The sequence below is a fragment of the Bernardetia sp. Wsw4-3y2 genome (genome assembly GCF_037126295.1).
GTDB lineage: Bacteria > Bacteroidota > Bacteroidia > Cytophagales > Bernardetiaceae > Bernardetia.
This window is the reverse complement of sequence record NZ_CP147017.1, coordinates 922,741-1,038,083: the sequence shown is the minus strand read 5'-3', so window position 1 is coordinate 1,038,083 and position 115,343 is coordinate 922,741. Positions and strand designations below refer to the sequence as shown.

Sequence of the window (115,343 nt, the reverse complement as noted above, 5' to 3'; positions counted from 1 at the left end):
GAATAATTAATACTATCTATTGCCATGTTTAGAATATAAACAGGAGGAGGAAGTAAATTTTTGGATATTTTGGTAGGGTTAATCATAGAGAGACCTCCAATAGTAGGAAACCACATTCTTCCTTGACTATCTTTTAGAAAGTGTACAGCTCCTGTACATTCTTCTTCCTTCATTCCATCACTTCTATCAAAAATTTCTGTTTTCAAGTCGGTTCTTTTTCCTTGAAAATAATCTGTAACTGAATTTCTATCTATCTTAATCACTCCAGACGAAGAAGAAAGCCATAGGTCATTATTGCTATCTTCACGAATATCAAAAACGGCATCCACAGGAAAGCCTATGGATGGACTAAAAATATTTATCTTATTTATATTATTAGGTGAAATAGCAACTAGTCCAGAGTTTGCACAAATCCAAAGAATTTTCCTAGAATCATAACGAGCTGAAAAGGCTAGATTAGAAGGTAATCCTTCTGTTTGTGTATAAATTTTACTGACTTTCCTTGTTTTGAGATTTATGATATTTACACCAGCATCATTGGTAGAAACGATTAGTTTTCCATCTTGAGTTGGTTCTATACCCATCACAAAATTAGAAGTTAATCCGTCATCTTTTGTAAAGGGAATCCATTTTTGTTCAGAGGCAGAGTATTCATCTAGTCCACCACCACGAGTTCCTATCCATATACTTCCATTTATAGTCTGAGTAATTACTCTAACTTGATTATCACTAAGACCATCTGCAGTAGTAAAAAGTTTTTCGCTTCCATCAGAAGAAATTCGTAGCACTCCTGCATAAGAGCCTACCCAAATATTGCCTTCTCTATCTTTAAAAATGGCACGTAAACGGTCAATAGAAAGAGGTGTTTTGAAAGTATATGTTCCTATATTTTGATTATTTATAGTATTCATAATCCCTGCATCCGAACCAATCCAGTAGGTATCTTTTTCTACTTCTTGTATTGAACTAACTGAAACAGAAGCTAATCCCTGTTGAACTGTATAATTTACAAACTTTCCATCTTTTAAACGTATAAGTCCTGCTCTATACATTGCCAACCAAATATTTCCTTCTCTGTCTGTACTGACATGCATTACATTATTGTGAGGAAGTCCATTTTCTGTATTCAAAACTTCATAGCGATTGGTTAGAGGGTTTTTTCTGAATAAACCAGCACTTGTAGCAAACCAAATACTACCTTCTGCATCTTCTATAATATCATTAATTGTAATCCCTTCAAATTCTTTTATAACCTTAGACTTTCCGTTTCGGATACAGTTTACTCCATTTATTGTTCCTACCCAAAGTGTATTTGTTTTATCTAATAAAAGACCTGTAATTACATCATTTGAAAGTAAGCCATTTTCTACATTATATTTTTCTACGATTTCGTTTTGATAAGCAAATAAGCCTTTTCCTTCTGTTCCTATCCAAATTGTACTGTTAGCTCCATTTTGAAGTTCATTAATAGAAATAGAATTGATTTCAGAAATAGTAGTAAAAGGAGTAAAGATACCATCTTTATAGACGATTATGCCATTTCCTCGTGTACCTATCCATAGAGAACCATCTTTTATTTTTACAATAGATTCAATAGAATAGTCTGGAAAATTATCCTGTGTAGTTTCAGAAGTATAAAAATTAAAATTATTGTCTTTTTGTACAATTAATCCACTTCCATGTGTACCTATCCAAAGTGAATCATCTTGAGTTTGGTAAAGTGATGAGATAGAACTATTAGTAAGATAAGGTAGATTTTTTTTATCAAAAATTTTGAATTCTACTCCATCAAAACGTATTAAACCACTATATGTACTTGCCCAAATAAAACCATCTTTAGATTGGTATACATAATTTAGAGTATTAGTAGGAAGACCATTTCTAGTTGTCCATTGATCAATTATATACTGTGAAATTTGTTTTTTGGGGTCTAAAGCAAAGCCAAATGTTGAAGAGAGTGCATAAAAAAGCAAACCTAAAAACAATGTAAGGACACTTGTTATTGAATTAGGTTTATAAAACCATTTAGGAAAATAAAATATGCAACTAAAAGATATTTTTGGTATCACGTCAGAATTATTCAGCTGATAGACTCAGAGAAAAAATAATAGATTAAATTTAGGATAGTAGTAAGTACATAATTACTTTCCTCCTGCTCCCCCACCATATCGCCCTGTACCAAACACATAAACGCCATAATAAGTGCTGCGATAGGTTCTGTCACGGCAGTTTCCCCATTTATCACGCATATTTTCAGGACAGTTTTCATTAAGATCTTTTATAAGGTCTTTGTCATGAGCTGTACTTAACCCTAAACTACTTTTCGAAGCTGCATAGGTGGTAAGAAGAAGAAAAAACAATCCACCAAAGACGATAATTTTTGTAAGTATTGACATAATCTTTTATTTTGAAAATGAGATATTTAAGTTTAAAAAGATATTTATTTTTTTATTCTGCATTTATTCCTGCATAAATATATTTTTCTTTAGTTGTCCTTCCTATTTTACCAAAACTAATAAGTAAAGCTATAACAGTAAGAAAACCACTTAACATCAAGAAATATCTACTAAGTAATGCGCCTTCATTTACTGTAAAATTAATGATGGCTTGTGATTTGGTAGCATCAGTAAAGTAAGTAGAATCTGTTTTTGCATAAATGCGAGCAAAATAGTCTCCTTCTTCTACAAATTTGAAATATTTAGAAGAAGATGTTTCTGACTCTGTCCAACTTCCTTCAGAGTCTGTTCCTGATTCGTACCAAAAATCGCTTTCTACTGCGTTGATAACATTTTTTTCTTTATCTAAAAGCTCTACAACTACATACATCCCTTGGTTCTGATAACTTTTAAATTGCACACTCCATTCAATATTGTAGTTTGTGTTTGTATTATCAATTTTGATAGGTTTAGATAAATAACCTTCTTTTTTGTCTATATCTTTTGTATCAACTTTTGTTGAAGAAATGGGTGTGCCATCAGAAAAAAGAGAAACCAAAAAGACTAAAAAAGCTACTAGAGCTGCTGCGCTTGTTACTTTACGGATGGTAGAAAAACCTTTGTCTCTCTCTTGATAGGTATCAATGTATGGGTTTCCTTTTAATGCTTGATATAATTCTTCTTTAGAAATTTTCTTTTCTGCTGAAAATTCTTTCCAACCATCACCTTGTTCAACAGTATAACTCCACATTCCTTCTTGATAAGTAGCAAAATGAGTTTGAGTTCCGACTGCATAAGGATCTTCTTTTTCGGTTTCTCCTTCAAAAAACTCTAAAAATAAAGAACCGTATTCAGTAACTCTATAATCAGCTCTTCCTTCATAAAAGTTAGTAAAAAGTTCTAAATTAGTAGGGTCTGCATCTGTTTTATCAACAGTAATAGGCATTCCTAATGAATATCCTTCTTTATCTTCATTCAAGTAAAAACGCTCATTTTTTCCTTCTTGCGTGTTTTGTAATATATAAGTGTCTGAATACCAAGTTTCATTACTATATCCTGAGCCTTCATCACTGGTATAATATTCTTTATGGGAAGAACGGTAACGCAGACGTGCTGTAATCATAAATTCCTTTTCTTCTAAATTAAGAACCTGACCTACTCTAAGAAAGCTATAATAAGGAAAGTTTTCTGTTTTTAGACTTTCATTAAGAACACGGTTGAAAGCTAAATCTGAAGCCACTCCACAATTATAACAATACATATAACGTACCTCCTCATCCCACACATAGTTAGTATGCTGACAACTCGGACATGTTTTGGGGTTAGTAAAGTTCCCTGTTTTTTTGAGTATATTAGGTGTATTCAAAAGGAATTATAGTTTAGTTTGACTCTAATTTTAATGGACTGGTATTCATTATTTTGATGCAAACATAGTGCTGTTATTTAATATCAAGATAAGAAATATGATGTAATATAACCAATAAACCAAAATACTACAAATAACAGAGGGATAAAAGTAGAATTAAAGAGATACAATTTTTTTGAATAATACTTAGTGATTAAGTTAAAAATAAAATAAATAATTGTATAATTTAAAGATGTTTTTTTTGTGAAATGAAACCTGTATTAGCGTTTTACCGTTTGTTATATAGAAGCTAAATATCTCAATTATTATTACAGTTTAGCTTTCATTTTTTAAACTATACAATTCACTAAAATCAAATATTCTTATGAAATATAATAATAAAAATACCAGACCCTCTAAATCAATAAATTATTTTATTTTATTGATTGTTCTTGTTATCTTTTTTGGGTTTCAAATAAATTCTGTTAATGCACAAAATACTATTGAGTCTAACGAAACAGTCACTGAAATATTGAACTGGAATGTAGAAACAACAGAAAATAATGAAGCTACAAAAGAAGAAAAAGAATTGGCTGAACAAACAGCATTAGGTTGGGATAAATGGGATGCTGAACATCCAACTGAATCTTCTACTATAATCTATGATGAGGAAGTAGAAAATAATAAAGTAAAATCTCCAACTGAAGTTCTCAGAAGTGCATTGATTGGTAATTGGGAAGGTTTCTATGGAGGAAGTAAAGCATATATAAATTTCAAAGAAAACAAAACAGTCGTTATTAATACTTCTGTATTTTCAAATGTTCCTTCAGCTTCAGGTAGAGAGCATACCCAACTGTATTACGAAATTGATGCTTCACAAAGTCCATATAAGCTAACTTTTTATAATAGGAACAAAGAAATAAAGGGAGTTTTTAGAATTAATGATAATAATCAAATTACTATATGTCATAATTTCAATACTACTGAACAACCTAAGGAAATAGATAATAAATATACAGTAATTAACTTTTACAAGCTAGAAACTCAAAAAGAGAAAAAAGAAATTATAAATGAGTAAAGTTTTTACTTATAAAAAAGAGGCTGTCCGAAAAGGTCAGCCTCTTTTTATGCAGCTATTTTTTGTAATTCTTCTTTTTGGTTGATTTTTTTGATGATGCAAACAAATTTTGTCTTTTGGTGATTTTTTTGAGTATAAAAAAAGGTGCAAAAAGATGATTTTTTAGAATTGAAAGTATTTTTTAGCTTATCGGCAGTTTTTGCCACCATTTTTCTAAAATTATGCCCAAGAGCCATCAATAGAAACTCCATTTCTACTTTTGCTAATCCCTTAAAAGTAAATCGATTAAACTTATTATTATATTTGAGATGCCCAAAAACAGCTTCTACTTCTATAGGGCGTTTACTGCGCTGCTCTAATCCTTTCTCACTAGTTAGTAAATTTCTAGCTTTCTCTTTTAGTTGGTTTAAACGATGATTCACTTGTATTATTCTATTGCCTTCAGCTTTATGACATAAATTGCGAAGAGGACAATCTTGACACCTTTTTGCTTGATAATAAGATACTTGCGATTCGTATCCATTACTTGAAGTACGTTTTCCATCTCTTATTTTCTTCATTCTTTGCCCCATCGGACAGACATAAAAATCTAATTCTTTGTTGTAAAATAAATTCTGAACTAAAAAAGGATTATTTTTCATTTTCCTTTTTTGCTCTTTATGGAAATAATTGTACTTAACGTAGGCAGTAATTTCTTTTTTTTCAAGTAATTCATAATTTTCTTCACTTCCATAACCTGCATCAGCTACTACTTCTTTACTTTGTTTATTGTACTGATTTTCAAATCCTTCTAAATGAGAGGATAAAGTGGTGGTATCTCCTGCCGTTTGATGAATAGAAACGTGGGTAATAAATTGATTTTCTGTGGACACTTGAGCATTATAAGTAGGTTTGAGTTGTCCATTTTTCATGTGATCTTCTTTCATCCGCATAAAAGTAGCATCCGTATCTGTTTTACTATACGAGTTTCTACAACCTAAAATTTTCAGAGACTCTTCATATTTACTTAATCTAGGAAGATATTCATCTTGCATTTTTTTTAGTTCTCTTGCCTGTTGTTTACTCGGTTCTTTTAGTTTTTTATTGATTTGAGCGAGTTTTTCTTTTAATAATTCTGAATCTAATGGAGTAGATACTTCTTCTTTATTTTCTTCTTGATTATCTGATTGAATACTACTTTCAATATCAGATAAAATTTTATTTACTTTAGTTTCTAACTTTTCTTTATTTTTTTCAATACTACCACGCCAAACAAAAGTATAACGATTAGAACAAGCCTCTATTTTTGTTCCATCAATATATTGAACATCAAGACTTACATAACCCATTTCAACCAACATTTTAACAACTTCTCCAAATAAACGATGAATGTGTGCCTTCAAAATTTTACCTCTAAAGTCATTAATTGTTCTAAAATCTGGTGTAGAATTGCCTGATAAATACATAAAATGAATATTCTCCCCAAGAGCTTTAGCTATTTTACGACAAGAATAAATATTGGATAAATAAGAATAGAATAGCACTTTAACGAGCATTCTTGGATGATAAGCTGAACAACCTCCACCTTTGTATTGAGAAATCAAATCGCTAATATCCAATGAATCAACCACCTTTTCAACTAAACGAACAGGATGGTGAGCTGGAATTTTGTCAAATATATTGACAGGAAAAAGTTCGGGCTGCTTACCACTTTGGTTTTTGAAAACTACTTTTGCCATAGGCTATATAACGTTAGTATAAAAGTATATATACCTCGAAAATAAAAAAAATTAACCATAAAAAAAAGGCTATCCGTACTTTTCGGACAGCCTCTTTTTTTATGAAAAGTGTAACCTTATATACAAAGAAGACGTTATTATAGATAGGTAGTCATTTTTTTAAGCTATCTAATAATTTGATTTTATTTCAAATTATCATTTTTTAAACTACTATTTTTTAATCTAATTTCAAATTTATTATGGAACGTACAAAACGTATGCTCGTTGTGATGCTGGCTTCATTTGGCATCTTTGCTCTTCTTACATTTTTAACTTTTTCTAGTTATGGACAAACTACCAACTCTCTAGACAATGCCGAAAAAGCATTAGTAGGTGCATGGGAAACAGAACTGAATGGAGAAACTAATTATTTTACTTTTAATGAAGATAACTCTCTAATAGTTCGTTCTGATGTTTTTTCAAATTCAAGTGCAAATACGAATGATAAGCAAGTAGGAGAAATGTCTTATAAGATAAACGCAAGTCCAACTCCTAATCAAATAACTATCTACAGAGCAAACTCTGTAATGAAAGGTGTTTTCAGAATTGACAATAGTGAAAAAATTTCTTTATGTTTGAATATGGAAGATAATGACTATCAACCTACTACATTTACAGATGATTATCTGACAATGACACTATATAAAGTAAAAGAAGAAGATAAATAGAAAAGATATTAAAAAGAAATGAAGTTGATTTTCTAAAAATACTAAAAGCAAAAATAATCAACATATTTGCTTACCCAAAAGAAACCTGCTATATTTGGTATAGACAGGTTTTTTTTGTTCATTATGAAGCAAAAAATTATACATCAATAAATAAAACTTTTTGATTTGTAACTTCATCATTTTTCCATTCTAATCTGTATGTTTTTAAGGAAGGAGCATTTCCACGAGTAGAATTTCCTGTTTTAAGGTTAAAACAATAACTATGAAGAGGACAAACTATCTCATTTTGCTCGTTTATAAAACCTTTGTGTAGGTCTGCTCCTGCATGAGAACAGTTATTTTGTACAGCAAAAAATCCGTCTTTGGTATGAGAAAGACAGATTTTCTCGTCTTCATTATTTGCATCAGAAACTGTCAGCAAAATTGAGGTTCCTAATGCAATTTTTTGTTTAGCCTCCTGTTCTGAATCAAATAATTTTGTCAAGGTATAAGTAATTAAAAGAATTTGTGAAAATACTAATTTAGTTTTTTTCCGATAGCATGATAATAAGGTTCATTTGGAGATATAACAATCTCACTTAATCCTGCTTTTTGCATCATTTCAGTAATCTCACTTCTAGAGAATCGTTGTTCAAGTGAAGTACCAAATCTATCTAAGGCATCATTACGAACTACAAAGAAAGATTGATTTTGATAAAAACTTAAAGGTAAACTAAGAGCAAGTTTCTTCAAACCCAAGAACTTAAAGAATCGTCCTAACAAAATTGTAGGCATATAAACAAAGATAGCTATTAAGTCACAAACAAACTTTTTCAATGTAGAAGGTAAGCTACTTACAACTTTGCGAATGACAGATACAATAGATAGAATCAGTTTAAAAAAAGAAGACTTATCTTCTAAATTATAATAGAGATAGACATAAAAATAACCTCCTTTTTTGATTTTTTTGACGCAATTGCTCATAGCTTTTTGTGTATCAGGAATATGGTGTAATACACCTATACTCATACCAAAATCAAATGTCTCGTCATCAAATGGAATATTATCTGTAGAAGCTCTAGAAAACCGTACATTTTCTTTTTCTGCAATTAGCTTATCAGCAGTATAAATAGCTTCACTAGGATCTATAGCTTCCATAAACCCTATTTTGTCTAATAAATATTTTGTCCATCTTCCAGTACCACACCCTATATCAATTCCATAAGTATTTTTATTGACTATATTCTCATCAATTATATCAAAATACATTTTGCCTAACTTATCAATTTCTTTATCCTCAAAAGAAGCAAATTTTTTCCATTCTTCTCCAAAAGATTCCACTACTGAATGGTCTATATTTTCTTCTTCAAATTCAGTATTGAAGCAAAAAATTTCTTTAAATCTACCCTTTGTTATTTGTAGAGGAGTTTGATTGAATTTTTTTGTCATGCTACTAGTATTTATCATTTTGAGTTTTAAATTAATATTGTCTTTTTATACATTTTTCTCTGTTTTAGCCTTTAATAATTACTCCTGTTGCCATAAAAGAAATTTTGACTTCATCTTCTGTAATTTTTTCAATTTCTTCTTTCGTTTTTCCAGCATCTTCTGCATAATGACGAAGTTGTGCTACAGAAATGACTTCTTTTTTTACTTTTCCTTCCATCACAATTTCTTTTCCTTCTGAATCCATAGGAACAAAAAAGCCATAATCTTTAAAACGGACAAACATTTCTTGATTATCTGAAATAGGAACTTTCATCCAACAGCCTTTTTTCTGGCAACATTCGCCTATTTTTCCAATGACTTTTAGTTCAGCAGAATCTTGTTTGGCTAATAGAGCAGGAATTTCACTTACAGCAATAGCATTTTCTAGTGTTATTTCTGCACCATATTTTTCTTCTTTATTATCAGTATCAGTTTCTGACATAGAGTTTACTTCAGTTGTGTTTTTTTCTTTGTTATCAGTATTGCAAGCAGATAGAGATACAAAACAAAATAAAATTAAAAGGAGTTTGAAAGTGATTTTCATAAAAAATAGAATTTAGATAAAAAGATAAAGATTTTCAAAAATACGAAATTAGACTTTAATTTTTCTTAGTTTTTTAGGTTTAGGAGGTTTATATGCCAAAATAATCAATGCAATCATATAAAAAGGTAAAATAGGAATACGATAACGAACAAGAGTTCCAAAATTACTACTTACAATTCCTATAATTCCACTAAAGAATAAAGTGAATATAAGACAAACTACTACCATTTGATGAGTTTGCAAACGTTTGAGGATTATTTTCCATTTTTGATTTTTAAATACACGAATGGTAAGAAATAAAATAACAAGATTTTCTAGTCCAGCCAAAGCCATATTAAAATTCTTTATTTCCCAAATAAAAGGACGAAAAAGAGTAATAAATATTCCTTTTGGATAAAGTTTTAATAAACCACCAATTGTTCCATCCATCTGATCAAGACCTATATCATAGGCACTTCCTTGTTCACTCATTTGATGAATCCAATCAGCTGTAATGTATGCCTCTTGAGCTACTTTATCTAAGTCATATTCTGTCCCTCTGATGAGATTAGAAAAAGCATAATAGGCAATACCAATACCTAGAACTAATAAAATAGGAGCAAAAACTACTCTTAAAAACTGAGACTGAATCTGTTTAGTATATTGAGAATAAAACCACCAACCACAAGCAGGAATAAAACAAAGCAAAATGTAAAGTTTAATTAAATACATCGTATAACAACACACTGCAAATAAAAGCAAGTTGATATAAACTTTTCTTCTGCGTATTAAACCAAAATGAAAGGCTGCAAAAGCAAAACATAATGCAGAAAAAGTAACAGAGTCTTTTACAATGCCTGACGCCCAAAAAAATATAGAAGGAATAAAAAAAATGGCCCAAGCAAGTTGTTTTTTTAACATAGGATAAATATCTACCCAAGCTTTATACATCTGCCAACTTCCTGTAAAACTCATTAGTGCAAAGAAAAGACAGTTTACCGTATAAGTATTAAAGGAAAGAATAGAGAAAATAGAACCAATTTTATTAACAGCAAATGAACCTTTATCTCCATAGTAAGGCATACGATAAGCATAATAATAGGTGTGTGGTGTGCTGTATTCATCCATATTTTGAAACATGATTTCCCAATAGCTTAGTATATCATTCAAAAATGCTTCTCTTGCTATTCTTGCCCCCTCAAAATAAAAAAAAGTATCTCCATATCCGTACACAAACTGAAATACCAATCCAAAAAAAATAGCTCCAACTACTTTTACACTATATCCTATAATAAAAAAATTTCGCATTTCTTTATCTACAATACTTGTACGCATAAAAAATAATACTCCATAAATAAGAAGTAGATATATAGGCGTAAGAAAAAGATCTTGAAGGTTTATATAATTCATAAAATAATTTCTCCTTTTGTATCATTACTGTTTAAAATAACAGTAGAATCCTAACAAATTTACAAAAAACAAAGTTAGTCTATTTTACATTTATCAAAATCTACTCATTTTTATCACTTAATGAAATCTAAAACCATTTTTTTATTCGAATCAATTCGTTTTTTTGTTCAAGATAATATCAATTTCTTTAATGGATTAATATTGGTTATGTATTTTGCAGGACTTTTAGGACTTTGGTTTGACCCTACTCGTGAGCTTTTTGAACTGGCTACACCCTTCAATTTGGTTACAAGTATTGTACTTCTTTTCTTGGCACAACGTAAATACTCACCTTCTTTTTGGATTTTTGTGAGTATTACTTTTTTAGTAGGTTTTTTTATTGAAGTAATTGGTGTGAAAACAGAAGCTATTTTTGGAACATACAATTATGGCAAAACACTTGGCTTTAAAGTCTTAGAAGTACCTCTCTTGATAGGAGTAAACTGGATAATGATTACTTTCATTGTTAATTATTTTGTTTCTACATACCTTATTTTTTATATTTTTACTTCCAAGGTAACACTATTTTTTAAATCTGTTTTTAGTGCTGCTTTGATGGTAATGTTGGATTATTTAATAGAACCTGTTGCTATAAAACATGATTTTTGGAGTTGGCAGGGAGATGTTATTCCTCTTCAAAATTATATCGGATGGTTTTTGGTGGCTCTGCCATTGTGTATGCTTTTTCAGTATTCTAGGTTTGAGAAAATAAATAGATTTGCTTATTTTTTATTACTGGCTCAATTACTTTTTTTTGGTGGTTATAATGTCTTAATGCGTCTTTTCGAACACTAAAGTATTCGGTACAGTGGCACTCATGCTAAAGCATAAACTACAGTTTTATTTGATATACAAAGTGAGAAAAAGCCTTTGCTCCAAATTCTTCTTTCCATTTAAAAAGTCCTTCATTGATTGAGTCTTTATTTTCTGTATTATTTCTTATCTCACTTACTCCCAAACTCAAAAAATCAAAACTTCCAGTAGGAGAGGTTTTGATGATTTTATCAAAATGAATAACATGGTTTTCTATAAGATGATTAATCAAGAAATCTAATGCACAAATTTCTTTTCCCTTTTTTGTAGCTGACATATACTGTAAATGAATCGTAGATTGATAAACAAAAGAAACACTACAAGCTACAATCTCATTTGTTGAATTTTTTGCTAAAGAAAAAAGAATGTTATTAGGAAATTTATCTTTTAATAACTGAATTTCATCCACCGAATGAACAGGAAGAAGATTATGACGAGTTTTTAAATTGTCTTCTAGTATATTCCAAAAATCAGTCGCTAGTTCTGTCTTTTCTATTCTCAAGTTAGATTGATAGGCTTTTTTGAGATTTCTTTTTTTTCTTGTGGAGTAATTTTGATAGTTTATTTCTTGATAATCTACTTCACTCTTGGGCAAAGTAATTACAGAGTTTGCCTCCACTCTCAGAATTTTACTTTCAATCTCATTACTATTAAAGTTATCATTCAAAATTCTGTGAATACTTTCATCTTTATCTATAAAAAAATAAGAGGGCAAAGGTTTTATAATCAAATCAGTAAATTCATTTTTTTTCAAAAACTCAAAACAAGAAAAAACAATTTTTCGTTTTTCTAAAAAACTCAAATTATCTTTAAAAATAAATCCTCCAAAGGTTAAGCCTTTATGAGAATGAAGAATTTTTTGATTATTGTCGTTGATGGGGACACCAACAAAGGCAGGAGATTTTTTTGTAATTTCACAACAAGCTGGTAAAACACAAATAAAAGTATTCTTTTTGTCATAAATCATCAATGAAAAATCATCAAAACGTTCTCTGTGATAGAATAAATAATCTGTTTCAAAGAAGAAATGACCTTCTGAATTTGTTCTTATAAATGAATTCCATTCTTTATTATTTTCTTTAAAATTAAATTTTTTGATAGAATACATTTTATACTAATTTGATTTTGAGTATTTTATGAGTCATTTTAAATTAAATCCTAACAATAGTTATTCTGAAAAGTTAAACTAAAAACAAAGCAAAATCAAATACATTTTTTAAACTACACTTTTAGACATGAAAAAATACGACGCAATCATTATTGGTACAGGACAAGCAGGCGTTCCACTCGCTGCAAAATTAGAAAAAGAAGGAAAAAAAGTAGCGATTATTGAAAAAAATAAAATTGGAGGCACGTGTGTAAATGATGGTTGTACACCTACTAAATCGTATGTAGCTAGTGCTAGAAGGGCTTTTGTAGCCAAAAATAGTGAAGGTTTTGGAATAGAAATAAAAGATGTAAAAGTAAATCTCAAAAAAATAAAGAAACGAAAAGATAAAATCGTTTCAGATTCTCATGATAATATTCAAGGTCTTTTTGATAAATTAGAAAAACTGGATTATTATAAAGGAGAAGGCACTTTTTTAGATGAAAATACGATTGAAATAAAAACAAAAGATGGAAAGACGCAGAAAATAGAAGGTAAGCAAATTTTTATTAATGTAGGTGCAAAAACTATTATTCCAAAAGAATATCAAGGTTTAGATTATTTGACTAACACAAGTATTTTAGAACTTGATGAAACACCAAAACATTTAATTGTGATTGGTGCAGGTTATATTGGTTTAGAGTTTAGTCAAATGTTCTCTCGTTTTGGAAGTAAAGTAACTATTTTAGAACAAAACGAACGGTTTTTACACAAAGAAGACAAAGATGTAGCTGATGAAATAAAAAGAGTATTGGAAAAAGAATCAATAACAATTCATACCAACGCAAAAAATATAAAAGTAAATCAAGAAAGAAAAGAGAAAGAACAAGAAAAAACTAAAATTTCGTTTGAAAAAGATGGAAAAAAACATTCTATAAATGGTTCTCATATTCTGATTTCGGTAGGCAGAAAGCCAAATACTAAAACTCTAAACTTAGAAAAAATAGGTGTAAAAACTGATAAGAGAGGATATGTAAAAGTAAATCAACATTTTCAAACCAACAAAAAACATATTTTTGCTTTAGGAGATTGCAATGGTGAAGGAGCTTTTACACACACAGCTTATAATGATTTTGAAATTGTAAGTGATTTTCTTTTTGGAGAGAAAAAACGAAAATTATCGGATAGAATTCAATGTTATTCTATGTTTATTGACCCACCACTTTCAAGAGTAGGAATAAATGAAGAACAAGCAAAAGAAAAAATGAAAGAAGATAAATCGCTGAAAATTGTACAGGCTTTTCGTAAGATGGAAAGGGTTGCTCGTGCTACCGAAAAAGGTGAAACAGATGGAATGATGAAGATTTTGATAGATGAAAAAACAGAAAAAATATTGGGTGCAACATTTTTCGGAATTTCAGCAGATGAAACTATTCATGCAGTTATTGATATGATGTATGCTAAAAAATCCTACAAAACTATTCGTGATGCTGTTCATATTCATCCAACAGTTAGCGAACTTATTCCTACAATGCTTGGGAATTTGAAAGAATTGAAATAAGGGAATAACTTATAACTCAAAGCAGTTTTTTTAATTGAACAGGGTTTTAACCCTGTTTTTATAGATTAATCTCCAAAAATAGATTTTCTAAACTCACTAGGCGATTGGTCTGCATATTTTTTAAATAAAACACTAAAATAGCTCAAACTATTAAAACCAGCTTTGTAACAAACATCAGTTATACTCAATTTCATATTGGTTAATAATTTTTTTGCAAGGCTAATTCTCTGTTTCAAAATATATTCTACAGGCGTAATTCCAAATTCTCGTTTGAAGGCTTTATAAAAATTAGATTCGCTCATACAAGCTAGTTTACTCAATTTTTCTACTGTTATTTGTTCTTCCAAATGTGTTTCTACATATTCTATCACAAAAGCAAAACGATTTTGAGAACTGTATTTTTTGTATTCTTCAAAAATCAAATTACGTGCTTGTGTTTGCATAATTCGGATTAAAAGTTCTTGTAAGGCAAGGTCAGCCAATAAATTTTTAGCTTCACTTTTTCCTAGTGAAATATGCGTAATTCTATCAATGACATTCTTTAATTCTGCATTATTTTTTAAATGATAATCTGGATTTTCTAGTGTCCAATTTCCGTTTTTATTTTGTGGTGTTTCTAGTTTTGGAAACTGATTATTAAGAGTTTCTAAAGTAGATTTTATTTTTTCATTATCAATTGCAATTGCCAAACACTGAGTAGGATTTTTTTCGTTTGCTTCTGGAAAATCAATTATCATTTCTTCATTTGCAGGAACAATCACACTTTCTCCAGGTAAATAATCAAATTCTGTTTTGGTATTTTTTATTTCTTTATAATGATTAATATTTTCAAAAGATTGCATTACTTTTTTTCCACGAATCATTGCAGTTACTGTCAAAGTATCAAAAATTAGACTTACTTTTTCGCTTTTTTGATGCGTTTCAAAAAGATTGAATTCAAAGTTGGGAAGATTAAAACTTGAACGATTTTCGACAAGCGTTTGAAGATTATTATAAGAAGTAAGAGCCTGCTGTTTTGGAATAAATAAAGATGATTTTAAGGAATTTTCCATAATTGATAAGATAAATTAGATAGTTGTTTGTGTGCTTTTATTGGAGTGGTGTTTTAAATATAGTACAAGATAATCAATTCTTGACAAATTTTATTTGTTGGAATGATTGATAGAATACTATAAAGTTTTGATAGAATATTAAAAGGCAGTTGATTATTTATGTTTTAAATTTGTAAAAGAAAATAAGACTTTTTAAGGAACAATTACGAATTAAAAATTACAAATTACGAATTTAGTATATTCAATATCAATAAATTATTATTTCAAAATAAGTAATTTAGTTCTATTCCTAAATAAATTTTTACACACAAATAATCATTTTTTAATTATGGAAACTACCACAAAAGCAACTGATAAATTAGCTTTTCCAAAGTTTAAGGAACGCTATGATAATTTTATAAATGGAGAATGGACTTCTCCTGTTAAAGGACAGTATTTTGATAATATTTCGCCAGTAAGTGGAGAAGTTATCACAAAAATAGCTCGTTCAACAAAAGAAGATGTAGATTTGGCTCTTGATGCAGCTCACGAAGCATTCAAAACTTGGTCTAAAACATCGGCTACTGAAAGAAGTAATATTATGCTCAAAATAGCTGATATTATGGAGAAAAATTTAGAGTATTTAGCAATTATTGAAACGGTAGATAACGGCAAAGCTGTCAGAGAAACAAAAGTTGCTGATTTACCACTTTGTATTGACCATTTTCGTTATTTCGCTGGTGTGATTCGTGCCGAAGAGGGAAGTGTTGCAGAACTAGACCAAAACACAGTTTCAATGAATATTGATGAGCCATTAGGTGTGGTGGGTCAGATTATTCCTTGGAATTTCCCTCTTTTAATGGCGACTTGGAAACTTGCGCCTGCTTTGGCTGCTGGTTGTTGTGTCGTAATGAAACCTGCCGAACAAACACCTGTCGGAATTTTGATTTTTATGGAACTTATCAAAGATGTCTTGCCTAAAGGTGTCGTTAATATTGTTTCTGGTTTTGGTGTAGAAGCAGGAAAACCATTGGCAAGTTCCCCACGAGTAGCAAAAGTTTCTTTCACAGGAGAAACAACAACAGGACGTTTAATTATGCAATATGCGTCTGAAAATATTATTCCTGTAACTATGGAATTAGGTGGAAAATCGCCAAATGTATTTTTCCCAAGTGTAATGGATGCCGACGACGAATTTTTTGATAAGTGTTTGGAAGGTGCTGTTATGTTTGCCTTAAATCAAGGTGAAATTTGTACCTGTCCTTCAAGATTGCTTGTACACGAAGATATTTATGATAAATTTATAGAAAGAGTCATTGAAAGAACCGAAAAAATCAAAATGGGACATCCATTAGATGATTCGACGATGATGGGCGCACAGGCTTCAAAAGATCAGTACGAAAAAATATTATCGTACTTAGAAATTGGAAAAGAAGAGGGCGCAGAAGTCTTGACAGGTGGCGCAGCCAAATATGTCGACGGACTAAAAGACGGATATTATATTCAACCAACTATATTAAAGGGACACAACAAAATGAGAGTTTTCCAAGAAGAAATTTTTGGACCTGTTCTTTGTGTTACAACATTCAAAAATACCGAAGAAGCCATCGAAATTGCAAATGATACGCTTTATGGACTTGGTGCAGGTGTTTGGACGAGAGATGCTCACGAACTTTATAATGTTCCTCGTGCGATACAAGCAGGTCGTGTTTGGGTAAATTGTTACCATAATTATCCTGCTCATGCTCCGTTTGGAGGTTACAAAAAATCTGGTTTTGGCAGAGAAAATCACAAAATGATGTTAAGTCATTATCGCCAAAACAAAAATATGCTTATTTCTTATGACAAGAAAGCATTAGGTTTCTTTTAAAATTGTAAAGTAAAAAATCAACCAGTTATATCAAACCCTAAGGAACTATGAAGACCCTTAGGGTTTTGCTATAAAATGTAGGTAGTTTTTTGTCGTCGGTGGGGACACCGACAACGACTCAATGTAGCTTACTCTTTAGAGTGAGAAACAATGTACCGAAAACTTTAGTTTTCGTATAAAATAGACAACCAATTAAAATAAAAACAATTATGAAAAATACACAAAGAGTTATTGCAACAGATGCAGCCAAAAAAATTATTGATGAGCTAAGAGAAGAAAATGGAGAACTTATGTTCCATCAAAGTGGAGGGTGTTGTGATGGTTCACAACCGATGTGCTTTGTAAAAGGAGAATTTAAAGTAGGCTCAAATGACGTTTGGGTGGGAACGATTCACGGATGTGATTTTTTTATGAACCAATCTCAATTTGATTACTGGCAACATACGCATCTTACGATTGATATTACAGAAGGAAGAGGTTCTAGTTTTTCGTTAGAGATTCCTTTGGGTTATCGTTTTATTGTCAAGTCCAGACTTTTTACGGAAGAAGAAACCAAAAATTTGATTCCTGTCAAAAATGGAGAGGAATATTTAGAAGAAACAGCTTTATAAATTATTCTTACCTCAACGATGGCAACGCCTCGTTGACGGTTGAAAACAGAATAAAACTAATAACTAACCGTCGTTGAGGCTCAAATGAAGCCGTCAACGAGGTTTCTTTATTAAAAATATCAGCCTTTATACAAACTAGCATCTACTTCCAAGGCAAAAAGGTTCAAGGCTTCTTTAAACTCCTCATTTTTTATTCCTGCCACAAAAAAACCTTTGAGTTCTTGATATTGTGTACTCAAAGTAGGTGGAATAATCATATCCATTTCTTCAAAATATCCTCTGTAATTGTTGGAATTTAACTGATTTAGGGCTTTTTGGATTAGTGGGTGCATATTTTTTGTGATTTAATTTTTGTAGATAGATTAAAAATAATTCTACGTCTATTTTTTTGTATCTTGGCTTATCAAAACTACAAAATATATATATTATGAAAACGCTTGTTTTACAGACTGATAATAGTTCTGACCTTAACTTATTAAAAGAGTTAGCTGAAAGGTTGGGAATAACTTATTTTGAAACAGATAACTCAATTCAAGAAAGTGAAATAAAAACAGATACGGAGCTTAAAATAATAAACTATGAAGAAAAAGATAATTATACTTTTGAAGATATAAAAAAAATTGCAGCCCAGTTTCCAATAGACTATAAATGGACATACCAAGATTTAGTCAATTATTTTCCTCAAGACCTTTCTGTCAAAGTAGAAATTATCAATAACCAACTTTTTATTATGCCAAGTCCAGAACAAGACCACCAAGAAATAGTAGGCGAACTTTTTGTTGCCTTTAAACATTATGCTAAACTACATAAATTAGGAAAGGTTATCGTTTCGCCTTTTGATGTAGTTTTTGATGAAGATAATACTGTTATTCCTGATGTTATTTTTGTTTCTGTTCAGAGAATGGATATTTTAGATGGTAAAAAGGCTCAAGGTGCGCCTGATTTGGCTGTAGAAGTGTGGTCAAAAGGTAACAAGAAAAAAGAAAGAGAAGCAAAAAGAGAACTTTACCAAAAAAATAAAGTAACAGAGTTTTGGCAGATTTATCCTAAGAAAAAACAAGTTTTTGTAGAGGTTTTGAATGAAAAAGGAAAGTATCAAGTTTTTTCAGAAGCAGAGAAAGAAGGAAGTATAAAATCAAAAGTATTGACAGGTTTTGAAATAGATATTACTGATATTTTTGAGGATTAATTTCTCGCACCACTGGTGCGAGTTTTAGAAAAACCAATTGTGTCACCACTGGTGACAGTATTTGAAAAGCCGTTGTCGGTGTCTCACCGACAACACAAAAACAACTTACTCAAATCCTTTAGGTTCAACCATTACCACATCTTCTCTTTCCACGACAACTGCACCAAGTGCTGCTCCTTTTGGTTTTCTGACATATTTTTTAGGTGTTACAATGACAGGACAAAGCGAATCTGTTTTTCGCTTGGAATAATAGGCTGCTAAACTGGCAGCTTTTTCAATGACCGATTTTGGAAATGGTTTTCCTGCTCGGTATTTTATCACGACATGCGAACCTGCAACACCACGAGCATGAAGCCACAAATCTTCCTTATAAGCATATTTTTGAGTAAGTAAGTCGTTGTTTTTAGAATTTTTCCCTACCAAAATCTGAAAATCTTGATATTCAAAAACTTTAAATGGAAGTTCATCAGGTTCGTTTTCTTGTAAATTGGTTACCTTAATTTTATTTTCCTTCAAAAATTTTCGCATTTCTTTGAGTGATTCAAAATTATTTATTTCGTCCAACTGACTTTCAAAAAGGTGTAATTGCTCTTCTTTTTTCTCTAAATTTTGATACAAATTATCAATTTCTAATTTTTGATTTTTACCTTTTCTATAAAAAAGTTCTGCATTTTTTTGTGCTGATAAATGGTCTTTTAATGGAATTGTAATTTGCTTATTGGTATAAAAATCAAAAAGTTCTACTGATTTTGAGCGAGGCTCTACAGCGTGAAGATTTGCCATCAGAATATGTCCAAATTCTTCGTAACGCATTGTATTTTCTACTTTTTCTATCTTTTTGAGTGTCTTGTCTATGTAGTTTTGAGTTTGGCGATGACGTTTTTCTATAGCTTTAAGTGCTGCATTTTTTTCTTTGCCTAAATAATAACGCCTTGAAAACTCCATGTAAAACAAATTACAGGCTTCAATGGCATTGTCTGTTTTGTGTAGAATTTCAGCATCTTTAATAAACTCTTTTGGATTAAGAATCGATAATTTTACTTCATTTGTTTTTAAGAAAACATAAAAATCTAAATTTTCAATCTCATCAAAATAAGTAATTAATTTTTCGGTTTCTTGCCAATATTTTTCTCTGTCTTCTGTATTTTCTACTTTATTGTTGATATATTTTAATACATCTTTTCCAAAAGTAGGAAAGGTTTTCTTGATTCCATTTTCTATAAAATCCTCTTTTTCCTGTTCTATACTTCTATCCAAATCTTCATAAATTATCTCCCAATCGGCTTGTAGCTTATGTTGAAAAATAGCTTCAATTTCTTGTTCTGAATTTTCACTTTTTGAACTCTCATCTTGAGAAAATAAAATAATATTTGAGCGATTACCAAATAATTTGAATAGCAAAGTAAAGTTTTCTTCCAATTCTATTCCAAAAGCTCGTTCATTATTAAACTGACGAATACTCGTTATTTTCTTTCCAATAATAGAATCAAAAAGATCAATGCTATTTCGCTTTGCTCGTGCAAAAGATTGAGGAAAAGAAAGTGTTGTGAGTTCAGGTGTAAAGGTAGCACGAATCCAAAATTCAGTTTCTGGATTATCATTATCAATAAGTCCTATCAATAATTCATCTTTATTTTGCGAAAAAATAGTCGCAATTTCAAATCCTATAATCTGTTTGGAAAGTTCGTTGGAAAGACTTCGAATAAAATAATAATTGTTTTGCATTGATTTTTTTATAAAATTTGGTACTAATCAGACTTAGAATTTTTACTTTGTAATCTATAGTATGTATTTCAGACTTCCTAGTCTGAACAAAATGATTTTTTATTTTCAAACAGACTGGAAAGTCTATCATACGTAATTTCTCCTATACAACCCCAAAAATCACAAAAAGATGCGACAATTTATTTTATTTTTTCTATTCCTTTCATTTTCATTTACTGTTTTTGCTCAAAATGACACTATAAAGGTAGAAAATTTGGATAAACCACTATCAAAAGTCAAATTTAGTGCGTATTTAGAAACCTATTATATTTATGATTTCAATGAACCTGAAAATCATGTTCGTCCAAACTTTTTTTATGCATATCATCGTCATAACGAACTGGCTTTAAATTTAGGATTGATTCAAGCTGATTATGAAACTGAAAAAGTTCGTGCAAGACTTGCGCTTATGACAGGAACGTACTCAAATATAAATCTAGCAGCAGAAGAAGGTGTTTTGAAAAACATTTATGAAGCATATGCAGGAGTGAAAATTTCAAAAACAAAGAATATATGGATTGATGCAGGTATTTTTAGTTCACATATTGGTTTTGAGAGTGCGATTGGAAAAGATTGTCCAACTATGACACGTAGTCTGTTAGCTGAAAATTCGCCTTATTATGAAAGTGGAATCAAAATTTCTTATACTTCAGATAATGAAAAATGGTTTCTATCAGGACTTTTACTCAATGGTTGGCAACGCATTCAGCGAGTAGAAGGAAATCAAACACTTGCTTTTGGACATCAAATTACTTTTAAACCAACTAAAAAAATCACTTTTAATAGTAGTTCTTTTATAGGAAATGACTATCCAATAGCAGAAAAAAAGATGCGTTATTTCCATGACTTTTTTATGAAAGTTGATTTTTTAGACAAATTTGAAATTATTGCAGGATTTGATATTGGTGCAGAGCAAAAACAGAAAGAAAGTTCGGAATATAATGTGTGGTATTCGCCTATTTTGATAGCAAAATATAATTTTAATGAAAAAATTTCTTTAGCTGTACGAGCAGAACATTATAACGATGAAAATGAAGTTATTGTAGTCACAGAAACTCAAAATGGCTTTCAAACGTCAAGTTATTCTATTAATCTGGATTATAAAATAACAGAAAATATACTTTGGAGAATCGAATACCGTAGTCTGAAAAGTAAAGATGACATTTTTATAAAAAATGAAAATTCAGTTTCTACTAACTTATTTTTGGGCTCTTCTTTAGCTGTTGGTTTTTGAAACGTATAAATTGTTTGTAATAGACAAAAAAAAATAAAAATTTGCTTTAATAGTTGTATTTTGCTTAGATATAGAAATAGTTTTTTATATTTACTAACATGAAACTTTTAACTTAAACCCCAACGAATATATGATTATCTATGAAAGTGATTATTCAGTTTTTGATTACGATGAAGAAAATTCTATCTTTTCACACATTTTTAAATCAGGAAGCGAAAATTTAAATGCTGAAAAATTTAAGAAAGAAATGCTCACCTATCTTGAGTTTTTTGAAAAATACAGACCTAAAAAGGCTTTAGTAAATAATCAGAACATGGAGTATATTATTGTACCTGAATTGCAGGAATGGCATGCTCAAAATATCTTTCCTAAGTGCATTGAGCTTGGAGTGGAAATGGCTGCCATAGTAGAAACACCTGATTTATTTGCTCAAGTAGCTATGGAACAACTCATGGAAGAAGAAACTACAGGAGGATTTGCAGTTCGTTTTTTTGATGATGTTGATAAAGCAAAAAATTGGCTAGTATCATAAGTTCTTTATATGTTATCAATCTATTTTTAATAAAAAAAATCTATTATTTTAATTTTTAATCAACATGAATAATCGTAAATCCATGAACAGTCTTTGGTTAGATATGCCTGAAGATGTACAGGTACGCCAAGGTTGTGAGCCAATAGACTGGGCAAAACTAGAACAAAAAATAATTTTAGACGGCAATTTTATTGTTCGTGAAGCAACAGAAGCTGACTTAGAAGGTGCATCAGAAGCCTATAAAACAGGATTTCCAGCTCTAAAAGGCTGTGATTTTGAATTGCTGTTTACACCTGATGGTTTTGCTCCTTTTGTTGGGCAAGGTGAGACATTTAATAAAGGAAATAATTTTCTTATTGTTATTGAAGAAGTAGCAACCAAAAAAATTGCCTCAGCTTTAATAATTACGATGTGGAAAATGTTGCGTAGAGGCGAGTTATTAGTTATTGCTACTCATGAAGATTATCAAGCTGCTGGCTTAGGAACTGAAATCTTGAATGCAGCCGACAAATTATTTGAAGATTCAGGTGTTGAAATGGCTTATGGCTGGTGTGCAGGTATGCACACAGTTACACAGACTATTTTGAAAGATATGGGTTATGTTCCTAGAGCTGTTGTACCAGGTTTGTATAGACTTTGGGCAGGCGAAGGTGAGCAATATCGTAGAACAGTAGAAGTATTTTTTCAAAAATTCTATGGGGGTGCAGAAGAAATGTGTACAGCCGATTTGAATCTTTTACCAGAAATAGAAAAATTACTTATTCCTTGGCGTAAATAATTTATTCTTCAAAATTATTTCTCAAAAACTCACTTGTTTCATAAAATGAGTGAGTTTTTTATACAACGAACTGATAATCCAAAACAAAAAACTCAAACATTTCTGCTTGAGTTTCTTTAATTTAACTTGTTCAAGTGTCGACGCTTGAACAAGTTAAATTTATTTCCTAACAGCTCCAATCGGCATATTTGGGTCAAAAAGCCCATACAATTCTGGATTCTGACGGTAGTTTGTATACTGGCGAGTTTGTGTTTGGACATAATCAAAAAGTTCTCTTACCGAAACAATATTATCAGCATTAAAATCAGCCTCGCCTTTTAAGCCACGAATCAAATAATAACTAAAAACTCCTTGGCGAATGGTCTTGTTTTCAAGTGAAGTTTCTTCTGCTTTTGAGGACATCATAAGTGCCGTTCCTCCCGAAGTTTTGGCAAGAGCTTGGTAATATTTATCCATAGTTGCTTTTACATTTCCTCTCAAATTTTCACTACTACTTCCCGAATGACAGGCATCTGCAATAAATAATTTGTTTTTTGCTTTGCAACTCGTAAAAATATCTTGAACGTCTTTGTGCAGGAGTTTAGTGCTTTCTGTTCCATTGTAATCGTAAGGAATAAAACTACCTTCCAAACCGTGTCCAGCATAATAAAAAATAACTAAATCATTTTCAGAAGCAGCACTAAACTTTTGACTTAAAGAATTAGTAATTTGTGATTTTGTAGCATTCTCATCTACTAAAAGTGTAATTTGATTGTCAGAAAGTGCGCCACCCTCTGGGCTTTTCAAAAAGGCATACATTTGATACGCATCATCATCTGAATAACGCAGTGTTGGCATTGCTGTATAACTTGCCACACCTACTACAACTGCCCAAACTTTTGGCATTGAAGCGATAGCATTTTCTGCACGAGTGGGAGTAGTAAAGGTAATATTTGCTTTATCTGAAAAAAAAGTTCCTTGTGCTGTTGTTGCTTCCAAACGAATTTCATTAGTTCCGTTTTGCAGTGGAATTTTGCGTTTTATAGTAATAGCACACATAGTGCTTGGGGTGACGGTAAGTCCTCTAATTGGGTCTTGTTCTTTATTATTCACAAAAACTTTTACTTCATTTACCATCAGTTCGGATTCCAGACACACTTCTAAATCAAAAAAAGAATTTGAAACGGTTGCTGTAAGTGAAGATGGGTTTTGAAAATGAAATTTTACATTTTTTTGTTCGTTTGCTTTCTTTTCTTCTGCAATAAGTTTGTCAAGAGTTACAATTTTCTTTGCAATTTCTACTCGGTTTGGGTGTCCTTGCTCTCTGGCTAACTGTAGATTCTTTAGACTTTCTTCATACTTTTTATTTAAATAATTAATTGTAGCTAGTTCATAATTTATTTCTGCCGATTTGCTACTTCCTTCTCCTAAAGCCAATCTAAAATTTTCAACTGTTTTATCAGAATTATTTAATTTTTGATAGGCATATCCTTTAAATTCATAAATTTCAGTATTAATTTGAGAATCTTTTTTGGTATTGGATTTTAATGCTTTATCAAAATAAGTAATAGCTTCTTTGTAAGAATCCATTGAATAATAACTTTTACCTTTCCATAGATTTGCTTCTGCCAATTTATAATTAAATAAAATTGTTCTGTCCAAATCTGAAATTGCATCTTTATACTTTTCCAAATGCCATCTTGCTATTCCTCGTTGAAGATAGGCTTCCATATTTCGGCTATTATGTTTTAGAGAAGTTGTATAATCAGTTTCTGCTTGTACGTAATTTTTTTGTACCAGTGCTTGATTTCCACTTTTTAGATAATGTATATCATACTGTGCAACTACCAAGGTTTGACAGCAAAATAAAAGTAAAAAAGTAAGTGTAGTAGTTGATATAAAGGAAAAAGTAGGCATAGAAGTAAAATTTAATATTTAATTAAGCTGGTATTTATTCAGAATTACTCATCTGTATTCTTTATTTTAACGAATAAAATTTGGTATTCGTCTATCAAAAAAGAGTATTCATCTATTCTTATTTATACGTACGCAAATAATATGCAAAAAGGTGTCTGAAAAAGGAAATGCTTTTTAAGTTTAGTTTTTTTTGTAAAATAATCAACCTGAATTAAGTTTTGTATCTAAAAACTTTTGAGTAATTTTAGGCTGAATCAACTAAACAAACATAAACAAGTAAAAATATGCTTACAGAAACACAAAACGTATCAGCAGGTCAGCAAAAATTCATAGACTTAGAAGATAATTATGGAGCGCACAATTACCATCCACTTCCAGTAGTGTTAGAAAAAGGTGAAGGTGTTCATGTTTGGGATACAGATGGGAAAAAATATTACGATTTTCTTTCAGCATATAGTGCTGTTAATCAAGGGCATTGTCATCCCCATATCATAAAAGCTCTTACTACACAAGCTCAAAAATTGACACTTACTTCTCGTGCATTTTACAATAATGTATTGGGAAATTATGAAAAATTTATGACAGAATTTTTCGGTTATGATAGAGTTTTGCCAATGAATACAGGAGTAGAAGGAGGAGAAACAGCAATCAAGCTTTGTCGTAAATGGGCATATAAAGTAAAAGGAATAGAAGAAAATAAAGCAAAGATACTTTTTGCAGAAAATAACTTTTGGGGAAGAACACTTGCAGCCGTTTCTTCTTCGACAGACCCAAGTGCGTATAGCGATTATGGTCCTTATTTACCTGGTTTTGAAATCGTAAAATATAATGATTTGTCTGCTTTGGAAAAAGCATTGGAAGATCCAAATGTGGCTGGTTTTATGGTTGAGCCAATCCAAGGAGAAGCTGGTGTAGTTGTTCCTGATGAAGGATATTTGAAAAAGGCTTATGAATTATGTAAATCTAAAAACGTTCTTTTTATTGCAGATGAAGTGCAGACAGGAATTGCAAGAACTGGAAAGTTAGTATGTTGTGACCATGAAGGTTTTCAACCTGATATTTTGATTTTGGGTAAAGCTCTTTCGGGTGGTGTTTTTCCTGTTTCGGCAGTTCTTTCTAGTCACGAAATTATGCTTACCATCAAACCAGGTGAACACGGTTCTACTTTTGGTGGAAATCCATTGGCTTGTGAAGTGGCAATGGCAGCTTTGGAAGTTGTAAAAAATGAAAATCTTTCTGAAAGAGCAGAAGAATTGGGTAAAGTTTTCCGTCAGAAAATGAGTGAATTGGCTGATAAATCAGACCTAGTAAATTTAGTTCGTGGAAAAGGTCTTTTGAATGCAGTAGTAATAAATGATTCGCCAGATAGCTCAACGGCTTGGGATTTGTGTGTTGCTTTGAAAGAAAATGGATTGCTTGCCAAACCTACACACGGAAATATTATTCGTTTTGCTCCACCACTCGTAATGACAGAAGAGCAATTACTAGAATGTTGTCAGATTATTGAAGATACAGTTTTGAATTTTAAGAAATAATTTTTCCAAAATAGTAATTTAATAAAAAACGAATTTCATTTTTTTGAAATTCGTTTTTTTATGACTCTTAAACTGTAATTCCAATGATACAAATATCATCAATTTGTTTTTGTTCTGTTCCAATCCAATCCATCAAAGTCATCTTTAAAGCTCTACGTTGGTGTAACATAGACGAAGTAGAAGTTTCATACAAAAGACTACGGAAGCGTTTTGACATAAATTTACGTCCTTCTTCTCCTCCAAATTGGTCTTGGTAGCCATCAGAGTACAAATAGAATGTTTCTACTTCTTCTAAATCAATAACATGATTGGTATATTTTTTATCTTGTACCTTTTTATTTCTTCCTCCTATCGAAACAGCATCTCCTTTAATAACGGTCATATTTTTTTCTTCTCCTCCTCGTTGTCTTTTCTTGTGCATATAAACGAGAGGATTTTTTGCACCTGCAAACTCTAAAACTTTTCTCTCACTATCTATAACAGCAATAGAAATATCCATTCCATCTTTATTTCCTGTTGTTTTTTGCTTTAAAATATCTATGATTTCTCGTTGTAATGTATCTAAAATCTCACTTGGTTTAGTTATTTTATGGTGTTTTACAATTTCATTGAGAAGTGTAATTCCTAATAAAGACATAAATGCACCTGGAACGCCATGTCCTGTACAATCAGCTACAATAATAACTTTTCGATTATCTACTTCTGCGTACCAAAAGAAATCTCCTGATACAATATCTTTTGGAGTAAAGAAGACAAACGAATCTTTAAAAATAGATTTCATTTCTCTAGTGCTTCCTAATAGTGCAAATTGAATTCGCTGTGCATAATTTACACTTGATACAAAATTATCATTTTGTTGTTTTATCAATCTTGATTTTTGTTCAATATTGAGCCTAAAGATTTCAGATTTAGTAATGTCTTGTAATGTACCTCGTTTTCCTATCAAGATGTCATTTTCATCAAATGAAGGATAGGCTTTTTCTTTTATGTAAAGTGTCGCTCTTTTAGGTACATGTATTCTATATACTTCGCTAAACTTTTCTTTATTTTCTATAGCTTCTTCCCATTTTTTTATGACTCTTTTTAAATCTTTGGGTTCTATCCAACTTCTAAACTCTTCCAAGGAATTAGGGAAATCTTTTTTATCAATTTGAAAAATACCTTCAAAACTTGCAGACCATTCTATTTCCTCAGATTCAATATTCATATCATAACTCACTATTTTTGCTAAAAGTTGAGATTCTTCTAGTCGTTCTTTGTTCTTTTCTACATTATCAAAAAGAATTTTTACTTTTTCATTTTGTACAATTTCTTGTGTAACATCTTGAGCTGTTCCTATCAGTAAATAAGGTTCTCCTTCATTATTGTAGTTAATCAAAGAAAAAGCACGGTAATGCTTCCAATCTTCTTTTTCAGATAAATGAGTTGGTCTTGCTCTATAATGCGTCAAGAGTTCTTTTTGGTTTCTTGTTGCAGCTTCTGCAAGAGCTAGTTGATTACTTTTGTAATCTTCAGGATGGACAATTTCTCTGAAAGTAGCTGAATTAAATTTCTGACCTTTTTCTAATCTATAAATAGATGGCAAATTATCTGAATGAGTGATGAGTTCTGTTTCTAAATCCCAAACAAAACTACCCATTTTTGCCATTTTTTCAGCACGATTGAGCAAATCTTGTTTTTGTTCGATTTCGTCTTGAGCAGATAATAAATTATCGTTAATCGAACGCAATTCCTCTGCATTCATTCTTAACTCTTCTTGTGATGCTTCTAATCTTTCATTTTTCAATATTGACTTTGCATTGGCTTCTTCTACATCAAAAAAAGCTTGTTTTACTCTTTCTATCATTGGTTTTAAACCAAATACTGATAAAGCGATTACAAAAATCATGATAACTACCACAACTACAAACTGTACAATTTTCAAATTTGTAACCTTATCTTTTGCCTCTTGCTCATAATTATTAATAATAGATTGCATACGAGAAGAAAATTCTTCTTGATTTTTTTCTAATGTTCTTACTGTTTTGGCTTCGTGATTCTGAAGGCTTAAAGAATCTACATTTTCGATAGCAAAAATAGGATTTAAAAGCTCATCAATTCCTATAACTATATTTTCATAACTACTTGCCAAGGTATCAAAGGCATCATCAATAGATTGAGAGTTTTGATGTTCTTTACTAATTCCTAATGTAAAAGATTTTTGAGTGAGATTTTCATGTCCTTCTTTGAAATTTTTTAAGGTAATAAGTAAAGAATCTATGTGCCTTATTTTTTCCTTTTCTAGTGTAACAGGTATTCTACTAGAATGATAAAGAATTTTCTGACTCAGTGTAGACTGATTGCTTCCAATTTTAATTAGATGTATATCATCTTGTTCTTTATAAGAAAAATCTTGAAGCAACAAAAAACCTGCAACTAATATCAATCCAATCAGTATAGGAAAGAAGGTGTTTGCAAGGCGCATTCGCTGTATAATTGCCTTATTTTTTGCATTATATTTTTCAATGTTACTATGACGTAAATCACTATTTTCTTTTAGTCTATCTATATAAAAACCAATTGTCCCAAAAGCACCTCCCAAAACAAAAGGAGCAGAATCAATTACAAAATGGATAGGATTAATACGGTGAATCTGAACAACTGTTTCTAAACTTAATGACATTTCATGAAAAAATAATCCATCAAGAATCCAAGAAAAGAAAGGAAAAAGAAGTCCAAATAAAAATCCTCCTAAAGTATAGCGTTGTGTGTTTGAAATAGGAGTCATATAAAGATTAAAAAATGAAACACTTAGAGCATTACTAACCCGTAAAAGAGAGTTATATTTTGAACTACAAATCTAATTAATTTTTATTACTTGAGACATATTTGTTTTACGAAATTCATTTTTTTTAATAAATAGCTGTCTTATATAGAGTTGAGTTTCCAAGGTCACTAGTTAAAATCAGTTTTAGTGTTAAATTTTAATTCCGATTATACAAATATCATCAATTTGCTTTTGATGTCTTCCTATCCAATCTCTCAAGTTATTTTTTAATGCTCTACGTTGTTGAGACATAGAAGAGTTATAGGTATCATAAAGAAGGCTTCTAAATTGTTTGGACATAAATTTTCGTCCGTTCTCTCCCCCAAATTGATCTTGATAACCATCAGAATACAAATAAAATGCTTCTACTTCATTTAAATCAATGATATGATTGGTATATGTATTTGATTCTACTTTTTTACTTCTTCCTCCTATAGACACTGGATCTGCTTTGATAACCGTCATATTAGATTTTTCGTCTCCTTCTTTTCGTTCTTTGTGTATATAAACAAGAGGATTTTTTGCTCCAGCAAATTCTAATGTCCCTTTTTCCTTATCAACAACAGCAACAGAGACATCCATTCCATCTCTATTCTTAGTTGTTTTTTGTTTTAATATATCTGTAATCTGTATTTGTAATCCTTCTAAAATAAGACTTGGAGTAGTTATTTTACGATATTCGACAATTTCATTCAAAACCATTGTTCCTAATAAAGACATAAAAGCACCTGGTACGCCATGCCCTGTACAGTCAGCTACTACAACAATTTTACGATTATCTACTTCTGCATACCAATAAAAATCTCCTGAAACGATGTCTTTTGGTACAAAAAAGATGAAAGAATCTTTGAAGATATTCTGTATTTCGTTCGTTCCTCCAAGTAAAGCAGACTGAATACGTTGAGCATAATTAACACTTGATACAAAGTTGTCATGCTGATTTTTTATTTGCTTTGATTTCTGTTCAATATTAATTCTAGCTATTTCAGACTTAGTAACATCTTGTAGTGTTCCACGTTGCCCTATCAAATTTCCCTCTTTATCAAAAGAAGGATACCCTTTTTCTTTTATGTAAAGTACATGGTTGGAAGGAGTATTTATTTTATATATTTCATTAAATTTATTTTTTGATTCTACCACTTCTGCCCATTTATTAGTTACTCTCACCAAGTCTTGAGGGTCTATCCATTTTCTAAAATCAGCTAGAGAACTAGGAGTGTCTTGTTTGTCTATATAAAAAATATTTGCAAAGCTATCTGACCAATTTATACTTTTGGATAGTATATCTATATCATAGCTTGCTATTTTAGCGAGTTGTTGTGCTTCTTCCAAATGCTCTTTATTTTTTTCAGCATTCTCAAAAAGGGATTTTACTCTCTGATTTTGCTTTATTTCTTCAGTAATGTCTTGAACTGTACCGACAACTTGATGAGCTTCATCCTTATCATCATAGTTAATCATAATAAAAGCACGATAATGTTTCCACTCTACCATATCAGCAAGATAGGCAGGTCTTGCTCTATATTCTGTAAAAAACTCTTTTGTGTGTGTAGATATAGCTTCAGAAAGTTGATTTTGACTGACCTCAAAATCATCAGGAGCTACATTTTCTTTAAAGACATTAGGAGTAATTACATTTCCTTCTTCTAATCTATATATATAAGGTAAATTATCTGAGTGCTGGATTGTTTTTTCCTTCAAATCCCAAATAAAACTACCCATTTTTGCCATTTTTTCGGCTTGGGAAAGTAAATTTTGTTTTTGTTCTATTTGCTCTTGGGTGGCTAATAAGTTTTCATTTTTCTCTAAAAATTTAGCATTAGCTTCTTCAACATCAAAGAAGGCTTGTTTTACTCTATCTACGGTTGGCTTGAGTACAAAAACAGCTAAACTAGATATAAATAAAATAATCACTACTACTAAGGCAAACTGTATGGTTTTAAAATTTTCGTTTTTATTATCTACTCTTTTTTCATAGTTAGTAATAATAGATTTCATAAGAATGGAAAACTCCTCTTGATTTTTTTCTACTTGCTTTATTGTTTTTGTAGTATTATTTGTAAGGTTTAAAGAATCAAGGTTTTTGATTGGAAACGGAATCAAAAGTTTATTGCCATTCGTAATTACATTTTGATAGCTTCTTTTTAAGGAATCAAATAAATTTTGATTTTTTTGATTTGCTCCTACTAATTCAAATTGTTGTATGAAATTTTGGTGTCCTTCTTTCAAATTTTTTATTGCAAGACGTAGCGAATTGGTATGTTTTGTTTTTTCATCAGCTTCTGTAATGGGAATCTTAATAGCATTATAGAGTATATTTTGACTAATTATACGCTGATTATTTCCAATTTTAATTAAATAGAGGGCATTTTGCTCTTTACTTGAAAAGTTTTGTAATAACAAAAAGGATGTTATCAACATAGTAGAAATTAGGATAGGAAAAATGCTATTTGCAATTCGCATTCTTCTTATAATAGCTTTGTTATCTTTATTGTATTTATCAATATTGGTATGATGCAACAAACTATTTTCTTTCAATCTATCAATATAAAAACCAATTGTACCAAAGGAACTTGCTAAAATCAAAGGAACAGAATCTATGACAAAATGTATAGGATTATTAATATGAAGACGAACCACCATATTCCAACCTAAAGTCATTCCATTAAAAAATAACCCATCTAAAATCCAAGAAAAAAAAGGAAAAAGAAGTCCAAATAAAAAACCTCCAAGTATATAACCCTTTGTGTTTGAGATGCTATTCTTCAATTCATATAAAAGTTTAACAATGAAATACTTTGGCTACTACTAGATTCACAATAATATTGCTAATTCATAAATATAGCTACTTTTCATGAAATTTCATATTTAGAAAATGAAATTAAGTCATTTGAAATTATTTCTTCGACAAATCAGTCTGATTAAGATGTATTCAAATATAATTTTTGTGATTCAATTTAAACAATGCAAAAAGATTTGTACTTTTGCACCGTTAAATTTTTACACAAAATTAAAGAAAATGAATAAGTTTTTTTCTATACTTTCTGTTTTGGTAACGTTATTTTTTATTGCGTGTTCGCCAAAAACAGTTTCTAATAAGGTAAATTACCCACAATCGCCAACGCTTCTAAAAATAGATGACCAAATTGTTTCGGCCGATGAATTTGAATATCTCTATCAAAAAAATAATTCGACAGAGGAAGACAGCCTTTGGAATAGAGAAAAAATTCAAGAATACTTAGATTTATATATCAATTTTAAACTCAAAGTAGAAGAAGCTAAAGAGCTGGGAATGGATACTTCTCAGGCTTTCAAAAAAGAATTTGAAATTTATAAAAATCAGCTTGCTGAGCCGTATCTTACACCTAAAAATGTAAGTGAAAAATTGGTAAAAGAAGCCTATTCTCGTCTGAATGAATCAGTGCGTGCTTCTCATATTCTGATAATGGTAGAGCAATATGCAAATCCAGAAGATACTTTGGCAGCCTACAAAAAGATTCAAGATGTTAGAAAAAAAGCTATAGCAGGAGAAAATTTTGCAGAATTGGCTAAAACGTATTCTGATGATCCATCAGGTAAAATAAATGGAGGAGATTTGTATTATTTTTCTTCTCTACAAATGGTTTATCCTTTCGAAACAGCAGCATATAATACCGAAGAAGGTAAAGTTTCGGAGATTGTTCGTACTCGTTTTGGGTATCATATCTTAAAAGTTACTAACAAACAACCTTCTTTAGGAAAAGTGCAGTTAGCACATATTATGATTCGCTCATCTGATGGAATGATTGCAGAAGATACATTGAAGGCATATCGAAAAATTCAAGAAATTTATACGCAATTAGAAAAAGAAACTGATGAAGCCAAACAAAAAGAATTATTCGAAAATTTAGCAAAGCAGTTTTCAGAAGATTATCGTTCAAGAGAACGTGGTGGACAGCTTACCAATAATGGAAATCCAGAGTTTACTTCAGGAACGCTTGTACCTCCTTTCGAAGAAAAAATTTCTACTCTCAAAAAAGGAGAAATTACAGCACCTTTCAAAACTGCTTTCGGATGGCATATTGCTAGATTGATAGAAAAAGATGCTATCGAACCTTTTGAAGAGTTGCAGCCTATTCTGCAACAAAAAATAGCCAAAGATTCTCGTGCTGAAATTCAACAAGCTGTTTTGATTGATAAATTAAAAACTGAAAATGGTTTTTCTCAAAACAAAAAAGCAGACGATTTTTTAACACAAATGGCTGCTGATTCAGCTATTCAAAAAGCAAATATGTGGACGGTAAAACGTTTTGAAAGTCAGAATCCGAAATTAATGAAGGATAAAAATTTATTTATGATTGGAACAAAAAACTATACTTTAGATGATTTTGCATCTTATTTGGAAGAAGGTAATAAATTGCCTGCTCCTGAAAAAGCATTGCCTTTTTTAAGAGAGGAATTCCAAAGTTTTGTAGCTCAAAAGATTATTGATAATGAAAAAGCATTGTTATCAAATAAATATCCTGACTATCGTTTCTTATTGCAAGAATATTATGATGGTATTTTGCTTTTCAAGATAATGGAACAAAAAGTTTGGGCAAAAGCTCTAGCTGACCAAGAAGGTTTAATGGGTTTTTACGATGAAAATAAAGAAAATTACCGTTGGCAAGACAGAGCAAAAGTTACTATCTATAATGCAGCTGATAAAAAAACACTTTCAATGTTGAAAGATAGTTTGAAGTTAGGTTACTATGAAACAGATAATTTCAAGCCTTTACAACTTGAGTTTTCTAGAAAAAATACGAATTTATCAGAAAGTCAAATAAAAAAATTAGGTCCTTTTGCACTTGCAGCCAAAACAAATCCTTCTTATGTTCTTACTATTGAAGCAGCAAAAGCAATAGGAGAAACTGATGCGATGATGCAAAGCCGTATTGATGCGATAAAAGCATATTTCAAAAGAGAAAGCGTGGATAATGTTCGTTTTGTAGCTCAAAAAATAGGTAATGCAAATGCTGCAAAAGCAACTATCCAACTCAAAATTTTCACAACAGATTATAAGGTTTTGGAAAAACGCTTTAATAAAGAAAATGCACTTCGTTTAGAAATTACAGAAGGACTTTTTGAAAAACAAGCACAACCAGTTCTTGCAAAAGTAGACTTCGAAAAAGGAGATTATACTGTTGAAGAAAATGGTAGAATGTATTATGTAATTGTTGAAGAAATTGAACCAGCTAGAGTGAAAAAATTAGAAGAAACTCGTGGTGTTGTTATTTCTGATTATCAACAATTCTTAGAAAAAGAATGGATTGAAGAACTACGTAAAAAATACGAATTCAGTACAGATGAAAAAGTAATGCAAGCTATTTTGGAGAAGAATAAAAAGTAAAATTATTTTAACCAGCTCAAAAAAACACCTTATTTTATTCATTTTTTTGGATAGAAGGAGGTGTTTTTTTGTAAATCTTTTCTAGTACAAGAATATCAAATACACGGCTACAATAAATCACTTATTAAAAACGAGCGATAACCTGCTGTTTTGTGAGCCATATAAGGAGTAATCTGCTTACTGTATTTTTTTTGTCTCTGAAGCAATAAACGTAATTCCAGCAGCTAGAAATGTATAGGTTAATATATTTAGAATGAGAGCTACATAAAAAAGTGAACCATTTAATAGATTATCATTTTCTGTAAACTCTTCAACGAGGAAAAAAGGATACTTGAAGGACAAAAATATTCTTTGAGAAAGCTCACCTAGCCAAGTTATTTCTAGTGTTCCCTCATCATGAGCAAAGGCTAAAACAAAATTTGCAATACACAAAACAAACAAAACAAGAAAATATAGCAGAAAAAACTTTGTGAATTTGTTCATTTATAATAGTTTTACTATCTGTTTATTATCTCACTACAAATCTAAATGTATTTAGGCAGCTTACTTGTATTGTAGAAAGTACAAAGCAAGATATTTTATTCTTGACAGAGTAATTTCCCATTTCTTAATCCTCCAAAGCACTAACCAAAAAAGTATTTTTCAAAGCAAGCCAAATAATCAAGAATACAAATGCCCACGTTAAATAGATTTCATAAAAATCTCTCGTCAATGTAAATTTGTTTTCTTTGATTTCAGAACGTTCTAATTTATCAATCGTAGAAAAAATTTCTCCTAGAGAAGCATTATTGGTAGCTCGGAAAAATTTCCCCTCACTTATTTGTGCAATCTGACGCATAACAGTTTCATCAAGCGTATTATCAATATATTGAACCTGTCCAAAACGGTTTCTGTAAGGCACTTTTCCTTCTTTACCTACACCAATAGTGTAAATTTTTATATCATATTTTTTTGCTAGTTTGGCTGCCGTAATTGGGTCAATTGTACCTGCGTTGCTTTCGCCATCTGTCAAGAGTATCATTACTTTTGATTTGGTTTCGCTCTCACGCATTCTATTTGTTCCTACTCCAATAGCACTTCCGATGGCTGTTCCTCCTTTTTGTATCATTCTGAAATCTATCTCATCCAAATACCCATAAAGAAGTTCGTAATCTGTGGTAAGTGGGGCAAGACTAAAAGCATCGCCAGCAAAAACTACAATTCCGATTCGGTCTTGCAAACGTCCTTTTATGAAGTTATTAGCTACCATTTTGGCTGCTTCTAAACGATTTGGCTTGAAATCTTCAATTTGCATAGATTCCGAAATATCCATTACAATCATAATATCAATACCTTCTGTATAACGTTCAGGAGGCTGTTCAGATGTTTTTTGAGGGCGAGCAAGTGCAATCAAAACAAAGATTAAAAATAGACTGAAAAATACTTTTGGAACGTGTCTCAAAATTGTCCAAAAATCTGATTTCAAACTTTTATCTGGAAAGGCAACTTCTAATTTTTGACGAAAACGCACAAAAATAAGCCATTTCAGTAAAAATAAAAATGGAACTCCAATAAGTGCATACAACCAAAATGGACTTTGCCAATCAAAACTACGAAGCGTTTCAAGACTAAACCATTTAAAATCTAACCATTCAAAACTTGATTTATCAAACATTTTCTTCTTGATTTAATTTTCTATTTCTTTTTTCAACTTGTTTCTCAACAGATGAATTTTGTTTTTTTGCTTTTTTATTTAAGTCATCTTCGGAAGTTACTCTCAGCTCTGCCAAACGTTTTTCAAAGATATTAATGGCATAATTCTTTAGATTTTGAAGTGCCAATTCTGTATTATTATCTATTTGTCCTCCATAAATGGCTCTATCAATTACTTTAAGATTTTGTCCTAAAGATTCATTTTTGGTAAGGCGAGAAATTTCACTTGATGTATAAGTAGTAAAAGGCTCATTTTTGAGCTTTTCGATATAGGCTTTCCACATTCCTAATGTATGGTCGGTTGCTTCTGGATTTTCTATTCGTTTTAATTGGTTAGCATATTCTTGTATAAATTTTTCATGTTGGCTCTGCAAACGTTTCAAACGATAGCCTCTTCGAATGCTTTCGCCAAAAAACACAAAGAACAAAATAACTCCTGCTAATAAAACAACTACAATTAATCCATACAAAGGATAGTTTGTAAATCGTGGAATTTCCAAAAAAGTAGTATTTTGATAAAAAGTAATACTATCTTTTTGTAGCATATTTTGTAAAGCTGACTTTGATAAAACAAACTCAGTTTGTTTGGTAGAAACTTCTGTAAAATACTTGAGTGTGTCACCTGTCTTTTGGTCAAGAACAAAAACGGGTAGTTTAAGTGTTTGGGTAGTATCTAATTCAAAAGTTCGTAGCCAATAAATAGCACTATCAGTCGCTATACCTTTTGAGTCTGTTTGAGTAGGAAAGGCATTTGTTTTTACCCATTCAAAAGGCTCAAAATTATAGGTAGAATCGGCAAAGATAACTTCTTTGTCATAATTATGAACAAAGACGACTTTGAAAGGAATGTGCTTGCCAACCTTCAAACTGTCTTTTGAAAAAGAGCCTGTTATAGTTGGTAAATTATCTTTTTCATTATTATTTTGTGCAGAACTAAAAAAAGCACCAAAAATAAAATTTCCAAATAGAAAAGATAAAATTAGTAAAGGAAAAAAGTATTTTTTATTGATTTTCATATTTTATCATTACTTTTCACGGTATCGAAACCACGAGGGTCTTCAAAACCCTTAGGGTTTAAAATTCAAGATTTTTTTATTACAAACTTAACTTATAGAGTTCCTTTTTGCAATAGAACAGCTAAACTAATAACTTTTTTTGTGCAAATGCTTTGGGAAAGTTAGTCATTTTTTTTTTATTCTTCTTCAACAGCTTATGCTTTATTCTCAAAAAGACTTTATCAAGATGCAACGCTAAGAATGTTTTTTGTATCTAAACCAAAAAATAACTTAACTAGCTATGGCAGACAATTACTTTGATTTTGATTTGAAAAATAGAATCATTTTTCTTTTTTTCCTTTGTTGCATTGGAATTTCTCAAAATACAAATGCTTTATCTTCTTTTGCTGATTCAGAATTTGTTGCTGAAAAAAGAGAGACAAAAATATCTAAAACAGAATCTAACAGAAAAAATAAGCATGACTATCAAAAAAAATCTACTAAAAAAACTATTTTTAAATCTAAAAATACAAAATCAAATACCAAAGTAAAAAAAATATCGTTTCGAAAAAAACTTTCTATCTTAAAGCTAGTTCTAAAAAACAAACCCTCCAATAAAAAATATTATAGATTTAAAGAAAGTAACAAATCTATAAAGAGGTCTACAAAATGGAATGGTCAGCATACAGCTGGTCTCTTAAGTTGGGCAAGTGTTCTTGTAGCTGTAATGGCTTTTTTTACAGGATATTTTTTGCTTGGGATTTTTGCTTCTTGCAGTGCAATTCTTTTTTTGTTTTTAATTTTTGTAGAAAAAGGCAATAAAGGAACAGTAGATAATGTACTTTGGCTTTTTTCGCAGATTATTAATATAATAGTTATTATAGGAACTATTTTTGACTAATTTTCTCACGTAATTTTGGATTTTTTTTATTGTGCATATATTTTTTTCAATTTAACCCTCAATTTTTATTTTATGAAAACTACCTTTTTAACACTTGTTCTTTTAGTATTTGGATTTTCTTCTTTTGCTTTCATGCCTTCTTTCCCTGCTGAAAGCACTTCTACTTCAGAAAAAAATGTAGCTGTTGCTTCTGAGAAACCAAAAAGTGAATCAGAAAACAAAACAGAAACTAAAGAAACTAAAACTGTTACAGCTAAGGAACTCACTCAAAAAATGGAAGCTAATTATGAAGCCAACAAAAAACAAATGAGCTTTAAAGAACGTTTGGCTAGTAAATTACTTATCAAAAAACTTCAAAAAGCAGTAAAAAAAGATGCTAAAAGCCCAAATAAATCAAAAGGTTCGACAGAATTGTTTCATATTTTAGGCATTTTATTGATTGTTTTGGGGGTTATTAGCCTTATTTTCCTAAATTTATATGGAGGTGTTGTTACTATTGTTATTGGTATATTCATTTATTTATTACCAGAACTGATTTAGGAATGACTGTTCAAGATTTTTAATAGAAAATAAAGCAATGTATTTTTAATTGCATTGCTTTTATTTTAATTAAAATGTGCTCATTTTTTTAATAATTATATTTTTTTACCTTTTATTATTTACAAATATGAAATTTTTTTCAATCATATTGATTTCGCTTTTTATCAATTTTTCTTCTTTTGCTTTTATGCCTGCTGAAAGCAAATCTAATTCATTAATTTCTGAAAGAAGTAATTCTGAATCGGAAGCTAAAACAAAAGAAACTAAAGCGCAGACAGCAAAAATAAACTCAGCAGAACTTATTGAGAAACTGGAAGCTAATAAGTCAAAAATGAGTTTTAAAGAACGTTTAGCTACTAAACTCATTACTAAAAAACTCAAAAAAATAGAAAAGAAAGAGTCTAAAAACATCAAGTCTACGAAAGATACTAGCCCATTAGGAGCTATTTTCAGAATAGTAGGTGTTGTTTTGATTATTTTGGGTGTAGTAGGGTTATTTACTGTTACTGTTACAGCGGGTGTTGGTGCAATCTTATTAGGACTTCTTTTATTTATACTACCAGCATTGATATAAAACTTTGTTTTTTGATTTTTTTCTAAAAAGCAGTGCATTTTTAATTAAATTGCACTGTTTTTTTGTCGATTTTTATCAGTTTTTGTCAAACTATTTCATTTTTTTATTAGAAGCATTCAAAACAAAGTAGCCCAAAATAGATTTGTAAAAATAGGCATCATTAACTATAAAAAAGACCTTTCCCATAAAAATAATCAGTCATGAAAATAATTGAATTACTCAAAAATCTAAAGACACAATCCATACAAGGAGATTTAGAATGTGCAATAAATCAAATTCAATTTGACTCTCGCAAGATACAGAAAGATGATATGTATGTCGCTCTAAAAGGAACAGTGGCAGATGGACATCAATTTATAAAACAAGCCATTCAAGATGGTGCAAAGGCGATTGTCTGTGAAAAATTGCCTGTTTATTTAGAAAGTCATGTCACCTATCTTGAAGTAGAAAATACAGCAAAAGCATTAGGAATAGTAGCAGGTAATTTTTATGGAAATCCTTCTAAAAAACTCAAATTAATAGGTGTAACTGGCACAAATGGAAAAACGACAGTCGTAACAATTCTTTATAAATTATTCAAAAAATTAGGGTATAATGTAGGACTAATTTCTACAATTCATAACAAAATAAAAAGCCGAATTTATCCGTCTACGCACACTACACCTAATCCAGTAGAACTCAATCGACTGCTTGCTGAAATGGTGAAAAAACGCTGTACACATGTTTTTATGGAAGTAAGTTCGCATGCTGTTGTACAAAAACGAATTGAAGGACTTCATTTTAAAGGAGGTGTTTTTACCAATATTTCACACGACCATTTGGATTATCATGGAACGTTTGCAGAATATATTAGAGCTAAAAAAGGTTTTTTTGATATGCTTCCTCATACTTCCTTTGCACTTGTCAATCAAGATGACAAAAGAGGATTGGTTATGCTGCAAAATTGCAAAGCCAAGCATGTTACTTATTCAATGAAATCTATGTCTGATTATAAAGTCAGAATTATGGATAGTTCATTTGAAGGAATGCAATTACAGATAGAAGAAAGACATAATGGCAAAATTAATGGAAAAGAAACATGGACTAAACTGATTGGACATTTTAATGCCTATAATTTATTAGCTGTTTATGGCGTAGCTATGCTTTTGGAAGAAGATGAAGATGAAGTTTTGACAGAATTATCTAATATAAAGGGAGTAAATGGTCGTTTTCAGCGTTATACATCCTCTTTAGGAGTTCATGCGATTGTAGATTATGCTCACACACCTGATGCACTTGAAAATGTTTTGAAGACAATAAGTGAAATCAAAAAAACACATCAACATTTAATAACTGTTGTGGGCTGTGGGGGAAATAGAGACAAAACTAAACGTCCAGAAATGGCAAAAATAGCGACTAATTATAGTGATTGGTCTATTTTTACATCAGATAATCCACGAACAGAAGAACCAGAAACAATTATAAAAGATATGTTAGAAGGCGTAAAAGAAGTAGAGCCTTCAAAATATCAAATTGTTACATTGCGAAAAGAAGCTATTGAAAGAGCATGTAGCATGGCAGGTAAAGATGATATTATTTTGGTAGCAGGAAAAGGGCACGAAACCTATCAAGAAATAAATGGAGAACGTTTTGAATTTGATGATAGAGTTGTTTTGAAAGAATCTTTGGAGTGATTTTGTTAATACATTTAAACACAGAATTGGCAGAGAACACAAAGAAATGAAATATTCTTTTGAAATTATTTTAGAGTAATTTTGTTTTACCTAAAAAATTAAATTATGCAGCATCATAAATTTGCCATAGTCTTTACATGTTTTGTCATTATATTTACAGGAGTACTAGGTTCTATTGCTTTGTACGTTGGTATTCAACAATATAATAAAACAAATTTTCTTGTTGAAAATGGCATAACTACTACTGCTGTGGTTATAGATGTAGGCAAAAAATATGTTCAAAGTCCAAAACGTGGTCATGGTAAGTATGTTGCCTATGCACCCATTCTACAATATTCTGATTTAGAAAATAACAAAATAACATTTACGCACAACGTACCTGCAAATTCTACATCTATTATTCATGAAGTTGGAGACTCTATACAAATAATTTATCAGAAAAATAAACCATACAGAGAACGAGAAAATTCTTTTCAAGGACTATATCTGATTCCAACAGTTGGCTGTTGTATGGGACTTTTAGCTTTAAGTATTGCTCTATGGGGCGTTATTTCAATCTTTAGAAATATAAAAATGAGATAGAAATGAAATTATTTTAAAGTAATTTTGTTCTACTTAAAAAAACTACTCAAAATTAAATCTGCTTTTATGTATAATTTTCTTAAAAATATAGCTTTCTATTCAGCCTTACTTTTTTTTATACAATCTTGTTCCTCAGCTCAAAAAACAGGTTCGCCCATGAACGAAAGTATGGAAAGTACAGAAACTGCCACTAATCAAGATAAAAAAGAACGTGCAGAAGAAGATATTGCAGCAGGAGCTACATCAGAAGAAGCAGAAGACCCAACTATGGTTGTAGAATCAAAACCTTTGAATCAACTTTCTATTCCAGAACAAAAGTTTATTATTGAAAGAATAATAAAAGTGAAGGATAATAAAAGCGAAAGTAATATTTCTAGTGAACTTACAAGTGAAAATGAGCAATTAAGCGTTTCAAATAAACATGCAAAAGTATTATTATTTGCCAAAAAACTAGAAAAAGGCACTTATCCGATTGCAAAAAATAATCTTCCTTACGCAAATGTACACGTAATGCTCACACAAGGTACAGAAAAGATTGAAGGAGATTTAGAAAATGGAACTGTAAATTTATTGCTTTTAGATTCAGCAGGAATAACAAAAGGAAGGTTTGAAGGAACGCTCATCAAAAATAATGAGCGTTATTATATTGGAGGAAACTTTTCTAATTAATACAAAACCCTAAGGGACTATGAAGACCCTTAGGGTTGAAAATTTATAATTAGTTACAAAACTTCAATCATAAAGTTATGATTTGTATAGATACAAATATCAGCAGCGATTGTTAAAGCTTCTTTTACCATTTCTTCGGCTGTCAAATGTGGGGCATGGCGTTTGAGAGCAAGAGCAGCAGATTTTGCGTACATACTTCCCGAACCAATTGATTCTACATCTTCATCTGGCTCAAGCACATCACCTGAACCTGAAATATTCAAGATTCCGTCTTTATTAACCACAATCATCATGGCTTCTAACTTGCGAAGATAACGATCTGTACGCCAGTCTTTTGCTAGTTCTATGGCAGAGCGTTTTACATTTCCACCATATCCATTTAGTTTTTCTTCGAATCGCTCTAAAAGTGTAAAGGCATCAGCTGTTGAGCCTGCAAAACCTGTTATTACTTTTCCGTCTGCAATCTTACGAATTTTTTTGACAGTAGATTTGGCTACTGTGTTTCCCATTGTTGCTTGTCCGTCTGCTCCAATAGCAATTTGTCCGTTGTGAGAAACGGCAAGGACAGTTGTTGATTTTATTTTTTGCATAGTTTTTTGTTTGATGTCGTTGGTGAGTACACCAACAACGGCATAAATATTTCTTAAACCTAGTTTTACGGCTGCATTTGAGCCTAAACGATGGTTCGTTTATTAATTAAAATTCATCATTAAAATCAGTATCAAAGTCAAATATTTTGCGTTTGTATTCATACTGACGACCAAAATAAACGTCTTTTACTCTATTATTTTGTGATACTTCTTCAGGAGTTCCATTGATAAGGGGGTTTCCTTCAAACATAATATAAACTTTATCACAAATAGATAAAGTTTCATTGGCGTTGTGGTCTGTGATAAGCACACCAATATTTCTTTGTTTGAGCTTGGCAACGAGCATTTGTATATTTTCCACAGCAATTGGATCTACACCAGCAAAAGGCTCATCTAACAAAATAAAATTTGGATTAGTTGCTACTGCCCTAGCAATTTCAGTACGACGACGCTCCCCACCAGAAAGTAATTTTCCTTGTATTTTTTGAAAACGCTTCAAACGAAATTCCTCAATAAGTTCTTCCATTCTTTCTTTTTGTTCTTGTTTGGTCAAATCTCGCATTTGTAAAGGAGCCATGATATTTTCCTCTACAGTAAGTTCTCTAAAAACAGAGGCTTCTTGCGCCAAATATCCAATGCCAAGTTGTGAACGGCGAAACATAGGAAGTTTTGTAATATCTCTATCATCAAGATAAATTTTACCACTATTAGGCTTTACCAATCCTACAATCATATAAAAAGAAGTTGTTTTTCCAGCACCATTTGGTCCTAAAACACCTACAATTTCGCCTTGATTTACTTCTATCGAAACGCCATTAACGACAGTTCTGCCTCCGTAGCGTTTGATTAAATTTTCTGCTCTTAAAACCATTTTTTTACAGTTATCAGTTATCAGTTACCAGTAATCAGTGAAATTCAATTTTATTTCCTTGAGTAACTTTGTACTTCTGTGTTTATAAAATATTTTTACATTCAAACTTACGAATTACTAATCGTTTTGATGTAATTCTGTTTTTAACAAAGCCTTATTTTGTGAATAAATAAGTATTTTATCTCTATTTATAGAATCTTTTAAGAATTTTGAAATAGAATTGTTGCTAATTAAATCAACATCAATATTCAATTCTTTTTCTAAATCTAATTGTAATTGAATCAAATCAAATAAAGAAAAATCAATACAATGTTCTATTAAAAAATCTATATCACTACTTGGATTTTGCTTATTACGAGCATAAGAACCAAATAAATACACTTTTTTAAGTTTGTGTTTTTTCCAAATTGAATGTAAATTTTGCAGCATATGTATTAAACCGTCAACGAACTTAAAAGTGTCGTTGAGGTAATTTATCTCTATTCAAATAAAGCTAATTCTACCCATTCACACAAAATATGTCCTACCAAAATATGACTTTCTTGTATGCGTGGTGTATCGTCAGAAGGAACATTCAAAATTATATCACAAATTTCTTTTAATTTTCCTCCTTTATTTCCTGTCATTCCTATCGTAATCATTCCAATTTCTTTGGCTGCTTCGACGGCTTTTACAATATTTGGAGAATTTCCAGAAGTAGAAATCGCCACCAAAACATCGCCTTCTCGTCCCATTGCCTGTACCATTCTTTCAAAAACAATATCATAACCATAATCATTTCCTACGGCTGTCAGGTACGACGAATTGACATGCAAGGCTTCGGCAAAAAGAGGTTTTCTATCCTTATAAAAACGACCAGAAAGTTCGGCAGAAATATGTTGAGCATCAGCAGCACTTCCACCATTTCCACAAAAAAGAACTTTTCCACCTTTTTCAAAAGTCGTTTTCCAAGCCTGTGCAGCTTTTGAAATGCTTTCTAATAAAGGTTCATCTGTCAAAATTCGCTCTTTTGTAGCGATGCTTTCCTGTATGCGTGTGTTTATGAAATTTTTGTTCATTTATTTCTTTTTATTGTTTTATCACAAATTTACCAAATAAAAATCTCAAAACTGTAATACTAGTTTTAAAGTTGCTACTAATAAAGGAAAAATGTAGCATACGCTTTAGCGTGTGAAAATGTACTGTACACTTTAGTGTGCGAAAAAGCTAGTCTATGAACGAAGTAATCCGTACCGAAAAAATATCAAGGCGTTATAAAATGGGAGATGAAATTATTCACGCTCTCAAATCAGTTTCTATTTCTATTAATTTTGGTGAATATGTCGCTTTTATGGGACCTTCGGGTTCTGGAAAATCTACATTAATGAATATTGTGGGATGTTTGGATACGCCCACAAGTGGTTCGTATGTTTTGAATAAGCGAGATGTAAGCCGACTTTCAGAAGATGAATTGGCAGAAATTAGAAATAAAGAAATTGGTTTTGTCTTTCAAACTTTCAACCTTTTGCCTCGTGCTTCTTCGTTGGATAATGTAGCTTTGCCGTTGATTTATGCAGGATACAACAAAAAAGATAGAGATGCAATGGCAAAAAAAGCATTGGAAGATGTCGGTTTGGGCGACCGTTATCATCACAAACCAAACGAACTTTCGGGTGGACAAAGACAGCGTGTGGCTATTGCAAGAGCTTTAATAAACAATCCAAGTATTATTTTAGCCGATGAACCCACTGGAAACTTAGATACAAAAACTTCGTATGAAATTATGAATTTGTTTGCCGAATTGCATAAAAAAGGAAATACAATTATTATGGTTACCCACGAAGAAGATATTGCAAATTATGCACATCGTGTCGTTTTTATGCGTGATGGAAATATTGAGCGAGATGAAATAAATGAAAATCCAACACAAGTAAATTTAATTGATTTAGCTAAGAAGGAGTAGAAATTTTGTATTTTTGCAGGAAGATTTTAATCAAAACAAAAATCTTTCTCAAAAGATTATAAAAAATATACTATCAACTATAAGTTGTCCGTAATTTTTAATTCGTAATTCCTCCCAAGCTATGCAAACCACAAAAACAAATATAAACGATACAAATTCTGAAAAAATAGTTCGTGCAAAAAAGAATACATTAAAAGATTATTTTGCATTAATGCCTGTTTTAACGTATTTTTTTACAAAGAAAAATTCGGCAAACTTCAATATTCGTGCAATGCACACTATTAATAAAATTTCAATTACTGTTTTTTTATTAGGACTTATTTTTATCATTGTTAAAAAATTATTTCTTAATTGAGTAGAAACCTGTTCAATTAAAAAAGTCATGTTTTAGTTAAAGCCATTTTTTAAAAAATTATACTTTAGCTTATAAATTGAACAGGGTTTTAACCCTGTCTATGCTATGATATATATTCATATTCCATTCTGCAAACAAGCCTGTCATTATTGCGATTTTCATTTTAGTACAAATCTCAAGCAAAAACAGGCTTTTTTATATGCCTTAGATAAAGAAATCGAATTGCAAAAAGATTTTTTTAAAGAAGCCGTTTTTCCTTCGTCGTTGTCAGTGCCTCCACCGACAAAAAAAACACTAAAAACTATTTATTTTGGTGGTGGAACGCCTTCTATTTTAGAAATTTCAGAATTAAAAGCAATTTTAGAAAAAGTAAAATCTACTTTTGAGGTTGATAAAGAGGCAGAAATTACACTGGAAGCAAATCCTGATGACCTTACTTCTTTAGAATTTTTGAAATCATTAAAGGAAATTGGCTTTAACCGTTTGAGTATTGGTATTCAATCTTTTGAAGAATCTTTTTTGAAGTTTATGAATAGGGCGCACAATGCCGAAGAGGCTAAAAATTGTGTCAAATTAGCCCAAAAAGCAGGTTTTGACAATATTAGTGTAGATTTGATTTATGGTATTCAATTACCAAAAAAAGAAATTGTATTCAATGCATTTGAAAATAATTTTGAAAAACAAAGTGAAGGTTTAAAATCAAATCCTCATTATTTTTGGAGGAAAGATTTAGAGTTTGCGCTTTCTTTGAATATTCCTCATATTTCTGCTTACTGCTTGACTATCGAACCCAAAACGCCTTTTGGAAATAGTCTGAAAAAAGGAAAACTAAAACCGATTGATGAAGAATTTGCAGCACAACAATTTGAAATTCTGACCGAAACATTGAAAGAAAATGGTTATGTTCATTACGAAATTTCCAATTTTGCAAAACCCAATCAGTTTTCAAAACATAATACAGCCTATTGGAAAGATGAACCTTATTTGGGTTTGGGAGCTTCGGCACATTCTTACGATGGAAAAAATCGTTTTATGAATGCTGCTAATAATAGAAAATACACTGAAAGTTTGAATAAAAATAGCTTACCTAAAATCATTGACGAGCTTTCAGAAAACGACCGAATAAATGAATATTTCTTGACTTCTCTGCGAACAATTTGGGGAATTGATTTGAATCATTTAATCAAAAAATATAACTACAATCTTTTAGAAAATCAGTCAAAAACTGTTTCAAAATTAGTTGAAAATCAAATGGTTGAATTAAAGAATGATACTGTTACTCTTACAGAGAAAGGAAAATTATTTGCTGATGGAATTGCTTCAAATTTGTTTGTGTAAAAACTTAAATTGTGTATCACAGACTTCGTAGTCTGTTTGAATGATAAGTGAAAAATGATATTTATTCAGAGTAGGAAGTCTGAGACACTTGTAAATCACTTTTTAAATAAAATCAAAGTAATTTTCTCAGGTTTTCCACTCTCTCCATTTTCTTGTTTGTAGTAATAGTCTTCAATGAAATCTTCAAAATCTACGATGAAATAAAATAGAAAATCACGTACTTGATAAAAATCAATATTTCCGTAAGTATGCTTCAAAAGTTCAGTCATTCTGTAGGAAACCTTTACTTTTTCTAAAAGAGAATTGATTTTTCGTACTCCTTGTGCTGCTTTGCTTGTTGCTTTTTCATCGATTAGAGAGAAAGATTGATTCAAAATAAGAGGTTTATTTTTCTCTAATTTCATAAACTGACTCACAAAAGAAGAATATGCTTTTTCGATAGGGAATTCAAAGCTAAAATTAGAGACTAAGTCCGATTTTGATTCTTGATGATGCTTATAAATCTTTAGAGCAGGTCGCTCTTCATTTTTATAAATTTTTCCTATTTCTATTCCATTTGTTCTTTTATGAATAGTAAGTTCTGGTTTATCATATTTATTATGATAATGCTCAATTACAATTTTCTCCCACCCTTTTGGCTGTGCTAATGGATTGTTTGCTGCTGGATGCCACTGATGAAAAACAGGCGATTTTTCGGCATTAAGCCATTTCATTTCTAATTTTTCTTTATAATCATAATTCAATAAACGTCTATTCAAATCTTTGTCTTCTATTCCCCAAAGCCTGTAATATTCGTCAAAAGCTCCTATTTCTTTTAGTTTATTAGTTGGAATAACTACAATTCCCATTGCTGATTCTTTACTGCTTTTTTCAAACTGACTTAGATTCTCAATCTTCAAACTATGATTTTCTAAATATTTATCATATTCAAAACCTTCATTCAAATAAAAACATTGATAATGCAACAGTGTATTTTGATTGATATTCTTCTCTACTTCTTCCAAAAAATTAGGAGAATAAATCATATCTACATCAGCAATGATACAATATTCTCCTTGCGCTAAATAAATTCCGTTGTTGATAGAAGCCGAACGAGACCAAAACATTCCTCTTACTTCATTAAAAACATAATTTATTTTATCCAAATCGTTACAAAAACTCTCTAATTCGTTAGAAATAACTTTATCACTTCCATAGTCTATAAAAATTACTTCATAGTCTGTAATTACTTTCTGAGTTTGAAGAGAAAGCAAACAGCGTTTAGCTATTTTTGTGTCTCGGTTGCGATAAGGAACAATAAAAGAGAATTTTGTCATCTGATAGAATAGATAAATAGTTTAATCGAAAGATTTAATAAAAAAGTAAATCAATTAAAACGAAAGTAATAGTTTTTTGTTCTCTATGCTAGTTATAGATCGAAATTAGTCTAAAACTAAAACAGAATTATCAAAAATACTTATAAAATTTAGTTTTCTGTAAAAGGATGACCTAATTTTGCTTATAGAATTACGACCTGCCAAAGCAGCGAAGCTAATTACGAATTTTTCTCATTAAAAAAACTCTCATTTACAATAGTTATTAAAGAAGCATAGTTTTGCACTGATAACTGATAACTGATAACTGATAACTGATAACTGATAACTGATAACTGATAACTGAAAAAATTGCAAAAGCTAAAAAAAATATATCATAATCTTGCTATTTACCTCCGATGGTTTATGATTCGGGTGGGCAGAACCATACGCTTTTCATTGAAGCTAATGGTAGGTATTTTGCTTTTTTTGCTTTTTCTGACACTTATAGGACAATATTCGGGTACACAAACGTGGGCTGCCAAAATTGGAGCTACTTATTTGAGTGAGCGTTTGGGTTTTCCAATTACTATTGAAAGACTATATTTTTCTGATATTGATAAAGTTACCCTGATAGGGCTTAGAGTAATTGACCATACTGACCGTCTTTTTATAGATTCAGACACGTTGAATGCAGATTTGGGTTGGCGAGCTATTTTTGGAGGAGAAGTTATTCAGATTGATAATGTAGAGTTGCGTGGGACACAGTTTAATATGACTATGAATCCTGCCACAGAATCTTGGAATATAAATGAGCTTGTACGAGCTATTTCTGCACTTTCTTCTACTAGTGATACTACTCAAAAGACAAAGGATATTCCCTTTAAAATCAGTAAAGCTAGTTTGCATAATGTACAGTTTTCGCTTCATAATCCTACTAGAGATTCATTAGAAACAGGACTTTTTGATTATAATCACTTTACAATTAGTAATATTTATGGAGAGTTAGATTATTTTAGACTCTTTAAAGATACTGTTGAACTCAATGTTAGGAAAGGAAGCCTGATTGAGCCTTTTGTTGATTTTCCTGTCAGTAATTTGGATGTGTTTTTTCGTTATACCAACAATTCATTAGAATTTCTGAATCTTGATGCACAAATTGGAAATAGTCATTTGAAAGATACTCTTATTTTCAGGTATGATAGTACAGCTTATCTTTCAGAAAATTTTATAGAAAAAGTAGATATTTATGCAAATCTCAAGAATGCTCAAATAGATTTTGCTGATTTGGCTCGTTTTGCCCCTTCTTTAAAAAAATATAAAGAAAGAGTAGTGGCTACTGGCTTAGTTCGTGGAACAGTTGATGATTTGCGTTCGAAAGATTTACGGATTGATTTTGCCAATCAAAGTTTTGTCGATGGAAAGTTTGCTATTCGTGGTTTGCCTGATTATGAAAGTTCCTTTCTTGATTTACGATTTAAAGATGCTCGTCTGACAATTTCTGACATCAAACAATATCTATCTCCTTCTGATTATCAAACCATTTTGCCGTTAGGAATGGTAAATTTTTCAGGGGAATTTTTGGGCTTTCCTTCCGATTTTGTAGCGAATGGAAAATTCAAAACATCCATAGGAAATGCTGTAACTGATATTCATTTAAATACAACAAACAAAACTTATGAAGGAAAATTAAATTTAGTTCGTTTTCAAGCTGGAAAGATGGCAAAAAGTGATTTTTTAGGACAAATAACAGCAAAAGGACAAATAAATGGAAAAGGCTTTACAAAAGAAGAAGCTGATTTGGAAGTAAAAGCTGCTGTTGATAGTATTACATTAAAAAACAAGTTTAAATACTATTCCTATAAAAATATTATAGTAGATGGGCGTTTGAAATATCCATCTTTTACGGGAGAAATGACAATTAATGATGCCAACCTAGTCGCTGATATGCGTGGCAAAATTGACTTACAAGACAGTGTCATTAATGGAAGAATTCGTATCATAAAATCAGATTTACAAAATTTAGGTGTGTCAAAAAAAATTGCTAATCTACAGGGAAATGGTAATTTTAATCTAAAAGGTCTTACTCTAAATTCTATTACAGGAACTGCCGAAATTCGTCAAGCTCAAATTGATTACAATAAAAATAAATTGGCTTTAAGTGTCATTTCATTAAATTCTACACTACAAAATGGTTTTCGTGATATTCATTTAGAATCTGATTATGTTGATTTGGATATAAAGGGAGAGTTTCAATTACAAGATGCTATCGATGATGCAATAAGCACTTTTGAAGAATATCAATTAGAGTTTTTAAACGATTCGGCTTCACAGGTGGCTTATTATGATAAAAAGAAAGAAAAAGTAGAGAAAAATCCTGCTGAAAAAATACCTTATAAAATTGATTATTCTATTGATGTCAAAAAAATAAATCCTCTTGTACAGCTTTTCGAACCTAAATTTTATATTGCTTCTGACTCAAAATTTGATGGGATATTTGAGCGAGATATAGAAAAAAATCAAGTTAAATTTACACTAGATTCTTATATAGACTCACTCTCCTATCAAGATTTGGCATTATATAAAACCGATTTGAAAATTAATGCCATCAAACCGTTAGATTCGATGGGAGTTGATGTTCAGACCAATATTTCCTCAGAAAGACAGTATTATACAAGTGCTCTTTCTGCTGAAAATCTGCGTATTGATGCACAATGGTTTGGAAGAGAAATTTTATTTGATACCTACATAAAGAGACAAGAACATAATGATAATGTTTCATTAAAAGGCTCTTTAAATATTACAGATTCACTTTATGCGCTCAATCTTATCAATCCAGAATTTTTAGTGTTAGATAAAAAGTGGAAAAGTGATTCTTCTGTTAGAATAGGAATACGTAAAGATGAAATTCGTTTTGAAAATCAATTTATTTTACAAAGTGATAGCCAGCGAATAGAAATAATGGGTAGAGTCTCAAAAGACCCAAATTCTGTTCTGAATGTTGGTTTGGTAAATGTAGATTTAGAACCCTTTGGGATATTTCTTGGACAAGACTTGGCAGGACGAGCAAGTGGAGAAGCATTTGTCAGTGGGGTGTATGATACTCTAAAGCTAGAAAATAACCTTAATCTTCAAAATTTAGTAATGGCATCCATTCCGATTGGAAACCTACATACAGAGTCAGTTTGGAATAATGAAGAACAAAAATTAAATATTGAGGCTTATTTGGCGTATGGACGTAGAGAAGTTGTCGATATTTCAGGATATTATTCGCCAAAAGACAAAGAAAATCCATTGAATTTGGATGCAAAAATTATTGGAATGAAACTCAATATTGTAGAACCATTCTTAAATGTGGTAGCTGATGGTTTTAAAGGAGATGTTTATGGTGCTGTCAAGATAAAGGGAAAACCCAATCAGATAAAATTGATAGGAGAGGCTTTTGTAAGTGGAGGAAGTTTTAGAGTAGATTATCTCAACACAATTTATCATTTTGATGATAAAATTACTTTTACAGAAAATCAAATTGGTGTGGACAGGTTGCGTTTGTATGATGATGCTGATAATATTGCATTTTTGGATGGTGGTATTTTTCATGATGGTTTTAAGGATTTTGTAATGCAATTGCGTGGAGAAATGAAAAAAATGAAGGTTTTAGATACAAAACCACATCATAACGATCTTTTTTATGGAACTGCCTTTGCAACTGGAGATTTTGAGCTTTTTGGTGCTTTAGAGCAGTTAGGAATTACAATTAATGCAAAGAGTGAAGCAGGAACTCGTATTTACATGCCATTATCAAATCCTGAAGATGTTGCGACACAATCCTTTATTCGTTTTGTCAATCATACTGACTCTACCAAGTTAGATTCTCTTCAAAGTCGTTTGAAAAAAGAAGATTTGTCTAGCTTAAAAATGGAGTTTAACTTAGATATTACCCCTGATGCTTATATAGAGCTTATTTTTGATAAAAAAGTAGGTGATGTAATTCGTGGAAACGGAAAAGGAAGGCTCAAAATGATTATTGATACAAAGGGTGATTTTAATATGTATGGCGATGTAGAAATTGTAAAAGGAGCATATAATTTTACCTTTATGAATGTCATCAATAAAGAGTTTAATGTCGATAGAGGAAGTCATATTACTTGGAGTGGTGACCCATTTGCAGCACAAGTAGATTTGACAGCAACTTATCAACAAATGGCTTCTCTTGCACCTCTTATTACTGTTTCCGACAGTAGTGTCTTGGCTAGTCAGGAGATAAAAAGACGTTATCCTGTTGTTGTAGATTTGTTTTTGAAAGGTGATTTGCTCACACCTGATATTCGTTTTGATATAAATATAACTCAATATCCTGCTTTGATATTGGCAGGAGGAACACCTATTTCCTTAGAATCTTATGTAGCAGCTTTCAAAACTCGTATCCAAAACGACGACCAAGAGATGAACAAACAGGTTTTTAGTTTGATTTTGCTACGGCGTTTATCGACACAAAATGCCTTTGAGGGAATCAATCGTTCAGCAGGAAGTAGTGTAAGTGAGCTTTTATCAAATCAGCTCAGTAATCTCATTTCTCAAGTAGATGAAAACCTAGAAATAGATTTGAATGTACAAGGATTAGATGCACAGGCTTTGAACACCTTACAGCTTCGTTTGTCGTATTCCTTTTTTGAGGGTAGGATACGTGTAACTCGGGAAGGTGCGTTTACAAATGTTCAGAATCAAGCTAATTTAGCTAGCATTGCAGGCGATTGGACAGTCGAATATTTGATTTTACCAGATGGAAAATTGCGTATGAAAGTGTATCATAAAAATAATGTAAATACATTTAATACAGCCCTTCAAAACAACTCTACAGCAGGCGCAAGTCTTCTGAAAATCTTTACTTTTGATAATTTTAAAGACCTTTTCAAAATCAAAAAGAAGAAAAAAGATGTTCCTTTTGTGCAGGATAATGAAATTCGGATTGAGGAATGATTTTTTACTAAAAAATGAAAATATATAAACTACTCTTTTTTTTAGTCTTGAACATATTTGCTGCTTCTTTTAGCTTAGTATCTGCACAAGGAGGCTGGGATATTGGGTATTTCCCCATACAACATTTGGATTCTATGTATGAAGCCTTTAGAGCCTGTTCGAGTTTAGATACATAAAAAAGAACATCAGATTTTTTTATTAGTTAAGTTATTGATTTTCAGTTACTAATTAAAATATCAATGACTATGTTTACTAATGAATATTTATCTGATGCTCTTTGGCAATATATGAAAAAATTTATACCTTTTTCGTACTTGGAAAGAAAACGCAAACACAGTTTGTATAATATCTTTTCAGGACTATTTTACATCACTCGTTCTGGCAGTAGTTGGCGTTTACTTCCCAGTAGTTATGGTATTCCTTGGAGTAGTTTGTATGACTACTTTAGCAAATGGCAGAAGATGGGTTGGTACAAAAAACTTTTGGACAAGTTGGTCACAAGAGAACGGTTGGCTCAAGGTAGAAATGCTAAACCCTCTTTGGGTTCTATAGACTCTCAAAGTGTACAAAGTGTATATGGAGGGGAAGCTATAGGTGTAGATGGTTACAAGCTCAAAAAAGGACGTAAACGGCATATACTGGTAGATACGCAAGGAAATTTACTAGAATTAGAGATTAGTCCAGCCAATGAAGCTGACGTGAATCAACTTGCTTATCTAGCTTATTTAGCTCAATTTAGAGGAAGAAAATTCTTTAAAATTCTTGCTGATGCAGGCTATAGAAGTGCTAGTTTGGCTGCTGAAATATTTAGTCAAACAGGAGTACAAATTGAGATTGTCAATAGTCCAAGAAGAGAAAAAAAAGAGGATAAAGCATTTGTACCTCAACCCAAAAGGTGGGTAGTAGAAAGAACTTTTGCTTGGCTTAATCAAAACAGAAGACTAAAAGTAGATTATGAGAAAACTGTAGATTCTGCTAAAGCATTTGTGTATTTAGCTATGATTTTAAACCTCATAAATAAAGGGGCTAGAAGAAAGAAAAAATAAAAACTCGAACAGGCTCTTAAGGGCAAGGAAATCAAATTTGATTTTAGAGAGGATTTAGGAGATACAGTAAAAATAACAGGTACTCTTATAGATAATATGCTACCTCTTTCTCGTAAGGATACTGTTGCAATAAGAATATTTGATAGTTTAGATGTATTTGTTGAACACTGGGAAACTTATGTTGATCAAGGTTATTTTAAAAAGCAATATCTTAAAGGAATAAATGAAAATTCATTTATAGAAATAAGAAATATTATTTTGAAAGCAATAGATGAGAATTATCTGTATCTTACTGTAGAAATAACTGGAGTAGGATTTCAGCCCAATAAAGATATTATACTAGACAGAAAGTTAGTCAAAGGAATATTATATGAAATAGAATAAACCAAACGATTCACTTTGAGTAAACCGTTTGGTATATAAACCTAACTCATCGGAACTTCCATCAATAATACTTCTGCATCTTGTGAGGCTTCAAGTTCAAAATTTTTGGTGTCCCAAATTCCAAAACCATCTTTTTTGTCTAACTCTTGTGTTTCATCGTTATTTTTCAAGATAACTTTACCTTTCAAGACAAAAACATAAACACCATTATTGGCAGCATCTTTCAAATCATAATCTACTTTTGTTCCTGTTTCAAGACTTCCTAAATGAAACCAAGCATTTTGATGAATCCAAACACCTGCATCATCAGCATTAGGTGACAAAATCTGCTGTAATTTATTTTTTCTATCTGCTGGATTAAGCTTAATTTGGTCGTAACGAGGTTTTACGTTTCGCTTATTTGGAATGACCCAAATTTGAAGAAATTTAGTCGTCTCTTGCGTGTCATTCACTTCGCTATGTTGTACACCAGTTCCTGCGCTCATTACCTGTATCTCGTCTTTTCCTATGAATGAAGTATTACCCATACTATCTTTATGACGTAAGCCATTTTCTATAGGAATACTGATAATTTCCATATTGTCGTGAGGATGCGTTCCAAAACCACTTCCACCTACAATAATATCATCGTTCATGACACGCAAAACACCAAAATTCATACGTTCTGGATTGTAATACGATGCAAAACTAAAACTATGTGCGCTTTTAAGCCAACCATGGTCAGCCATTCCTCTTGTGTTTGCTTTGTGAAAAACTGTATTTGCCATAATAGATTGTGTTGAAGAGTTTGGTAAATGATTAAATCCTAAAAAAGTGTCAGAGTCTGTAACAGAATTTACTGTTTTTTTCTGAGTTTGTTTGCCAAAAGCATTTCCCAAAATAGGTGTAGAAATTAAGAAACCTGTTCCAAGTGTTGTCTTTAAAGCTCGCTTTAAAAAATCTTTTCTGTTCATTACTGTATAAATTGCTAAAAATCAGTTTCAAATTTTAATTGTATATACAATTATTGTACCTACATATATTTATGTGTAAAAAATCAGTCTAATACTTGAGATATAAATTCAATTTGATAAAATAGTGCTTTTTTTAGTTTTTAAAGTGCTTTTTTGTCAGTAACAAGAATTTTTTCGAATAAATTAATCAGTCAGATTGGCAATACATTGCTCTCTTAACTTCCAAATAGTGTCAAAATTAATTACAAAGTCAGATGTTTTATTTTCTCTTTCTATCCATTTTCTTAGAAAACTTTGATGATAATTTACTTTAAACTCATTGACTTGGTGGGCTTCAATTTCTACTTCCTTTAAAATATCATTTCGTAGTTTTTCAAAATCACTATATAAGTCGTCAGTGAGGACACCAACAACGGCTGGGTTGGTAAAATCTTGCTCTATTCCGTTTATTTTGAGGTAACAATGCGCCTCTGGAATATAATCTAGTTGATAACCAAATTCATTTTCTGATAAAATATTTCCAATCTTGGGCGTATTGGAGCTATTCATTTTATAAATTCCGATATATAGCTTTACATTTTCTATCTCGTTCAAATCAGCTATCTTTTTGAGAAAAGCGTGTTTTGAGCTACATGTTCCTTTTTGTTCTGTCAAAACCAAACTCAAATCATGGCGATTTTCATTTCTTCCATACGGTAAATTTTGAATGTATTTTGTTAGTTCATTCCAATTATTTATCCCTAGATTTTTGAGTTGTAGAGTTAGTTTGTCATTTGATTTGAACAACATAAGATGGGAAAAGTAAAGAACTTTATACGTTTATGACATACGTCAAAAATGCAATTAGAAAAATAACTACTATTATAACAGTATATAAAATTGCCTTTGGTAGATTAGCTTTACCAAGAAAAGAGAGCATACTTCCTACTAATATTCCAACAAAAAGAGAAGTACAGGCAGCCAAAATTAAAGTAATCAACCAACTTGGGACAGGGAAGTGAGCATGTAATGGAGATTCTTTACTCCAAACAAGACCACCCAAAATACCAATTAAGGAACTTATAAAACAAGAAATTCCTGCTGTCTTTAAAACAAAAGAGAAATATTTCATAATGATGACTATTTATATATCTAACAAGCCTTTGATTCTTAAAACTTCTTGTACTTCTTTTAGTAACTTTCCCATATTAGATTCTATTCTAGGACAATATACCTTTCCAAGTTTTATAACTCCATCGATATAAGCTGCAAATATATATTCTGTTCCATCTAAATAGTAAACCTTCGGACATTCTCTTGCATCTTTTACGGCATTGAAAACTTTGTCCACAAGTAGTTGTGTTTCATCTGATTTTATAGGGCTAGGATTTGCGTAACTATTTAGATTTATTTTTTCTCCTTCATTATTAACAGCATTATATATAAACCCATCTCTACCTATTTTCAAATATTGACCAGTTTCTCCGTGCCAAGCAAATTCCATTATTACTACTTCATCTTCTTTAGGTTTTTCAACACCTAATTCTTTTTTCCAAAAGGGACGAATATGCGATTCAAAACTACTTTCTATTGGAGTTAAGTATTCGGCAGACTTCATATTATTAACTACAATATCGTAATTGACTTTTACATTCATCATTATTTTATCGTAGTTTTCTCCCTTCCAAGTATCTTTTTTTCCACATAGTTTTTCCAATAATTCTAAATTTTGGTCAATATATTCTTCAATAGTCATAAATAATATGTTCTGTTTAGAATTAAAATTATACCTCTGGATTTATACCAAAAGGATACAGGGTATAATATCCATTCATTTTGGCAAAATATTTCTCTGCAATAAGGTGATTGTTTATAGTTTCGGCTACTATTGTAAGATAGCAATATAAAGTGTAACGATGAATTGAAGAGGGAGGGTTTTGAGATACACTTCTATCTATTTCATAAAGAATTTCATTTGCTTTTTTATCCAACTCACTCATATCATTTCCAAAATAATTAATTTCAGCTTGATAAGCCTCTCCAATTATTTTTAGTAATGTTATTTGTCGACTAAGTTCATGATTTGGGAGGTTGGCTAATAATTCTCTAACCAACTCTTCATCTCCTCCCCATTTTGGCTGTATTAATTCAGAATAACGCAAGTAAATCCAAATATCATTAGGAGTTCTATTTTTAGCTTTTTGGAAATAATCTATTGCTGTATCTAACTCACTTTCTCCCATGTGAAATTGCATCAAACGAGAATAGAGTTCTGTTAATAAAGAAGTGTTTTCTGAGACTTTATATAAAGTTTCTAAGCCTTTTTGTTGGTAATAAGAAAATGTTTTTCTGCCATCTTGACTGACTTCTCTGTATAAAGCATGTGAACGAGCTTTCCAGCCTTCATGATTGTAAAATACACCTAACATGAGTGTAGGAATATCTCTTGAGTTACTATTCTCTATCCATTCCAATAGAATATTTTCATCTACTGTAAGAGTAATAAAATCTATAACCGTCGACAAGTCATCACAATTAAGTCGTTGAATCTGCTCTTCTACCAAGTCATATTTTTCTAAAATAATATTACTTCGTATGTGTCTATAAACTTCATTTCCATACGAATAATCTATTATATTACCGTATAGTTTAGGAGTATTAAGAAATTGATTGGCTAGATTTTTTATGAAATCAAACATAACAAATGAGGTTATTTAATTAATGCAAAAACAGTTGAGTTTTCATCAAATTCAAAAATCTAACTTTATTTTACCCCCCAGCATACACCCATTCCATTAACCAAGCTGCTGCAATTGCTCCATACGTTCCGAGTGCATAACCCAAAACAGCCAATAAAACACCTACAGGTGCAAGTGCCGTACTAAAAGCCGAAGCTACCACAGGTGCAGATGCAGCACCACCAATATTAGCCTGACTTCCTACAGCTACAAAAAAGAAAGGTGCTTTTATAAGATAAGCCACAAAAAGCAAAATACTAACGTGAACAAGCATCCAAATAATGCCTAAGAAAAATAGACCTAAATATTGACCTATTTCAGCCAAGTTCATGTGCATTCCGATTGTTGCGACAAGAATATAAATACAAACACTTCCTATTTTTGATGCGCCTGCCCCTTCTAATTTACGAAGAGGAGTAAAAGAAAGCAAAACACCGATTGTAGTGGCAAAAACTACCAGCCAAAAGAATCCACTTGTAAGGGAGTTAAGTCCAATATCATTTAATTGCTTTTCATATCCTTCCATGATTGGTGTAATAAGATCAGCAAAAAAATGCGCTCCTGCCGTTGCACCAAAACCAATTGCCAAAATAACAAATAAATCAGTTGTAGATGGAATACGGGCATGTTTGGCTTGAAAATCTTCCATTTTCTTCTTTAAAGCTGTGATAGAAGAAGTATCAGCTTTTAAAATTCTGTCTATTTTATCGCTCATATTTGCACCATATAATAAAAAGCCCATCCAAATATTAGCTACTATAACATCAATTACTATCATTGCACCAAACAAACTTCCACTTGGTTGATAAATTTCTTTCATGGCTGCTTGATTTGCCCCTCCACCAATCCAACTTCCTGCAATGGTTGATAAACCTCTCCAAACAGCATTATTTCCTGTTCCTTCTACTGTTTCAGGACTAATAGCATGAACAATAAAAAGAGCAACAGCACCACCGATAACAATACCGACTGTCGCAGTCAAGAACATAACAATGGCACGCCAACCCAAATTCAAAACTCCTTTCAAATCAATGCTCAAACAAAGCAAAACCAATGCAACAGGTAATAAATAACGAGAAGCAACAAAATAAAGATGAGATTCTTTTATAAACCCTTTGTACTGACTTTTTTCGATTCCATTATCTGAAAAAATCTGTTTTACTTCATTAAAATTAGCACCCTCTGGAATAGAAATATTGAGTGAGCTTGCAAATTCCAAAATATCTGAATCAAACCATTCTGCTGCAATAAGATGCAATGGATAATTTAATAAAGCAGGAATAAAATAACACAAAAGCAAAGCAGGAACATACGTATAAAATTTTTGCCAACCTTTATTTTTACTATTTGAAGTAACAAAAATAATAGCCAAAACAATAAGTAAAATACCTAAAACAATAGCATCGTTTGTAAAAAGAGGAGAATTCATGTCAGTTATCAGTAAACAGTTATAAGTTACCAGTTGAATTACAAATATGTAATTACTAAAAAAGGAATTTCAAAACTGAATGGATTAGGATTAAAATTAATAAAAATACTAAGGGGATTTCAAAACAATCTACAATATAGAATCTGTTTTTTGTGTTTACAACTGTTTGTTAAAATTTTATGTAAAAAATACTTAAACAAGTCGTATCAATAAACGTTGTTCTGTTTATAATCTCATTTTTTATTAGAATATAAAACAAAAAAATATGAAAGCAGCACTTATTACTGGCGCATCTAGTGGAATTGGTCTTGAACTAGCTCATGTGATGGCAAAAGAAAAACATAATTTGGTTTTGGTAGCTCGTAGCATTGACAAACTCAATGAGCTTGCTACTGAACTTACACAATCACACGATGTAAAAGTTCAGACTTATAAAGCGGACCTAAGCAATACAGAAGAAATTGAAAATCTATATCAACAAACTCAAAATGATGATATTGAAATCAGTTATTTAATAAATAATGCAGGTTTTGGGGAATATGGAAATTTTATAGAAAATGATTGGGAAAAGCTCAATTCGATGATGCAACTAAATATGATTTCATTAGTGCATCTGACCAGTTTGTTTTCAAAGGATATGATAAGTTCTAAGTTTGGTAAAATTATGAATGTGGCTTCAACAGCAGCTTTTCAACCTATGCCTTATTTTGCTGTCTATGCTGCTACAAAATCATTTGTGCTTTCATTTTCAGAAGCAATTGCAAGCGAGCTGAAAGACCATGGCATAACAGTAACAGCACTTTGCCCAGGGCTTACAGGAACAGGTTTTGTAGAAGCAGCCAATATGGGAGAGAGCAAATTTTTAGATAAAGCAAAGTCAAGTATGGCAACTCCAGAAGAAGTTGCAGAATATGGTTATGAAGCCATGATGAAAGGAAAAACAGTTGCTGTCCATGGAATGATTAATTCCTTGATGGCACAGTCTGCAAGATTTTTGCCTAGAGATTTGGTAACTACAATTGCTAAAAAAGTACAGGAATAGAACAAAGTTAGAAGTTAGATTTCAGAAGTTAGAATTAATGATAAATAAAATCAACTTAAAATTAATGTATAGAATAGGAGTAATATTGATTTTCTCAATTACTCCTTTTTTTTGTATGGATATTTTTGGTTTTGAAAATTCAAATCCTCAACGAGGTCTTTACTCCTCATTGATGGTTCAGAAAGAATTTATTTCGAAAACAGAAACTCAAAAACTCTATGATGAAATTTTTGATTTAAAATTTAATTATGCTAATTATCAAATAAAGGAAGAAGATAATAAAACAAAAACACCTTTATATTTAGTTGTTGAAGATTTTAGAGATATGCTTTTTATTCTCCTGACAGAAGACAAAAAAAACTATGAAAATTTAGAAAAAAATGAAGAAATTAGACTGGACGAATTAGAAAAATTTAATACTAAAAAAAGCAGTTATTATAAAGAATATAAATGGGCAAAAGCTGAAATAAAACTCCATTGGGCAATAATAAAACTTAGTTTTGATGAAAAGTGGGCTTCTGCTTGGCGAGTTAGGCAAGCCTATAAACTACTTTTAGAAAACGAAAAAGAATTTCCACATTTTATTGAGCAAAAAAAGTCATTAGCTTTGCTTCAAATTGTTTTGGCAAGTATTCCTCAAAAGTACAAATGGGCATTGGATTTAATTGGAATGGAAGCAAATTTGGAAAGTGGAATCAACAACCTTCAAAAAAGCACTTCGCAAATTCATTTTTTTCAAAAAGAAACTTTGCTTTGGCAGGCTTTACTTCAAACCTATTTAGTAGAAGATTTAATAAAAAGTGGAGATAGGTCAAAACAGATTGTTCAAAATTTAATAAAAAAACATCCTTCTGAAAGACTGGTTTTGGTGGCTTCTAGCTTAGTTTTGATGAAAAATGAATCACATAAAACAGCTCTTTTAGCTTGGCAGAATTATGCTAGAAATTATCAAAATAATAAATTGACTTTTGATAAAAAGGAACATTTTAGTCAAGAGTATCTTTTGGCAGAATTATATTTTTATTCAGAAAAACCCAAAAAAGCAAAATTTCATTATCTTAATTTTTTAAAGAATCTTAATTCAATTCAAAACCGAAATTTTATTAAAGACAGTTATTACAAATTATTTTTGATAGAATGGCTAAGGGAAAACAAAAGTACAATCGATGATTCAAATGAAATCACAAGTCAAAATGTAAAAGAAAATAATTATTTTACTTCTATTTCAAGTAAAGGAAGTACAAAAACAGCAGTAGACAAAAACGCTAAAAAATTTGTAGAATCGGTAAACGAATCAAATCATTTACCAAATAAAGAATTGTATCAAGCAAGGATTTTGACAGATGGAGGAAATTATCAAAAAGCCTTAGAAACTCTAAACCAAATCACTAATTCAGAACTTCAAAAGTGGGAACAAGAAAAGCAGTTTGAAATTATTTTAGAATATAAATATAGAAAAGGCAGAATTTTAGATAAGCTAAGTCAATTAAATCAAGCTATTCCTTTTTATAAAAATGTAATTGAATACTCTACTTTGCACAATCAAAATGAAATTCATTATTTTGCTGCAAATTCGGCACTCCAACTTGGTTTTATTTATCAAAACCAAGATAAAAAACTAGCTAAAATCTATTTTGAAAAAGCAATTAGTTTTGAAGGGCATCAATATGAAGAAAGCATTACACAAAAAGCCAAACTGGCTTTAAAAAAATTATAGACAAACATTTCCATCTTTTCATTATGAAATTATTTTTATCATTTATTTTTTCTATTTCTTTCTTTTTTACAGGTTTTTTTATGGTTCTAGTGGCTTCTCGCCCTGCTCTAAAAACGGATTATTATTCAGAAATGAAAAAATCATCTTTATCAGAAGATAAGATAAAACGTAAAATTGAAAATAAGAATATTTCTTTAAGAGATTCTGTTGAAACGAAAGTAGAAGTTCTCCCTGAAAAACCTAAAAAAAATGGGCTAGGAATGATAATTTGGGGAAGTTTTCTAAATATTTTAGGAATTTTATTTGGTGTAACTCTGTTACTTACCTTTTTACTCGGTTTTTCTATTGGTTCAGGCTTTTACTTCAAAGATATTTATGCAACAGCTGGCGTAATGTTAGCAGGACTAATTACTTTTGGAGTTGGTATTTATATGATTTCAAGAGGTAGAGAGCGTTGGAAAGCCTATAAAAGATATAAAAAGGCAATTAAGAAAATGAAGAAAGCACAATAGCAAAACCCTAAGAGTCTCCGAAGACTCTTAGGGTTTAAATACTATTGAAAGACATATACTTATACTACAAAGTCAGCCAACGCACCAAAGGCAAAAGTTCGGTTTCCCACTGCCAATCATAAGCACTCAAATATAGAGTTTCGCCATTTGGATACGATAATTCTATCTCATAAATATTCGAATTATCAATTTCCATAATTGGCTGTGAAAGGTCTTCTACTAATAAAGGTTCTTTGTGAGAAGTTTCTTCATGATGCACATGAACAGTCTGAAAATTGACTTGTACGCTGTTCCATTCTTTTTTACGAAGCATTCTTTTGAGTTCTTTTTCTTGTTTTGGAAGTTCCCAACCCAAAACATAATTTCCCTGCATTTCTATCCACTGATTGCCTTTTGCCATATATTTTTTGGTATTTCTATATGAAACAAGACAAGAAACAGGAGTTTGCATTCTATAATTTTGGTACAACGAACGCAAACGCAGACGAGCAATAAATGGATTTTCGATAGCTTTGAAACCATGTTGATAATTTCTAGTAATAATTTGTTTCCAGTTTGCCCACGCAATACGACTTTTGGGAAAAGTATGTTCGTGAACAGTTCGGCTCTGCATCGTGCTTCCGATTGCACCATGAGTTACCCAAATTGTTTTTCCATGTAGTTCGCCTTCCCAAAAAGTATTTCCTTTTACCATATAAAGTGTTGCCGAATACTGCTCATCTTCACCCAAAGAATACATTCTGAATGTTCCGTTACACTCATAATCCCATTCTTCTTCTGTGGCAAGTTCGTCCATCCAAAGCGAAACTTCCGACTGAATGGCATGAAAACCTTTTTTTCGAAGTTCATTTTTTACATCTAAAGTAGTTGTAAAACCACGTTTTTTGAAATGCTCGTGTGCAACAAGCTGTATATCAATCAAAGAGAGTGTTTTCATTGTAGATTTATATTTAGAGTTTGAAATCAATTATGAACTGAAAGTCAGCGTAGCTAATTACGAATTAAAAATTACGATTGTAATAATGCTCTTGACTTTAAATAGTTAAGTGTAATTATCGTAATTCGTAATTATTTCCTAGTAATGCACTTCGACCAAATATCGAATTGTACATTGGTTTTCTTTGTAGATTATAAATTCATTATTGAATAAATCAATACCTCCTTTTGCGAAAAGAGAATCAGCTTCTGAATTTTGTTTTTTGAGATTTTCGTAAGTCAGACCAGCACACCAATCTTCATACTCTTCAATTTTGAGTTGCCTGCCTGTATGTACTTCATAAATTGCCAAAAAGGCTTTTTTATCGTTTCCTGATGTCCAAAAAGAACCTGCAAGAGATGTATAATTCAAAGATTTTCGGCATTTATCAGCAAAATAAAGTCCGTAGCCAAACATTTTTCCTGTAATAAGTGCATTAGTAGGACGCAAAACCAAACCTGTTTTTAAGATAGAAAGCCAGTTTTCATTTCGACTTCCATGCCAGAGTAAATCTGTTGTTCTGTACTTGCTTTTTTTGAGAGCAGTAGCAAAAATCTGTTCTTGAGCGATGTCTTTTACTGAGTATGCATTGACAAATTTTCCAACTTCTTCTTGCATCATTTTTTTGATACGCTTAATTTGAATGGCATCAACTGATTTTTTTTCATCTAAAATATTGACTTCAATTCCTAAGGCATCTAAAAGTGTTTTTTCGTCTTGTGTTTTATTTCTTGTTGCTTTTGCTTTTAAATTGTCTTTCTTTTCTTGTTGCAATCTCAATTCTACCTCGCCACGCATTACATCTAGTGTTTCTTGTTCATGTGTCAAGATGTTTCTAGCTTTTTGTAAAACCTGTTTCGAAACATTTTTTCCTGCTGTGTATTCTAAAAGATAATTCTGAACACTTTCCATTTTTCGTGGAATAACTCCATAGAGTTCTAATAAAAGAGCGTTAAATCCGATTGTATCAAAATTTTCTAAGTCTTTTTTGCTTACTTTATTCGATTTAAAATCTACTTTTTTAGTTAAGTTATCCAACACATTTTGGGCTTCTTCTACTTGTGCCATTGTAACATCAGCAGCCGAAACTTGGTAATTATGATGAATCGAACGCTGTGCATACTGTGTCAGATGACGAAAAAGCTCACGAACTTCTCCATTTTTGATAGCTGACCAAGAGTTTAAAAAATTAGAAGAAGTTGATTTATTCTTTGAGGATTTGTTTTCTAATTCTTCTAAAAATAAATGTGTTACATCTTTATACCCTTTCCGTACTTTTTCTCTGTATTTGCTTTCCCATTGATACATCGAATATTCATTTATGGCTGCTCGCTGTCCTACTCTTCCATAAGAAACCGAAAAGATATCATCAGAAATCTGTCGCATTTCATAGTATTTATTGTTGTTGTGAGCTGTTACCATTACTAATTTCGCTGTTTTGAATTTAGTAATAGGCACTTTTGGTAAATAAGAACCAGTAGGAATAAAATGTTGCTTAATCATAATAGGTAAATTTGGTGTATAAGAGAATGATAACTTTTTTAGTAAAATTGATATTCTCTTCTTTTATGAAAGCTAATATACCAATTATCTGCTAAATTAAATAGCAATTACTAATTATTTATACAACAAATTTACATGAGTAGGTCGTAACGTATATGAGGACTAAAAAAAATGGCAAAAAAAAGCTATCAACTTTTTAGAGTTAATAGCTAGAATTTTTAAATATACAGTTCTCAGAGAAATACAAGAAATGAAATGCAAATACAATTTTTGAAGAGAAATAAAATTATTTCAATAAATTTAATAGATATATAACTATCAGCAAATCAGAATATTACAATTTTATTTTTTTGACTATTTAACTAATAATGAATCTGTTTTGTAAAATAAATACAACTTTTTTTAATCATAATGCAACTAAACTGCACTTATACTGGGTCTTCAATAAAAATAGGTATTACAAATATTCTTAAAAACACAAAGCTGATTAAAACAAAAATGCAACTATTCGAAAATTCTTACTTACTCTTTTTTAGCACTCATCAGCTTAACAAACAATAAATATTTAAAATAATTGTACTATTCCTTTATTTATAGGATTTTATTTGAAAAAAGTATATAATATCAATCAAATAAATTTTTTGAAATAGTATTATATTAATCTATCTACTTTTTTTACATTATTACTTTGTTTTACCTTGCACCTCCAAAAAAAATAACCCTCCGATAATTATTATTTATTCAAAAACCAAATACAATTAAATTTTTATTGTATCATTTAATCCTTTTTTATTATGAAAATGAAATATTTATTTTTTGCACTCCTCACAGCAGCAAGTTTATTTGTTAGTTGCAAAGATGATGAGTTAGAAGACAGTAAAAAATCAAGTGACCTTTTACAACTTTGCAATTATCAAAAAAGCAGAATAGACGGCTTTTTAACTAATCCTTGTGAAGGTGATATTTTTATCAAACGTCTATCTGGAGAAGGAGTAGTAAAATATGACTCTACTCTAAACGGTTATACTGTTTTTGGTCATGTGGAAGGAACTATTGATTGTATTATTATTACTCTTTTTTGTGAAGATTATAGTAATTTATTAGGTAAAGAAATTAGCTACTCTTGTGACTACTACGAATATAATGGATTTTATGACCCACCTCTAGGTGGTACAGAAGTATTCGTAGGAAAAAATATTAATTACTCAACTAAATAAATCTCAAAAGATATGAGACAGATATTATTTTTATTAATCTTATTAATTCCAACTTTATTGGTAGCACAAATTCCTTATGGAAATGACCATATCATAATATCAAATACAGCTAATAAGACAGATTATACTGTAAGTGGAAATAAATGGAATTGTAATGTAGTTACCTATATGTTCCTCAATGGTACTAATGATATGACAGGTACAACAGAATGGGATGCTGTTAGACAAGCTTTTTCTATTTGGCAACCTCACATCAATGTAACTTTCAAAGAAGTGTTTAATCAGAGTCAAGCAGATATTAGAATATCTTGGGGAACAGAAGCACATGGTGATGGATTTCCTTTTGATGGGGTATCTGGGGTTTTAGCTCATGCATTTGATCCCTACCTTGCTGGTGGAGTTATAGCTGGCGATATTCATTTTGACGATTCTGAAGCGTGGACAAATCATACTAATACTGGTGGTGGGCAACCTATAGATTTAGTAAGTGTTGCTGTACACGAAATAGGACACTCTTTAGGACTTCGCCATTCAGCAGATCTTATTGCTGTAATGTATGCTGTTTATACTGGTGCAAGAAGGTCATTATCTCAAGATGATATAAGTGGAATTCAATCTATATACGGATTACCTGTAAAAATTAATGGAGATTTAGTTTGTGATAACTCCACTGAATCCTTCAATTTAGCTAATTTAAATTCAAATGTACAAAATATTACTTGGAGTGTAACTCCAGTCAATAATTTTCAGGTAGGAAGTGGGTATGGTACTAGTGGAACAGGTACAATGGCATACCTAAGAGCAAAACCTTCTCAACAAGGTATATCTATTCTTTCTTATACCTTAACAGATATATGTGGTCGTAGCACTATTATAAGCAAAGAGATTCAATTAGAGTCTTCAGCAATAATCACGACTTCTGATATAGGCGTACAGTTTTGTAAAACAACTTACTACGAAACTCAAAACTACATTGAGTTTGAAGGAAATGGATTTGCTCCATTGGGTGCTAATTTTCAAGTAGAAAAGAACACCAATAACTTTGCTTACTATGTTTCTCAAAACAAAATGTTTATTCAACCTCATACAGCAGGTTTTATATCTTTTAGAGTGCGTGTGTTGGGTTATTGTGGTTGGTCAGCTTGGAAACTTTTTCAATATCCTGTTACAAATTGTGGTGCTGGAGGTATTTTTTTCAAAACCTATCCAAATCCTGTAAAGGAAAGCCTAACTATAGATTTTACTGCTGATAGTAAGGAAAATCAAAAACAAGCAAGTTTGGAAGAAGTAAAAATAGAGTTTTATAATTCCTACCAAAAGCTAGTATTTGAAACTACATTTAAAGAAGAACAAAAAGACAGAAAAATCAATATTGATACCAACAAACTACCAAACGGAGTTTATTATCTCAAACTAATCAATAAAAAAGAAGTCTATACAGAAAGAATTGTGATAGAAAAATAAAAAAAACAGGAAAATCAATAAAAAAACAAAGAGGCTGTCCGAAAAGGTCAGCCTCTTTTTATGCAGCTATTTTTTGTAATTCTTCTTTTTGGTTGATTTTTTTGATGATGCAAACAAATTTTGTCTTTTGGTGATTTTTTTGAGTATAAAAAAAGGTGCAAAAAGATGATTTTTTAGAATTGAAAGTATTTTTTAGCTTATCGGCAGTTTTTGCCACCATTTTTCTAAAATTATGTCCAAGAGCCATCAATAGAAACTCCATTTCTACTTTTACTAATCCCTTAAAAGTAAATCGATTAAACTTATTATTATATTTGAGATGCCCAAAAACAGCTTCTACTTCTATAGGGCGTTTACTGCGCTGCTCTAATCCTTTCTCACTAGTTAGTAAATTTCTAGCTTTCTCTTTTAGTTGGTTTAAACGATGATTCACTTGTATTATTCTATTGCCTTCAGCTTTATGACATAAATTGCGAAGAGGACAATCTTGACACCTTTTTGCTTGATAATAAGATACTTGCGATTCGTATCCATTACTTGAAGTACGTTTTCCATCTCTTATTTTCTTCATTCTTTGCCCCATCGGACAGACATAAAAATCTAATTCTTTGTTGTAAAATAAATTCTGAACTAAAAAAGGATTATTTTTCATTTTCCTTTTTTGCTCTTTATGGAAATAATTGTACTTAACGTAGGCAGTAATTTCTTTTTTTTCAAGTAATTCATAATTTTCTTCACTTCCATAACCTGCATCAGCTACTACTTCTTTACTTTGTTTATTGTACTGATTTTCAAATCCTTCTAAATGAGAGGATAAAGTGGTGGTATCTCCTGCCGTTTGATGAATAGAAACGTGGGTAATAAATTGATTTTCTGTGGACACTTGAGCATTATAAGTAGGTTTGAGTTGTCCATTTTTCATGTGATCTTCTTTCATCCGCATAAAAGTAGCATCCGTATCTGTTTTACTATACGAGTTTCTACAACCTAAAATTTTCAGAGACTCTTCATATTTACTTAATCTAGGAAGATATTCATCTTGCATTTTTTTTAGTTCTCTTGCCTGTTGTTTACTCGGTTCTTTTAGTTTTTTATTGATTTGAGCGAGTTTTTCTTTTAATAATTCTGAATCTAATGGAGTAGATACTTCTTCTTTATTTTCTTCTTGATTATCTGATTGAATACTACTTTCAATATCAGATAAAATTTTATTTACTTTAGTTTCTAACTTTTCTTTATTTTTTTCAATACTACCACGCCAAACAAAAGTATAACGATTAGAACAAGCCTCTATTTTTGTTCCATCAATATATTGAACATCAAGACTTACATAACCCATTTCAACCAACATTTTAACAACTTCTCCAAATAAACGATGAATGTGTGCCTTCAAAATTTTACCTCTAAAGTCATTAATTGTTCTAAAATCTGGTGTAGAATTGCCTGATAAATACATAAAATGAATATTCTCCCCAAGAGCTTTAGCTATTTTACGACAAGAATAAATATTGGATAAATAAGAATAGAATAGCACTTTAACGAGCATTCTTGGATGATAAGCTGAACAACCTCCACCTTTGTATTGAGAAATCAAATCGCTAATATCCAATGAATCAACCACCTTTTCAACTAAACGAACAGGATGGTGAGCTGGAATTTTGTCAAATATATTGACAGGAAAAAGTTCGGGCTGCTTACCACTTTGGTTTTTGAAAACTACTTTTGCCATAGGCTATATAACGTTAGTATAAAAGTATATATACCTCGAAAATAAAAAAAATTAACCATAAAAAAAAGGCTATCCGTACTTTTCGGACAGCCTCTTTTTTGTATAAAAAACTGATTTAAGATTCAATATTAATTATGTCAAAGGGTCTAAATTACCCTCTAAAACATCATCAAATCCATTTTTCGTGTGTTTTTCATAATTTGTTGGTTTATCAAACGGACGTTTGCCAATCAATTTTTCCAAATCACTTTGAAATAATACTTCTTTTTCTAAAAGTTCTTTTGCAATTAATTCTAAATGATTTCTATGCTTTGAAAGTAATTCTTTGGTAAAAATATACGCTCTCTCTACCATTTCTTTTACTTCTTCATCAATAATTTGGGCTGTTGCATCAGAGTAAGGTTTTCCTGAAAACTCTGAACGCTGTGCATCATAAAATGAAACATTACCAATTTTTGGATTCATTCCATAGACAGAAACCATACTATATGCCATTTTTGTAATTCTTTCAAGGTCAGATAATGCACCTGTTGAGATTTTACCAAAAGTAAGCTCTTCGGCTGCACGCCCACCTAAAGCCATACACATTTCATCAGTAAGCTGTTCAACAGTATATAAAAACTGTTCTTTTGGTAAATACTGTGCATATCCTAAAGCTGCAATTCCACGAGGAACAATAGAAACTTTAACCAATGGGTCTGCATGCTCTAAGAACCAACCAGCCACAGCATGTCCTGCTTCATGGTAAGCAACAATTTTCTTTTCTTCTGGAGAAATGATTTTGTTTTTCTTTTCTAGTCCACCAATAACTCTATCAATGGCACTTTCAAAGTCAATCATTCCAATTTCTTTTTTGTTTTCACGAGCAGCAATCAAAGCAGCTTCGTTACAAACATTTGCAATTTCTGCACCTGCAAAACCAGGGGTTTGGGCAGCTAATTTTTTCGCATCTATTTCAGGAGCAGTTTTCAAAGGCTCTAAATGAACTTTAAAAATCGCTTCTCTTCCTTTAATATCTGGTTTATCAATACTGATTTGTCTATCAAAACGACCTGGGCGCATCAAAGCACTATCCAAAACATCTGGACGGTTGGTAGCTCCTAAGATAATTACACCTGCGTCGGTAGAAAAACCATCCATTTCCACTAAAAGAGAGTTCAATGTATTTTCACGCTCATCATTCGAACCAGGTTGCTTTCCACCACCACGAGAACGACCAATTGCATCAATTTCATCAATAAAAATAATACAAGGAGCTTTTTCTTTTGCTTGTTTGAACAGATCACGTACACGAGCAGCACCAACACCTACAAACATTTCTACAAAATCAGAACCTGAAAGCGAGAAAAACGGAACGCCAGCTTCACCAGCAACAGCTTTCGCTAGTAATGTTTTACCAGTACCTGGAGGTCCTACTAATAGAACACCTTTAGGAATCTTTCCACCTAATTCTGTGTATTTTGTTGGCTGACGAAGAAAATCTACTACTTCTTCTACTTCTTGTTTTGCCTCATCTAATCCAGCAACATCTTCAAAAGTAATTTTTACTTTATTTTCTGTATCAAACAAAGAAACTTTAGCTTTTCCGATATTAAATATCTGTCCACCAGCTCCTCCACCTGTCATTCTGCGCATCAAAAACCAAAAAGCTACCAAAATAAGAATCAAGAATCCCCAAGTGAATATTACTCCACTAAAATCAGCTTCTTGTCCTACATCATATTTTATACGTTTATCAGCAGGCAAATCAGCTTGAAGTTTATCAAAATCTTCTTTAAAACTCTCACCACTTGTAATATTTAAAAAATAATGAGGTGGTTTTTCGATAATTGCGCCAAAAGGATTTTTTTGTTTTAGCTCATTTGCATATTTATCTTTTTTAAGAGCTTCTTCTGTAAGTGTAAGCTCTACAATATTTTTATTTGTAATGAGTTTTACACTTTCAATATCTCCAGCACGAGCCATTTTATCAAAATCTTGTTCATAAGTTTTGATAGTGGTACTTTGATTGAGATACCATGCTCCCAAAATCAGTGCAATCAGAAGACCAGACAACCAAATTTGATAGTTGCCTCCTGTACCTTTTGGTATATTATTACGAATTGGATTCTTCGTGTTTTTGGTATTCTTTGTTCCCTTGGTGTCTTTTTCTGTTTTAGTATCTTTTTCTGTCGCCATTTATAAAAAAGTATATAAGTAGTATAATTTATAGGATTTGTTTTAGAATGAACTAAATACTAAATCTATTTTATATTTCGGTTTCTAATTGTATTCAACTATGAATCTAAATTATCGGTTATGTAAACGAAAAGTTAGTTCTATTGTTTGTAATCATTTTATCAAAAAAAGCACAAAACAGAATTATTCAAAATTCTGTTCTGATTTTTACCATTTTTTATATCTATTCTGTTCTAATCCAAATCAGGAATTTGAGTAATTTTTGCATCTCCCCAAAGTTCTTCTAAGCCAAATCGATCTCTTTTTTCAGCTTGAAAAATATGAACTACAACATCTACATAATCCATCAAAATCCATTGACGATTTTCTCTACCTTCTACGTGCCAAGGGTCTTGTTTATATTGTTTGTAGGTTTCTACTTCTACTGAGCTTTTTAGTGCATCTACGTGCGTATCAGAAGTTCCAGTACAGATAATAAAATAATCTGCAATAGAATTTTTGACATCACGAAGGTCAAGAAGAGTAATTGATTTTCCTTTTCGGTCTTGAAGACCAGCCACTACAGCTTGAGAAAGCATTTGTGAAGTAACAGACTGTTTTTGAGTCATAGTATAGATTTAGTATTTTTATTCAAAAATTAGAGGAAAGCGATTATTTTTTAAGCAGCTTTCATAATTTTGATTTTATTTATTTTTACTTATTAACGAATTTGCACTCTTGAATTACAAATAGGATAAAGATTTTGTTCCAATTTTGAGATAAAATCAAATTTATAGTATCTAAAAACTATACTGTAGCCAAAAGTTTAACTACAAAGATACAGTATTAATAAGTAAATTATAGTCAAAATATTCATTTACAATGAGCAATTACAAAATTCATACAAAGGGACTTTTTATAGGACAAAATCAAATTTATCTGCCAAGCTGTCAGTCTACCAACGAGAGTTTGGCTTTTCATACTACCGAACAGAAAAAAAAAGCACAAAATACACTTTTTGAAGGAACGCTTCTTTGGACAAATCATCAAACACAAGGAAAAGGACAACGAGGAAATAGTTGGACAGCACAAGAAAATCAAAATCTTACTTTTTCTATTTTGCTTACTCCTACTTTTTTATCTCCAAAAGAATCTTTTTGGATTACCATCGCTGTTTCGTTGGGCGTTCGTGATGCGCTAGAGGAAGTTATGAAAACTAATTATCCAGATATTGCTGATTCTTTTCAGATAAAATGGACAAATGATATTTTTATAAATCATCAAGTTGGGAATGAATACAAAGACCAAAAAATTGGAGGAATTTTGATAGAAAATCAAATCAATTCACAATCAATAAATCAAAGTATTGTAGGAATTGGAATTAATATCAATCAGATTTTTGATAAAAATGACACTACCAATAGAGCTATTTCATTACAGGAACTAACTGGAAAAGAATGGAATAAAGAAAATATTTTAACTGAAATTCTATTTTTTATAGAAAAACGTTATTTGCAATTAAGGGCAGGAAAAAAAGAAATACTTAGAGCTGATTATCTTTCTCATCTTTTTCGATATCAAGAATGGCATTATTATAAAGATAAAATCAAAAATCAGAAAATTACAGGACAAATTTTGGGAATCAACCCAGAAGGAAAACTAGCCTTAGAGGTAGCAGGTCAAAATGGAAAAATTAGCTATTTTGAGAATAAAGAAATTGAATTTTTATACACATAAACTAATCTCATAAAAAAACTTTAACTAAATATTCTTAGAGAATAAATAGTTAAAGTTTTTGCTTTGATAGTCTTAAATAACAATTTACTGATGTTACGCAGTTTAGTGTTCTGTGTGCCACAGAACACGGATTTAGTTTTTTTCAACCCTGCTCTGTGGCACACAGAGTAGCCTTTTGCGTAACATCAGAATTTACATTAAAAACCGTCATCGTCCATATCTGTTCCTTGCCCTCTCTTTCCTCTATTTTCTTTCATTTTATCTTTTTTCTCAGCTTTCTTTTTCTCGTAAGCTGCATATTGTGAATCTGTAAAAATACTTTTTACTTGGGTATCAAACTCAGTCATGATTGCTTTACGTTGCTCTCTTTTTTCAGGACTTTTTCCCTCATTTTTTATTGCATCAGTTGCTGTAATTCTTGTTATAAGAGCAGTTTTGAGTTGAGCAGTTTGTGTATCATTCAATCCAAATTCAGTTTTCCATTTTTGAGAGCGTTTTTCTGCTTTTTCAGTGGGTGTAGCATCACTATCACGTTTTCCTCGTTTTTGAGCAAAAGTTGTAGTCATTCCAACAAAAAAGAAAAGAAGTGATAAAAGAGCAATTTTGCCAATAATGTTCGAAGTGTTTTTTTGAGTTTTCATAATTTTCAAATAAAAAAGTTTAGTGACATTTAATTTAAGTAACCCCAATCAAGAAGTTTGATTAAGTCGTTTTCGTAAGGTTAGATACCAAGTAAAAATGAAGGTTTAATCTGATAGAAAAAAAAATTCATTTTTATTTAAACTTATTCAAAAAAAATTCCCTACTTACTTTATAATAAAAGTAAATAGGGAAAATCTAATATCTTTGACCGTTTTGAAACAAACTAGTATCTATCTTAAGTCTACTTCTTCAACATTTGGATGTTTGGCTTTATTAAACTGAAAATCAGCATCTGTTACTGAAACATTAGGTTGGAAATCAGCAATTTTGTAAGAATGAACACGTCCATTTTTTTCAAAAATATTCCAACTTGCAAGACTATAATTTGCTTTATCAATAGTCAAACGAACCTTAAAGAATTGTAAGTTTTTATCTTCTGGAACTAAATCAATTACTTTGTGTGCTCTTCCACCAACTTTCACTTCTTCTACCACTACATATTTATATCCTTTTTTATAAATATCAAAAATATCAGTTGGATTGAGACCATCAGCTTCGTCATAACTTGTAATAGTTACTTCGTTGGCATCATCTAAAAATGTCCAAACTGTTTTGTGGTCGTTGTAAATCTCTTGACCTTGCGTTTTAAGGTGGTATTTATTTCCTTTTACAGTAATTGTTCCTGTAAGCGATTCATTGATGCTTTCAGACTCACTTGCTAAATTTGATGTAAAAGTAGCTCTAAATGAATTATATTTTTTATACTTATTGCTCATTGCATCTAAAAGTGTACGAGCTTGAGCATCTTGAGCATAAGTAAAATTAGTTGCAACATGTGCAAAAAATAAAGCAATGAAAATTATAAAAATCTTTCTCATTATGATGGTATTATTAAGTTTTTGTTGAATACTTCGATGTATTTTGAATTCGTTTTTAGTCTTTAATTTATCTTTTAATTAAATAGTTACTAAAAGCGTACCGAAGTACTAAGACAGGATTTTATTTAAATGTTACTATTGTTCCTAGATTCAATAACCGTTCCAAATGAAAAGTAAAACAGCATTGTGTTTTTCCAAGAATAAAAAAATAAAAAACAACGAACATCCGAAATGAATTTTAGCCTTAAAAATTTATTTTATGAGAAAAAAAATAAATTTCTAGTCTTCTATTTTTCAGAAAGTTGTGGAAAAAGTCGTACCTTTGCCTACTTGATTTTTTAGTAGCTAAATCACTCGTGGTAGACACGAGTAATGGTTTAAAATAGATTTTTTAAATAAAAAATCTCAATTTAAAATTTCTTATTCATTTATTCTTACAAAATATCTGTTGCTTGTATCCCTACAAGTGACCCATTCGTAATTCATCGTGCAATATTTACTCAATCATATAGAATCTCTTATTTTTTGTTCTCCCTCTCCTATTTCTGTAAAAGAAATTCAAAAGGTTTTAGAGGAGCTTTTCGGTACAGAAGTTCCAAAACAAGATATAGATGATGCTATAGAAGTATTACAAAAACGCTATGAACAAGCTGATTTTGCAATCGAAATAAAAGCAATTGCAGGAGGATTCCAATTCTTGACCAAATCCGAATTTCAGAGTAGTATAAGTTTGTTGCTTACTCAAAGAGCAAAACGTAAACTTTCAAAATCTGCTATCGAAACGCTTGCTCTTATTGCTTACAAACAGCCTATTACAAAATCAAAACTAGAAGCCATACGTGGTGTAAGTTGTGACTATGCCGTTCAGAAATTATTAGAAAAAGAACTTTTAGTAATTAAGGGAAAAGATAAAACAGCTGGTCGTCCTATTTTGTACGGAACTTCTGATAAGTTTATGCACTATTTCGGAATTAATTCCTTAGATGATTTGCCAATGCCAGAAGATTTGTCTGCTGAAGATGTAGAATCTGCACAAAAACAAGCTAGATTACAATCGAATTTGGAAGACGAAGAAGGTGATGAATTTTCACTCTTCAAATTTCAACGAGGAACAAAAGCTATTCAAGACAAAAAAAATCAAGAAGAAACTAACGATTAGTGATTAATTATTAGTGATGCATATAACTAAAATTTCATAACAAATAAATTTGAATAAGATAAGTTATTTCATCAATCACTAAAAGCCAATCATTAAAAACAATTGCGAGATGCGCTCGTAATTTTATTAACAAACTGAAAAGATATTCAATGAAAAATAACGATAAGCAGCCAAATCAAAAAAAAGATTCTAACTTAGATAACAATTCTGCCTTCAAACCTAAACTCAAATCAGCTGAAAAAGGAAACTTGAAAAGTAATCGTTTTGCAAAAGCGAAGAACAAACCTAATCCTCATTTTGAGAAAAAGAAACAAGATGAAAAACTAAAGCAAGAAGAAAATAAAACTATTTCAAAAAAAACAGCTCCTAAATTAAGACAAGAAAAAACAACTAGTTCAGAACGTACAGAAAGAACAAACAGAACAGAGCGCACAGAATCTACTGAAAAAACCTATCAAAAAGATAGAAGTTTTGAAGATCGAAAAAGTAAAGACAAGAATTTCAAAAAAATGGACAAAAAATTTGAACGTCCTACTCGTGTTGCTGCAAAAAATATAACTTCTGATAAAGCAAAAGAAAATTCGTATTCTTCAAACAGCAATAATGAAATTTGGAGACTGAATCGTTACATTTCAAATTCAGGTGTGTGTTCACGTAGAGAAGCTGATACACTTATTGCAAAAGGAGAAATTAGTGTAAATGGAAAAGTAGTAAAAGAATTAGGTTTTAAAGTAAGACCAACCGACGAGGTAAAATATAAAGGTAAAGTTCTTCGCAAAGAGAAACCTGTGTATGTTCTTCTAAATAAGCCAAAAGATTTTATTACAACTACAAGTGACCCAAAAGGACGCAAAACTGTAATGGATTTGGTCAAAAAAGCAACCACAGAACGCATTTATCCAGTAGGAAGACTAGACAGAAATACTACAGGACTTTTACTTTTTACAAATGACGGAGAAATGGCAAAACAGCTTTCTCATCCTTCGTACGAAGTTCAGAAAATATACAGAGTAACATTAGACAAGCCATTTTCGGAAGAAGAAGTAGAGCAATTAAAAGAAGGTTTACAGCTTGAAGACGGATTAGCCAAAGCAGATGGTGCAGCTATTTTATCACCTGATGGTCTTTCAGTAGGAGTAGAGCTTCATATTGGCAAAAACAGAATTGTAAGACGCATGTTTGCTCACTTAGGCTATGAAGTAATTAGATTAGACAGAACTGTCTATGCAGGACTTACCAAAGAAACGCTAGGGCGTGGACAATATCGTCTTTTGAACGAACGGGAAATTATTCGTTTGCGTTTCTTTAATAAAAGAGGACAGTAGAATAAATTTAGAAGTCTGATTTTAGAAGTTAGAACTGAAATATATGAAAATACAAAAAGGTCTGATAAATTAATTTTTATCAAACCTTTTTTTGATATAGGACTATTAAGACTTTTTAAGTTTTCTTTTTGCAACCTATATAAGGAGTTCTTGTCTTTAATAAAAAATATTCTTAACTAACTCTTTTTTACAAATGATATTTCAAAAAAAATACTTATTATTTATTTTCTCTTTATTATTATGTTCTCATGATTTATTTGCTCAACTTCCTTCTGAAACAGCTTTTGCTTATCCAGCTAATATTCAAGTAGATGGAAAACTAGATGATTGGAAAGATATAGAAAAATACCCTATTAACCAGTTTCCTTATGGAAACAATATTCAGAATAAAGAGGATTTTGAAGCCTTTTTTCAAGTTGCTTATAGCAAAGAACTTCAAGAATTATATTTTGCTGTTACTATCCAAGACCAAGAAAATTTATTAGACCAAACTAATGAGGCAAGTTGGAATACACAAGATACTTATAATTTTTATATTGATGAAAAACACAATAGAGAGGGTTCAGGAGTGATTTTATATACTTTCAACGAAGTATTTGAGACAAATAATGACCTAACTAAAAGTTGGGATAAAGAGTTGAGAGAACAAAAAACAGCTAAGTGGGAAAATATAGACAAAAAAATAATTACTGAAAAAGGTAAAAAAATAATAGAATTTAAGATAAAACTTGATAGAAAGCTAGAAAATGGCGTAGCTATAGGGATGGATCAGATGATAGTAGATGTGGACACTGACGAAAATTTTGAAATGATAACTTGGACGAATAGTGGAGGGAAAAGTAGTCATGTAGGAAGGCTTGGAACTCTTATTTTGACAGATGAACAAACAAAACTTGTCAAAATCAAAGGAAAGATAGATTGGAAGGTAGATACTATTTCTGTATATCCCCAAAAGATTAGAATTTATAATCTAAATCAAAATTCGTTTTGGACAAATACACTTATAGATTCTTTAGGAAATTTCGAAATACAGATGCCAAAAGGAAACTATGAGACAGAATTGCAGACTACCCTAAGAGCCTGTTCGAGTTTTTATTTTTTCTTTCTTCTAGCCCCTTTATTTATGAGGTTTAAAATCATAGCTAAATACACAAATGCTTTAGCAGAATCTACAGTTTTCTCATAATCTACTTTTAGTCTTCTGTTTTGATTAAGCCAAGCAAAAGTTCTTTCTACTACCCACCTTTTGGGTTGAGGTACAAATGCTTTATCCTCTTTTTTTTCTCTTCTTGGACTATTGACAATCTCAATTTGTACTCCTGTTTGACTAAATATTTCAGCAGCCAAACTAGCACTTCTATAGCCTGCATCAGCAAGAATTTTAAAGAATTTTCTTCCTCTAAATTGAGCTAAATAAGCTAGATAAGCAAGTTGATTCACGTCAGCTTCATTGGCTGGACTAATCTCTAATTCTAGTAAATTTCCTTGCGTATCTACCAGTATATGCCGTTTACGTCCTTTTTTGAGCTTGTAACCATCTACACCTATAGCTTCCCCTCCATATACACTTTGTACACTTTGAGAGTCTATAGAACCCAAAGAGGGTTTAGCATTTCTACCTTGAGCCAACCGTTCTCTTGTGACCAACTTGTCCAAAAGTTTTTTGTACCAACCCATCTTCTGCCATTTGCTAAAGTAGTCATACAAACTACTCCAAGGAATACCATAACTACTGGGAAGTAAACGCCAACTACTGCCAGAACGAGTGATGTAAAATAGTCCTGAAAAGATATTATACAAACTGTGTTTGCGTTTTCTTTCCAAGTACGAAAAAGGTATAAATTTTTTCATATATTGCCAAAGAGCATCAGATAAATATTCATTAGTAAACATAGTCATTGATATTTTAATTAGTAACTGAAAATCAATAACTTAACTAATAAAAAAATCTGATGTTCTTTTTTATGTATCTAAACTCGAACAGGCTCTAATGAAATTTGAAAATGTATATAAAAAAGTGTCATTTGAAAATAATAAACTAGTGCTAGATGGAAACTCTCCTTTAAAACTTCAAATGAATATTTCAGAAATTGAAGATATTATTCCACAAAATGGAATCTTATTAGACGGACTTAGTATAGAAGATGAATTTAAGGTAGATAATTTTATTCGTACTTATATGGAGTATTATCAAGTAGCAGGAGTTTCTTTAGCTCTTATTGATAGTGGAGAAGTTGTGTTTCATAATATATATGGCTATAAAAATTATTCTACTAAAGAACCTATAAATAAAAGGACAGTTTTTGAAGGTGCTTCTACAACAAAACCGATGTTTACTTTTGCTGTTATGAGATTAGTAGAAAGAGGAATTATTGATTTAGACAAACCTTTATATTTGTATCATGAAGCTCCAAAAGATGTTCAAGATGACCCAAATCATAAACTTATTACTGCACGAATGGTTCTTTCACATACCACAGGTTTTCCGAATTGGGCTTTTATGACTCCTGATGGAAAATTGAACATTCAGTTTACGCCAGGTACTAAGTTCCAGTATTCAGGTGCAGGTTTTGAGTATTTGAAAGATGTGGTCATTAAAATTACAGGAAAAGATATTTCTACAATTTTGAAAGAAGAAGTTTTAGATGTTTTTGAAATCAAAAATACATATTTCAAGTATGAGAGAGGCTTAGAGAAAATAAAAGCTGATGGACACTATGGTCTAACACCAACCTCAATGAATATACCTGAAGATGTGAATACAGCAGCAAGCCTTCATACAGACCCACAATCGTATGCTAAATTTTTGATAGGGATTTTAAACAAAAAAGGATTAAAAAAAGAAACATATCAAGAAATTTTTAAAATTCAAACATTAACTAGTGAACAGGAAACTATAAATAAAAGAACTGCTGAATATTTTGGCTTAGGTTTATTTTTTAGAGATTCTCCTACTTTTGGAAAAAGCTTTGGGCATGGTGGCAATAATGGCGATTTTAAATGTGATGCTATGATATATGAAAAAGAAGGAAAAGGCTTTGTCATTATGACAAATAGCGACAAGGGAGATGCGATATTTAGAAATGACTTATATAAATTTTTGATACTTGGAAAAGAACCAGTAACTCCATAAGACTTTAGATATTTAAAAAGGTCTGATAAAGCTAAATTTATCAGACCTTTTGATTTAATAATACGTAGGCAATTTTAAGTTATTTTGTTTTGCCCATTCTTTTATGATTTCTTTTTCAAAAGAAGAAGGAAAATGATTGAAACGACGACTTGTTTGTACAATTTTTCGTGTTTTTGGGTCTACTTCTATCGTTACCAAAGAATTATTTCTTGAAAGGACATTTTGCATAGAAAAGATAGCTGATTTACTGTTTTTACAATCACTCACATAAGAACCTACACAGTGATTCATATTTTTACCTTCTTCAAAAAGCTCTTGTTTGGTAAGAAGTTGTTGAAAAACAAAACATTGTCCTGTTTTGGCTCTCACATAATTGTCTTCCATCATAAAATGTGCCCATTCTTGAGGAGTTTGACGAGAAAAACCAACGACTTTAAACCATTCAAAGGCTTTTTTCCAAAGAGAATCCCACGTTCTGCCTTTCAAATCAAAATTTGGGTCAGAGGGATTTTTCTGAACTACTTGTCCTTTGGTATTTTGTCCCCAAAGTCTAGCAAACTTTTGAGTCCAAATATATTCGACAACAATATCTAGTTGATGTGCTGTAGCAGTAGGATTATTTCTGAACAAAAAAGCAATTACTTCTTTCCAAAAACCTTCTTTTGGATATAAATATTTTCCTAAATCAGTCTGAACAAGATTATTTATAAAACCTGTTGTGCCTCCTATTGCCTTTACTTGTCCATAACGGATGGCTGCAATGAAAGTAAACTTTGAAGGAGCTTTTGTAAAATAATGTGCCTCTTTTTTGGTAAGAATTGTAGGAAAATGATTCAATTTAGAAGCATTTTTGCCTTGTCCAACATCAATAAACCAACTTCTAGACAATTTATTTTCGCTATCAAACCAAAGTGAAGTCATACAAGCAGGAATATCATACTTTACAAAAAGATGACGCACCAAATCAGCAAACAATTTTTCAGAATTACGTCCTTTTGGTTTCCAATCTTCGATAGTTCTGATGAAAAAAGAATGTTCTTTTGCTACACAAGACAAAGCATCTAAGATATAATCTTCTTGCAAAAGTGTTTCAGTTTTTCCTTTTTGAGCAATAAGATTTATAATTTCTGAAAACTCTTTTCGATGGCTTCCAGAACTCATCAAGGTAACTAATTTGTTTACTCTTTCATTAGTGTAAACTGGCAAAATACTATTTTTTGCATGTTGCTTGGCTACTTTTCGTAATGATTTTACGTGTGTGTTTTTATTTTTTTTGAGTGTATTTTGATAATTTTGAAGAATTTGTTCTTCTCTAATTTTTTTGAGTTTGAGTTTTGACAAAGCCATAATTGACATTTTTTTTAGGCTGTTTTTACTAACAAAAAGGCAATACGAAGGAGGTACAAAAACGGCTATTTTTGTAAACGAAAGCAATTCAAAGCGAATAGAAGGTTTCTTATTTCTAGTCGCTCCCACTCAAAAAAAATTAATAAGAAAGAAGATAGAAACAAGACGGTTTACCTTATCATTGATACTAAAGACAAGTTATTTTTCCGATACGTCATTGTTTGTATAAGTTTGCAGTTGAAAAAAATTATTTGATACACCCACCCAACCACATAAAAATTAAAAGAAGTTCCTTATCAGAATAAAAAAATATTTTTTAGAGTAAATGAAATGGTGTTTTTGTATAATTTATTCTCACAAAAATTAATAAATCATCTAACAAAGTCTTAAAAATGAAGGTTTTAGGATAAAAAAGCATGACTATTGATTTAGAGTCAATTGTCAGCCATTTATAAAATAAAAAACATCTCAATGAAAAATAAAACTACACTTCCTTTCTTCATTTTACTTCTGATGAGTTTGTCAGCCATTTTTGCAAGTGCTTGTTCGCCAAAACAAAATGCTCATGCAAAAGATTCTATAGACTCAAATCAAGCAAAAACTAAAACAGAAAAAAATAATACTATGACAGACATAAATGCAAAACTAGAAAAAGCTACTTTTGGAGCAGGATGTTTTTGGTGTATCGAAGCTGTTTTTCAGCGTTTAGAAGGCGTTGATACAGTTATTTCAGGATATACAGGGGGGCAATTGCCAGACCCAACTTACAAACAAATCTGTACTGGTACAACAGGACATGCAGAGGTGGCACAAATTACATACAATCCAGAAATAATTACTTTTGATGAATTATTAGAAGTTTTTTGGGCTACACACGACCCAACAACTCTTAATAGACAAGGAAACGATGTCGGAACACAATATCGTTCGGGCGTTTTTTACCACAACGAAGAGCAAAAAGAAAAAGCAGAGTTTTACTTAAAAAGATTAACAGAGGAAAAAGTTTTTGATAAACCAATCGTTACCGAAATTACACCTTTAGGAAAGTTTTATGTAGCCGAAAATTATCATCAAAATTATTACAACAATAATAAAACTCAAGGCTATTGTTCTTTCATAATTAGTCCGAAAGTAGATAAACTCAAAAAAGTATTTCCTAATAAACTCAAAAAGGAATATGTTAAGTAGAAACTTCTTACTTTAGCAGAGCAACAGAAAAGTATAAAATCTATTCTCAAACACTTTTAGTCGTCAAAAAGAGGCTGTCCGAAAAGTACGGATAGCCTTTTTTTTATGGTTAATTTTTTTTATTTTCGAGGTATATATACTTTTATACTAACGTTATATAGCCTATGGCAAAAGTAGTTTTCAAAAACCAAAGTGGTAAGCAGCCCGAACTTTTTCCTGTCAATATATTTGACAAAATTCCAGCTCACCATCCTGTTCGTTTAGTTGAAAAGGTGGTTGATTCATTGGATATTAGCGATTTGATTTCTCAATACAAAGGTGGAGGTTGTTCAGCTTATCATCCAAGAATGCTCGTTAAAGTGCTATTCTATTCTTATTTATCCAATATTTATTCTTGTCGTAAAATAGCTAAAGCTCTTGGGGAGAATATTCATTTTATGTATTTATCAGGCAATTCTACACCAGATTTTAGAACAATTAATGACTTTAGAGGTAAAATTTTGAAGGCACACATTCATCGTTTATTTGGAGAAGTTGTTAAAATGTTGGTTGAAATGGGTTATGTAAGTCTTGATGTTCAATATATTGATGGAACAAAAATAGAGGCTTGTTCTAATCGTTATACTTTTGTTTGGCGTGGTAGTATTGAAAAAAATAAAGAAAAGTTAGAAACTAAAGTAAATAAAATTTTATCTGATATTGAAAGTAGTATTCAATCAGATAATCAAGAAGAAAATAAAGAAGAAGTATCTACTCCATTAGATTCAGAATTATTAAAAGAAAAACTCGCTCAAATCAATAAAAAACTAAAAGAACCGAGTAAACAACAGGCAAGAGAACTAAAAAAAATGCAAGATGAATATCTTCCTAGATTAAGTAAATATGAAGAGTCTCTGAAAATTTTAGGTTGTAGAAACTCGTATAGTAAAACAGATACGGATGCTACTTTTATGCGGATGAAAGAAGATCACATGAAAAATGGACAACTCAAACCTACTTATAATGCTCAAGTGTCCACAGAAAATCAATTTATTACCCACGTTTCTATTCATCAAACGGCAGGAGATACCACCACTTTATCCTCTCATTTAGAAGGATTTGAAAATCAGTACAATAAACAAAGTAAAGAAGTAGTAGCTGATGCAGGTTATGGAAGTGAAGAAAATTATGAATTACTTGAAAAAAAAGAAATTACTGCCTACGTTAAGTACAATTATTTCCATAAAGAGCAAAAAAGGAAAATGAAAAATAATCCTTTTTTAGTTCAGAATTTATTTTACAACAAAGAATTAGATTTTTATGTCTGTCCGATGGGGCAAAGAATGAAGAAAATAAGAGATGGAAAACGTACTTCAAGTAATGGATACGAATCGCAAGTATCTTATTATCAAGCAAAAAGGTGTCAAGATTGTCCTCTTCGCAATTTATGTCATAAAGCTGAAGGCAATAGAATAATACAAGTGAATCATCGTTTAAACCAACTAAAAGAGAAAGCTAGAAATTTACTAACTAGTGAGAAAGGATTAGAGCAGCGCAGTAAACGCCCTATAGAAGTAGAAGCTGTTTTTGGGCATCTCAAATATAATAATAAGTTTAATCGATTTACTTTTAAGGGATTAGCAAAAGTAGAAATGGAGTTTCTATTGATGGCTCTTGGGCATAATTTTAGAAAAATGGTGGCAAAAACTGCCGATAAGCTAAAAAATACTTTCAATTCTAAAAAATCATCTTTTTGCACCTTTTTTTATACTCAAAAAAATCACCAAAAGACAAAATTTGTTTGCATCATCAAAAAAATCAACCAAAAAGAAGAATTACAAAAAATAGCTGCATAAAAAGAGGCTGACCTTTTCGGACAGCCTCTTTTTTTGAGTTCAAGAAAAAAGAATAGGTAAGCAATAATTTGAATTTATGGATTTTCTGAACTTATGACATCTAGTGAGTAAGTTAATTTAATCTCAACTTAATAATTCTTACAAAAATGAGTCGTAAAAAAAACTATTTATTCTGTTTTCTGCGTTGGAGTTTCAAAATTATTCTCTTTAGCATTTCTTTTTATCTACTCTTTGTGCTTATTGGAGGTTATATTTGGACTGTCAAACCAAAAGCATCAAACTCTAATTTAGAAAAAAATGAGATAGAGATTTATGTGACCTCAAATGGATTACATACTGATATTGTTATTCCTATTCAAATTGAAACTGATTTTTTCAAAGTTCTCAGTCAAGATTCTATCCTTAATTCTTATTTAGGAAAAACTAATTCTTATAAATGGCTTTCTGTTGGTTGGGGAGATAAAGGTTTTTATAATGAATCTTATAATGGAGGTTTTCCCTCTGTTTCTGCGTGTTTGAATGCTGCTTTTGTTCCCTCTGAAACACTTATGCACTTAGATTTTTATAAAAATAACCTATTAGAAAATGAAAACTGTAAGAAAATAAAGTTAAAAAAAGAGGAATATCAGAAGTTATTGCAACATATTACAATGAGTTTCCGAACTGTAAGAGAAGATTCCGAAAGTAAAGTGCAGCATATAACTAATCAGACAAAATTTATTCGGTTACCACAAAAAGGATATTCTAATTCTGACTATTTTTTTGAAGCAAAAGGTAATTATCATTTATTCTATACTTGCAATAGTTGGACAAATGAAGGCTTGCAAAAAGCAAATCAAAAAACAGCTCACTTTTCTCCCTTTGCACAAACAATTCTATATCATTTGAATTAAAAATATAAAAATCTAACATAAATCTACAACCAACCTAACAAAAGGATATAAAAATCTATTATCTTAGTAGAATAAATTGACTAAAAAAATACTTTCAACATAATTATTGATTCAAAATTTTTTACTTAGAATGAAATTTTTGGTTAAATAAAAAGAAACACTAACTAAATAAGCTATGAGCCAAATTGCAAATTTTACAAAAACTTCAATTAAAAATTCGATTCTAAAATATGGAATTACTTTTCTAATTGTATTTATTTCTACTACTTATTTTTCATCTTTTTCCTTTGGACAAGGAGAGAATCAAATGGTTCGTTTTTCAGGAATTGTAGTGGAGGGCGATAGTTTGTATGGTGTTTCGGGCGTGCATATTTATATTCCTAGAGCAGGACGAGGAAGTGTAACAAATGCGCTAGGTTATTTTTCGATGCCAGCTATGGAAGGCGATACTGTTATGGTAAGTGCAGTAGGCTATAAAAGTTCAAAAATAGTGATTCCTAAGCGAGGAGAACCTTTATATTCTGTTGTGATAGATTTGAAAGAAAATATTCAGATGTTAAATGAAATTGTTGTTTTGCCATATAAAAATTCGACAGAGTTTAAAGACATGGTTTTGGCAATGGATACCTCTGACCCACTTATAGAACAAATGAAAGAAAATTTGGATAGTGAAAGGCTTAATCAAATGGCTGCAAATATGCCAATGAATGCTAATTCGAATTATAGATATTTGATGCAACAAAATCTCAATTCAAGAAATAATAAGTTTTTTGCGCCTTCTATTCCTCTTCTAAATCCGTTTGCTTGGTCGAAGTTTATTGAATCAATTAGAAACAAAGATTATAAAAAACCACTAAGAACAACAACAGGTGGAAGTAGTGGAGGAAATTAATTTCCTCCAAACGTATAAAAAACTCTTTCTCAAAACTAATCAAAACTAAAAAGACAGTTTGGGAAAGAGTTTTTTTTATGCGCTCATCAGTAAGGTAAGATAGATAAGTATAGTTCTAATTTGATTGATGTTAAATCTAGTCTTTTCTAGTCTTTATCTTCTCTAGTCTTTCTCTTCATTTTTATTTTCTGTTTCTTCTTTAATCTTATTTTCTTCAGCTTCTGTTTCTTTGTCTGGTTCTGCTTTTTGTGGTTCATTTATTATTTTTGCTTCTTCCTGTTTTTCCTTGTCTTGTAGTTCTAAATCTTTAGCTATGCTTTCTCGCCATACTCTACGTCTTCTGACGGCTATTTTTCGTGCTTTTTCTATGCTTACATTTATCTCAAAACCAAAAAGAATAACTAAAGAAATAACAAAGAGCCAAAACATAAATCCTACGAAAGTTCCAATCGAACCATACAATCTATTATAAGTATTAAAGTAATTTATATAATAGGAAAATCCTACTGAAACAGCAACACACGAAAAAGAAGCCAAAATTGCACCTACACCATACGTACGCCAAGGAATTTTAAGAGCTGGTGCAAAACGATACAACATAGAAAGGGTAAGAAGAATAATTAAAAAGGCAACAATATATCTCAGAATTTGAATGCTGTAATAGAGTCCGTCTTGACTCATGAGGTCATGAAAAATCAAGAAATTGAGTAGGTATTCGCCTACAATAATTAAGACAATGGTAAGCAATAAAAGAACTGTAAAAATAAGTGTTAAGCTAAGAGCTGTAATTCTTTTTTTGATAAAATTTCGCTTATCAATAATTCGCTGTGAACGGCTAAAAGCATCCATAAAACCAATTGTTCCACTTGTTGCAGCAAAAAGTGCAGCCACAAAACCAAAAGATAAAAGTCCTCCTCGCTGTTTGCTGACAATATCATAAATGGTTGTGTCTATAAAAGCGTAAATCCCATTAGGAACAATGGCATTGAGTTCTGTAAAGATACGTTCTTCTAAATCTGGAATTTGTAAATAAGGAATAAGAGTAAACAAAAAGATTACAAATGGAAAAATAGCTAAAGTAAGATTAAAAGCAATCCCACTGGCACGGTCAGGAACGGCATCTTTTTGTATCTTAGAAAAAAAAATTCCTAAAATTAAATACAAATTAAATTCTGGGTTTTTCCTAAAATGAACATTTCCCAAAAAACGCTCAAAACCCTCTATTCGTCTGTGATTACGGATTCGATGAGAAGTTTTTTTGAGTCGTTCTCTAATTTTTTTACGCATAAATTCAAATTGGTTTAGCTAACAAACATAAATTAGCTAATAAAGTCTTTTAGTGAGTATGTGTTATCTATTTTAAAGCTGTTTTAAGAAGATAATTTTTCTATAAAGTTAGCTTGTAAAAATCTATTTTATAGAAAAATAATATAGTATTTGTTATGTTTGAGTGTAGCAATACCAATAAAAATAGTGTATCTATTATTTATTCTTAAGTTACTTCTACTTCTTCAACTTTTAAGAAAAGCAAATAGTTTTAGTTTCAATTTAATCAAAAATCTAGTTAGAAAAAGATTTATCCAAATAATTATTCAGATTTTTTAAATCTAAAACACCTACTTATATCTTTTTCTGCTACATTTTTACAAATAATACTAAGCTAACTTAAAGATAGAGATAGATTTAGGTTCAAACTTGCCATTTTTCAATTAAGAAACTACCTTTGCATTATCGTACTTATTTTTGTATCGAAATAATAAGTTTCCAATCTTTACTCATATTCATTCCAAAAAACAAATTTTATTCATGGCTCAAATTCAGCATATTCACGCACGTCAGATTTTAGATTCAAGAGGAAATCCAACTATTGAAGTAGATTTGCATACTTCAAAAGGAAATATGGGACGTGCTGCCGTTCCTTCTGGTGCATCGACAGGAAAACACGAAGCTGTCGAACTTAGAGATAATGATGAAACAGCTTACTTAGGAAAGGGAGTGTTACAAGCTGTAAAACATGTAAATGAAATTATTGCACCTGAGCTTATTGGTTTTTCAGTTTTTGACCAAAATATTGTTGATAAACTGATGATTGAGATTGATGGAACACCCAATAAATCAAAATTGGGTGCAAATGCAATGCTTGGTATTTCGCTTGCTCTTTCAAAAGCTGCTGCAAAAGAAGCAAATCTTCCTTTGTATCGTTATATTGGTGGTGTAAATGCAAACACACTTCCTTTGCCAATGATGAATATTTTGAATGGAGGTTCGCACGCTGACAATGCTATTGATTTTCAAGAGTTTATGATTATGCCTGTTGGCGCAAGGCGTTTTTCAGATTCATTGAGAATGGGAACAGAAATTTTTCATCACTTAAAAACAGTCTTGAAGAAAAAAGGACTTTCTACAAATGTAGGTGATGAAGGAGGATTTGCTCCAAATCTTCGCTCAAATGTAGAAGCGATTGAAGTTGTTTTACAAGCCATTGAAGCAGCAGGTTACCAAGCTGGTAAAGATGTATTTATTGCTCTTGATGCTGCAAGTTCAGAATTTTATGATGCAAAAGAAAAAGTATATCATTTTCATAAGTCAACTGGCGACAAACTTACTTCTGACCAAATGGCTGAATATTGGGCAGATTGGTGCAAGCAATATCCTATCTTGTCAATTGAAGATGGAATGGATGAAGATGATTGGAGTGGATGGCAAAAACTAACTCAACTTGTTGGCGATAGAGTTCAATTAGTTGGAGATGATCTTTTTGTAACGAATGTAAAACGAGTACAAGAAGGAATTGAAAAGCAAGTAGCTAATTCGGTGTTGATAAAAGTAAATCAAATCGGAACACTAACAGAAACAATTGATACTGTAAATCTTGCACATAGAAACGAATATAAAACCGTTATGTCGCATAGAAGTGGAGAAACAGAAGACAATACAATTGCAGACTTGGCAGTTGCACTCAATACAGGACAAATCAAAACAGGTTCGGCTTCTCGTTCTGACCGTATGGCAAAATACAATCAACTTCTCAGAATAGAGGAAGAATTAGGCGAAGCAGCTTATTTCCCAGGTTTGGATTTTTAAAAAATAGAGAGTAATCAATAGGAGAAATATCAACTATAAAAAAAACCTTTTACTTTAGGAGAGTAAAAGGTTTTTTGCTGAAAAGTGTGTCTCGTCCTAACATAGTGTTACACAACCAATTTTATTATGGAACGTACCTATGTAAAACGTACACAGAAAGACTATACCATGCAGTTCAAACTTCAAGTAGTTAAGGAAATAGAACAAGGTCTTTTTACAATAACTCAAGCACAACGGAATTATGGTATTCAATGTCGTCATACTGTTGTGAACTGGTTAAAAAAATACGGTAATTTTGATCATTCTTATAAAGTAATTCGTCCTATGAAAACAGCAGAACAACGTTTAATGGAACAAGAGCAGGAAATTCGTCTTCTTAAAAAACAAAATGCCACTCTACAAGAAGAATTATCTACCTTAGATAAGAAAGCCATTTTGTTTGACATGATGATTGACTTAGCCGAAAAAGAATATAAAATTTCTATACGAAAAAACTCCAACCCCAAGTAGTTAGTTCATTTAGTGAACAGCCTGCAACCAGTATTGAAAAGACCTGTAAATTGCTTGGGATATCTAGACGGGTATATTATTATTCTTTATTTCGGACAGATAAATACAAAGAATTAGCTCAAAAAGTAGTTGATTTAGTCAAAGAAGTTAGACATCGAATGCCACGAGTGGGTACTCGTAAACTTTACCACATTTTAAAAATTCCTTTAAAGGCTTTAAAAGTGGGACGAGATAAACTATTTCGTATTTTGGAAGCTAATCATCTTCTTATTTTACCTAAACGGAGGTATCATGTTACTACAGACTCCTTTCATCGTTTCAAAAAGCATAAAAATTTAATTGCAAACTTGAAGGTAGATGGAGCAGAACAAGTTTGGGTAAGTGATATTACCTATATTGGAACACGAGAAAATCCGATGTATTTGGCATTGGTTACTGATGCGTATTCAAAGAAAATAGTTGGTTTTGATGTTTCTAATAGCTTAGAGACTGTTGGTTGTTCAAATGCTTTAAAAATGGCATTGAAAAACAGAAATTATCCGTTACGAGAATTGATTCATCATTCAGATAGAGGTGTCCAATATTGTAGTGATGAATATCAGACGATTTTAACTAAAAATCGTATTCGTTGTAGTATGACAGAATGTTATGACCCTTACGAAAATGCAGTAGCAGAACGTGTCAATGGTATTCTCAAACAAGAGTTTTTACTAGAAACTCAACAATCGTATTTGACTTGGATGAAACAATTAGTACAACAAAGTGTACAAATATATAATCAAGAAAGACCTCATTTTTCTTTATATATGCAAACACCAGAGCAAACACATCAAAAGGAAAATATTGAAATAAGAACCTATAAAAAAGAAAAATCAGACAATCTTAAGACTGCCTGATATATATTTAATCTATCTAAAAAACTGTAACACTATTTCAGGACTAGACAGTGATATATCAAAAACTTATCTCAGACTATTTTAAACTATTTCTTAAAATTAGAAATAATAATTTTACTAGTATTAGAATTAAAAGCTAAATCAGATTTTTGCGTATTCTTTTGACTATTCTCTACTTGAATAATTTTTGGAACAGGAATTTCTAATTCTGAATGATTTCCTTCATTTACGCTAATGTGAGGAGCAATAATCAAAGAAACAATAGACATAAGTTTAATCAAAATATTCATTGAAGGACCAGAAGTATCTTTGAAAGGATCACCTACTGTATCACCTGTAACGGCAGCCTTATGGGGTTCAGAACCTTTGTAATACATTTTTCCATCAATTTCAACTCCTTTTTCAAATGATTTTTTAGCATTATCCCACGCTCCACCAGCATTTGACTGAAACATTGCCATCAAAACTCCAGACGAAGTAACACCTGCTAAAAGTCCACCCAAAATTTCGGCAGAACTCACATTTGCAAAAACGCCTTTAAATCCGAAACCGATAACAATAGGAACAATAATCGCAATCGCCCCAGGCAACATCATTTCACGAATGGCAGCCTTTGTAGAAATCTGAACACAACGGTCGTAATCAGGTGTTCCTGTTCCGTCCATAATTCCTTTAATTTCTCTAAATTGACGACGAACCTCCTTAACCATTTCCATAGCTGCACGACCTACGGCAGAAATTGCCAACGCTGAAAACACAAAAGGAATCATTGCACCTACTAAAAGTCCAGCCAAAACAGGAGCTTTATAGAGGTCAATCGCACTAATTCCAGAAATACCAACAAAGGCAGCAAAAAGAGCAAGTGAAGTAAGAGCAGCCGAAGCAATAGCAAATCCTTTTCCTACAGCAGCCGTAGTATTTCCTGCTGCATCTAAAATATCTGTACGCTCACGCACTTCAGGAGCTAAATGACTCATTTCTGCAATTCCACCAGCATTATCAGCCACAGGACCAAAGGCATCAACGGCAAGCTGCATTCCTGTTGTTGCCATCATCCCTGCTGCTGCCATAGCAACACCATAAAACCCAGCTACTGCATAAGCTCCTACAATTCCAGCAGCCAAAACAAGCGTTGGAAGCGTTGTAGAGTGCATTCCGACAGCCAAACCTGCAATAATATTGGTTGCTCCACCTGTTGCAGATTGTTTAATAATAGAGTTTACAGGTCTTTTTCCCATCGAACAAAAATATTCTGTAATATAAGACATTGCTGCACCTACGGCAAGACCTATTGCAATAGCATAAAAAACACCCATTGAAGTAAATCTAAACTTTCTAAATTCTAGAGTTTCAGGCAACATCCAATCTACTAAGAAATAAGATGCAATTACAGTAAGTAAAATAGCTGCCCAGTTTCCAATATTTAGAGCCGTTTGTACATTTCCACCTTCTTTTACACGAACTAATGCAGCACCAGCCATAGAAAAAATTGCTCCCAAACCTGCTATCATCATTGGTAATAAAATTGGAGAAAGTCCATTGAACTCATCAAAAACTTTAATTTCTCTACCCAAAATCATGGCAGCCAAAATAGTGGCTACATACGAACCAAAAAGGTCTGCCCCCATTCCTGCTACATCTCCTACATTGTCACCTACGTTATCGGCAATTGTGGCAGGGTTACGAGGGTCATCTTCAGGAATTCCTGCTTCTACCTTTCCAACAAGGTCAGCTCCTACATCGGCTGCTTTTGTATAAATTCCTCCTCCTACACGAGCAAAAAGAGCAATACTTTCAGCACCCAAAGAAAACCCTGTCAAAACTTCAAGAGCCATTTCCATTTCCAAGCCATTTACTCCTGCGCCTACACGCTGCACAAAATACCAGTAAAAAGCAATAAAAAGAGAGCCTACTCCCAAAATAGCCAACCCAGCAACGCCCATTCCCATAACTGCACCACCTGCAAAAGAAACATCTAAGGCTTTAGCAAGACTTGTTTTTGCAGCTTCTGCTGTTCTTACATTCGCTTTTGTAGCGATACGCATTCCGATAAAACCAGCTAATGCAGAAAAAAAAGCACCAATAATAAATGAACCTACAATAGCAGGATGTGAATTAGCATTTGTCATTCCTAAGAAAAACAAACCCAAACAAGCAATGACTACAAAACCAGCCATAACTTTGTACTCAGCCTTTAAGAATGACATTGCACCTTCGGCAATGTAGCGAGCAATTGTGGTCATTCTTTCGTCGCCAGCAGGCTGTTTGCTGACCCAAGCCGAACGAATGGCTGTATAAATAAGCGCAAGAACCCCAAAAAGAGGTACTAGATAAATGATATTTTCCATTAAAGAGGGATAAAATTAAATTGTAAATTGAATTTGTGCATTAGAACATCTAAAATTCTAATTTTTTGTGACAATTCAAACAAAAATTTTATTTTTCTTTCAAAAAGAAGTGAATTATATGGATTTGTGAATATTTTTAAATAAAAACGTCAATTGTATTTTGTAATATAGAGAGTTGAAAAAAATATAAATTATTCTAATACAGAAAACTCTTATTACCAATAAATGGTGGTGTTGTAAAAATTATGATAAGTTAGGCATTGGGGTCAGTTTGTTAAGGTCGGATTTGTAAATTCTTCTTTTTACAAAAAATGTCGCCTTTTTTAGTGTAATGACACTAATAAATTAAATGCACATAAATAATTAACTGAGCAAAATAAAACATATCTAAGAAAAAAATTAGAAAGTGGAAGTTTAAACTGTCAATACACCTTTGAGATGTCAGACAGATTCCATTTGTATATAAATAATTTTGCTCAGTTACTTAATATGATTTGATTTTAGTTTTTATAAAGTATTTTTTTAGTTTGGTGTTTAAAGCAAATATATCTTTTTTAGAAAAAACGTTTTATAGAATCTTGGTTTGAATCAGTTTTTTAAAATAAAAAATTCATTTGTTTCACAACAATTTATTAAATTGCTACTTCATTTAAACATTATAAAAAAACACTATGTCGACAGAACAGATTATTCTATTTAGTATTCTCGGTATAATCGTATTAGGACTTGCCTATGTTATCCGAACCTACATTCCCGTTAATTTATGGATTACAGCTATTTTCTCAGGAGTTCGTTTGGGTTTATTAGAGCTAGTAGCGATGCGAATCAGAAATGTTCGTCCACGTAAAATTGTTTTGCCTCTTATTAATGCTAGTAAAGCAGGATTAAAAGAAATTACAGCCTCTGACCTAGAAACCCACTTTTTGGCTGGTGGTAGCGTTGAAGAAGTTGTAAAAGCATTGATTGCAGCCGATAAAGCAAATATTGATTTGAGTTTTAAACAAGCTGCTGCAATTGATTTGGCAGGTAGAGATGTTTCAGAAGCTGTTCAAATCTCTGTTAATCCAAAAGTAATTACCACTAATGCAGTTACTTCGGTAGCACAAGATGGTATTCAACTGATCACAAAAGCTCGTGTTACACTTCGTGCAAATATTGCTCAACTTGTTGGTGGTGCAGGTGAAGAAACTATTTTGGCTCGTGTTGGTGAGGGTATTGTAACAGCAGTAGGTTCTTCTCACTCTCATAAAGATGTTTTAGAAAATCCTGATAGAATATCAAAATTGGTTTTAGAAAAAGGATTGGATGCAGGAACAGCATTTGAAATTTTGTCTATTGATATTGCAGATATTGACGTAGGAGAAAATATTGGTGCAAAACTTCAAATCGAACAAGCGAACGCAGACCTTAGAGTTGCCGAAGCAAAAGCCGAAGAAAGAAGAGCAATGGCGATTGCAGTAGAGCAAGAAATGAAAGCAAAAGCACAAGCATCAAGAGCAAAAGTAATTGAAGCAGAAGCAGAAGTTCCGAAAGCACTTTCAGAAGCCTTACGAAATGGTAACTTTGGAATTATGGATTATCAAAGACTTCGAAATATGCAAGCCGATACACTTATGCGAGAGTCAATAGCCAATCCAGAAGAGCAACCTCAAAAGCGTAGAAATGATGATGATAGTTACAATCCTCCAAGAATCTAAAAAAATATGTAATGCAAAAATCCTATTTTCAGAAATGATGATAGGATTTTTTTATGCTCATTGTTTTGAGTTTTTATCAAAAAGTAAGCCTGAATTGGACTAACTAATTTGATAATCAACAAAAAATTAGTATTATTGAATAGAATGATTTGCAATTTCAGGGTTTAAGTTTCTGTCTACTAACATATAAAGAATAGATTGTAAGAACAACTACTTAATTAAAATGATAAATAGAATATATTATATTAATTTTTTTACAGCTATTATATTGTACTGTTGTCTGTCTGTAGTTTCTTATGCACAGCCACAGCTCAATACGACTGCCCAACAAGGACTTTTGCCTGATAAAAGTCTTACTCAATATATTCTTACCAACTGGACAACAGCCGAAGGATTGCCTTCAAATACAACAAATTATATTATTCAGGATGATATAGGTTTTATTTGGGTAACAGGATATGATGGACTAGTAAAGTTTGATGGCGCAAACTTTCAGACTTATACTAACTCTACTAATCCTGAATTTAATACCAATAGTTTTACAGCAATAGAAGTAGAATCAGATGAAAGTGGCAAAGAATCAGAAATTTGGATAGGCTCAGAAGGAAATGGACTTGTACACTATAAAGACCGTCAAATTGAATCGTTGTTTGATACTCTATCCGTACGTATAGAAGCTATTTTTATAGAAAAAAGTAGAAATAATAAATCCAAACGAATTTGGTTAGGAACAAGAGGGAAAGGAATTTTTTTTGTGGAAAATGAAAAGTTAATAAAATGGCAAGGAATAACAGATGCAACAGGAGCTGTAACAGACTATAAGAATACTACTGTCAAAAAAATTGCAGGTGATCAACAAGGAAATATCTATTTTGCCATTACGGGAGTAGGGTTAGTTCATTTTGATGGTCAAAAAGTAAAAGAATTTACTCAAAAAGAGGGTTTACCTACCAATAATGTCACTGAAATTTTATATGAAGAAAATTATAAAAATCCGAAACTATATATCGGAACGACCGAAGGAATTGCTATTATAGAAAATAACCAAGTCGAAACACTAGAAATTGCTTCTCAAGATTATATCAATTCTATGTATATAGATAATTTTAGTAGCATGTGGATAGGAACGAATAATGGATTAATTAGAGTTACCCAAGATGAAAAAATAGAGAGATTGAATGAAGAAAATGGATTGCCTCATAATATTGTACGCAAAGTTATTCAGGATAAAGAAAAAAATATTTGGCTTACTTGTTACAAAGGAGGAATTGTTCAACTTAAACAAGGAAAGTTTACAAACTATACCACAGAGGATGGATTTACGAATAACTCTATAAATGTATTAGAAGTTTTTGACGAAAATACTATTCTAGTAGGAGCAGACTTTCCACAACTCAATCTTATTCATAAAGGCAATGCTATGGCTTTTAAGTATCCTATCAAAAACCTAAAAGCTCGTATAAAGGCAATTCAAAAGGCGCATGATGGTTCTGTTTGGATAGGTTCTGATAACGGAGTAGTACAACTTCAAAAATTTGATCCATTAGCCAAAATACCCTATACAAAAGAAGTATTTTACAATGAAAAAAATGGACTTTCAAGTAATATTATCAGAACTATTTTTGAAGATACAAATCATAATATATGGATAGGAACACGAACAGGAGGGATTACGATAATTTCTCCATCAGGTGAAATTTCTTATCACAATACAGAAACAGGTTTTCCTTCCAATTTTATAATGTCCATCAACCAAGATAAAGACGGAATTATTTGGGTAGGAACAAATAATGCAGGTATCATAAAATTAAAAGAAAAAAAGCAAATAGAGCATCTTCTAACCGAACAAGGATTAGTGAGTGAACTTATCTTTAGCACCTATATTGATGAAGAAAATACTGTTTGGGCAACATCTACACAAGGTATTAGTAAAATAAAAAACGGTAAGTTTATAAATTTTACTGCCAAAAATGGACTTCCTTTTTCAAGTGTTTTTGATATCTTAGAAGATAAATCTGTTAACTTTTGGTGTACAACAAGTCAAGGGGTTTTCGTAATTGCCAAAAAAGACTTTGAAAAAATTACTACAGGAGAAATTGATAAACTTCCATTCGAACTTTTTAATAAAAGTGATGGAATGAAAGAAAATCAATGCTCGGGAGCTGCATTTTCATTAAAAACTTCGGATGAACATTTTTGGTTTCCTACAGTGGGTGGGGTTGCTTCTATTGACCCAAGTTCTATTCCGATGAATCAAACACCTCCTAACATAGTTATCAATAAAATGACAGTAGATGGAAAATCTATAGTCAATAACAAAGAACTTATCATACTTCCAGCAGGTACACAACGTATTATTTTTGACTATTCAGGACTTAGTTTTGTACGTCCTTCTGATGTAAAATTTAGATATAAAATGGAAGGTGTAGATAAAGATTGGATTTTAGCAGAAGAAGAAAGAAAAGCTACTTATACAAGTCTTCCTCCTAAAAAATATACTTTTAAAGTAGAAGCATATAATGAAGAGGGACTAAAAAGTGAGGAAGTAGCTTCTCTTAGATTCGAAATAAAACCTCTGTTATATCAAACTATAACCTTTAAAATAGCTATATTTGTTCTGTTCATTCTTATTTTATATTTTGTTTATAGATGGAGAGTACAACGAATAGAAATAAGAAATCAAAAACTAGAAAAAACTGTAGAACAACGAACGGCTGAAATCAACCAACAAAAAGAGGAAATACAAGTCCAACACGAAAGGTTAGAAAGCTCATATAAGAATATTGATTTAGTAAGTAAAATAGGACAACAAGTTACAGCAGAACTAGACATCGAAATCATAATACAAACTATTTATACACAAGTAACTAACCTAATGCCTACTGATGGTTTTGGAATTGGTATTTATAATGAATTCAATAATACATTAGACTTTAAATATTATATAGAAAAAGGAGAGTTACAACCTAGCTCGTCAGATTCTTTGGAAGATAATACACTTTTGTCTGTAAAATCTTTTAATGAAAAAGAAGAGATTTGGATAAATGACATGGAGAGTAAGTACAAGCATTATAAAGAAATCAAAGAAATTAGACAAGACGATTTGACGAGTTCTTTAATCTATGTTCCTTTATTTCTTAATAGCAAACCAGCAGGAGTTCTTACTGTACAAAGTTTTGAGAAAAACGCATACACTCCAGAATCTGTTTCTGTTTTGAGAGCTTTAGCATCTTATATTACTATTGCACTTTCGAACGCAAAATCTTTTTCTACTATCCAAAAAAAGAATCAAGAAATTACTGACAGCATTCGTTATGCTCAAACAATCCAACACGCAGTGTTACCTGCAAAAGAAAAATTAGACGAAATTTTGGGTGCAAATTTTCTTATTTATATGCCAAAAGATGTAGTAAGTGGTGATTTTTACTGGCTAAGTCATACACCTAGAGGTATCTATTTAGTTGTCTCAGATTGTACAGGACATGGCGTTCCAGGGCATTTATGGCAATGATAGGCATTTCAGTTTTTAATGAACTCATCAATCTTCAAAAGATAGAAGAACCTGTCGATATTTTAGAGAAATTAGACCAAGAAATACAAATTGCTCTACAACAACAACAAGCAAAAAATAGCGATGGAATGGATTTAGTTCTTTGTAGAATAGAGAATCTGCAAAATGATGGAAAAACAAAAGTTACTTTTGCAGGCGCAAAAAATAGTTTATTTTATACCAAGAACGATAAAATAAAAAGACTAAAAGGAAGCAGACGTTCTATTGGAGGACGAAGAAACAAAAGCAATAAAAGACCTTTCACTCAAACTTCCTTAGAATTAGAAAAAGGAGAAATATTATATTTAATAACAGATGGATATATCGATCAAAATGCTCCCAATGAACAACGCATAGGTACTCAAGCATTTATGGAAAGATTAGAGAGTCTACAACATTTACCTCTATCAGAACAGAAAGAAGTATTACTAGAAACCTTAAAAGATTTTCAAAAAAATGCACCTCAGAGAGATGATATAGCTATTATAGGAGTGAAAATATAATTCTATTTTATAAAAGTTGTTTAAGAGTAGGTTTGATGTATTTATTCGGTAGCATGACTACACTAAAACATCAAAAATGACCATGAATTTTCATTGAAAATAAATAATATGAAGCTATGTGTAAACCAAAATCAGGAATTATATTTTGTACTTGTGAACATGAGAAAATTGATTCAGATATATCGTCTAATGTTAATTGGACTTTATATCGACACATTAAAGAAATTTTAGATGTACAAGAAAGTATAGTGATGGGTGTAGCTCTTATGTCTCAAGATATGCTTGAAGAAGGTCTAACTATTAATGGTGTACTTGAATGTTTGAATAATTCACATGCTTTCGATTTTGATTATCAACCTAAACAGGAAGATATTCTATGCTTGACTAAGAGAGAAGGAAAGTATGGAAAATCTATGTTTTTTTGTTATGAAAGTTCTTCTTGGAAATCATATGATGGTGGTTTTTATGATTATATAGATATGACTGCTGGATATATTGGTAATTTGGATAAGAACTCTGATTCTAACTTGAGTATAAAAAAATTACCTTGGACAGATAATGAGCTAATAGAAAAGGCTAAAGAACACATAAAAGAAAAAGAGCATCCTTTTACAGAACCAGCTCCCCCTCTTCCAAAGTTTAATATAAAGCGATTATTTAGACTTTTAGGAATCAATAGGTAAGCTATAATTCCAATGCTTTTCTTACCAATAATAGTATCCTTTATTAGATTCTAAATTTAATTTTTACATCTCAAAATATTTTCTCCAAGTAGAAAAAGCAGGACGTTCTTTTCCAGTTTCATCCAAAAGACCTGTATCTCTCCAAATACTTCCTAAATCTTGGCTTTCTTTTGGAAAATAAGCTAACAGTTTGTCATAATCTCTATGCGCCCACCAAATTACAAATTCATAATTATTGGTTTGAGCATTTTCTAAAAGAGTTTCTAAATAAACATTTTGTTCGACTTCTGACGAAGGAATAAACAAGTTATTCAGATTGGGAATATACAAATCTTGTGCTAAAGCATTTGTTTCTACAAAAGCGATAGACTTAGAAGTTTGAGTGTGTAAAAAATCAAATGCACCTTGAAACTCTGCCTTTGTATGTTTTTGCATCACAAAAGCATAAAAACTAATCGCCAAAAAATCTGATTTTTCACTTTGTGTACGAACATCATTTATAAAATCCGTTGATTGTTGATACCAAGTATGTAAAGTAAACGATTCGGTTAATTTGAGAGTAGGATATTTTGACTTCAAACGAACTCTTAATTTATCTGATAAAAGTTTGTATTCATTCCATTTACTCGGATTAGAACGTTTCAATTCATTTACTTCCATTGCCATTACCAAATAATCTGGTGAAAAGCGATCTACCAAATATTCCAAATAACGAAAATAAGCATTTTCTATATGTTCATCAGTTAAGGAATTGTAAATCGGAATTTGTTCATTATATCCCTCTTTTAAATCATTTCTAAAATCATTTAATAAACTTACAGAAAGCAGAAGTTGATGACTATTTATTTTTCGGCTAATCTTCCCATCTATATTTTCTACAAATTCAGTAGGAAAATCAGTTTGATTTAAAAGTGATTCCCAAGGAATTTTATTGTCTATCTGTTCGGAATAAATATCGGCATTTTGTTCTATAAATGAGTACGTAGAATTTACAGCTTCCATACTAAAATCATAAGGAAAGGTAGTAAAACCCATTTTATAGTTACGTTTTTCTACTACAAGATCTTCTTTTGTACACGAAAAAAAGGAGAGAATAATTAAAATTAAATACAGATAATTTTTCATAAGGACAGGAGTTTAGGAAATTACGACCTATTAAAGCAGCGAAGCTAATTAAAAATTACAAATTTAATTCATTTATTATCAGCCAATTGTATGTTTGAAAATAGCAGCTTATTTAACTTTTCTTCCTTAGTCAAACAAATAGAACTAATTTTTTTAAATTAAAACAAAAATGCTGCTACTTTAAAAAAAATGAAACCTTTATTTATAAAGTAGCGTTAAGGAATATAAATATCTTATTGTATTTTTTACACTAACTAGGCTTGTCCTTTGTAAAATTCTGATTTATTCTTATTTTGAGGAAGAATTTTATCACAAAGTATTCTATTCATAACCATCAAATTTATCTATCATTTTAACTTAACACCAATAACTTATGTCTGACGTAAACCGAGAACGAGATTTAGTTTTAGCTCCTAATGAATACGCTTTTATTTCTGACCAAACAAAAGGAAACATAAATGTTTATGTAGGTCCTTACAAGACCAGTCTTGCCAATACTGACCGTCCTGTTATGTTTGACCCTGCTACAAAGCGTTTCGAAAAATGCAATTTAGAGGATTCTATGCGCTCTTTTATTATTGCTCCTGAAGGATGGTATGTAGTATTAAAAAATCCTTCAAAGGACACAAATCCTCCAAAGATTGGAACAAGTAATAATTTGGCAGAACTCAATGTAGGACGAAAAGTAAATATTGCAGGACCTATTTCTTTTGCGCTTTGGGCAGGACAAATGGCACGAGTTATTCGTGGGCATAATCTGAGTTCGAATCAATATTTGTTAGTTCGCATTTATGATGAAGAACAAGCACGAGCAAATTGGGGAAAATCAGTCATCAAGACAAAAGAAGGAGAAGCAAATGAGGCAAAAGAACTAAACGAAGTAGCAGAAACCCTAACTATGGGACAACTTCTGATTATTCGTGGCGATGAAGTTTCATTTTATATTCCACCAACAGGCATCGAAGTAGTCAGAGATGAGTATGCAGACGACGACGAATATGTACGTGAAGCAGTAACTTTAGAGCGTTTGGAATATTGTATTTTATTGAATGAAGACGGAAACAAACGCTATATTCAAGGACCAAAAGTAGTCTTCCCTGAACCGACAGAGGTTTTTATTCAAAAAAATGGAATGCGAAAATTTAAAGCCATCGAACTCAATGAAATGAGTGGACTTTATATAAAAGTAATTGCGCCTTACAAAGAAGGAAAAAATGAGTACAAAGAAGGCGACGAACTTTTCATTACAGGAAAAGATCAAATGATTTATTATCCTCGTCCAGAACATGCCATTGTTCGTTATGGAACAAAAGAACGCCATTATGCCATTGCCATTCCAGCAGGAGAGGGACGTTATTATTTGAATAGAAAAACAGGAACAGTTGCTCTTATGAAAGGTGCAGCAATGTTTTTGCCTGACCCTAGAGAATTTGTTTTGGTGCGTCGTGTACTTTCCAAAAAACAAACTTCGCTATGGTTTCCAAATAATAATGAAGCCTTAGAATATAATTTAGCCTTACAAAATATTGCCAAAAACGATAATTTTGTAACTGATTTTGAAGTTCAAGAACAAAATCAAGCTCCTCAACAGTCTCAACAACTACGTAAGAAAGCAAAAATTTCTGATGAAATGGTAGGTGATGAGTTTAATCGTGATAATACGCACACACCACCTCGCATGATTACATTAGATACAAAATATGAAGGAGCTGTTACGATTGCACCTTGGACAGGTTATGCTGTTTTGGTGGTCAGCAAGACTGGAAAACGAAAGGTTATTGAAGGTCCTCAATCCTATTTATTAGAATATGATGAAGAATTGGAAGGAATTGAACTTTCAACAGGAACTCCAAAAACGACAGATAATTCTATCAAAACCGTTTATTTGAGAGTTTTGTACAATAAAGTTTCTGATGAAATAATGGCAGAATCAGCAGATTATACACAAGTAAGAATTCATCTTTCGTATCGTGTCAATTTTGAAGGAAGTTCGGATAAATGGTTCAATGTAGAAAATTATGTCAAATTTTTGACAGACCACATGCGTTCGTATATTCGAAATACAGTCAGAAGATACCCAATTATGGAATTTTATGCCAATGGAATTACTATTTTGAGAGATGCTATTTTGGGAGAATCAGATAAGAAAACAGGAAAACGAACAGGACGACTTTTTGAAGAAAATGGAATGCGTATTTATGACGTAGAAATTTTGGATATAAGTTTGGGAGATGCAAACATTGAAAATTTATTGATTTCTTCGCAGCAAGATACCGTTATGCAAACGTTGCGTATCAATTCTGAAAAACGAAAACTAGAATTTACACAAGAAAGCGAAGCCATTACAAGACAAATTGCTGCTACACAATCCGAAACAAAACAGACCATTTACGAGCTTCAAAAACAAGAAACTCAAAAACTCTTAGAAGTAACTTTAACTAAAATTGAAAGCGAAATAATTAGTAAAGAACGTCATTTACAAGCACGATTAGACGAACAAAAATCACTTAATCAAATCAATGATGACGAGCTTTCAAGACAAAAAGCTGTCAATAATGTAGAGTTAGAAAAAGCACAAAAAGAATTAGAACAGTTTATTTTGGAAGAGCAAACCGAAGTAGAAGCCGTTGTAGCAAAAGCAAAAGCCGTTTCTCCAGATTTGATTGCAGCTTTACAATCTTTCTCTGACAAAGAATTGGCTCAAAAAATGGCAGATTCAATGGCTCCATTGGCTATTTTGGGAGGAAAATCAATCGCTGATGTCTTTGGAAATCTTTTGAAAGGAACACAGTTGAGTAGCGTTTTGAGTGGATTGAAATTGCCTGAGAATAAAATAAATGATTTAAATGATTAACATCGAACGAACGGTTCGCTTTAAGCGAACCGTTCGTTAATTCGTTAAAAACTATATGAAAACAAACATTGAACCTCTACAAACAGAATGTTTTTATCACATTTATAATCGTGGAATAAATGGCGAAACAATATTCAAAGAAGAACGAAATTATTCCTTTTTCTTACAAAAATATGCACAATTTGTAAGTCCGTTTGTAACTACTTATTCGTACTGTTTATTGAGAAATCACTTTCATTTGCTTATTTGTACCAATTCAGAGGAAGAAATTAGATTAGAATTACAAAAACTAGGAAAAAAGCCTAAAAAAGAAGATATTTCGTGGATTCTTAGCAATGCGTTTGCAAGTTTTTTCAAAAGTTATTCACAAGCAATAAACAAATCACATCAACGAACAGGAAGACTTTTTGAAGAACCTTTTCGTAGGATTCATGTAGATAATGATGCTTACTTTACTACAATGATTGAGTACATTCACAAAAATCCACAAAAACACGGCTTTGTAAAAGATTTTAGAGAATACGAACATTCTTCTTACCATTCTCATATATTGGAAGGTAAGACTAAATTAGAAAGAGAAGAGGTACTCAGTTGGTTTGGAAGTAAAGAAGAATATCAAAAATTTCATCAAAGTGAAAATAAAATAAAAGATGCAGATAAGTTTAAGATAGAATTTGATTAAATTTACTTATTACTTATCGAACGGTTCGCTTTAAGCGAACCGTTCGTTTTTATTCCTCTTCTAATCCTAGCCTTTTTTCTGCATTTTTTAATTCTCTTTTGAAAATTTCCCTGCTACTTTTCATTTGATTTGTTACTACTGTTTCATCATCTTTTTGATAAATTTGATAACTCGTTTTTTTGATATATCTGACATAATTTCCATACTTCTGTTTTCTACCTTTCTTTTTTATGTTTGATTCTCTATAAAAGGTTTTATAAAGTTGATTTTTAAATATTTGAGCATCTTCTTTTCCTTGTTCTCGTAATCGTCTTACAATTCTCTCTTTTGCTTTTATGGCTCTCTTCATTCGCCGATAATATTTTGAAATACTAGCAGATTTTATTCTTATGTTTTTTCCATCAAATTCAAGCCCCAAATAACGTAAAGGACTATTTTTGTGTGCAATATCACTATCAGTATTTTTCTGTTTTATGATAGTTTCATTTTTATAAAAAAATACTTCTGTTTTTTCCTTCGAAATAATCAGATTATAAAACTCATTTATCTGTTTTTCAACGTTCGTCTTTATCTGTTCATAATTTTCTTTTGTACAAATAAAAATCATATCATCACTGTACCTTCTATAAAATATATTTTCTGTCTTGACTAAATGCTCAAAAACCCACTCATCGAATCCAAGCATATAAATATTTGAAAGAGTTGCACTAATTGGCAAACCTTGAGGGATTCCACATTTTACAGTTCTATTTTTTTTATCTTTTCTGTGTTTAGATCTAAATTGATTATTATAAACTCTAAGTTTTCCCTTCTTTATTAAATTTCTAAACTCTTCTACTGAATGAAAAAAAGAAGAACCACCTTCTTTTCGTATTTCATATAATTTTTTCTCATCAAAACCTCTATTATTTACTCTCAAATCATCAAGTTTGATATAATGAAAATTTACTACTGATTTGAATACGTTATAATGGTCTGAAGATAACTTTTCTGGCTCTTCTATATTTGGAGCAAACCTTAACCAAGCCTTTTTTAGTATTTGATGGTCTAACGACGGAAAAAACTTTTGTATATCTAAAGCCAAAACTACACAATCTTCTCTCTTCTTTATTTCCTTAAAGATTTCGTTTGCAAAAAGAACACTATTTTTATTGTTGAATACCCTTTTATCTGATTTGTCTGTTTTGTTCTCATTCTTAACTTTACGATAACCAGTTATTAATGCTGATAATTCAGGTCTTGATTCTAGATAGTTGTCATAATTTTCTCTTAAAATATTTCCATAATAAGCATATATATGAGCGTCTATATGTGTAGCATAATGAATAGGACGAGGTTTATTCTCGTAAAAAACTTTATTTCTTCCAGTTTCTCTTTCTTTTATCTGTTCTTGATTTGTTTTTTTTCTTACTTTCCTATCTTTCAACTGCCTAAAAATCAATGGGAAAAATGCGTGTTTGGCTATTTTTTCATTTACTATTCTAACTTCTTCTCCACTTTCTTCATCAATTTCTGTCTTTTCTTCTATATAGTTTATCAAAGCATAGAAAACTCTACTATTTTGAAAATCAATTTTATTAGTAAGATGAGGATAAGGCTTATATTTTAGCCATTTTGGAGGATATATTTTTTTCTTCTTATTCATAAATAAAATAATGTAGTAATTCTTCCTTGTACTAGAATCGTTGTATTCCCTTTTTCGCTACTAGTGAATATAATTAGAGTAGCGAAAGTTTCATCGAAAATCACTAAAAGTCAAGAACAATAGAATCCTTATATTTACAACAGGAGTTGGTACTTACTAAAAAGTACCTTTCCTTTAAACATAAAATGCTATCATGGAAACTAAGCCATACATAAATCTACTACACTCAATTAAGAGCGAGATATATATTACGAGGACTTGTTTAACAAACCTAACCAATCAAAAAGGCTAGTATGACACTAATCATTACAACTAATGCTCATAACGATACAATCAATAGAAAAACCACTACATTATCCTAAAAATAGTATTATATTTGAATAAAAACAATACCATTTTAAAAATAAAGAGTAATATGTCAAAATTTAAAGAAGGAGATATAGTAGTTTTGAAAACTCGTACTTATGAAGAAAGAAACCCTCGTGTTTCTAGAAAGTTGTTTGGAACTCTCTATGAAGATACAAGTACAAACATTTCTTTTATTCCTCCTTATATGACGGTTCTAAAACCAGCTACATGGGTAAAAGATGATAAAGAGAGTACTCCAGAAAAAATTAAAAAGAAAAAGACATTAGTAAAATGTATGTGGTATTGTAATGAATCAAATAAATATTCAGAAAGGGATTTTTTAGAAGAAACTTTAGAGTTATGCGAAGAACCTAAAGAAGAATTAATAACTTCTACTGTAAGGAGTTTTTTGTGGGTGGGAGCAGGATTATTGACAGCTTATTTAGTTAAACGCAAATATGATTATAAATAAAGAGTAATTAAAGTATGAAATCTGATAAAATAAAAGAATTAAATCAATCAAAAACTCCTATTGTAGTTTTTGATAAAGAATTAGAGAAACTACAAAATGTAGTCTTGTTTCCTAAAAAACTAGAAATGGCAAATCAGTTTATTAAAAAACATGGTTTACTTAAAGAATACTACGAACAAATAGCCAAACAAAAAGAAGAGAAAAAATAGAACAAATAAAAAAGGCTTTGCATCAAAAATGATACAAAGCCTTTTTTCATAAAACAAAATTACAGAATATACTGACTCAAATCTCTATTTTTAATAAGAGCTTTTAGCTTTTCTTGTACCATATCTTTGGTAATGACAACATGAGCATTTGGAGGAATAGTATCAGGAATATCAAATAAAATTTCATTGAGCAAATGACTCATCACTGTATGCAAACGTCTTGCTCCAATATTTTCAAGTTCTGAATTTATATGAAAAGCAATATCTGCAATTTCTTCTAAAGCATCTTCTTGATAGGTTAGTTTTACACCTTCAGAATCCAAAAGAGCAACATATTGCTTACTAAGAGCATTTTTTGGATCTTTCAAGATTTTATGGAAATCTTCTTTTGTAAGAGAATTAAGTTCTACACGAATTGGAAAGCGTCCTTGTAATTCTGGAATTAAATCAGATGGCTTCGAAACATGAAATGCACCAGCAGCAATAAATAAAATATGGTCTGTATTGACAATTCCATGTTTGGTCGTAACAGCACTTCCCTCTACAATTGGCAACAAATCACGTTGAACACCTTCACGACTTACATCTGCTCCTCCTCCTTTGTTTCCAGAAGAAGCTACTTTATCAATTTCATCAATAAAAATAATTCCTGAGTTTTCAGCTTTTTTGATGGCTTCTATTTTTACTTCATCCATATCAATGAGTTTGAAGGCTTCTTCTTCTAAAAGAAGTTTACGAGCTTCTTCTATGGTAACTTTTCTCTTTTTTGAGCGAGAAGGCAACATTCCACTTAACATTTCTTGAAGGTTCATCATCGAAACCTCATCAATTGCACCACCAACAACACCTACACCAGGGTTATTGCTAGACTCTAAAGTAATTTCAATTTTTCGGTCTTCTAATTCTCCAGCACGTAATTTTTCTCTAAAACGCTCTCTTGTTCTTTCGTTAAGTTCAGCATCTGAAGTAGGCATTTCATCATTTGAAAAGCCAACAGTAGAAGGCGTTGTAGAAGTAGAAGGTTGTCTGTTTTTTAAAGGTGGAATAAGCGCATCCAAAATAATATCTTCTACGGCTTGTTCTGCTTTTTGCTTGACAGCATCACGTTTTTCAGTTTGTATCAATTTGACAGCCTGTTCTACCAAATCACGCACCATACTTTCTACATCACGTCCTACATAACCCACTTCTGTAAATTTAGAAGCCTCTACTTTTACGAAAGGAGCATTTGCTACTTTTGCTAAACGACGTGCAATTTCTGTTTTACCAACACCTGTTGAGCCAATCATCAAAATATTGTTTGGCATAATTTCACGTTGCATATCTGATTTGACATGCATACGTCTCCAACGATTACGCAGCGCAATGGCTACATTTCTTTTGGCATCATGTTGTCCAATGATATATTTGTCAAGCTCCTCAACAATTTGTCGGGGCGTATAATAGATGTTATTGTCAATCATAAATTTTTTTTCAGTTTTGTTGTTGGTAGCGATACTAACAACGGAAAAAACAGCGACTTGTTATTCTCCTCGCCATTGTCGATGTTCCCACCGACGATTTTTAGCTTATTAGATTTTAAATTTATCAGTTTATTGTTAATCTAACAAGTATCGTAATTTTTTGTGAGAATAAAAATTGTTATTTCATTTTTATACTTGTTTTAGCTACTTTTAAACTACTTTCTAACAGTTGTTGAAAGGTTATCGAAAATAGTATTCCTTTCTTAACGAAAAAGAATGTTTTTAGTTTTTTTTTTACTGGTTCAAGCGTCGACGCTTGAACCAGTAAAAAAAATAGTCAGTTCGTAATTTTTAATTAGCGACGCTGATTATTTCATAATTCGTCATTGATTTATAATATGCATGAAAATTTTATAAAAAAGTATAAAGAGAGTATTTTCTCTATTCCAAAAAACGATTTTGAAGCATTTGAAAATAAAGCTTTGGAGTTATTTTATTTTCAATCAGAATACAATCCTGTTTATAAGCAGTATATAGAAAAATTGAATATTAATCCGTCAGAAATAAATTCTATTTATAAAATTCCATTTCTGCCAATTCGTTTTTTTAAGTCACATACTGTGCAGATAGAAGGTGTAAAGACAAATCAAATTTTCACAAGTAGTGGAACAACAGATTTGACACAGAGAAGTAAACATGCCATTTCGGATTTGCATTTTTATGAAAAATCAAGCCAATTTATTTTTGAAGAATTGTATAAAGAATACGGACAATTAAGTGATTTTCAGATTTTTGCGCTGCTGCCGTCTTACTTAGAACGTGATGGTTCTTCGCTAATTTATATGGTAGATTATTTTTTGAAAAATGCACAACCTAACTCAAACTATTTTCTCTATGATTATGAAAAATTAAAGAATGAATTAGAAAAAGCTAGTATAACAAATCCTACAAAACCAATTTTGTTGTTAGGAGTAACATTTGCACTTTTAGATTTTGCTGATTTTTTGAAAGAAAAATATCCTAACTATTGCTTACCTAAAACTAAACGATTTGAAAGTTTAGAACCAACTCTCACTAAAAAGAATGAAATAATTGTGATGGAAACAGGAGGAATGAAAGGACGAAAAAAAGAAATGGTAAGAGAAGAAGTTCATCACATTTTAAAGACTGCTTTTGGTGTTTCTGCAATTGATTCAGAATACGGAATGACAGAGCTTTTATCTCAAGGATATGCAATTAAAAATCTAGAAAAAAATAATTTAGATGATAATGAAATTTGGTTTCAAACTCCTTCTTACCTCAAAATTATTATTCGTGATACAAATGACCCTTTTGAATTGAAAAATATAGAAAATGAATCTGAAATTCAAAGTGGAGCAATCAATGTCATAGATTTGGCTAATGTAGAAAGTTGTGCTTTTATAGAAACACAGGATTTAGGTAAAATAAATGCCAAAGGAGAGTTTCAAGTTTTGGGACGTTTTGATTATTCTGATGTGAGAGGATGTAATTTGTTGATTCTCTAATTTTCATATAAAAAAACAGCATAATTTCGAAGTGAAACTATGCTATTTTTTTGATGGGATTTATCTCTCATCTTTCCAAATTCTTTCTACAAACTCTGCTTTATCAAAATCTTCACAAACAAATCCTGCTATTCCACCCGAACGGCATACTACTTCACAATCAGCGTTTATGATAGTGTACATTTTATCAGGATACATTTCTCCACCTTCTTCTAAGAAAAAGACATACTGACCTTTATACAAAAACTTGTCTATGTATGCTCTTGGTTTTTTAGGAGAATCTTGTAAAGTCATTTCTATAAAACTTTTGACAGATTCACATTTCAATACTTGATGTATTGTGTCTTTATCTTCTGACTCACTTGAAAACTCTTTTGTTTGGTAGCAAGAAGTAAATAATAATAAAATAAAGAGAGGATAAAAAAATAGTGTTTTCATTGCTTGGTAAATTTATGATTGAAAAAATAGAATCAAAAAAAAGAGGCTGTCCGAAAAGTACGGATAGCCTTTTTTTTATGGTTAATTTTTTTTATTTTCGAGGTATATATACTTTTATACTAACGTTATATAGCCTATGGCAAAAGTAGTTTTCAAAAACCAAAGTGGTAAGCAGCCCGAACTTTTTCCTGTCAATATATTTGACAAAATTCCAGCTCACCATCCTGTTCGTTTAGTTGAAAAGGTGGTTGATTCATTGGATATTAGCGATTTGATTTCTCAATACAAAGGTGGAGGTTGTTCAGCTTATCATCCAAGAATGCTCGTTAAAGTGCTATTCTATTCTTATTTATCCAATATTTATTCTTGTCGTAAAATAGCTAAAGCTCTTGGGGAGAATATTCATTTTATGTATTTATCAGGCAATTCTACACCAGATTTTAGAACAATTAATGACTTTAGAGGTAAAATTTTGAAGGCACACATTCATCGTTTATTTGGAGAAGTTGTTAAAATGTTGGTTGAAATGGGTTATGTAAGTCTTGATGTTCAATATATTGATGGAACAAAAATAGAGGCTTGTTCTAATCGTTATACTTTTGTTTGGCGTGGTAGTATTGAAAAAAATAAAGAAAAGTTAGAAACTAAAGTAAATAAAATTTTATCTGATATTGAAAGTAGTATTCAATCAGATAATCAAGAAGAAAATAAAGAAGAAGTATCTACTCCATTAGATTCAGAATTATTAAAAGAAAAACTCGCTCAAATCAATAAAAAACTAAAAGAACCGAGTAAACAACAGGCAAGAGAACTAAAAAAAATGCAAGATGAATATCTTCCTAGATTAAGTAAATATGAAGAGTCTCTGAAAATTTTAGGTTGTAGAAACTCGTATAGTAAAACAGATACGGATGCTACTTTTATGCGGATGAAAGAAGATCACATGAAAAATGGACAACTCAAACCTACTTATAATGCTCAAGTGTCCACAGAAAATCAATTTATTACCCACGTTTCTATTCATCAAACGGCAGGAGATACCACCACTTTATCCTCTCATTTAGAAGGATTTGAAAATCAGTACAATAAACAAAGTAAAGAAGTAGTAGCTGATGCAGGTTATGGAAGTGAAGAAAATTATGAATTACTTGAAAAAAAAGAAATTACTGCCTACGTTAAGTACAATTATTTCCATAAAGAGCAAAAAAGGAAAATGAAAAATAATCCTTTTTTAGTTCAGAATTTATTTTACAACAAAGAATTAGATTTTTATGTCTGTCCGATGGGGCAAAGAATGAAGAAAATAAGAGATGGAAAACGTACTTCAAGTAATGGATACGAATCGCAAGTATCTTATTATCAAGCAAAAAGGTGTCAAGATTGTCCTCTTCGCAATTTATGTCATAAAGCTGAAGGCAATAGAATAATACAAGTGAATCATCGTTTAAACCAACTAAAAGAGAAAGCTAGAAATTTACTAACTAGTGAGAAAGGATTAGAGCAGCGCAGTAAACGCCCTATAGAAGTAGAAGCTGTTTTTGGGCATCTCAAATATAATAATAAGTTTAATCGATTTACTTTTAAGGGATTAGTAAAAGTAGAAATGGAGTTTCTATTGATGGCTCTTGGACATAATTTTAGAAAAATGGTGGCAAAAACTGCCGATAAGCTAAAAAATACTTTCAATTCTAAAAAATCATCTTTTTGCACCTTTTTTTATACTCAAAAAAATCACCAAAAGACAAAATTTGTTTGCATCATCAAAAAAATCAACCAAAAAGAAGAATTACAAAAAATAGCTGCATAAAAAGAGGCTGACCTTTTCGGACAGCCTCTTTTTTTATACCTTGTTGAGGGTTTCATTTGAACCTCAACAACGGTTAATTTACTGTACTTGGTTCATAATACGGATAGCTTCTAGTAAATGAATATCTTTTTTGAGTTCTTTCTCAAATTTATTAAAACTAGCTTGCTTTACTGTATCTGCTTTATTCTCTTCCAAGTCTTTCTTTAGAGCTAAGATTTTAAGAGTTTCGTCTGCCTGTACCAAGTTTTCGTATTTCTTAGATTCTTCTTCTAAAGTACGTTGTAAGTCTCTATATTGCTGCAAGTTAAGCGAATAAAGCGTTTCGTTTCTTCGCTTATTCAGACGTTGTGCATTTTCATCAATAGAAGAGAAAATAGTGTTTTTAGAAACTCGTTTGTCTGTTTCTTTCTGAACTTTATCCAATTTGTAGTTTGGAGACCATTCTTGGTATTTTGCTTTTCTAATTTCATCCCATTTTAGTGCATATGGTTCTTGTTCTTCGCCAAAATCTATATACGAATACATATCTGGAAGTGTAATATCTGGAACAACTCCTTTAAGCTGAGTAGCTCCTCCGTTAATACGATAATATTTTTGAATAGTGAGTTTTAAAGCTCCTAAAGGCTTAATACTAGCATATTCTTCGCCCAAAACTCTATCTAAATCAAGGAAGTTTTGAACTGAACCTTTTCCAAAAGTAGGACTTCCAACGACAATACCACGATTATAATCTTGAACAGCAGCAGCAAATATTTCAGAAGCCGAAGCACTAAATTCATTTACCAAAACAATCAAAGGTTTATCAAAAACTACTTCTTTGTCATTGTCAGAATAAACTTTTGGTAGACCACCACGAGCTTTCACTTGTACTACAGGACCTGTTTCGATAAATAAGCCGACAATATCAATCACATCTCCTAACGAACCTCCACCATTATTTCTCAAGTCCAAAATTAGGCTTTCTACATTAGCTTCATTGAGTTTGATGAGTTCTTCTTTCATATCTCTTGAAGAAGTACGTCCATTTTTATCTTGAAAATTAGAATAAAAAGAAGGAAGTTTTATATAACCAATTTTCTTTCCTTTTTGAGGTTCTAAAACAACAGATTTGGCGTATGTTTCAGCCAACACAACTACATCACGAATGATTGGAATTATCTTTGTTGTTCCGTCTACTTTCTTAACTGTAAGACGAACTTCTGACCCTTTTTTTCCACGAATAAGCTGAACAGCATCATCTAAAGGCATATCAATAATAGAAACAGGTTCGTCATCTCCTTGTGCTACTTTTTGGATAATATCGCCTTCTTTTAGGTCGCCTTGTTTCCAAGATGCACTCCCTGGAACGATATTCATTACTTTTATTTCGCCTTCACGTTCTTGTAGTGTTGCTCCAATTCCTTCAAACTGACCTGAAAACTGAATATCAAAATTTTCTTTGTCTTTTGGTGGATAATATTCTGTGTGTGGGTCGTAAGCACTTGTAATACTGTTTAAATATAGATTTCTCCAATCTTTTTTCTTTAAGCGATACATACGTTTGAAAAACTCATCTTGATTTTTTTGTACACGCTCACGAGCATCTTTTTCTAACTCAGCTAATGATTTTGCTTTATAACCCTCTTCTTCTTTTTCTTTTTTCTCTTCGGCTTGTAACAAATCATCTAAACGAACCATCACCTGATATTTTAAAAGTTTGCGCCAAACCTCTTTTTGTTCGGCTTCATCTTTCGCATAAATTGCTTTGTCGCCATCTAATTCAATTGTCTCATTTTTAGTAAAATCAAAAGGTGTTTTGAGAACTTCTGTACTTATTTCTTCTGATTCTTTTAATCTTTGT

Annotated in this window: 97 protein-coding genes (2 of these 97 only partly in view); 52 read left to right on the top strand and 45 right to left on the bottom strand. The window is 31.2% G+C overall.

All coding sequences use genetic code 11. From position 1 onward, the window contains the following. The 3 genes from V9L05_RS04135 to V9L05_RS04125 all read right to left on the bottom strand — a co-directional run. Positions 1–1,973: the 5' portion of a two-component regulator propeller domain-containing protein gene (locus tag V9L05_RS04135; protein ID WP_338814491.1), read on the bottom strand. Its footprint begins 1,768 nt before the window's first position; 1,973 of the gene's 3,741 nt are visible here — the first part of the coding sequence; it begins with the start codon at positions 1,971–1,973; the stop codon falls past the left edge of the window. A gap of 168 nt (positions 1,974–2,141) precedes the next feature. Next, positions 2,142–2,396: a hypothetical protein gene (locus tag V9L05_RS04130; protein WP_338790186.1), complete on the bottom strand. Its 255-nt coding sequence runs from the start codon at positions 2,394–2,396 to the stop codon at positions 2,142–2,144. Between the two features lie 52 nt (positions 2,397–2,448). Then, positions 2,449–3,801 (bottom strand): hypothetical protein, encoded by a 1,353-nt coding sequence (locus tag V9L05_RS04125; RefSeq protein ID WP_338814489.1) that lies wholly within the window; start codon positions 3,799–3,801, stop codon positions 2,449–2,451. A 364-nt stretch (positions 3,802–4,165) separates the two neighbouring features. Between V9L05_RS04125 and V9L05_RS04120 the strand changes: the two genes are divergently transcribed. Then, a complete protein-coding gene (locus V9L05_RS04120) occupies positions 4,166–4,858 on the top strand; it encodes a hypothetical protein (protein ID WP_338814488.1) in 693 nt (230 codons plus the stop codon). Positions 4,859–4,905: 47 nt separating this feature from the next. Here V9L05_RS04120 and V9L05_RS04115 read toward each other — a convergent pair whose 3' ends face one another. Beyond that, on the bottom strand, positions 4,906–6,576 hold the full coding sequence (locus V9L05_RS04115; protein WP_338812820.1) for an IS1182 family transposase: 1,671 nt from the start codon (positions 6,574–6,576) through the stop codon (positions 4,906–4,908). Positions 6,577–6,815: 239 nt separating this feature from the next. Here V9L05_RS04115 and V9L05_RS04110 point away from each other — a divergent pair, with 239 nt between their 5' ends. Further along, on the top strand, positions 6,816–7,283 hold the full coding sequence (locus tag V9L05_RS04110; protein ID WP_338814487.1) for a hypothetical protein: 468 nt from the start codon (positions 6,816–6,818) through the stop codon (positions 7,281–7,283). A 136-nt stretch (positions 7,284–7,419) separates the two neighbouring features. Here V9L05_RS04110 and V9L05_RS04105 read toward each other — a convergent pair whose 3' ends face one another. Genes V9L05_RS04105 through V9L05_RS04090 form a run of 4 tightly spaced genes read right to left on the bottom strand, consistent with a single transcriptional unit; the run spans position 7,420 to position 10,683 of the window. Beyond that, on the bottom strand, positions 7,420–7,767 hold the full coding sequence (locus tag V9L05_RS04105) for a Rieske 2Fe-2S domain-containing protein (RefSeq protein ID WP_338814486.1): 348 nt from the start codon (positions 7,765–7,767) through the stop codon (positions 7,420–7,422). 32 nt (positions 7,768–7,799) lie between these two features. Beyond that, positions 7,800–8,729: a class I SAM-dependent methyltransferase gene (locus V9L05_RS04100; protein ID WP_338814485.1), complete on the bottom strand. Its 930-nt coding sequence runs from the start codon at positions 8,727–8,729 to the stop codon at positions 7,800–7,802. A 46-nt stretch (positions 8,730–8,775) separates the two neighbouring features. Continuing rightward, the gene (locus V9L05_RS04095; RefSeq protein ID WP_338814484.1) at positions 8,776–9,294 is read right to left on the bottom strand and encodes a DUF4920 domain-containing protein; all 519 of its coding nucleotides are present in this window, start codon (positions 9,292–9,294) and stop codon (positions 8,776–8,778) included. A 48-nt stretch (positions 9,295–9,342) separates the two neighbouring features. After that, on the bottom strand, positions 9,343–10,683 hold the full coding sequence (locus tag V9L05_RS04090) for a hypothetical protein (RefSeq protein ID WP_338814483.1): 1,341 nt from the start codon (positions 10,681–10,683) through the stop codon (positions 9,343–9,345). Positions 10,684–10,803: 120 nt separating this feature from the next. Here V9L05_RS04090 and V9L05_RS04085 point away from each other — a divergent pair, with 120 nt between their 5' ends. Continuing rightward, entirely contained in the window at positions 10,804–11,517 is a 714-nt protein-coding gene (locus tag V9L05_RS04085; RefSeq protein ID WP_338814482.1) for a carotenoid biosynthesis protein, read from the top strand. Between the two features lie 37 nt (positions 11,518–11,554). Here the strand turns inward: V9L05_RS04085 and V9L05_RS04080 are convergent, their stop codons facing one another. Then, entirely contained in the window at positions 11,555–12,643 is a 1,089-nt protein-coding gene (locus V9L05_RS04080; RefSeq protein ID WP_338814481.1) for a hypothetical protein, read from the bottom strand. Between the two features lie 127 nt (positions 12,644–12,770). Here V9L05_RS04080 and V9L05_RS04075 point away from each other — a divergent pair, with 127 nt between their 5' ends. After that, positions 12,771–14,183, top strand: a complete 1,413-nt coding sequence (locus V9L05_RS04075; protein WP_338814480.1) for a mercuric reductase — start codon at positions 12,771–12,773, stop codon at positions 14,181–14,183. 65 nt (positions 14,184–14,248) lie between these two features. Here V9L05_RS04075 and V9L05_RS04070 read toward each other — a convergent pair whose 3' ends face one another. Beyond that, entirely contained in the window at positions 14,249–15,235 is a 987-nt protein-coding gene (locus tag V9L05_RS04070; protein WP_338814479.1) for an AraC family transcriptional regulator, read from the bottom strand. A gap of 328 nt (positions 15,236–15,563) precedes the next feature. Here V9L05_RS04070 and V9L05_RS04065 point away from each other — a divergent pair, with 328 nt between their 5' ends. After that, positions 15,564–17,084: an aldehyde dehydrogenase family protein gene (locus V9L05_RS04065; RefSeq protein WP_338814478.1), complete on the top strand. Its 1,521-nt coding sequence runs from the start codon at positions 15,564–15,566 to the stop codon at positions 17,082–17,084. Positions 17,085–17,293: 209 nt separating this feature from the next. Further along, entirely contained in the window at positions 17,294–17,695 is a 402-nt protein-coding gene (locus V9L05_RS04060; protein ID WP_338814477.1) for a DUF779 domain-containing protein, read from the top strand. A gap of 119 nt (positions 17,696–17,814) precedes the next feature. Here the strand turns inward: V9L05_RS04060 and V9L05_RS04055 are convergent, their stop codons facing one another. Continuing rightward, positions 17,815–18,027 (bottom strand): hypothetical protein, encoded by a 213-nt coding sequence (locus V9L05_RS04055; RefSeq protein ID WP_338814476.1) that lies wholly within the window; start codon positions 18,025–18,027, stop codon positions 17,815–17,817. A gap of 95 nt (positions 18,028–18,122) precedes the next feature. On the opposite strand from V9L05_RS04055, the gene V9L05_RS04050 reads away from it, so the two are divergent. Beyond that, positions 18,123–18,884: a Uma2 family endonuclease gene (locus V9L05_RS04050; RefSeq protein WP_338814475.1), complete on the top strand. Its 762-nt coding sequence runs from the start codon at positions 18,123–18,125 to the stop codon at positions 18,882–18,884. Between the two features lie 105 nt (positions 18,885–18,989). Here V9L05_RS04050 and V9L05_RS04045 read toward each other — a convergent pair whose 3' ends face one another. Beyond that, complete coding sequence (locus tag V9L05_RS04045; RefSeq protein ID WP_338814474.1) at positions 18,990–20,609, bottom strand: NFACT RNA binding domain-containing protein; 1,620 nt, start codon at positions 20,607–20,609, stop codon at positions 18,990–18,992. A 169-nt stretch (positions 20,610–20,778) separates the two neighbouring features. On the opposite strand from V9L05_RS04045, the gene V9L05_RS04040 reads away from it, so the two are divergent. The 3 genes from V9L05_RS04040 to V9L05_RS04030 all read left to right on the top strand — a co-directional run bounded on the left by V9L05_RS04040 (position 20,779) and on the right by V9L05_RS04030 (position 23,192). Then, entirely contained in the window at positions 20,779–21,882 is a 1,104-nt protein-coding gene (locus tag V9L05_RS04040; RefSeq protein ID WP_338814473.1) for a porin, read from the top strand. Between the two features lie 130 nt (positions 21,883–22,012). Next, positions 22,013–22,414 (top strand): hypothetical protein, encoded by a 402-nt coding sequence (locus tag V9L05_RS04035; RefSeq protein ID WP_338790204.1) that lies wholly within the window; start codon positions 22,013–22,015, stop codon positions 22,412–22,414. 64 nt (positions 22,415–22,478) lie between these two features. Further along, the gene (locus V9L05_RS04030; RefSeq protein ID WP_338814472.1) at positions 22,479–23,192 is read left to right on the top strand and encodes a hypothetical protein; all 714 of its coding nucleotides are present in this window, start codon (positions 22,479–22,481) and stop codon (positions 23,190–23,192) included. Positions 23,193–23,351: 159 nt separating this feature from the next. Here the strand turns inward: V9L05_RS04030 and V9L05_RS04025 are convergent, their stop codons facing one another. Continuing rightward, entirely contained in the window at positions 23,352–25,088 is a 1,737-nt protein-coding gene (locus V9L05_RS04025; RefSeq protein ID WP_338814471.1) for a caspase family protein, read from the bottom strand. 284 nt (positions 25,089–25,372) lie between these two features. Here V9L05_RS04025 and rocD point away from each other — a divergent pair, with 284 nt between their 5' ends. Further along, a complete protein-coding gene (gene rocD / locus V9L05_RS04020) occupies positions 25,373–26,623 on the top strand; it encodes an ornithine--oxo-acid transaminase (protein WP_338790209.1) in 1,251 nt (416 codons plus the stop codon). A 67-nt stretch (positions 26,624–26,690) separates the two neighbouring features. On the opposite strand, the gene V9L05_RS04015 is transcribed toward rocD, so the two are convergent. Both V9L05_RS04015 and V9L05_RS04010 read right to left on the bottom strand, forming a co-directional pair. Next, a complete protein-coding gene (locus V9L05_RS04015) occupies positions 26,691–29,390 on the bottom strand; it encodes a SpoIIE family protein phosphatase (protein WP_338814470.1) in 2,700 nt (899 codons plus the stop codon). 189 nt (positions 29,391–29,579) lie between these two features. Beyond that, positions 29,580–32,198, bottom strand: a complete 2,619-nt coding sequence (locus V9L05_RS04010) for a SpoIIE family protein phosphatase (RefSeq protein ID WP_338790211.1) — start codon at positions 32,196–32,198, stop codon at positions 29,580–29,582. Between the two features lie 250 nt (positions 32,199–32,448). On the opposite strand from V9L05_RS04010, the gene V9L05_RS04005 reads away from it, so the two are divergent. Further along, a complete protein-coding gene (locus tag V9L05_RS04005; protein ID WP_338814469.1) occupies positions 32,449–34,797 on the top strand; it encodes a peptidylprolyl isomerase in 2,349 nt (782 codons plus the stop codon). Positions 34,798–34,974: 177 nt separating this feature from the next. On the opposite strand, the gene V9L05_RS04000 is transcribed toward V9L05_RS04005, so the two are convergent. The 3 genes from V9L05_RS04000 to V9L05_RS03990 form a co-directional block, all read right to left on the bottom strand. Beyond that, positions 34,975–35,280 carry a hypothetical protein gene (locus V9L05_RS04000; RefSeq protein WP_338790213.1) on the bottom strand — a complete coding sequence of 102 codons (306 nt, stop codon included), beginning with the start codon at positions 35,278–35,280 and terminating at the stop codon, positions 34,975–34,977. Between the two features lie 124 nt (positions 35,281–35,404). Further along, positions 35,405–36,451 (bottom strand): VWA domain-containing protein, encoded by a 1,047-nt coding sequence (locus V9L05_RS03995; protein ID WP_338814468.1) that lies wholly within the window; start codon positions 36,449–36,451, stop codon positions 35,405–35,407. Continuing rightward, positions 36,444–37,505, bottom strand: coding sequence for a hypothetical protein (locus V9L05_RS03990; RefSeq protein ID WP_338814467.1), 1,062 nt, complete (start codon positions 37,503–37,505; stop codon positions 36,444–36,446). Before V9L05_RS03990 ends, V9L05_RS03995 begins: the two co-directional genes overlap by 8 nt. Before the next feature lie 280 nt (positions 37,506–37,785). On the opposite strand from V9L05_RS03990, the gene V9L05_RS03985 reads away from it, so the two are divergent. From V9L05_RS03985 to V9L05_RS03960, 6 genes are all read left to right on the top strand, one after another. Beyond that, positions 37,786–38,385, top strand: coding sequence for a hypothetical protein (locus tag V9L05_RS03985; protein ID WP_338814466.1), 600 nt, complete (start codon positions 37,786–37,788; stop codon positions 38,383–38,385). 72 nt (positions 38,386–38,457) lie between these two features. Next, positions 38,458–38,925 carry a hypothetical protein gene (locus V9L05_RS03980; protein ID WP_338814465.1) on the top strand — a complete coding sequence of 156 codons (468 nt, stop codon included), beginning with the start codon at positions 38,458–38,460 and terminating at the stop codon, positions 38,923–38,925. Positions 38,926–39,052: 127 nt separating this feature from the next. Further along, positions 39,053–39,499, top strand: a complete 447-nt coding sequence (locus V9L05_RS03975; RefSeq protein ID WP_338814464.1) for a hypothetical protein — start codon at positions 39,053–39,055, stop codon at positions 39,497–39,499. 200 nt (positions 39,500–39,699) lie between these two features. Next, entirely contained in the window at positions 39,700–41,172 is a 1,473-nt protein-coding gene (locus V9L05_RS03970) for a UDP-N-acetylmuramoyl-L-alanyl-D-glutamate--2,6-diaminopimelate ligase (RefSeq protein WP_338814463.1), read from the top strand. A 105-nt stretch (positions 41,173–41,277) separates the two neighbouring features. Further along, positions 41,278–41,754 carry a DUF3592 domain-containing protein gene (locus V9L05_RS03965; RefSeq protein ID WP_338814462.1) on the top strand — a complete coding sequence of 159 codons (477 nt, stop codon included), beginning with the start codon at positions 41,278–41,280 and terminating at the stop codon, positions 41,752–41,754. Between the two features lie 66 nt (positions 41,755–41,820). Continuing rightward, a complete protein-coding gene (locus V9L05_RS03960) occupies positions 41,821–42,423 on the top strand; it encodes a hypothetical protein (protein WP_338814461.1) in 603 nt (200 codons plus the stop codon). A 53-nt stretch (positions 42,424–42,476) separates the two neighbouring features. Here V9L05_RS03960 and hslV read toward each other — a convergent pair whose 3' ends face one another. From hslV to V9L05_RS03940, 4 genes are all read right to left on the bottom strand, one after another. Next, entirely contained in the window at positions 42,477–43,013 is a 537-nt protein-coding gene (hslV, locus tag V9L05_RS03955; protein WP_338790223.1) for an ATP-dependent protease subunit HslV, read from the bottom strand. Between the two features lie 106 nt (positions 43,014–43,119). Further along, a complete protein-coding gene (gene lptB, locus V9L05_RS03950; protein ID WP_338814460.1) occupies positions 43,120–43,884 on the bottom strand; it encodes an LPS export ABC transporter ATP-binding protein in 765 nt (254 codons plus the stop codon). A 117-nt stretch (positions 43,885–44,001) separates the two neighbouring features. Then, positions 44,002–44,313, bottom strand: coding sequence for a nucleotidyltransferase domain-containing protein (locus V9L05_RS03945; protein ID WP_338814459.1), 312 nt, complete (start codon positions 44,311–44,313; stop codon positions 44,002–44,004). Between the two features lie 50 nt (positions 44,314–44,363). After that, on the bottom strand, positions 44,364–44,942 hold the full coding sequence (locus tag V9L05_RS03940) for a D-sedoheptulose 7-phosphate isomerase (protein ID WP_338790227.1): 579 nt from the start codon (positions 44,940–44,942) through the stop codon (positions 44,364–44,366). A gap of 155 nt (positions 44,943–45,097) precedes the next feature. Here V9L05_RS03940 and V9L05_RS03935 point away from each other — a divergent pair, with 155 nt between their 5' ends. From V9L05_RS03935 to hemW, 3 genes are all read left to right on the top strand, one after another. Next, positions 45,098–45,826 (top strand): ABC transporter ATP-binding protein, encoded by a 729-nt coding sequence (locus tag V9L05_RS03935; protein WP_338790228.1) that lies wholly within the window; start codon positions 45,098–45,100, stop codon positions 45,824–45,826. A 121-nt stretch (positions 45,827–45,947) separates the two neighbouring features. Further along, positions 45,948–46,181 carry a DUF6728 family protein gene (locus tag V9L05_RS03930; RefSeq protein WP_338814458.1) on the top strand — a complete coding sequence of 78 codons (234 nt, stop codon included), beginning with the start codon at positions 45,948–45,950 and terminating at the stop codon, positions 46,179–46,181. Positions 46,182–46,286: 105 nt separating this feature from the next. Further along, entirely contained in the window at positions 46,287–47,519 is a 1,233-nt protein-coding gene (gene hemW / locus V9L05_RS03925; protein ID WP_338814457.1) for a radical SAM family heme chaperone HemW, read from the top strand. Positions 47,520–47,614: 95 nt separating this feature from the next. On the opposite strand, the gene V9L05_RS03920 is transcribed toward hemW, so the two are convergent. Then, positions 47,615–48,835 (bottom strand): glycosyltransferase, encoded by a 1,221-nt coding sequence (locus V9L05_RS03920; RefSeq protein WP_338814456.1) that lies wholly within the window; start codon positions 48,833–48,835, stop codon positions 47,615–47,617. A 348-nt stretch (positions 48,836–49,183) separates the two neighbouring features. On the opposite strand from V9L05_RS03920, the gene V9L05_RS03915 reads away from it, so the two are divergent. From V9L05_RS03915 to V9L05_RS03900, 4 genes are all read left to right on the top strand, one after another. Continuing rightward, on the top strand, positions 49,184–53,788 hold the full coding sequence (locus V9L05_RS03915) for a translocation/assembly module TamB domain-containing protein (RefSeq protein ID WP_338814455.1): 4,605 nt from the start codon (positions 49,184–49,186) through the stop codon (positions 53,786–53,788). 14 nt (positions 53,789–53,802) lie between these two features. Further along, positions 53,803–53,964, top strand: a complete 162-nt coding sequence (locus tag V9L05_RS03910) for a hypothetical protein (RefSeq protein ID WP_338814454.1) — start codon at positions 53,803–53,805, stop codon at positions 53,962–53,964. 69 nt (positions 53,965–54,033) lie between these two features. Continuing rightward, the gene (locus V9L05_RS03905; RefSeq protein ID WP_338811837.1) at positions 54,034–54,834 is read left to right on the top strand and encodes an IS5 family transposase; all 801 of its coding nucleotides are present in this window, start codon (positions 54,034–54,036) and stop codon (positions 54,832–54,834) included. 96 nt (positions 54,835–54,930) lie between these two features. Further along, positions 54,931–55,218 carry a hypothetical protein gene (locus V9L05_RS03900; RefSeq protein WP_338814453.1) on the top strand — a complete coding sequence of 96 codons (288 nt, stop codon included), beginning with the start codon at positions 54,931–54,933 and terminating at the stop codon, positions 55,216–55,218. A gap of 41 nt (positions 55,219–55,259) precedes the next feature. Here the strand turns inward: V9L05_RS03900 and V9L05_RS03895 are convergent, their stop codons facing one another. The 6 genes from V9L05_RS03895 to V9L05_RS03870 all read right to left on the bottom strand — a co-directional run bounded on the left by V9L05_RS03895 (position 55,260) and on the right by V9L05_RS03870 (position 60,317). Beyond that, positions 55,260–56,171, bottom strand: coding sequence for a pirin family protein (locus tag V9L05_RS03895; RefSeq protein WP_338814452.1), 912 nt, complete (start codon positions 56,169–56,171; stop codon positions 55,260–55,262). A 183-nt stretch (positions 56,172–56,354) separates the two neighbouring features. After that, positions 56,355–56,960 carry a hypothetical protein gene (locus V9L05_RS03890; protein ID WP_338814451.1) on the bottom strand — a complete coding sequence of 202 codons (606 nt, stop codon included), beginning with the start codon at positions 56,958–56,960 and terminating at the stop codon, positions 56,355–56,357. Between the two features lie 22 nt (positions 56,961–56,982). Then, entirely contained in the window at positions 56,983–57,282 is a 300-nt protein-coding gene (locus V9L05_RS03885; protein WP_338814450.1) for a hypothetical protein, read from the bottom strand. 12 nt (positions 57,283–57,294) lie between these two features. Further along, positions 57,295–57,906, bottom strand: coding sequence for a hypothetical protein (locus V9L05_RS03880; RefSeq protein ID WP_338814449.1), 612 nt, complete (start codon positions 57,904–57,906; stop codon positions 57,295–57,297). A 28-nt stretch (positions 57,907–57,934) separates the two neighbouring features. Then, on the bottom strand, positions 57,935–58,849 hold the full coding sequence (locus V9L05_RS03875) for a hypothetical protein (protein WP_338814448.1): 915 nt from the start codon (positions 58,847–58,849) through the stop codon (positions 57,935–57,937). A gap of 70 nt (positions 58,850–58,919) precedes the next feature. After that, positions 58,920–60,317: a DUF819 family protein gene (locus V9L05_RS03870; RefSeq protein ID WP_338814447.1), complete on the bottom strand. Its 1,398-nt coding sequence runs from the start codon at positions 60,315–60,317 to the stop codon at positions 58,920–58,922. Between the two features lie 265 nt (positions 60,318–60,582). Between V9L05_RS03870 and V9L05_RS03865 the strand changes: the two genes are divergently transcribed. The 3 genes from V9L05_RS03865 to V9L05_RS03855 all read left to right on the top strand — a co-directional run bounded on the left by V9L05_RS03865 (position 60,583) and on the right by V9L05_RS03855 (position 63,588). Then, positions 60,583–61,359 carry an SDR family oxidoreductase gene (locus V9L05_RS03865; protein WP_338814446.1) on the top strand — a complete coding sequence of 259 codons (777 nt, stop codon included), beginning with the start codon at positions 60,583–60,585 and terminating at the stop codon, positions 61,357–61,359. Between the two features lie 64 nt (positions 61,360–61,423). After that, positions 61,424–63,076, top strand: a complete 1,653-nt coding sequence (locus V9L05_RS03860) for a hypothetical protein (RefSeq protein ID WP_338814445.1) — start codon at positions 61,424–61,426, stop codon at positions 63,074–63,076. 23 nt (positions 63,077–63,099) lie between these two features. Next, a complete protein-coding gene (locus V9L05_RS03855; RefSeq protein WP_338814444.1) occupies positions 63,100–63,588 on the top strand; it encodes a hypothetical protein in 489 nt (162 codons plus the stop codon). 64 nt (positions 63,589–63,652) lie between these two features. Here the strand turns inward: V9L05_RS03855 and V9L05_RS03850 are convergent, their stop codons facing one another. Next, positions 63,653–64,525 (bottom strand): hypothetical protein, encoded by an 873-nt coding sequence (locus V9L05_RS03850; RefSeq protein WP_338814443.1) that lies wholly within the window; start codon positions 64,523–64,525, stop codon positions 63,653–63,655. A 138-nt stretch (positions 64,526–64,663) separates the two neighbouring features. Further along, positions 64,664–66,067: an ADP-ribose polymerase gene (locus tag V9L05_RS03845; protein WP_338814442.1), complete on the bottom strand. Its 1,404-nt coding sequence runs from the start codon at positions 66,065–66,067 to the stop codon at positions 64,664–64,666. Between the two features lie 800 nt (positions 66,068–66,867). On the opposite strand from V9L05_RS03845, the gene V9L05_RS03840 reads away from it, so the two are divergent. Both V9L05_RS03840 and V9L05_RS03835 read left to right on the top strand, forming a co-directional pair. Then, entirely contained in the window at positions 66,868–67,284 is a 417-nt protein-coding gene (locus tag V9L05_RS03840) for a hypothetical protein (RefSeq protein ID WP_338814441.1), read from the top strand. Positions 67,285–67,296: 12 nt separating this feature from the next. Next, positions 67,297–68,748, top strand: a complete 1,452-nt coding sequence (locus V9L05_RS03835; RefSeq protein WP_338814440.1) for a matrixin family metalloprotease — start codon at positions 67,297–67,299, stop codon at positions 68,746–68,748. A gap of 58 nt (positions 68,749–68,806) precedes the next feature. Here V9L05_RS03835 and V9L05_RS03830 read toward each other — a convergent pair whose 3' ends face one another. From V9L05_RS03830 to rsfS, 3 genes are all read right to left on the bottom strand, one after another. Beyond that, entirely contained in the window at positions 68,807–70,477 is a 1,671-nt protein-coding gene (locus V9L05_RS03830; protein ID WP_338812234.1) for an IS1182 family transposase, read from the bottom strand. A gap of 132 nt (positions 70,478–70,609) precedes the next feature. Further along, positions 70,610–72,655 (bottom strand): ATP-dependent zinc metalloprotease FtsH, encoded by a 2,046-nt coding sequence (gene ftsH, locus V9L05_RS03825; protein ID WP_338790259.1) that lies wholly within the window; start codon positions 72,653–72,655, stop codon positions 70,610–70,612. A gap of 233 nt (positions 72,656–72,888) precedes the next feature. Beyond that, positions 72,889–73,263, bottom strand: coding sequence for a ribosome silencing factor (gene rsfS / locus V9L05_RS03820; protein ID WP_338790258.1), 375 nt, complete (start codon positions 73,261–73,263; stop codon positions 72,889–72,891). Positions 73,264–73,516: 253 nt separating this feature from the next. Between rsfS and V9L05_RS03815 the strand changes: the two genes are divergently transcribed. Further along, positions 73,517–74,371 carry a biotin--[acetyl-CoA-carboxylase] ligase gene (locus V9L05_RS03815; protein WP_338814439.1) on the top strand — a complete coding sequence of 285 codons (855 nt, stop codon included), beginning with the start codon at positions 73,517–73,519 and terminating at the stop codon, positions 74,369–74,371. A gap of 197 nt (positions 74,372–74,568) precedes the next feature. Here the strand turns inward: V9L05_RS03815 and V9L05_RS03810 are convergent, their stop codons facing one another. Both V9L05_RS03810 and V9L05_RS03805 read right to left on the bottom strand, forming a co-directional pair. Continuing rightward, a complete protein-coding gene (locus V9L05_RS03810; protein WP_338814438.1) occupies positions 74,569–75,012 on the bottom strand; it encodes a hypothetical protein in 444 nt (147 codons plus the stop codon). A 231-nt stretch (positions 75,013–75,243) separates the two neighbouring features. Then, entirely contained in the window at positions 75,244–75,891 is a 648-nt protein-coding gene (locus V9L05_RS03805; RefSeq protein WP_338790255.1) for an outer membrane lipoprotein carrier protein LolA, read from the bottom strand. Positions 75,892–76,378: 487 nt separating this feature from the next. Here V9L05_RS03805 and scpB point away from each other — a divergent pair, with 487 nt between their 5' ends. From scpB to V9L05_RS03790, 3 genes are all read left to right on the top strand, one after another. After that, entirely contained in the window at positions 76,379–77,050 is a 672-nt protein-coding gene (gene scpB / locus V9L05_RS03800; RefSeq protein ID WP_338790254.1) for an SMC-Scp complex subunit ScpB, read from the top strand. A 149-nt stretch (positions 77,051–77,199) separates the two neighbouring features. Further along, positions 77,200–78,375, top strand: a complete 1,176-nt coding sequence (locus tag V9L05_RS03795) for a pseudouridine synthase (RefSeq protein ID WP_338814437.1) — start codon at positions 77,200–77,202, stop codon at positions 78,373–78,375. A gap of 193 nt (positions 78,376–78,568) precedes the next feature. Further along, a complete protein-coding gene (locus tag V9L05_RS03790) occupies positions 78,569–79,561 on the top strand; it encodes a hypothetical protein (RefSeq protein ID WP_338814436.1) in 993 nt (330 codons plus the stop codon). Here V9L05_RS03790 and V9L05_RS03785 read toward each other — a convergent pair. Further along, on the bottom strand, positions 79,468–80,268 hold the full coding sequence (locus V9L05_RS03785) for an IS5 family transposase (RefSeq protein WP_338811837.1): 801 nt from the start codon (positions 80,266–80,268) through the stop codon (positions 79,468–79,470). The two genes, V9L05_RS03790 and V9L05_RS03785, sit on opposite strands and share 94 nt — an antisense overlap. A gap of 97 nt (positions 80,269–80,365) precedes the next feature. Here V9L05_RS03785 and V9L05_RS03780 point away from each other — a divergent pair, with 97 nt between their 5' ends. Further along, complete coding sequence (locus V9L05_RS03780) at positions 80,366–81,508, top strand: serine hydrolase domain-containing protein (RefSeq protein ID WP_338814435.1); 1,143 nt, start codon at positions 80,366–80,368, stop codon at positions 81,506–81,508. 54 nt (positions 81,509–81,562) lie between these two features. On the opposite strand, the gene V9L05_RS03775 is transcribed toward V9L05_RS03780, so the two are convergent. Continuing rightward, positions 81,563–82,984: a PcfJ domain-containing protein gene (locus V9L05_RS03775; RefSeq protein ID WP_338814434.1), complete on the bottom strand. Its 1,422-nt coding sequence runs from the start codon at positions 82,982–82,984 to the stop codon at positions 81,563–81,565. Between the two features lie 342 nt (positions 82,985–83,326). On the opposite strand from V9L05_RS03775, the gene msrA reads away from it, so the two are divergent. The 4 genes from msrA to V9L05_RS03755 all read left to right on the top strand — a co-directional run bounded on the left by msrA (position 83,327) and on the right by V9L05_RS03755 (position 87,663). Beyond that, positions 83,327–84,043 (top strand): peptide-methionine (S)-S-oxide reductase MsrA, encoded by a 717-nt coding sequence (gene msrA, locus V9L05_RS03770; protein WP_338814433.1) that lies wholly within the window; start codon positions 83,327–83,329, stop codon positions 84,041–84,043. A 164-nt stretch (positions 84,044–84,207) separates the two neighbouring features. Further along, positions 84,208–85,878 (top strand): IS1182 family transposase, encoded by a 1,671-nt coding sequence (locus V9L05_RS03765; protein WP_338812820.1) that lies wholly within the window; start codon positions 84,208–84,210, stop codon positions 85,876–85,878. A 146-nt stretch (positions 85,879–86,024) separates the two neighbouring features. Then, a complete protein-coding gene (locus V9L05_RS03760) occupies positions 86,025–86,771 on the top strand; it encodes a DUF2459 domain-containing protein (protein WP_338814432.1) in 747 nt (248 codons plus the stop codon). A 175-nt stretch (positions 86,772–86,946) separates the two neighbouring features. Next, complete coding sequence (locus V9L05_RS03755; RefSeq protein ID WP_338790261.1) at positions 86,947–87,663, top strand: carboxypeptidase-like regulatory domain-containing protein; 717 nt, start codon at positions 86,947–86,949, stop codon at positions 87,661–87,663. Positions 87,664–87,825: 162 nt separating this feature from the next. Here the strand turns inward: V9L05_RS03755 and V9L05_RS03750 are convergent, their stop codons facing one another. Then, positions 87,826–88,950, bottom strand: coding sequence for a YihY/virulence factor BrkB family protein (locus tag V9L05_RS03750; RefSeq protein ID WP_338814431.1), 1,125 nt, complete (start codon positions 88,948–88,950; stop codon positions 87,826–87,828). Positions 88,951–89,469: 519 nt separating this feature from the next. On the opposite strand from V9L05_RS03750, the gene eno reads away from it, so the two are divergent. The 3 genes from eno (at position 89,470) to V9L05_RS03735 (ending at position 92,153) form a co-directional block, all read left to right on the top strand. Next, positions 89,470–90,747: a phosphopyruvate hydratase gene (eno, locus tag V9L05_RS03745; RefSeq protein ID WP_338814430.1), complete on the top strand. Its 1,278-nt coding sequence runs from the start codon at positions 89,470–89,472 to the stop codon at positions 90,745–90,747. Between the two features lie 126 nt (positions 90,748–90,873). Beyond that, positions 90,874–91,257, top strand: a complete 384-nt coding sequence (locus V9L05_RS03740) for a transposase (RefSeq protein WP_338811880.1) — start codon at positions 90,874–90,876, stop codon at positions 91,255–91,257. A 50-nt stretch (positions 91,258–91,307) separates the two neighbouring features. Then, positions 91,308–92,153, top strand: coding sequence for an IS3 family transposase (locus tag V9L05_RS03735; RefSeq protein WP_338811879.1), 846 nt, complete (start codon positions 91,308–91,310; stop codon positions 92,151–92,153). Between the two features lie 86 nt (positions 92,154–92,239). On the opposite strand, the gene V9L05_RS03730 is transcribed toward V9L05_RS03735, so the two are convergent. Further along, the gene (locus tag V9L05_RS03730) at positions 92,240–94,501 is read right to left on the bottom strand and encodes a sodium-translocating pyrophosphatase (protein ID WP_338814429.1); all 2,262 of its coding nucleotides are present in this window, start codon (positions 94,499–94,501) and stop codon (positions 92,240–92,242) included. 671 nt (positions 94,502–95,172) lie between these two features. Here V9L05_RS03730 and floA point away from each other — a divergent pair. The 4 genes from floA (at position 95,173) to V9L05_RS03710 (ending at position 100,934) form a co-directional block, all read left to right on the top strand. Further along, the gene (gene floA / locus V9L05_RS03725; RefSeq protein ID WP_338790265.1) at positions 95,173–96,198 is read left to right on the top strand and encodes a flotillin-like protein FloA; all 1,026 of its coding nucleotides are present in this window, start codon (positions 95,173–95,175) and stop codon (positions 96,196–96,198) included. 223 nt (positions 96,199–96,421) lie between these two features. Continuing rightward, complete coding sequence (locus tag V9L05_RS03720) at positions 96,422–99,709, top strand: two-component regulator propeller domain-containing protein (RefSeq protein WP_338814427.1); 3,288 nt, start codon at positions 96,422–96,424, stop codon at positions 99,707–99,709. Next, a complete protein-coding gene (locus V9L05_RS03715) occupies positions 99,700–100,251 on the top strand; it encodes a SpoIIE family protein phosphatase (RefSeq protein WP_338814426.1) in 552 nt (183 codons plus the stop codon). The genes V9L05_RS03720 and V9L05_RS03715 overlap by 10 nt, the downstream gene beginning before the upstream one ends. Positions 100,252–100,367: 116 nt before the next feature. Further along, positions 100,368–100,934: a hypothetical protein gene (locus V9L05_RS03710; RefSeq protein ID WP_338790267.1), complete on the top strand. Its 567-nt coding sequence runs from the start codon at positions 100,368–100,370 to the stop codon at positions 100,932–100,934. Positions 100,935–100,997: 63 nt separating this feature from the next. Here the strand turns inward: V9L05_RS03710 and V9L05_RS03705 are convergent, their stop codons facing one another. Then, a complete protein-coding gene (locus V9L05_RS03705) occupies positions 100,998–102,059 on the bottom strand; it encodes a hypothetical protein (RefSeq protein WP_338814425.1) in 1,062 nt (353 codons plus the stop codon). 373 nt (positions 102,060–102,432) lie between these two features. Between V9L05_RS03705 and V9L05_RS03700 the strand changes: the two genes are divergently transcribed. Beyond that, the gene (locus V9L05_RS03700; RefSeq protein WP_338814424.1) at positions 102,433–104,913 is read left to right on the top strand and encodes a hypothetical protein; all 2,481 of its coding nucleotides are present in this window, start codon (positions 102,433–102,435) and stop codon (positions 104,911–104,913) included. 55 nt (positions 104,914–104,968) lie between these two features. Continuing rightward, entirely contained in the window at positions 104,969–105,595 is a 627-nt protein-coding gene (locus tag V9L05_RS03695) for a hypothetical protein (RefSeq protein ID WP_338814423.1), read from the top strand. Positions 105,596–105,644: 49 nt separating this feature from the next. On the opposite strand, the gene V9L05_RS03690 is transcribed toward V9L05_RS03695, so the two are convergent. Next, a complete protein-coding gene (locus V9L05_RS03690) occupies positions 105,645–107,240 on the bottom strand; it encodes a reverse transcriptase domain-containing protein (RefSeq protein WP_338814422.1) in 1,596 nt (531 codons plus the stop codon). 415 nt (positions 107,241–107,655) lie between these two features. Between V9L05_RS03690 and V9L05_RS03685 the strand changes: the two genes are divergently transcribed. Then, positions 107,656–108,060, top strand: coding sequence for a hypothetical protein (locus V9L05_RS03685; RefSeq protein WP_338814421.1), 405 nt, complete (start codon positions 107,656–107,658; stop codon positions 108,058–108,060). A 14-nt stretch (positions 108,061–108,074) separates the two neighbouring features. Next, positions 108,075–108,269: a hypothetical protein gene (locus V9L05_RS03680; RefSeq protein WP_338814420.1), complete on the top strand. Its 195-nt coding sequence runs from the start codon at positions 108,075–108,077 to the stop codon at positions 108,267–108,269. A gap of 59 nt (positions 108,270–108,328) precedes the next feature. Here V9L05_RS03680 and hslU read toward each other — a convergent pair whose 3' ends face one another. Next, the gene (gene hslU, locus V9L05_RS03675) at positions 108,329–109,732 is read right to left on the bottom strand and encodes an ATP-dependent protease ATPase subunit HslU (RefSeq protein ID WP_338790271.1); all 1,404 of its coding nucleotides are present in this window, start codon (positions 109,730–109,732) and stop codon (positions 108,329–108,331) included. 398 nt (positions 109,733–110,130) lie between these two features. Here hslU and V9L05_RS03670 point away from each other — a divergent pair, with 398 nt between their 5' ends. Beyond that, positions 110,131–111,258, top strand: a complete 1,128-nt coding sequence (locus V9L05_RS03670; RefSeq protein WP_338814419.1) for an acyl transferase — start codon at positions 110,131–110,133, stop codon at positions 111,256–111,258. A 60-nt stretch (positions 111,259–111,318) separates the two neighbouring features. Here V9L05_RS03670 and V9L05_RS03665 read toward each other — a convergent pair whose 3' ends face one another. Then, complete coding sequence (locus V9L05_RS03665; protein ID WP_338814418.1) at positions 111,319–111,696, bottom strand: hypothetical protein; 378 nt, start codon at positions 111,694–111,696, stop codon at positions 111,319–111,321. Positions 111,697–111,832: 136 nt separating this feature from the next. Here V9L05_RS03665 and V9L05_RS03660 point away from each other — a divergent pair, with 136 nt between their 5' ends. Further along, positions 111,833–113,503 carry an IS1182 family transposase gene (locus V9L05_RS03660; protein ID WP_338812234.1) on the top strand — a complete coding sequence of 557 codons (1,671 nt, stop codon included), beginning with the start codon at positions 111,833–111,835 and terminating at the stop codon, positions 113,501–113,503. 78 nt (positions 113,504–113,581) lie between these two features. Here V9L05_RS03660 and V9L05_RS03655 read toward each other — a convergent pair whose 3' ends face one another. Beyond that, positions 113,582–115,343 carry the 3' portion of a carboxy terminal-processing peptidase gene (locus V9L05_RS03655; RefSeq protein ID WP_338814417.1) on the bottom strand. The gene runs 527 nt beyond the window's last position, so 1,762 of the gene's 2,289 nt are visible here — the last part of the coding sequence; its start codon lies off the right edge, out of view; its stop codon occupies positions 113,582–113,584.

What these genes read in the sequence shown, in the direction of transcription:
- msrA (WP_338814433.1), top strand. Translation starts at nt 83,327, where the DNA reads ATGAAAAATAAAACTACACTTCCTTTCTTCATTTTACTTCTGATGAGT.
- V9L05_RS03765 (WP_338812820.1), top strand. Translation starts at nt 84,208, where the DNA reads ATGGCAAAAGTAGTTTTCAAAAACCAAAGTGGTAAGCAGCCCGAACTT.
- floA (WP_338790265.1), top strand. Translation starts at nt 95,173, where the DNA reads ATGTCGACAGAACAGATTATTCTATTTAGTATTCTCGGTATAATCGTA.
- ftsH (WP_338790259.1), bottom strand. Translation starts at nt 72,655, where the DNA reads ATGGCGACAGAAAAAGATACTAAAACAGAAAAAGACACCAAGGGAACA.
- hemW (WP_338814457.1), top strand. Translation starts at nt 46,287, where the DNA reads ATGATATATATTCATATTCCATTCTGCAAACAAGCCTGTCATTATTGC.
- V9L05_RS03720 (WP_338814427.1), top strand. Translation starts at nt 96,422, where the DNA reads ATGATAAATAGAATATATTATATTAATTTTTTTACAGCTATTATATTG.
- V9L05_RS03740 (WP_338811880.1), top strand. Translation starts at nt 90,874, where the DNA reads ATGGAACGTACCTATGTAAAACGTACACAGAAAGACTATACCATGCAG.
- V9L05_RS03975 (WP_338814464.1), top strand. Translation starts at nt 39,053, where the DNA reads ATGAAATTTTTTTCAATCATATTGATTTCGCTTTTTATCAATTTTTCT.
- V9L05_RS04030 (WP_338814472.1), top strand. Translation starts at nt 22,479, where the DNA reads ATGAATAATCGTAAATCCATGAACAGTCTTTGGTTAGATATGCCTGAA.
- V9L05_RS03705 (WP_338814425.1), bottom strand. Translation starts at nt 102,059, where the DNA reads ATGAAAAATTATCTGTATTTAATTTTAATTATTCTCTCCTTTTTTTCG.
- V9L05_RS03980 (WP_338814465.1), top strand. Translation starts at nt 38,458, where the DNA reads ATGAAAACTACCTTTTTAACACTTGTTCTTTTAGTATTTGGATTTTCT.
- eno (WP_338814430.1), top strand. Translation starts at nt 89,470, where the DNA reads ATGGCTCAAATTCAGCATATTCACGCACGTCAGATTTTAGATTCAAGA.
- V9L05_RS03910 (WP_338814454.1), top strand. Translation starts at nt 53,803, where the DNA reads ATGAAAATATATAAACTACTCTTTTTTTTAGTCTTGAACATATTTGCT.
- V9L05_RS03755 (WP_338790261.1), top strand. Translation starts at nt 86,947, where the DNA reads ATGAGCCAAATTGCAAATTTTACAAAAACTTCAATTAAAAATTCGATT.
- V9L05_RS04005 (WP_338814469.1), top strand. Translation starts at nt 32,449, where the DNA reads ATGAATAAGTTTTTTTCTATACTTTCTGTTTTGGTAACGTTATTTTTT.
- V9L05_RS04070 (WP_338814479.1), bottom strand. Translation starts at nt 15,235, where the DNA reads ATGGAAAATTCCTTAAAATCATCTTTATTTATTCCAAAACAGCAGGCT.
- rsfS (WP_338790258.1), bottom strand. Translation starts at nt 73,263, where the DNA reads ATGACTCAAAAACAGTCTGTTACTTCACAAATGCTTTCTCAAGCTGTA.
- V9L05_RS03895 (WP_338814452.1), bottom strand. Translation starts at nt 56,171, where the DNA reads ATGAACAGAAAAGATTTTTTAAAGCGAGCTTTAAAGACAACACTTGGA.
- V9L05_RS03885 (WP_338814450.1), bottom strand. Translation starts at nt 57,282, where the DNA reads ATGAAATATTTCTCTTTTGTTTTAAAGACAGCAGGAATTTCTTGTTTT.
- V9L05_RS04060 (WP_338814477.1), top strand. Translation starts at nt 17,294, where the DNA reads ATGAAAAATACACAAAGAGTTATTGCAACAGATGCAGCCAAAAAAATT.
- V9L05_RS03670 (WP_338814419.1), top strand. Translation starts at nt 110,131, where the DNA reads ATGCATGAAAATTTTATAAAAAAGTATAAAGAGAGTATTTTCTCTATT.
- V9L05_RS03805 (WP_338790255.1), bottom strand. Translation starts at nt 75,891, where the DNA reads ATGAGAAAGATTTTTATAATTTTCATTGCTTTATTTTTTGCACATGTT.
- V9L05_RS03960 (WP_338814461.1), top strand. Translation starts at nt 41,821, where the DNA reads ATGTATAATTTTCTTAAAAATATAGCTTTCTATTCAGCCTTACTTTTT.
- V9L05_RS03700 (WP_338814424.1), top strand. Translation starts at nt 102,433, where the DNA reads ATGTCTGACGTAAACCGAGAACGAGATTTAGTTTTAGCTCCTAATGAA.
- V9L05_RS04025 (WP_338814471.1), bottom strand. Translation starts at nt 25,088, where the DNA reads ATGCCTACTTTTTCCTTTATATCAACTACTACACTTACTTTTTTACTT.
- V9L05_RS03945 (WP_338814459.1), bottom strand. Translation starts at nt 44,313, where the DNA reads ATGCTGCAAAATTTACATTCAATTTGGAAAAAACACAAACTTAAAAAA.
- V9L05_RS03810 (WP_338814438.1), bottom strand. Translation starts at nt 75,012, where the DNA reads ATGAAAACTCAAAAAAACACTTCGAACATTATTGGCAAAATTGCTCTT.
- V9L05_RS03690 (WP_338814422.1), bottom strand. Translation starts at nt 107,240, where the DNA reads ATGAATAAGAAGAAAAAAATATATCCTCCAAAATGGCTAAAATATAAG.
- V9L05_RS04075 (WP_338814480.1), top strand. Translation starts at nt 12,771, where the DNA reads ATGAAAAAATACGACGCAATCATTATTGGTACAGGACAAGCAGGCGTT.
- hslV (WP_338790223.1), bottom strand. Translation starts at nt 43,013, where the DNA reads ATGCAAAAAATAAAATCAACAACTGTCCTTGCCGTTTCTCACAACGGA.
- V9L05_RS03750 (WP_338814431.1), bottom strand. Translation starts at nt 88,950, where the DNA reads ATGCGTAAAAAAATTAGAGAACGACTCAAAAAAACTTCTCATCGAATC.
- V9L05_RS03680 (WP_338814420.1), top strand. Translation starts at nt 108,075, where the DNA reads ATGAAATCTGATAAAATAAAAGAATTAAATCAATCAAAAACTCCTATT.
- V9L05_RS04130 (WP_338790186.1), bottom strand. Translation starts at nt 2,396, where the DNA reads ATGTCAATACTTACAAAAATTATCGTCTTTGGTGGATTGTTTTTTCTT.
- V9L05_RS03855 (WP_338814444.1), top strand. Translation starts at nt 63,100, where the DNA reads ATGAAATTATTTTTATCATTTATTTTTTCTATTTCTTTCTTTTTTACA.
- V9L05_RS03935 (WP_338790228.1), top strand. Translation starts at nt 45,098, where the DNA reads ATGAACGAAGTAATCCGTACCGAAAAAATATCAAGGCGTTATAAAATG.
- V9L05_RS04090 (WP_338814483.1), bottom strand. Translation starts at nt 10,683, where the DNA reads ATGAATTATATAAACCTTCAAGATCTTTTTCTTACGCCTATATATCTA.
- V9L05_RS04000 (WP_338790213.1), bottom strand. Translation starts at nt 35,280, where the DNA reads ATGAACAAATTCACAAAGTTTTTTCTGCTATATTTTCTTGTTTTGTTT.
- V9L05_RS03905 (WP_338811837.1), top strand. Translation starts at nt 54,034, where the DNA reads ATGTTTACTAATGAATATTTATCTGATGCTCTTTGGCAATATATGAAA.
- V9L05_RS03870 (WP_338814447.1), bottom strand. Translation starts at nt 60,317, where the DNA reads ATGAATTCTCCTCTTTTTACAAACGATGCTATTGTTTTAGGTATTTTA.
- V9L05_RS04045 (WP_338814474.1), bottom strand. Translation starts at nt 20,609, where the DNA reads ATGCAAAACAATTATTATTTTATTCGAAGTCTTTCCAACGAACTTTCC.
- V9L05_RS03730 (WP_338814429.1), bottom strand. Translation starts at nt 94,501, where the DNA reads ATGGAAAATATCATTTATCTAGTACCTCTTTTTGGGGTTCTTGCGCTT.
- V9L05_RS03880 (WP_338814449.1), bottom strand. Translation starts at nt 57,906, where the DNA reads ATGACTATTGAAGAATATATTGACCAAAATTTAGAATTATTGGAAAAA.
- V9L05_RS04095 (WP_338814484.1), bottom strand. Translation starts at nt 9,294, where the DNA reads ATGAAAATCACTTTCAAACTCCTTTTAATTTTATTTTGTTTTGTATCT.
- V9L05_RS03985 (WP_338814466.1), top strand. Translation starts at nt 37,786, where the DNA reads ATGGCAGACAATTACTTTGATTTTGATTTGAAAAATAGAATCATTTTT.
- V9L05_RS03660 (WP_338812234.1), top strand. Translation starts at nt 111,833, where the DNA reads ATGGCAAAAGTAGTTTTCAAAAACCAAAGTGGTAAGCAGCCCGAACTT.
- V9L05_RS03845 (WP_338814442.1), bottom strand. Translation starts at nt 66,067, where the DNA reads ATGATTAAGCAACATTTTATTCCTACTGGTTCTTATTTACCAAAAGTG.
- V9L05_RS04040 (WP_338814473.1), top strand. Translation starts at nt 20,779, where the DNA reads ATGCGACAATTTATTTTATTTTTTCTATTCCTTTCATTTTCATTTACT.
- V9L05_RS03695 (WP_338814423.1), top strand. Translation starts at nt 104,969, where the DNA reads ATGAAAACAAACATTGAACCTCTACAAACAGAATGTTTTTATCACATT.
- V9L05_RS04055 (WP_338814476.1), bottom strand. Translation starts at nt 18,027, where the DNA reads ATGCACCCACTAATCCAAAAAGCCCTAAATCAGTTAAATTCCAACAAT.
- V9L05_RS04035 (WP_338790204.1), top strand. Translation starts at nt 22,013, where the DNA reads ATGATTATCTATGAAAGTGATTATTCAGTTTTTGATTACGATGAAGAA.
- V9L05_RS04080 (WP_338814481.1), bottom strand. Translation starts at nt 12,643, where the DNA reads ATGTATTCTATCAAAAAATTTAATTTTAAAGAAAATAATAAAGAATGG.
- V9L05_RS03850 (WP_338814443.1), bottom strand. Translation starts at nt 64,525, where the DNA reads ATGAAAACACTCTCTTTGATTGATATACAGCTTGTTGCACACGAGCAT.
- V9L05_RS04115 (WP_338812820.1), bottom strand. Translation starts at nt 6,576, where the DNA reads ATGGCAAAAGTAGTTTTCAAAAACCAAAGTGGTAAGCAGCCCGAACTT.
- V9L05_RS03795 (WP_338814437.1), top strand. Translation starts at nt 77,200, where the DNA reads ATGAAAAATAACGATAAGCAGCCAAATCAAAAAAAAGATTCTAACTTA.
- V9L05_RS04100 (WP_338814485.1), bottom strand. Translation starts at nt 8,729, where the DNA reads ATGATAAATACTAGTAGCATGACAAAAAAATTCAATCAAACTCCTCTA.
- V9L05_RS03790 (WP_338814436.1), top strand. Translation starts at nt 78,569, where the DNA reads ATGATATTTCAAAAAAAATACTTATTATTTATTTTCTCTTTATTATTA.
- V9L05_RS03685 (WP_338814421.1), top strand. Translation starts at nt 107,656, where the DNA reads ATGTCAAAATTTAAAGAAGGAGATATAGTAGTTTTGAAAACTCGTACT.
- lptB (WP_338814460.1), bottom strand. Translation starts at nt 43,884, where the DNA reads ATGGTTTTAAGAGCAGAAAATTTAATCAAACGCTACGGAGGCAGAACT.
- V9L05_RS04015 (WP_338814470.1), bottom strand. Translation starts at nt 29,390, where the DNA reads ATGACTCCTATTTCAAACACACAACGCTATACTTTAGGAGGATTTTTA.
- V9L05_RS04120 (WP_338814488.1), top strand. Translation starts at nt 4,166, where the DNA reads ATGAAATATAATAATAAAAATACCAGACCCTCTAAATCAATAAATTAT.
- V9L05_RS03930 (WP_338814458.1), top strand. Translation starts at nt 45,948, where the DNA reads ATGCAAACCACAAAAACAAATATAAACGATACAAATTCTGAAAAAATA.
- V9L05_RS03760 (WP_338814432.1), top strand. Translation starts at nt 86,025, where the DNA reads ATGAGTCGTAAAAAAAACTATTTATTCTGTTTTCTGCGTTGGAGTTTC.
- V9L05_RS04065 (WP_338814478.1), top strand. Translation starts at nt 15,564, where the DNA reads ATGGAAACTACCACAAAAGCAACTGATAAATTAGCTTTTCCAAAGTTT.
- V9L05_RS03780 (WP_338814435.1), top strand. Translation starts at nt 80,366, where the DNA reads ATGAAATTTGAAAATGTATATAAAAAAGTGTCATTTGAAAATAATAAA.
- V9L05_RS03990 (WP_338814467.1), bottom strand. Translation starts at nt 37,505, where the DNA reads ATGAAAATCAATAAAAAATACTTTTTTCCTTTACTAATTTTATCTTTT.
- V9L05_RS03940 (WP_338790227.1), bottom strand. Translation starts at nt 44,942, where the DNA reads ATGAACAAAAATTTCATAAACACACGCATACAGGAAAGCATCGCTACA.
- V9L05_RS03890 (WP_338814451.1), bottom strand. Translation starts at nt 56,960, where the DNA reads ATGTTGTTCAAATCAAATGACAAACTAACTCTACAACTCAAAAATCTA.
- hslU (WP_338790271.1), bottom strand. Translation starts at nt 109,732, where the DNA reads ATGATTGACAATAACATCTATTATACGCCCCGACAAATTGTTGAGGAG.
- V9L05_RS03965 (WP_338814462.1), top strand. Translation starts at nt 41,278, where the DNA reads ATGCAGCATCATAAATTTGCCATAGTCTTTACATGTTTTGTCATTATA.
- V9L05_RS04110 (WP_338814487.1), top strand. Translation starts at nt 6,816, where the DNA reads ATGGAACGTACAAAACGTATGCTCGTTGTGATGCTGGCTTCATTTGGC.
- V9L05_RS04050 (WP_338814475.1), top strand. Translation starts at nt 18,123, where the DNA reads ATGAAAACGCTTGTTTTACAGACTGATAATAGTTCTGACCTTAACTTA.
- V9L05_RS03785 (WP_338811837.1), bottom strand. Translation starts at nt 80,268, where the DNA reads ATGTTTACTAATGAATATTTATCTGATGCTCTTTGGCAATATATGAAA.
- V9L05_RS04085 (WP_338814482.1), top strand. Translation starts at nt 10,804, where the DNA reads ATGAAATCTAAAACCATTTTTTTATTCGAATCAATTCGTTTTTTTGTT.
- V9L05_RS03830 (WP_338812234.1), bottom strand. Translation starts at nt 70,477, where the DNA reads ATGGCAAAAGTAGTTTTCAAAAACCAAAGTGGTAAGCAGCCCGAACTT.
- V9L05_RS03875 (WP_338814448.1), bottom strand. Translation starts at nt 58,849, where the DNA reads ATGTTTGATTTCATAAAAAATCTAGCCAATCAATTTCTTAATACTCCT.
- V9L05_RS03920 (WP_338814456.1), bottom strand. Translation starts at nt 48,835, where the DNA reads ATGACAAAATTCTCTTTTATTGTTCCTTATCGCAACCGAGACACAAAA.
- V9L05_RS03865 (WP_338814446.1), top strand. Translation starts at nt 60,583, where the DNA reads ATGAAAGCAGCACTTATTACTGGCGCATCTAGTGGAATTGGTCTTGAA.
- V9L05_RS03710 (WP_338790267.1), top strand. Translation starts at nt 100,368, where the DNA reads ATGTGTAAACCAAAATCAGGAATTATATTTTGTACTTGTGAACATGAG.
- V9L05_RS03715 (WP_338814426.1), top strand. Translation starts at nt 99,700, where the DNA reads ATGGCAATGATAGGCATTTCAGTTTTTAATGAACTCATCAATCTTCAA.
- V9L05_RS03835 (WP_338814440.1), top strand. Translation starts at nt 67,297, where the DNA reads ATGAGACAGATATTATTTTTATTAATCTTATTAATTCCAACTTTATTG.
- V9L05_RS03815 (WP_338814439.1), top strand. Translation starts at nt 73,517, where the DNA reads ATGAGCAATTACAAAATTCATACAAAGGGACTTTTTATAGGACAAAAT.
- V9L05_RS03665 (WP_338814418.1), bottom strand. Translation starts at nt 111,696, where the DNA reads ATGAAAACACTATTTTTTTATCCTCTCTTTATTTTATTATTATTTACT.
- V9L05_RS03970 (WP_338814463.1), top strand. Translation starts at nt 39,700, where the DNA reads ATGAAAATAATTGAATTACTCAAAAATCTAAAGACACAATCCATACAA.
- V9L05_RS03900 (WP_338814453.1), top strand. Translation starts at nt 54,931, where the DNA reads ATGCTACCTCTTTCTCGTAAGGATACTGTTGCAATAAGAATATTTGAT.
- V9L05_RS03995 (WP_338814468.1), bottom strand. Translation starts at nt 36,451, where the DNA reads ATGTTTGATAAATCAAGTTTTGAATGGTTAGATTTTAAATGGTTTAGT.
- V9L05_RS03840 (WP_338814441.1), top strand. Translation starts at nt 66,868, where the DNA reads ATGAAATATTTATTTTTTGCACTCCTCACAGCAGCAAGTTTATTTGTT.
- V9L05_RS03860 (WP_338814445.1), top strand. Translation starts at nt 61,424, where the DNA reads ATGTATAGAATAGGAGTAATATTGATTTTCTCAATTACTCCTTTTTTT.
- rocD (WP_338790209.1), top strand. Translation starts at nt 25,373, where the DNA reads ATGCTTACAGAAACACAAAACGTATCAGCAGGTCAGCAAAAATTCATA.